Origin of the sequence: Aminobacter sp. HY435 (assembly GCF_027568395.1) — a bacterium.
Lineage (GTDB): Bacteria > Pseudomonadota > Alphaproteobacteria > Rhizobiales > Rhizobiaceae > Aminobacter.
The window spans coordinates 165,918-281,260 of record NZ_JANKZL010000004.1; the positions used below are offsets into that span (position 1 = coordinate 165,918).

General features: G+C 63.0%; 69 protein-coding genes and 1 pseudogene (2 of these 70 cut by a window edge). 35 read left to right on the forward strand and 35 right to left on the reverse strand.

The window, feature by feature from the left end; genetic code table 11:
- From PCJ21_RS05830 to PCJ21_RS05860, 7 genes are all read right to left on the reverse strand, one after another.
- Positions 1-214: the 5' portion of an endonuclease domain-containing protein gene (locus PCJ21_RS05830; RefSeq protein WP_269930695.1), read on the reverse strand. 206 nt of this gene lie to the left of the window's left edge; the window shows 214 of its 420 coding nt (coding positions 1-214); it begins with the start codon at positions 212-214; its stop codon lies beyond the left edge, outside the window.
- A 165-nt stretch (positions 215-379) separates the two neighbouring features.
- Positions 380-1,201 carry an ABC transporter ATP-binding protein gene (locus PCJ21_RS05835; protein ID WP_269930434.1) on the reverse strand — a complete coding sequence of 274 codons (822 nt, stop codon included), beginning with the start codon at positions 1,199-1,201 and terminating at the stop codon, positions 380-382.
- A gap of 118 nt (positions 1,202-1,319) precedes the next feature.
- Positions 1,320-1,814, reverse strand: coding sequence for a hypothetical protein (locus PCJ21_RS05840; RefSeq protein ID WP_269930435.1), 495 nt, complete (start codon positions 1,812-1,814; stop codon positions 1,320-1,322).
- A gap of 42 nt (positions 1,815-1,856) precedes the next feature.
- A complete protein-coding gene (gene hydA / locus PCJ21_RS05845) occupies positions 1,857-3,308 on the reverse strand; it encodes a dihydropyrimidinase (protein WP_269930436.1) in 1,452 nt (483 codons plus the stop codon).
- Positions 3,309-3,402: 94 nt separating this feature from the next.
- On the reverse strand, positions 3,403-4,284 hold the full coding sequence (locus PCJ21_RS05850; protein ID WP_269930437.1) for a hypothetical protein: 882 nt from the start codon (positions 4,282-4,284) through the stop codon (positions 3,403-3,405).
- Between the two features lie 288 nt (positions 4,285-4,572).
- On the reverse strand, positions 4,573-5,823 hold the full coding sequence (locus tag PCJ21_RS05855) for a Zn-dependent hydrolase (RefSeq protein ID WP_269930438.1): 1,251 nt from the start codon (positions 5,821-5,823) through the stop codon (positions 4,573-4,575).
- Between the two features lie 176 nt (positions 5,824-5,999).
- Entirely contained in the window at positions 6,000-7,328 is a 1,329-nt protein-coding gene (locus tag PCJ21_RS05860) for an aspartate aminotransferase family protein (protein WP_269930439.1), read from the reverse strand.
- Positions 7,329-7,566: 238 nt separating this feature from the next.
- Between PCJ21_RS05860 and PCJ21_RS05865 the strand changes: the two genes are divergently transcribed.
- Positions 7,567-8,199, forward strand: coding sequence for a TetR family transcriptional regulator C-terminal domain-containing protein (locus tag PCJ21_RS05865; RefSeq protein ID WP_269930696.1), 633 nt, complete (start codon positions 7,567-7,569; stop codon positions 8,197-8,199).
- A 21-nt stretch (positions 8,200-8,220) separates the two neighbouring features.
- On the opposite strand, the gene PCJ21_RS05870 is transcribed toward PCJ21_RS05865, so the two are convergent.
- The 3 genes from PCJ21_RS05870 to PCJ21_RS05880 form a co-directional block, all read right to left on the reverse strand.
- Positions 8,221-8,595 (reverse strand): DoxX family protein, encoded by a 375-nt coding sequence (locus tag PCJ21_RS05870; protein ID WP_269930440.1) that lies wholly within the window; start codon positions 8,593-8,595, stop codon positions 8,221-8,223.
- Between the two features lie 68 nt (positions 8,596-8,663).
- A complete protein-coding gene (locus PCJ21_RS05875; RefSeq protein WP_269930441.1) occupies positions 8,664-9,122 on the reverse strand; it encodes a carboxymuconolactone decarboxylase family protein in 459 nt (152 codons plus the stop codon).
- A gap of 4 nt (positions 9,123-9,126) precedes the next feature.
- Entirely contained in the window at positions 9,127-9,645 is a 519-nt protein-coding gene (locus PCJ21_RS05880; protein WP_269930442.1) for an RrF2 family transcriptional regulator, read from the reverse strand.
- Between the two features lie 221 nt (positions 9,646-9,866).
- Here PCJ21_RS05880 and PCJ21_RS05885 point away from each other — a divergent pair, with 221 nt between their 5' ends.
- Positions 9,867-10,619, forward strand: a complete 753-nt coding sequence (locus tag PCJ21_RS05885; RefSeq protein ID WP_269930443.1) for an NYN domain-containing protein — start codon at positions 9,867-9,869, stop codon at positions 10,617-10,619.
- A gap of 43 nt (positions 10,620-10,662) precedes the next feature.
- Here the strand turns inward: PCJ21_RS05885 and preA are convergent, their stop codons facing one another.
- Positions 10,663-11,976 carry an NAD-dependent dihydropyrimidine dehydrogenase subunit PreA gene (gene preA / locus PCJ21_RS05890; RefSeq protein WP_269930444.1) on the reverse strand — a complete coding sequence of 438 codons (1,314 nt, stop codon included), beginning with the start codon at positions 11,974-11,976 and terminating at the stop codon, positions 10,663-10,665.
- A gap of 11 nt (positions 11,977-11,987) precedes the next feature.
- Positions 11,988-13,340 (reverse strand): NAD(P)-dependent oxidoreductase, encoded by a 1,353-nt coding sequence (locus tag PCJ21_RS05895; RefSeq protein ID WP_269930445.1) that lies wholly within the window; start codon positions 13,338-13,340, stop codon positions 11,988-11,990.
- A 268-nt stretch (positions 13,341-13,608) separates the two neighbouring features.
- Here PCJ21_RS05895 and PCJ21_RS05900 point away from each other — a divergent pair, with 268 nt between their 5' ends.
- Positions 13,609-14,385, forward strand: a complete 777-nt coding sequence (locus tag PCJ21_RS05900) for a VOC family protein (protein WP_269930446.1) — start codon at positions 13,609-13,611, stop codon at positions 14,383-14,385.
- Positions 14,386-14,872: 487 nt separating this feature from the next.
- Here PCJ21_RS05900 and PCJ21_RS05905 read toward each other — a convergent pair whose 3' ends face one another.
- The 6 genes from PCJ21_RS05905 to PCJ21_RS05930 form a co-directional block, all read right to left on the reverse strand.
- Positions 14,873-16,999: a dipeptide ABC transporter ATP-binding protein gene (locus PCJ21_RS05905; protein WP_269930447.1), complete on the reverse strand. Its 2,127-nt coding sequence runs from the start codon at positions 16,997-16,999 to the stop codon at positions 14,873-14,875.
- A 143-nt stretch (positions 17,000-17,142) separates the two neighbouring features.
- Positions 17,143-18,300 carry an ABC transporter permease gene (locus PCJ21_RS05910; protein WP_269930448.1) on the reverse strand — a complete coding sequence of 386 codons (1,158 nt, stop codon included), beginning with the start codon at positions 18,298-18,300 and terminating at the stop codon, positions 17,143-17,145.
- A gap of 12 nt (positions 18,301-18,312) precedes the next feature.
- Positions 18,313-19,347, reverse strand: a complete 1,035-nt coding sequence (locus PCJ21_RS05915; RefSeq protein WP_269930449.1) for an ABC transporter permease — start codon at positions 19,345-19,347, stop codon at positions 18,313-18,315.
- Positions 19,348-19,448: 101 nt separating this feature from the next.
- On the reverse strand, positions 19,449-21,104 hold the full coding sequence (locus tag PCJ21_RS05920) for an ABC transporter substrate-binding protein (RefSeq protein ID WP_269930450.1): 1,656 nt from the start codon (positions 21,102-21,104) through the stop codon (positions 19,449-19,451).
- Positions 21,105-21,569: 465 nt separating this feature from the next.
- Positions 21,570-25,733 (reverse strand): translocation/assembly module TamB domain-containing protein, encoded by a 4,164-nt coding sequence (locus PCJ21_RS05925; protein WP_333474386.1) that lies wholly within the window; start codon positions 25,731-25,733, stop codon positions 21,570-21,572.
- An 11-nt stretch (positions 25,734-25,744) separates the two neighbouring features.
- Positions 25,745-27,604, reverse strand: coding sequence for an autotransporter assembly complex protein TamA (locus PCJ21_RS05930; RefSeq protein ID WP_442865965.1), 1,860 nt, complete (start codon positions 27,602-27,604; stop codon positions 25,745-25,747).
- Between the two features lie 357 nt (positions 27,605-27,961).
- On the opposite strand from PCJ21_RS05930, the gene PCJ21_RS05935 reads away from it, so the two are divergent.
- The 8 genes and pseudogenes from PCJ21_RS05935 to PCJ21_RS05970 all read left to right on the forward strand — a co-directional run bounded on the left by PCJ21_RS05935 (position 27,962) and on the right by PCJ21_RS05970 (position 42,416).
- Positions 27,962-33,430, forward strand: coding sequence for an alpha-2-macroglobulin family protein (locus tag PCJ21_RS05935; RefSeq protein ID WP_269930697.1), 5,469 nt, complete (start codon positions 27,962-27,964; stop codon positions 33,428-33,430).
- 334 nt (positions 33,431-33,764) lie between these two features.
- Positions 33,765-35,861 carry a penicillin-binding protein 1C gene (gene pbpC / locus PCJ21_RS05940; protein ID WP_269930453.1) on the forward strand — a complete coding sequence of 699 codons (2,097 nt, stop codon included), beginning with the start codon at positions 33,765-33,767 and terminating at the stop codon, positions 35,859-35,861.
- Positions 35,862-36,136: 275 nt separating this feature from the next.
- On the forward strand, positions 36,137-37,165 hold the full coding sequence (locus PCJ21_RS05945; RefSeq protein ID WP_269930454.1) for a sulfate ABC transporter substrate-binding protein: 1,029 nt from the start codon (positions 36,137-36,139) through the stop codon (positions 37,163-37,165).
- Between the two features lie 22 nt (positions 37,166-37,187).
- Entirely contained in the window at positions 37,188-38,039 is an 852-nt protein-coding gene (gene cysT / locus PCJ21_RS05950) for a sulfate ABC transporter permease subunit CysT (protein ID WP_269930455.1), read from the forward strand.
- On the forward strand, positions 38,032-38,916 hold the full coding sequence (cysW, locus tag PCJ21_RS05955) for a sulfate ABC transporter permease subunit CysW (protein WP_269930456.1): 885 nt from the start codon (positions 38,032-38,034) through the stop codon (positions 38,914-38,916). Before cysT ends, cysW begins: the two co-directional genes overlap by 8 nt.
- Before the next feature lie 13 nt (positions 38,917-38,929).
- Complete coding sequence (locus PCJ21_RS05960) at positions 38,930-39,973, forward strand: sulfate/molybdate ABC transporter ATP-binding protein (RefSeq protein ID WP_269930457.1); 1,044 nt, start codon at positions 38,930-38,932, stop codon at positions 39,971-39,973.
- Positions 39,974-40,342: 369 nt separating this feature from the next.
- Positions 40,343-40,537, forward strand: a pseudogene (locus PCJ21_RS05965) (sulfate ABC transporter ATP-binding protein); the annotation flags it as partial.
- A gap of 154 nt (positions 40,538-40,691) precedes the next feature.
- Entirely contained in the window at positions 40,692-42,416 is a 1,725-nt protein-coding gene (locus PCJ21_RS05970) for a restriction endonuclease (RefSeq protein ID WP_269930458.1), read from the forward strand.
- Positions 42,417-42,469: 53 nt separating this feature from the next.
- Here the strand turns inward: PCJ21_RS05970 and PCJ21_RS05975 are convergent, their stop codons facing one another.
- From PCJ21_RS05975 to PCJ21_RS05985, 3 genes are all read right to left on the reverse strand, one after another.
- Positions 42,470-43,642, reverse strand: a complete 1,173-nt coding sequence (locus PCJ21_RS05975) for a Gfo/Idh/MocA family protein (RefSeq protein ID WP_269930459.1) — start codon at positions 43,640-43,642, stop codon at positions 42,470-42,472.
- 168 nt (positions 43,643-43,810) lie between these two features.
- The gene (locus tag PCJ21_RS05980) at positions 43,811-44,869 is read right to left on the reverse strand and encodes a sugar phosphate isomerase/epimerase family protein (protein WP_269930460.1); all 1,059 of its coding nucleotides are present in this window, start codon (positions 44,867-44,869) and stop codon (positions 43,811-43,813) included.
- A gap of 199 nt (positions 44,870-45,068) precedes the next feature.
- Positions 45,069-46,370, reverse strand: coding sequence for an amidase (locus PCJ21_RS05985; RefSeq protein ID WP_269930461.1), 1,302 nt, complete (start codon positions 46,368-46,370; stop codon positions 45,069-45,071).
- Positions 46,371-46,503: 133 nt separating this feature from the next.
- On the opposite strand from PCJ21_RS05985, the gene PCJ21_RS05990 reads away from it, so the two are divergent.
- Both PCJ21_RS05990 and PCJ21_RS05995 read left to right on the forward strand, forming a co-directional pair.
- Entirely contained in the window at positions 46,504-47,604 is a 1,101-nt protein-coding gene (locus PCJ21_RS05990) for an NADH:flavin oxidoreductase/NADH oxidase (RefSeq protein ID WP_269930462.1), read from the forward strand.
- A gap of 158 nt (positions 47,605-47,762) precedes the next feature.
- A complete protein-coding gene (locus tag PCJ21_RS05995; RefSeq protein ID WP_269930463.1) occupies positions 47,763-48,821 on the forward strand; it encodes a succinylglutamate desuccinylase/aspartoacylase domain-containing protein in 1,059 nt (352 codons plus the stop codon).
- A gap of 187 nt (positions 48,822-49,008) precedes the next feature.
- Here PCJ21_RS05995 and PCJ21_RS06000 read toward each other — a convergent pair whose 3' ends face one another.
- Positions 49,009-49,704: a TetR/AcrR family transcriptional regulator gene (locus tag PCJ21_RS06000; protein ID WP_269930464.1), complete on the reverse strand. Its 696-nt coding sequence runs from the start codon at positions 49,702-49,704 to the stop codon at positions 49,009-49,011.
- 194 nt (positions 49,705-49,898) lie between these two features.
- Here PCJ21_RS06000 and PCJ21_RS06005 point away from each other — a divergent pair, with 194 nt between their 5' ends.
- The gene (locus PCJ21_RS06005; RefSeq protein ID WP_269930465.1) at positions 49,899-50,387 is read left to right on the forward strand and encodes a RidA family protein; all 489 of its coding nucleotides are present in this window, start codon (positions 49,899-49,901) and stop codon (positions 50,385-50,387) included.
- A gap of 182 nt (positions 50,388-50,569) precedes the next feature.
- On the opposite strand, the gene PCJ21_RS06010 is transcribed toward PCJ21_RS06005, so the two are convergent.
- Entirely contained in the window at positions 50,570-51,889 is a 1,320-nt protein-coding gene (locus tag PCJ21_RS06010; RefSeq protein WP_269930466.1) for an NAD(P)H-dependent oxidoreductase, read from the reverse strand.
- A 321-nt stretch (positions 51,890-52,210) separates the two neighbouring features.
- Here PCJ21_RS06010 and PCJ21_RS06015 point away from each other — a divergent pair, with 321 nt between their 5' ends.
- On the forward strand, positions 52,211-53,293 hold the full coding sequence (locus tag PCJ21_RS06015; protein ID WP_269930467.1) for a WD40/YVTN/BNR-like repeat-containing protein: 1,083 nt from the start codon (positions 52,211-52,213) through the stop codon (positions 53,291-53,293).
- 9 nt (positions 53,294-53,302) lie between these two features.
- Positions 53,303-53,614 (forward strand): MoaD/ThiS family protein, encoded by a 312-nt coding sequence (locus PCJ21_RS06020; RefSeq protein ID WP_269930468.1) that lies wholly within the window; start codon positions 53,303-53,305, stop codon positions 53,612-53,614.
- A gap of 242 nt (positions 53,615-53,856) precedes the next feature.
- Here PCJ21_RS06020 and PCJ21_RS06025 read toward each other — a convergent pair whose 3' ends face one another.
- The 7 genes from PCJ21_RS06025 to PCJ21_RS06055 form a co-directional block, all read right to left on the reverse strand.
- Positions 53,857-82,290, reverse strand: coding sequence for an LEPR-XLL domain-containing protein (locus PCJ21_RS06025; RefSeq protein WP_269930469.1), 28,434 nt, complete (start codon positions 82,288-82,290; stop codon positions 53,857-53,859).
- A 104-nt stretch (positions 82,291-82,394) separates the two neighbouring features.
- Complete coding sequence (locus tag PCJ21_RS06030) at positions 82,395-83,177, reverse strand: SapC family protein (protein WP_269930470.1); 783 nt, start codon at positions 83,175-83,177, stop codon at positions 82,395-82,397.
- Between the two features lie 95 nt (positions 83,178-83,272).
- Positions 83,273-84,187 (reverse strand): radical SAM protein, encoded by a 915-nt coding sequence (locus PCJ21_RS06035; protein ID WP_269930471.1) that lies wholly within the window; start codon positions 84,185-84,187, stop codon positions 83,273-83,275.
- A gap of 15 nt (positions 84,188-84,202) precedes the next feature.
- Positions 84,203-85,063: a hypothetical protein gene (locus PCJ21_RS06040; protein ID WP_269930472.1), complete on the reverse strand. Its 861-nt coding sequence runs from the start codon at positions 85,061-85,063 to the stop codon at positions 84,203-84,205.
- Positions 85,050-85,835 carry a hypothetical protein gene (locus PCJ21_RS06045; protein WP_269930473.1) on the reverse strand — a complete coding sequence of 262 codons (786 nt, stop codon included), beginning with the start codon at positions 85,833-85,835 and terminating at the stop codon, positions 85,050-85,052. Before PCJ21_RS06045 ends, PCJ21_RS06040 begins: the two co-directional genes overlap by 14 nt.
- Before the next feature lie 93 nt (positions 85,836-85,928).
- A complete protein-coding gene (locus PCJ21_RS06050; protein ID WP_269930474.1) occupies positions 85,929-86,495 on the reverse strand; it encodes a uridine kinase in 567 nt (188 codons plus the stop codon).
- On the reverse strand, positions 86,492-87,517 hold the full coding sequence (locus PCJ21_RS06055) for a methyltransferase (RefSeq protein ID WP_269930475.1): 1,026 nt from the start codon (positions 87,515-87,517) through the stop codon (positions 86,492-86,494). Before PCJ21_RS06055 ends, PCJ21_RS06050 begins: the two co-directional genes overlap by 4 nt.
- Before the next feature lie 207 nt (positions 87,518-87,724).
- Here PCJ21_RS06055 and PCJ21_RS06060 point away from each other — a divergent pair, with 207 nt between their 5' ends.
- The 13 genes from PCJ21_RS06060 to PCJ21_RS06120 all read left to right on the forward strand — a co-directional run bounded on the left by PCJ21_RS06060 (position 87,725) and on the right by PCJ21_RS06120 (position 103,963).
- Positions 87,725-89,035: an outer membrane protein gene (locus PCJ21_RS06060; RefSeq protein WP_269930476.1), complete on the forward strand. Its 1,311-nt coding sequence runs from the start codon at positions 87,725-87,727 to the stop codon at positions 89,033-89,035.
- Positions 89,036-89,167: 132 nt separating this feature from the next.
- The gene (locus tag PCJ21_RS06065; RefSeq protein ID WP_269930477.1) at positions 89,168-89,470 is read left to right on the forward strand and encodes a DUF3467 domain-containing protein; all 303 of its coding nucleotides are present in this window, start codon (positions 89,168-89,170) and stop codon (positions 89,468-89,470) included.
- A 12-nt stretch (positions 89,471-89,482) separates the two neighbouring features.
- Positions 89,483-91,360 carry an HlyD family efflux transporter periplasmic adaptor subunit gene (locus PCJ21_RS06070; RefSeq protein WP_269930478.1) on the forward strand — a complete coding sequence of 626 codons (1,878 nt, stop codon included), beginning with the start codon at positions 89,483-89,485 and terminating at the stop codon, positions 91,358-91,360.
- Positions 91,361-91,369: 9 nt separating this feature from the next.
- Complete coding sequence (locus tag PCJ21_RS06075) at positions 91,370-93,523, forward strand: peptidase M50 (protein ID WP_269930479.1); 2,154 nt, start codon at positions 91,370-91,372, stop codon at positions 93,521-93,523.
- Positions 93,516-95,501: a preprotein translocase subunit SecA gene (locus PCJ21_RS06080; protein ID WP_269930480.1), complete on the forward strand. Its 1,986-nt coding sequence runs from the start codon at positions 93,516-93,518 to the stop codon at positions 95,499-95,501. The genes PCJ21_RS06075 and PCJ21_RS06080 overlap by 8 nt, the downstream gene beginning before the upstream one ends.
- A 2-nt stretch (positions 95,502-95,503) precedes the next feature.
- Positions 95,504-96,322: an efflux RND transporter periplasmic adaptor subunit gene (locus PCJ21_RS06085; protein ID WP_269930481.1), complete on the forward strand. Its 819-nt coding sequence runs from the start codon at positions 95,504-95,506 to the stop codon at positions 96,320-96,322.
- A 73-nt stretch (positions 96,323-96,395) separates the two neighbouring features.
- On the forward strand, positions 96,396-97,046 hold the full coding sequence (locus tag PCJ21_RS06090) for an SH3 domain-containing protein (protein WP_269930482.1): 651 nt from the start codon (positions 96,396-96,398) through the stop codon (positions 97,044-97,046).
- A gap of 295 nt (positions 97,047-97,341) precedes the next feature.
- A complete protein-coding gene (locus PCJ21_RS06095) occupies positions 97,342-97,542 on the forward strand; it encodes a hypothetical protein (protein ID WP_269930483.1) in 201 nt (66 codons plus the stop codon).
- A gap of 453 nt (positions 97,543-97,995) precedes the next feature.
- On the forward strand, positions 97,996-98,775 hold the full coding sequence (locus tag PCJ21_RS06100) for a Crp/Fnr family transcriptional regulator (protein ID WP_269930484.1): 780 nt from the start codon (positions 97,996-97,998) through the stop codon (positions 98,773-98,775).
- Between the two features lie 317 nt (positions 98,776-99,092).
- Positions 99,093-99,848, forward strand: a complete 756-nt coding sequence (locus tag PCJ21_RS06105) for a response regulator transcription factor (RefSeq protein WP_269930485.1) — start codon at positions 99,093-99,095, stop codon at positions 99,846-99,848.
- Between the two features lie 321 nt (positions 99,849-100,169).
- Complete coding sequence (locus PCJ21_RS06110; protein ID WP_269930486.1) at positions 100,170-101,537, forward strand: glutamate-1-semialdehyde 2,1-aminomutase; 1,368 nt, start codon at positions 100,170-100,172, stop codon at positions 101,535-101,537.
- A 42-nt stretch (positions 101,538-101,579) separates the two neighbouring features.
- Positions 101,580-102,644, forward strand: coding sequence for an NAD-dependent epimerase/dehydratase family protein (locus PCJ21_RS06115; protein WP_269930487.1), 1,065 nt, complete (start codon positions 101,580-101,582; stop codon positions 102,642-102,644).
- 14 nt (positions 102,645-102,658) lie between these two features.
- Positions 102,659-103,963 (forward strand): DUF4910 domain-containing protein, encoded by a 1,305-nt coding sequence (locus PCJ21_RS06120; protein ID WP_269930488.1) that lies wholly within the window; start codon positions 102,659-102,661, stop codon positions 103,961-103,963.
- On the opposite strand, the gene rfbC is transcribed toward PCJ21_RS06120, so the two are convergent.
- Positions 103,960-104,502, reverse strand: coding sequence for a dTDP-4-dehydrorhamnose 3,5-epimerase (gene rfbC, locus PCJ21_RS06125; RefSeq protein ID WP_269930489.1), 543 nt, complete (start codon positions 104,500-104,502; stop codon positions 103,960-103,962). The two genes, PCJ21_RS06120 and rfbC, sit on opposite strands and share 4 nt — an antisense overlap.
- A 319-nt stretch (positions 104,503-104,821) precedes the next feature.
- Between rfbC and PCJ21_RS06130 the strand changes: the two genes are divergently transcribed.
- From PCJ21_RS06130 to PCJ21_RS06150, 5 genes are all read left to right on the forward strand, one after another.
- Positions 104,822-106,114, forward strand: coding sequence for a class I SAM-dependent methyltransferase (locus PCJ21_RS06130; protein WP_269930490.1), 1,293 nt, complete (start codon positions 104,822-104,824; stop codon positions 106,112-106,114).
- A gap of 2 nt (positions 106,115-106,116) precedes the next feature.
- Positions 106,117-106,932 carry a sugar phosphate nucleotidyltransferase gene (locus tag PCJ21_RS06135; protein WP_269930491.1) on the forward strand — a complete coding sequence of 272 codons (816 nt, stop codon included), beginning with the start codon at positions 106,117-106,119 and terminating at the stop codon, positions 106,930-106,932.
- Positions 106,929-107,582: a PIG-L deacetylase family protein gene (locus tag PCJ21_RS06140; RefSeq protein WP_269930492.1), complete on the forward strand. Its 654-nt coding sequence runs from the start codon at positions 106,929-106,931 to the stop codon at positions 107,580-107,582. The genes PCJ21_RS06135 and PCJ21_RS06140 overlap by 4 nt, the downstream gene beginning before the upstream one ends.
- A gap of 262 nt (positions 107,583-107,844) precedes the next feature.
- Positions 107,845-108,144, forward strand: coding sequence for a hypothetical protein (locus PCJ21_RS06145; protein ID WP_269930493.1), 300 nt, complete (start codon positions 107,845-107,847; stop codon positions 108,142-108,144).
- A gap of 412 nt (positions 108,145-108,556) precedes the next feature.
- The gene (locus tag PCJ21_RS06150; RefSeq protein ID WP_269930494.1) at positions 108,557-109,027 is read left to right on the forward strand and encodes a nucleoside deaminase; all 471 of its coding nucleotides are present in this window, start codon (positions 108,557-108,559) and stop codon (positions 109,025-109,027) included.
- A 55-nt stretch (positions 109,028-109,082) separates the two neighbouring features.
- Here the strand turns inward: PCJ21_RS06150 and PCJ21_RS06155 are convergent, their stop codons facing one another.
- From PCJ21_RS06155 to PCJ21_RS06165, 3 genes are read right to left on the reverse strand one after another with little or no spacing between them, the layout of a single operon-like run.
- Positions 109,083-110,390, reverse strand: coding sequence for a polysaccharide pyruvyl transferase family protein (locus PCJ21_RS06155; RefSeq protein WP_269930495.1), 1,308 nt, complete (start codon positions 110,388-110,390; stop codon positions 109,083-109,085).
- A complete protein-coding gene (locus tag PCJ21_RS06160) occupies positions 110,387-111,787 on the reverse strand; it encodes an apiosidase-like domain-containing protein (protein WP_269930496.1) in 1,401 nt (466 codons plus the stop codon). The genes PCJ21_RS06155 and PCJ21_RS06160 overlap by 4 nt, the downstream gene beginning before the upstream one ends.
- 19 nt (positions 111,788-111,806) lie before the next feature.
- Positions 111,807-113,309: a DUF4214 domain-containing protein gene (locus PCJ21_RS06165; protein WP_269930497.1), complete on the reverse strand. Its 1,503-nt coding sequence runs from the start codon at positions 113,307-113,309 to the stop codon at positions 111,807-111,809.
- Positions 113,310-113,460: 151 nt separating this feature from the next.
- Between PCJ21_RS06165 and PCJ21_RS06170 the strand changes: the two genes are divergently transcribed.
- Entirely contained in the window at positions 113,461-114,924 is a 1,464-nt protein-coding gene (locus PCJ21_RS06170) for an oligosaccharide flippase family protein (RefSeq protein WP_269930498.1), read from the forward strand.
- A gap of 27 nt (positions 114,925-114,951) precedes the next feature.
- On the opposite strand, the gene PCJ21_RS06175 is transcribed toward PCJ21_RS06170, so the two are convergent.
- Positions 114,952-115,343 carry the 3' end of a glycosyltransferase gene (locus PCJ21_RS06175; protein ID WP_269930499.1) on the reverse strand. 715 nt of this gene lie beyond the right edge of the window, so 392 of the gene's 1,107 nt are visible here — the last part of the coding sequence; its start codon lies beyond the right edge, outside the window; its stop codon occupies positions 114,952-114,954.

Sequence of the window (115,343 nt, forward strand, 5' to 3'; positions counted from 1 at the left end):
AATGGTGTTCACCATCGACCTCGATAATGAGTCCATTTTCATGAACCACGAAATCTACGACGTACGGGCCAACGGGTGCCTGGCGGCGAACATGGATGCCATGCCAGCGCCGAAACTCCCGAAGCTCGGACCACAGCTTTCGCTCGCCGTCGGTCATTGCGCGACGTAGCCGACGCGCCCGCGAGATTTCGGACGGCTGAATCCTCGATGGCATGAAGATTACCCCCACCCCTAACCCCTCCCCACAAGGGGGAGGGGAATGCTGTCCGCAGTGCCCTCACCCGAATCAACGAAAGCATCCGCTGAGAGGAGACGCCAATATTCCCCTCCCCCTTGTGGGGAGGGGTTAGGGGTAGTGCCCATGCTCATCTCCCTCACCTCAATCCTCATAGCTGTGCCCCGCCCTCAGCCCGTCGCGGACACGCGCGGCGATCGCCAGGAATTCCGGGCTTTCGCGGATGTCGAGCGGCCGCTCCGTGGGCAGCGTCGACTCGATGACGTCGGTGACGCGGCCGGGCCTCGGCGACATGACGACGATGCGCGTCGACAGATACACGGCTTCCGGAATCGAGTGGGTGACGAAACAGATCGTCTTGTTGGTCCGCCGCCACAACTGCAACAACTGCTCGTTCAAGTGATCGCGGACAATCTCGTCGAGCGCCCCGAACGGCTCGTCCATCAAGAGAAGGTCGGCATCGAACGCCAGCGCACGGGCAATCGAGGCACGCTGCTGCATACCGCCCGACAACTGCCAGGGGTACTTCGTCTCGAAGCCCGAGAGGTTGACCAGATCCATCGTGCGCTTGATGCGCTCCTGCTGCTCGGCCTTGGAGAGCCCGATGATCTCGAGCGGCAGCCCGACATTGCTCTCGATGGTCCGCCACGGAAACAGCGCGGCCGCCTGGAACACGTAGCCATAGGCGCGCGCCTCGCGGGCCTGCTCGGGCGACATGCCGTTGATCGAGATAGACCCTTCCGTCGGCTGTTCGAGGTCGGCGATCACCCGCAAAAACGTCGTCTTGCCACAACCCGAAGGGCCGATGAAGGAGACGAACTCGCCCTTGTTGATGGTCAGGTCGACATTGGAAAGCGCCCGCACCGGGCCGTCATTGGTCTGGAAGGTCAGCCCCAGTTGTCTGGCTTCGACGACCGCGTTCTGATCGACGCTTGTCGCCGTGGCTTGATTGACTGTCATGAGCATTGCCCGACTTTACCCCACATCATGCCATCCTCTCCGAAGATGAGGGAGGCGTCCACTTGATCGAGTCTCTTTCTAAACACAGAAAACGGCCGGCTTCTTTCCGTGGAGCCTTGATTGGTCAAACGAGACCTCCTTGCCGATCGTGCCCTTCGTCCGGATAACGGTAGACATAAAGTGCCCGATAGGCGGCCCCGCCAACCGTTCCACCCACGATTCCGCCCAGGACGAGCGGCCAGTTGCTAAGAATAAGAACAGCCCCACGGGTGACGACGTCGGGCAAGACGAGCAGCAATCCAATCGTCAAGCCAACGGCAGCCCCCCAACCCATAGCTCCTACAAAACCCGGCAGTGGATGATGGCGCCTTGCTATCGCTATCACAACGACAACCGGACCGACGACCGCGCTCACAGGAATGGTCCAGAAAATTGCGATCACCATGCTCACAAAAGCCGAACCAGCTGCATGCGATGGCAATTCCGAAATGGATTCGGCATTGGAGAGTATCACCATGGTCCCACCAGCCCAGACCCCGGCGAACACACCCCCAACAAGCGCGCCGAGCGAGAAGTATCTGTCGAAACCTTGCCTGGGCGTGACAGTCTTCGGTGCCATCGGAATGCCCTCGCCACCATCGGAACCACCAGGAACAAGCGATCACACCCCCGTCGCCGGGATGCCTGTCCGTTCGACCTTGCGCGGTGCAGTGATCTCCTTCCACTGCGACAGCGCCCGGTTGACCGCGGCATGCGGCTCGCGGGCGACGAATTCGCCGTGGCCGGGGTTGGCCTTGACCTCATGCTCCTGGATCGCCAGTTCGCCGCGGGTGAAGACGAAGCGCGGCAGGCCCGTCACCTCGATGCCCTCGAAGACGTTGTAGTCGATGACCGACTGCTGGGTCTTTGCCGCAATCGTCTTCTTGCGCTTGGGGTCCCAGACGATGATGTCGGCGTCGGCACCTTCGACGATGGCGCCTTTCTTCGGGTACATGTTGAGGATCTTGGCGATGTTGGTCGAGGTCACCGCGACGAACTCGTTCATCGTCAGCCGGCCGGTGTTGACACCCTTGGTCCACAGCACCGGCATGCGGTCTTCGAGCCCGCCGGTGCCGTTGGGGATCTTGGTGAAGTCGCCGACGCCGGTGCGCTTCTGCTTGGTCGTGAACGAGCAATGGTCGGTCGCCACCACCTGCAGCGAGCCCGCCTGCAGGCCGGCCCACAAAGAGTCCTGATGCAGCTTGTTGCGGAAGGGCGGGCTCATCACCCGGCGCGCCGCGTGGTCCCAATCCCGGTTGAAATATTCGGTCTCGTCGAGCACCAGATGCTGGATCAGCGGCTCGCCATAGACACGCATGCCTTTCTGGCGGGCCCGGCGGATCGCCTCATGCGCCTGCTCGCACGAGGTGTGCACGACATAGAGCGGGCTGCCCACCATGTCGGCGATCATGATGGCACGGTTGGTCGCCTCGCCTTCCACCTCGGGCGGACGCGAATAGGCATGCGCCTCGGGCCCGTTGTTGCCTTCGGCAAGCAGCTTGGCCGACAGCTGGGCGACAACGTCGCCGTTCTCGGCATGCACCAGCGGCAGCGCGCCGAGCTCGGCACAGCGCCTGAACGACGAGTACATCTCGTCGTCGTCGACCATCAGCGCGCCCTTGTAGGCCATGAAATGCTTGAACGAGGTGATGCCCTTGTCGACGACCTGAGCCATCTCGTTGAAAACCTGCTCGCTCCACCAGGTGATCGCCATGTGGAACGAGTAGTCGGAGCAGGCCTTGGAGGTCTTGTTGTCCCACATCTGCAGCGCCTCGAGCAGAGACTGGCCGGGCGACGGCAGGCAGAAGTCGACAACCATCGTCGTCCCGCCGGAAAGGGCGGCGCGCGTGCCGCTTTCGAAATCGTCGGCCGAATAGGTGCCCATGAACGGCATTTCGAGATGGGTGTGCGGGTCTATGCCGCCGGGCATGATGTAGCAGCCGGTGGCGTCGAAGTCGTGGTCCGCATGCAAATTGTCGCCGATGGCGACGATCTTGCCATGCTGGATCAGCACGTCGGCCTTCCACGTCCGGTCGGCCGTGACGATGGTGCCGTTTCGGATGACTTTGGTCATGGTGTACCCCATTCTTGTTCTTGGATTGGCAGAGAGGCCGCCAGCCGCCGGGCGGCTGGTGCATGCATCATGCGAACTGTGCTGAGCGTGGCCATCATGCCCGCCTCCGCACCCGGCGCTCACGCCAGCGCTTGACGTCGCCGATCAGCTCGTCGAGCGTGCCGAACACCGGCACCAGCACCGCGAATTGCGCCGGCCGGAGATCGCGCGAGGGCGTGCATGCCTCGGCGATGCGCCGCTGGAATTCCTGCGGCGCCCAGATGCGCGAGAACTCCAGGAACTGCACGATGACGTCGTGGCGGATGGCGGTGATGCGTTCGTAGTTGGAGCGGAAGATCGCAAAGGCGGTGTAGAAGGAAGTCAGTACCGACAACCCGATGATGACAAGCAGAACATTGAGGTCGCCGGCGTAGTTGCCAAAAACCAGCGCCACGATCAGCGTCGCCACCGAAAACACCACGAAGGTCTTGGAAATCCGGTAGGCGGCGGCGATGCCCTCGACCTCGCCGCTGTACCTTGCCTCGATGGCCTGCTCGATATCGCGCAGTTTCTTCTTGAACAAATAGAGGCGCTGGTTCTCCTCGTCGGTGTGCTCCTCGCCACGCGCCTCGCGCAAGATGTCGAAGGCTGTCAGCGTGACGTCGTCATTGGCCTCCCAGCCCGACAGCGGCACGATCGCCGGCGGCAGGTAGTCGCCAATGCGGTCGAACACGACATAGATGATGTGGATCGTGGTCAGGAACACGAACAGGATCAGCAGCAGCGCGAAATCCGAAACGCCGAGCACGTCGAAGATGTTCTGGTAGTTCTCCACCACGCCGTTCAAGAGGTCGGCATTGGGCAGGAACCCCTCGGTCGCTGAACCGATGTTGGTGAAGCCGGAGGCGATGTAGAAGACGATGCCCGCCACGAGCAGCCGCGACGTCATGAAATTCGAAAAGCGGATCACACCTTGGAGAAGGGCTTCCACGTCCATGGCTCAGGCCTGCTCTGAAGCTCTGTCCCCGCAAACGGGGCGCCTGCCGCGATAGATAGGGTTGCTGTGGCACATGGCGACGCCGCGCCCGGCGGGCGCGCACGCCCGGCCGGCCGAAACGACCATGTCGCTCCTCGTGCCTTCCGTCATTCCTCGTTCCCCATGTCATGCCGCGCTTCTGCGAGCGCTTTGGCATCGTTCCTGGCCTACAGTGTCGGATACTCCAGATGTTCACTCATGCGTGTAACCCGCTCCCGAGCCCTCCCAGGGCTGCGGGAGCGGAGCAGTTCACTCCACGATCTCCGCCGTCTCGACCACGGCGTGGAACAGCACGTCGCAGCCAGCGCCCGCCCATTCCGGATAGATTTCCTCGTCCTCGTTGTGGCTCAGGCCGTCAACGCATGGGCAGAACACCATCGCGGTGGGCGCCACGCGGTTGATCCAGCAGGCGTCGTGGCCGGCGCCGGAGACGATGTCGCGGTGGCTGTAGCCGAGCCGCTCGGCGGCATCGCGCACCGCCTTGACGCAATCCTTGTCGAAGGCGACCGGATCGAAATGGCCGACCTGCTCGATCTCGAAGGAAATATCCAGCGCCTCGCAGATGGTCGCCACACCCTCGCGGATGCGCTGGTCCATCGCGTCGAGCACTTCCTTTTCCGGCGAACGGATGTCGATGGTGAAGACCGTCCGCCCGGCAATGATGTTGCGCGAGTTGGGATAGACCTCCATGTGGCCGACGGCGCCGACCGCGTCGGGCTGGTAATCCATGGCGATCTCGTGCACCAGCTCGGTCACCCTGGCCATGCCGAGCCCGGCGTTGCGGCGCTTGTACATCGGCGTCGAGCCGGTGTGCGCTTCCATGCCGGTCAGCGTCACCTGCAGCCACTTCAGCCCCTGGCCGTGCGTCACGACGCCGATTTCGATGTCTTCGTCCTCGAGGATCGGCCCCTGCTCGATGTGCAGTTCGAAGAACGCCTTCATCTTGCGTGTGCCGACTTTTTCGGTGCCCTTCCAGCCGATGCGCTCGAGCTCGTCGCCGAAGCGCTTGCCGTGCGCGTCCTTGCGATCGTAGGCCCAGTCCTGGTCCAGCTCGCCGGCAAACACGCCCGACGCCAGCATCGCCGGCGCAAAGCGCGTGCCTTCCTCGTTGGTCCAGTTGGTGACGACGATCGGATGCCTGGTCTTGATGCCGAGGTCGTTGAGGGTGCGCATGACCTCGAGCCCGCCGAGCACGCCGAGCACGCCGTCGAACTTGCCGCCGGTCGGCTGGGTGTCGAGATGGCTGCCCATATAGACCGGCAGCGCGTCCGGGTCGGTGCCTTCGCGACGGGCAAACATCGTGCCCATCTCGTCGATGCCCATTTCGAGCCCGGCAGCATCGCACCATTTCTTGAACAGGTGTCGGCCCTCGCCGTCTTCGTCCGTCAGGGTCTGGCGATTGTTGCCGCCGGCAATGCCGGGGCCAATCTTCGCCATTTCCATCAGCGAATCCCACAAACGCTCTGAATTGATTCGCAGATTTTCACCTGGAGCGGCCATGGCCAACGTCCTCTCATTTTCTTGTTCTGCCCGGAAACACCAGCGGTTCCCGGCGCCGGATTTCCTTCGGCGGGCTTTCGCCCAGGGTCCCGCCCTGTTGCGGACGGGACACCCTTGTTCGCCGGAGCGCGATCCCGCAGAGCATGCCTGCCCCCCCGGGATCAAGCTCCAGATGATCAGTCGATCATCCGCAGCACTTCGCGGACATGATCGATCAGTTCGTTGATCTGCCCCTTGGTGATGATCAAGGGCGGCGACAGCGCGATGATGTCGCCTGTCGTGCGGATCAGCGCGCCACGCTCGAATGCCTTCACAAAAGCCGAGAAGGCGCGCTTGCTGGGGCTGCCGGCGATCGGCGAAAGCTCGATCGCGCCGATCAGGCCGATGTTGCGGATGTCGATGACATGCGGCTCGCCCTTCAGCGAATGCAGCGCATCCTCCCAGTACGACGCAAGCTCGGCGCCGCGGGTCAGCAGCCCTTCTTCCTTGTAGGTGTCGAGGGTGGCCAGAGCCGCCGCCGAAGCAATCGGATTGCCCGAATAGGTGTAGCCGTGGAAGAACTCGATCAGGTGCTCCGGCCCGGTCATGAAGGCGTCGTGGATTTCCTTCTTCACGAACACCGCGCCCATCGGGATGACGCCGTTGGAGACGCCCTTTGCCGTGGTGATGATGTCGGGGACGACGCCGAAATAGTCGGACGCAAACGGCGTGCCGAGACGGCCGAAACCGGTGATGACTTCGTCGAAGATGAGAAGGATGCCGTGCTTGGTGCAAATCTCGCGCAAGCGCTGCAGATAGCCCTTCGGAGGGATCAGCACGCCGGTCGAACCGGCGACCGGCTCGACGATGACGGCAGCGATCGTCGAGGCGTCATGCAGCGTGACGATGCGCTCCAGCTCGTCGGCCAGCTCCGCGCCGTATTCGGGCTCGCCCTTGGTGAAGGCGTTCTTGGCCGGCAAATGCGTGTGCGGCATGTGGTCGACGCCGCCCAGCAGGGTGCCGAACATCTTGCGGTTGGTGACGATGCCGCCGACCGAGATGCCGCCGAAATTGACGCCATGGTAGCCACGCTCACGGCCGATCAGGCGGGTGCGTGCGCCCTCGCCCTTCACGCGCTGGTAGGCGATCGCCATCTTGAGCGCGGTCTCGACCGATTCCGAGCCGGAATTGGTGAAGAACACATGGTCCATGCCCTCGGGCGCGATGTCGACGAGGCGGTTGGCCAGCTCGAAGACGATCGGATGGCCCATCTGGAACGCCGGCGCATAGTCGAGCTCGGCTGCCTGCTTCTGGATCGCCTCGGTGATCTTGGGCCGGCAGTGGCCGGCATTGACGCACCACAGGCCCGCGGTGCCGTCGAGAATCTTGCGGCCGTCGCTGGCCGTGTAGTGCATATCCTTGGCCGCAACCATCATCCGCGGCGCCTGCTTGAACTGCCGGTTCGAAGTAAACGGCATCCAGAATGCGCTGAGATCGTTGGGCGTAACTTTTAGCCTGTCCGACATGACCAAGCTCCCTTTCTTCCCCTGTTTCGACACGGCCAACGCTTGGTCTTCGATGCGTTTTTGTGTTACGCAATTTTTTGACCGATTGGACAAACGTTAGCACCGCCGCATCGGCGGTCAAGGGATTACTACCGGAAATGCGGCTTCTGAGGCGCGCTCCACAGGTCGGCAAGAACTGGTCCAGCGGATTGGTCCAGATGGCGCTTCAGCCTACCCTCGAATGCGGGACGTCATGACCATGGAAGGCTCCACGCCGCGCGGCCGAACACGCATCCAGAAAGAAAAGCGCGAGGTCATCCTCGAAGCGGCGCTCGAGGTGTTTTCGACCAACGGTTTCAGGGGCTCGACCATCGACCAGATCGCCGAAGCGGCGGGTATGTCGAAGCCCAATTTGCTCTACTATTTCCGCCGCAAGGAAGACATCCACGAGACGCTGATGCACCGGCTGCTCGCCACCTGGCTGGCGCCGCTGAAGGAGTTGGACGACATCGGCGATCCGATGACCGAACTCAGGGGCTACATCCGGCGCAAGCTCGAGATGGCGCGCGACTATCCGCGCGAGAGCCGGCTGTTCGCCAACGAGATATTGCAGGGCGCGCCGCGCATCATGGCGATGCTCGAAGGCGAACTGAAAACTTTGGTCGACGAAAAGGTCGAGGTCATCAGGGGCTGGATGCGATCAGGCAAGGTCGCCAGGGCCGACCCCTGGCACCTGATCTTCGCCATCTGGGCAACAACCCAGCACTATGCCGATTTCGACGTCCAGGTCCGCGCCGTGCTCGGCCCGGACCGCGGTGGCGACGGTCGCTTCGAGGACGCCGCGCGCTTCCTCGAACAGCTTTTCCTTGAAGGGCTTAGGCCGAAAAGCTGAATCGATTTCGGAGAACCGCCTCTACTGGCTTCTCGAAATCAGGAGCAGCAGGTTGCTGGCCAGCAGGAAGGCGCCGACGAAGCTGTTGAAGCGCGAAGTGCGTTCCATGCCCTGGTAGTTCCAGAAATTGTGGAACATCGGCAACGTCGCGACCATGAACAGGACCAGCGCCGACGCCGCATAGACGAGATGGAAGTCGGCGATCACCATCAGCCCGGCGAGGATCTGCAGCGAGATGCCGGCCCACAGGACGGGTTCGGCCAGCCGCACTCCGCGCGCCGTCATCATGCCGGCGAGCATCTTGGCATTGCCAATGTTGCGCAGGCCGACAAACACGAACATCCCGCCAAACAGCAATCGTGCGACGAGATCGAGCATTGAAACGTTTTCGAACATCAAACTCCGCCCGCGACCGCCAGGCGGCCGCTTGATCTGAATTCTTTTCCAATGAGACAGGGGTTGCCTCAGGCCGCCTTGGCCTGGTCCACCGGATGGATGGCGTGGAACGTCACGCAAATCCGGTTCCAGGTGTTGATCATGCCGACAGCCACCGTCAGCTTGACCAGTTCCTCCGCCGAGAAATGCTGGAGGCCTTCGGCATAGAGTTCGGCCGGAACGCCGCCATCGGCAATGTTGGTCACCGCCTCGGTCCATTTGAACGCCATGCGTTCGCGTTCGGAAAACAGCGGCGATTCCTTCCAGGCGGCGACCAGCCACAGGCGCTGTTCGGTCTCTCCGTCCTGCCTGGCTTCGCGGCTGTGCATGTCGACGCAATAGGAGCAGCCGTTGATCTGCGACGCGCGCAGCTTGATCAGATGCAGCAGGCCGTGCTCGAGCCCGCATTCGTTGATTGCGGTGTTCAGCGCCACGACCTGCTTCATCAGATCGGGAGCGGTGGCGAAAAAATTCAGTCTCTGCTTCATGATCTCAGCCTTTCATCCTGGTTCGGGAATTCTGCGGCCGCTGGTTCTGCGCCACGAAGGCGCAACTGGCGGCGACGATGCGCTGATCGGTGTTCTCAGTGAAATCGGTGACAATGTCGGAGAGACGTGTGCCGGCAAGCGCCATCCGGTAGGCGCGCTCGGCCTTGAGCATGGCGACGTTGATGCCGCAGGGCTTCACATAGGCCGACGGGTCGAGCGCGTGGCTGCCCTTCTGCCTGATCTCGCCGCAGCGGAACGCCGGCTCCCTGCCCTCGATCGCCAGCACGATATCGAGCAGCGTAATCTGCTCGGCCGGCCGCGCCAGCCGATAGCCGCCGCTGGGGCCGGGCACCGATTCCAGCACCTTCGCCGCCGTCAGCGCCTTCAGATGCTTGAGCAGATAGCTCGGCGACAGGCCGAAGGCTTCGGCCATCGCATTGCCCGGCAGCGTGCCGTCGCCGTCGACGCCCGCCAGCATCGCCGCGCAATGGATCGCTGCCTCCACGCCATCACCAAGCTTCATCGCCATCTCCTTATCGTGGATACTTTATGTCATGGATAAATCTTATCTGCAATACTCACCTGCGAAAATCTGGATAAGACCTGCGCCGTTCAGCACATCCGCAGATGCTCGATGGTGAACCGCCGGCGACCCGCGGCAGTTTTTTGTTAAAATGCCGGCCTTATCCGCAACCACACATTGAAAAAACAATCCTATTGTCGCCTCACCGCTGAGGTGGACCCATGACGAACGCAAGCATCGCACTGCTGATCGACGCCGAAAATCTGCCGGCCAGACAGGCACCGGCGATTCTGGCGCATGCGCAATCACTCGGCAGGGTCTTGGTCAGAAAGGTCTTCGGCGACTTCTCCGCCGGACGGCTGGCAAGCTGGACCGAACAATGCCGCTCGAACGTGCTTGAGCCTGTCTTCCAACTGTCGAGCGGCAAGGGCAAAAACTCGACCGACATGGCAATGACCATCCAGGCGATGGACCTGCTTCACGAAGGCAAGGTCGACGTGTTCTGCGTCGCCTCCAGCGACCGGGATTTCCTGCCGCTGGTCCACCGGCTGCTGGGGGCCGGCAAGAAGGTCTATGGCATCGGCGAGGCCAAGACCGGCAGCACGCTGAAGGGCGCTTACACCGGCTTCTTCGAACTCAGGATCGAAAGGCATGACAAGGAGCCCTCCAGCCCGGCGGTCGCACCTGGAAGTGGCGGGCCAGGCCCATCAGAGAAGACGCACGAGCGCCTTCTCTGCGTGATGGACAAGATCGAACTCACGCCGGCCAGCGGTGGTTGGTTCGCCCTCTCGCCGCTCTCAAACGCCCTGCGCAGGGCGGACCCCGCTCTCGCCGCAACATTCTGCGGCAGCGGCAAGTTCCTCAGAAACATCAAGGCAAGTGGCCTGTTCGAGGAAAAAGGCACAGGCGCCACGATGCAAATCCGTGTTCGGCCGAATGTCGTCAAGCGGCAGCAGCGTGCCGCTCATCAGTAAGCCGGCGGGAAAATCCGCCGGCCCTGCCCACGGCTTGCCACCCCTACTCCGCAGCCACCTTGGCCATCGGGTTGTTGGGGTGCGTCGTCCAGTTGGCATAGTTGGGCGACACCGGCTTGCCGGTGCGCTTGTCCATGGCCCCGACAGCCAGCGGCTCCATGGTGATGCAGCCCTGGACCGGGCAGACATTGACGCACAGGTTGCAGCCGACGCATTCCTCCTCGATCACCTCGAAGTGGCGCTGACCGTCCAGCATGCTTGTTATCGCCTGGTGCGAGGTGTCCTCGCAGGCGATGTGGCAGCGGCCGCACTTGATGCAGGCGTCCTGGTCGATATGCGCCTTGGCGACATAGTTGAGGTTGAGATACTGCCAGTCGGTGACGTTGGGGGTGGCACGGCCGACGATGTCGTCGAGCGAGCGGTGGCCCTTCTCGTCCATCCAGTTTTCGAGACCGGCGATCATCTCCTGCACGATCTTGAAGCCGTAGGTCATCGCCGCCGTGCAGACCTGCACGTTGCCGGCACCCAAGGCCATGAACTCGGCCGCATCGCGCCAGGTGGTGATACCGCCGATGCCGGAGATCGGCAGGCCGGCGGTTTCCGGATCGCGGGCGATCTCGGCCACCATGTTCATGGCGATCGGCTTGACCGCCGGGCCGCAATAGCCGCCATGGCTGCCCTTGCCGTCGATGGTCGGCTCCGGCGCGAAGCTGTCGAGGTCGACGCCTGTTATCGAGTTGATGGTGTTGATCAGCGACACGGCATCCGTCCCGCCGGCACGTGCGGCGCGCGCGGGCTTGCGCACGTCGGTGATGTTGGGCGTCAGCTTGGTGATGACGGGCATGCGGGTGTTTGCCTTGCACCAGCGCACCACCATTTCGATGTATTCGGGCACCTGGCCGACGGCGGCACCCATGCCGCGTTCCGACATGCCGTGCGGGCAGCCGAAATTGAGCTCGATGCCGTCGGCACCGGTCTCCTCGACAACCGGCAGGATCGCCTTCCAGGCCTCCTCGACGCACGGCACCATCAGCGATACGACGATCGCCCGGTCGGGCCAGTCCATCTTGACCTGCTTGATCTCGCGCAAATTGGTCTGCAGGTCGCGGTCGGTGATCAGTTCGATGTTGTTGAGACCGAGCAGGCGCCGATCGGCGCCCCAGATCGCGCCGTAGCGCGGGCCGTTGACGTTGACGACCGGCGGGCCCTCCTCGCCGAGCGTCTTCCAGACAACGCCGCCCCAGCCGGCCTTGAAGGCGCGGATGACGTTGTAGGCCTTGTCGGTCGGCGGCGCGGACGCCAGCCAGAACGGGTTGGGCGACTTGATGCCGACGAAATTGTTGCGGATGTCTGCCATCTTGTCCTCCCTTAGCCGATCAGGGCGCGGTTGATGGATTCAGCCGCGTCGCGCCCTTGCGCCACAGCCGAGACGGTCAGGTCGTCGCCACCGGCAATGCAGTCGCCGCCGGCCCAAACCCTGGCGAGCGACGTGCGCCCCTCGCCATCGACCTTGATGCGGCCGCCTTCCATGGCAACCGAGGGGCCGCTGCCGTTGAGTGCCGCCGGCTCGAAACTCTGGCCGATCGCCTTGAACACCTGGTCGGCGGCGAGCCTGACGACCTCGCCTGTACCCGAGAGCTTGTCGCCCTTCATGGCGGTGTATTCGAGCTCGATGGCAACGACCTTGCCGCCTTCGGAGATCACCTGCTTTGGCTGCAGCCAGTGACGGATGACGACGCCGTTGGCGGCGGCAAGATCCTGCTCGAACACCGAGGCGTTCATGTTCTCCTGGCCGCGCCGGTAACAGATCGTCACCTCCTCGGCACCGAGCAATTTGGACTGGACGGCGGCGTCGATGGCCGTCATGCCGCCACCGATGACGACGACGCGGCGCCCGACCGGCAGGCCGGCGAGATCTGTCGACTGGCGCAGCACCGAGATGAAGTCGACGGCGTTGGAGACGCCGTTGGCGTCCTCGCCATCGGCGCGCAGCGCATTGACGCCGGCGAGGCCGAGGCCGAGGAACACCGCATCATAAAAAGCGGTGAGGTCGGCGAGATGATAGTCGCGGCCAAGCGCCTTGCCGTTCTCGGTATTGATGCCGCCGATCGCGGTCACATAGTCGACCTCGGCCTGGGCGAAGTCGTCGGTGCTCTTGTAGGCGGCGATGCCGTATTCGTTGAGACCGCCGGACTTGGGCCGCGCCTCGAGGATTGTCACGTCATGGCCGTGGCGCGCGAGACGGTGCGCAGCAGCGAGCCCCGCGGGACCTGCGCCGACGACGGCGACCTTCTTGCCGGTCGAGGCGGCGCGCTTGTAGAACTGCTTGCCCTCCTCCATCGCAACGTCGGTGGCGTAGCGCTGCAGGCGGCCGATCTGCACCGGCTTGCCCTCGGCGACCTCGCGGACACAGACCTCCTCGCACAGCGTCTCGGTCGGGCAGACGCGGGCGCACATGCCGCCGAGAATGTTCTGGTCAAAGATGGTCTTGGCCGATCCGAGCGGATTGCCGGTCGCGATCTGGCGGATGAACATCGGGATGTCGATGGAGGTCGGACATGCCTGCATGCACGGGGCGTCGTAGCAGAAGTAGCAACGATCAGCCTCGACCAGCGCTTCGTGATGGTCGAGCGGCGGGTGCAGATCCGAAAAATTCTCGGCGTATTGAGCGGACTCAAGGCGGCCGCCGACGATGCCTTCCTTGAAAAGACCTTCTGCCATTCCAGTTCCCCAGTTTTTATTGGTTTTGAGGAAGCGTAGCACTTTCTATTTTTTTATCAATTGGTCAATTTTCGAGCTAACCAGTTGAAAAGTCTCAAAAATAACATGACTTTTGTAGTCATGATTTGCATCGGATATTTTCGGCGCCGCAGTAATTTTCGCGACGCTGTCGGAATTCCGTCCGGGTCGGCGTCCTATGATGGTTCCGCTGCGTCACCGGCGATCCGCATGCCGGCGAAAGACGGCAGCCACGCAAGGGAGCCAGATCATGCCCCATACCCCGCAATCCTTCTTCTGGTACGAACTGATGACGTCCGACCTCGACGCTGCCGAGGCCTTCTACAAAGCCGTGGTGGGCTGGCGTGCCGAGCCCTTCGACAAGGCGCCAGGCATGCCCCGCTACATCATCGTCAATGCCGGCGACCGTGGAGTCGGCGGGTTGATGACCCTGCCCGAGGATGCCAGGAAAATGGGCATGCCGCCCGCCTGGCTCGGCTACATCCACACTACGGATGTCGATGCCGCGGTGGCGAAGCTTGCAAGGGCCGGCGGCACCGTTCACCGCGCGCCTGACGACATACCGGGCGTCGGCCGCTTCGCCGTCGTCGCCGACCCGCAAGGAGCAGCCTTCATGGTCCTGCAGCCAAATGGTCCCGACCAGCCGGCGGTGCCGCTGGATACACTGGGGCATGTCGGCTGGCATGAACTCTTCACCACCGACTGGCAAAAGGCGCTCGATTTCTATTCGAGCCAGTTCGGCTGGGGCAAGGACGAACAGTTCGACATGGGCGAGATGGGCATCTACCAGATGTTCAACGCCGGCGCCGGCATGATCGGCGGCATGATGAACAAGCCCGAGCAGATCCCGGTGCCGGTCTGGCAGTTCTATTTCAACGTCGCCGCGATCGACGCCGCCACAAAGCGCGTGACCGACAATGGCGGCAAGGTCGTGATGGGTCCGATGGAGGTGCCCGGCGGCCAGTGGATCGTGCAATGCCAGGACCCGCAGGGCGCCCATTTCGCCTTGCTGGCAGCGGTCAGGTAGACACGGCGACGGCGCCGTCTTTCGGTGCAGGGCGCCGTCCGTTGCGACCGTCGTCCCGGGCGAGCAATGTTGTTCTGAACCGCAGCGGCGGCATCTTCGTCACGGCATGGATCCCCGGGACGCCACGACGGCGCTACGCGCCTGCGGCGCCCGAGGATGACGGAGGTGGAAGCGCCCGGTGCCAATCGCCAACGTCGGCTCGAAATGCTGGCCGGACACATGCCTGTCCCGCATCAAATGCAGGCATGCCGAGTTCGCTTCTGAAGGCAAGACAACGTAGGCCATTGGCCAAGGGCGTATTTACCTCCGTCATCCTCGGGTCGGAGCGCGAGGGAAGCGAGCGGCGGAGATCCCGGGGATCCATGCCGTGACGGCGGATCTCGCGCAGCGGCGCAGGAAGCGGAAGACCCTTGGTAGCCAGAAGCGACGCATCAGTGTCGTGCCCAACAAAAATATCCGCACGACCGTGGAGAAGCACTCCCCGCCCTCACCTCTCGGTCGCGATGTCGTGCGCGCCGCCCTTGCCCAGGCTGATGACCGGCTCCATCGCGTCGAAGGCGCTGGGCGGCAGGTGGCATTTGATCTGGTGACCGTCACCGAATTCGCGCACCGGCGGCACCTGGGTTTCGCAGAGATTGCCCGGCACCTGGCTCTTGTAGCGACAGCGCGTCTGGAACGGACAGCCTGATGGCGGGTTCATCGCCGAAGGAATGTCGCCTTCCAGAACGATGTGCTTTTTCACGACGCTCGTGTCGGCGATCGGGATCGCCGACAGAAGCGCCTCCGTATAGGGGTGGTAGGGCGGCGAGAATATCTGGTCGGTGGTGCCCTGCTCGACGATGTGACCGAGATACATGACAACCACGCGGTCGGCGATGTAGCGCACGACGGAGAGGTCATGGCTGATGAACAGCATCGTCGTCTTCGACTTGCGCTGGATGTCCATCAGAAGCTCGGTGACAGCCGCCTGTACCGAGACGTCAAGCGCCGAGACGGGCTCGTCGGCGACCACGACGCGGGCATTGCCGGCAAAGGCGCGGGCCACGCCGATGCGCTGTTTCTGTCCGCCCGACAGCTGGCGCGGCATGCGTGTGGCGAAGGCGCGCGGCAGCTTCACCAGATCGAGCAACTCGTTCATCCGCTCGCGCCGCTCGTTGGCATTCTTGCCGACGCCGAATTTCTCCAGGGTGCGGACGATCTGCGAGCCGACCGAATGGCTGGGGTTGAGCGTGTCGAACGGGTTCTGGAACACCATCTGGATCGACGACACCGTGGCGACGTCGCGGTCCTCGATGCCGGTCGACTGGATTTCCTTGTTGCCGAGCAGCACCTTGCCCGAGCTTGCCGTTTCGAGCCCGAGCAGCACCTTGGCCAGCGTCGACTTCCCGCAGCCGCTTTCGCCGACGATGGCAACCGTCTCGGATTCGCGCGCCTCGAAGCTGATCGTCTCGTTGGCCTTGACCACACGGCCTTCGCTTGAGCCGAACACCTCGCTGCCACCGACCCGGTAATATTTCTTCAGGTCGTCGATCTTGAGAACCGTGGCGCCCGGCTTGATTTTCTCATGCTTCTTGTCGGCGCCGGGCGGCAGGGCTGCCCAGTCTATCTCGTTGAAGCGGACGCAGCGGCTGAAATGGCCGTCATGGCCGGCGACCGGCAGCATCGCGATTTCGGCGGCGTTGCAGACGCCCTCGACGAAATGGTGGCAGCGCGGGCCGAAATTGCAGCCCTTGGGGCGCTGGTGCGGCAGCGGCAGCTGGCCCGGGATGGCGACCAGCGGCCGCGAGTTCTTGTCGGCGCCGGGCAGCGGGATCGAGCGGAACAGCCCTTGCGTATAGGGGTGACGCATCCGGTCGAACACGTCCTTGATAGAGCCGGTCTCGACCGCCTCACCCGAATACATGACCGTGATGCGGTCGCAGGTCTCGAGGATCAGGCCGAGATTGTGCGACACGAAGATCATCGACGTGCCGAACTGCTTGCCCAATCCCTTGACCAGCTGGACGATGCCGGCCTCGACGGTGACGTCGAGCGCGGTCGTGGGCTCGTCCAGCAGCAGGAGCGCCGGCTTCGACAGCAGCGCCATGGCGATGACGATGCGTTGCTGCTGCCCGCCGGAAAGCTGGTGCGGATAGGAGCGCATCATGCGCTCGGGATCGGGCAGCTTGACCGCGCGGACCATTTCCAGCGCCCTGCCATAGGCCTCTTCCTTCGACACCTTGTCGTGGATCAGCGGCACTTCCATCAGCTGCTGGCCGACCTTCATCGCCGGGTTCAGGCTCGCCATCGGCTCCTGGTAGATCATGGCGATCTTGTTGCCGCGGATGGCGCGCAACTCGTCTTCCGACAGTTCGCCCATGTCCCTGCCCTGGAACTTGATGCGCCCGCCGACGATCTTTCCGATGTTGGAGAGGTCGCGCATGATGCCGAGCGACACGGTCGACTTGCCACAGCCGCTCTCGCCGACGATGCCCATCGCCTCGCCCGGCATGACGGTGCACGAGAAATCCATCACCGCGGGAATCTCGCCGGCGCGGGTGAAGAACGAGATCGAGAGGTTCTCGATCTCGAGGATCGGTTCCTGGCCAGCGGCGTTTCTGACGGTCTCGTTCATCGACGTCTCTCCTGGCGGTGGAGGTGCCTTGTCACAGAATAGTCGCCCCCCACTCCGCCTCGCTGCGCGAGGCACCTCTCCCCCGCTCGACGGGGGAGAGGTGGCCCGAAGGGCCGGAGTGGGGGTCGACCGAACATCAAGCCTCAGTCCTTCATCGATTGTTCGCGCAGCGCATCGGCCAGAAGGTTGAGGCCGAGCACGAACGACATCAGGGCGAAAGTCGGCGGCAGTGCCGGATGGATGAAGGAGCGCAGCAGGCGACTGGCGTCCTTGATCGCCGTGCCCCAGTCCGGACTTTCGGGCGCGAGGCCCAGTCCGAAATAGCCGAGCGTGCCGAGCAGGATGGTGGTGTAGCCGATGCGCAGGCAGGCATCGACGATCAGCGGCCCGCGCGCGTTGGGCAGGATCTCCCACAGCATGATGTACCACGGCCGCTCGCCGCGCGTCTGGGCGGCGGAGACGTAGTCGCGCGTCTTGATGTCCATGGTGAGACCCCGGACGATGCGGAACACACCCGGGCTGGAGGCGAAGACGACGGCGACGAAGATGTTGAGCTGGTTGGGGTCGATGGAGATGATGCCGAGCGGATCGGCGTTGAAGACGAGGCCGGCATAGACCCAGCCGCCGAGCAGCAGCGTCAGCCCGACATAGGGATAGAGCTTTTCCGGTCGCGTCTTGAAGCGGGTGTAAAACAGCACCGTGAAGAAGATGATCGGAAACAGGAAGAACACGCCTGCCATCGCATAGGGGATCGGCGTGTCCATGATGCCGGGCGTCACCAGCAGGTAAAACAGCAGGATGACGGGAAAGGCCAGCACCAGGTTGGCGAGGAACGACAGGAAGGCGTCGATCTTGCCACCATAGTAGCCGGCCGGCAGGCCAAGGGTGATGCCGACCATCAGCGCGAAGGCGGTGGCCGCCGGCGCGATGATCAGCACGATCTGGCTGCCGAACACCATGCGCGAGAACACGTCGCGAGACAGCTTGTCGCCGCCGAACAGGTAGGTTTTGCCGCTGTCCGGCACGATGGCGCCCGGCAGCGCGTCCTTCATGATCGGGATCTGGGCCAGCGGATCGAACGGCGCGACGCGCGACGCAAAGATCGCCGTGAACAGCCAGAAGAAGCAGATGAACACGCCTGATATGCCGACGCCGCTGTCGTAGAGCTGGCCGTAGAGGCCGAGGTGCTTGCGGAAATTGAAGCTGGCGAAGAGCACGATGGCCATGGCAAGCCATACCGGCCAGAACTGGTAGAGCACACCCAGGACGATCTGGAAGGCGCCGATGTATTCGATCTGCATGCGGCGCGCTCCCTATTGAACCCTGATGCGTGGATTGAGGTAGGCGTAACCGATGTCGGAAATCAGCTGGGTGATCAGCACGATGAACACCGAGACCAACGAGCAGCCAAGCAGCAGGTCGATGTCGTTGTTGCCGGCTGCCTCGACCAGCGTGTAGCCGAAGCCCTGGTAACGGAACATCACCTCGACGATGACGACGCCGGTGAGCAGCCACGGGAACTGCAGCATGATGACGGTGAATGGTGCAATGAGCGCGTTGCGCAGCGCGTGCTTGACCACGACATTGCCGAACGACAGGCCCTTGAGGCGCGCGGTGCGGATATATTGCTGCGTCATCACCTCGACCATCGAGGCGCGCGTCATGCGGGCGATGTAGCCGATGCCGTAGACGGCCAGCGTCATGACCGGCAGCGTGAAATTGTAGAAGGTGATGCCCTGGCTGGCGGAAGCCGCCGAGCCGTTCAGCCAGCCGAGCCACGACGCGAAGATGACGGTGAAGATGACGCCCGAGACATATTCGGGCGTGGCGGTGGTGGCGATCGAGGCGACGGACAATGTCCTGTCGAGGCGCGAGCCCTCGCGCATGCCGGCAAGGATGCCGATCAGCAAGGCTATGGGGACCATCGTCACGAGCACCCAGAACATCAGGATGCCGGTGGCGCCGAGGGCCGGAAACAGCTTGGCGGCGACCGAGGTCTTGAACTTGGTCGAGCAGCCGAAATTGCCCTGCAGGACGCCAGCGAAAGCCGGCTCGGAGGGTTCGTCGCAGAAGCGGAAGCGCGGCGTCGCAGCGCCCGTTGCCGGGTCGATGTTGGGCTGCTTCTTGACCACGCCCAGCCATTGGCCATAGCGGATGAAGAAGTTCTCGCGATAGCCGTTCTTGACCAGCCAGCTCTCAAGCTGGTCGGAGGTCGTGCGCATCTCGGTCTGGCTGATCGCCAGCTTCTTTAGATTGGGCTCGAGGTTGACGAGGAAGAACACCACAAGCGTCAGGCACAGCATGGTCAGCGCCATCGTGCCCAGGCGTCGGATGATGAATGTGAGCATGTGCGTCCCCTGCCTTGATGGGTTTGGGGTCCGTGCCGATCAACCCTGCTTCAAGAGGAGGAAGGGGCGCAAGGCGCCCCCTCCAGGCTGCTTACCCGAGGTCATGCCTCGGAGAGCCAGACCTTGCCGTAGTCGTGCTCGAAGGTCGGGTGCATGCCGTGGTTCTTCACGGCCGCCGTCGAGTGGTTGTAGAGCTTGCGCCAGAACGGCTGGATGATGATGCCGGACTCCTGCAGCGTCAGCTCGATGTCCTTCATCATGTCCTTGCGCTTCTCGGCGTCGGCGACGGCAAGCGCTGCGTTCAGCTTCTTGTCCCATTCCGGGTTCGACCAGGCGCTTTCGTTCCATGCCTCGCCGGTGCGGTAGGCCAGTGCCAGAACCTGCACGCCGAGCGGGCGCATGTTCCAGTTGGTCATCGAGAACGGATACTTGGTCCAGTCGTTCCAGAAGGTCGAGCCCGGCAGAACCGTGCGCTTGACCTTGATGCCGGCCTCGCGCAGCTGGGCGGCGATGGCGTCGCCGGTGTTCTTGTGCCAGTCCTCGTCGACCGTGATCAGCTCGTGCTCGAAATCGGCCTGGCCGGCTTCCGCCATCATCGCCTTGGCGGCGGCAATGTCGCGCGTCTGCTTGGGCAGCTCGAAATACTCCGGATGGATCGGCGCGACATGGTGGTTTTCGGCCGCCGTGCCGGCATTGCCGTAGCCGAGCTGCAGCACCACCGCGTTGTCGACGGCCTTGTGCAGCGCCTGGCGCACCTTCTGGTCGTCATAGGGCTTGTTGGCGACGTTGGTGCGGGCAACGATGGTTGCCGCGGTCACGACTTCCGACTTCACCAGGCCGAGGCCGTCGAGGATCGAGACGTAGTCGGCTGAAGTCTCGAAGTTGGTGTGCACTTCGTTGGCCTCGAAGGCGCTGACCATGGCGGCCGGATCGGTGCCGTAGTCGATCAGCTCGACGCCATCGAGATAGACGTCGCCATTCCACCACTTGCCATCCTCGCGGCGCTTGTAGACGACCTTCTGGCCGACATCGTAGGACACCAGTTCGAACGGGCCGGTGCCGATCGGGCAGGATTTGAAGTCGCCGCCCTTCTCGTCGAAGCTCTTGTGCACGATGAGGCCGGGATAGTCGGTCAGGTTCGGGATGATCGCGATGTCCGACGAGGTCAGCTTCAGCTTGACCGTCATGTCGTCGACCTTCTCGACCGAGCCTTCGCGCAGCTTGCCCGTCTTTTCGTCGACCAGCGAGCCGAGGCGGCCGGGCATCGAATTGCCTTCGGCGCTCTTGTCGGCCCAGCGGGTGAAATTGAAGATCACGTCGTCGGCGTTGAACGGGTCGCCGTTGCTCCAGGTCACGCCCGGGCGGACATGCAGGACATATTCGGTGGCGTCGTCATTCACTTCCCAGCTTTCGAGCAGGTAGGGCTCGAAGGTGTATTTGGCGGTGTACTTGACCAGCGGCTCGATCGCCTGGCGCTGGGCGTTGGCGATTTCCGACCAGTCGGCCTTGCGCGGATCCTTGGGATCCTTGATCCACTGCGCGACCTTGAGCACGCCGCCCTTGGTCGGGGTTTCCTGCGCCAGCGCCTCTGTCGGGGCAACCAGACCGATCATGCCATAGGCCATCGCAGCCGAGGCGCCGAAGGTCGATGCCATCGCCAGAAACTCGCGGCGATCCATCTTTCCGTTGACGACTTCCTGTGCCAGCTCACGGATGTGGCCGGGGACAAGATCAGAATTGCTCTTGTAGAATGTCATTTCCGTCTCCCATTGAATTGGCCTGTAACGTTACCTTTTCGCATCCGATTGCCGTTGTCAAAACGGTTGGATGTCGTAGTTCCCAGGTCCAAGTCTGCAATTTTGAGACGCAGGCAGTTCGCGCGATTACGACAGCATTGACGCAAAAATGCTAATGCTCGCCGGATTTGCCAAAATCTCCACGCCGGCCAACAAGGCCGCAAAAGCCGAGGCGAAGCCTTTGTTGGCCAGATTTCCGCGAAGCGTATGGTGCTGCCGAAAGACGCGGAGATGACCCGCGAAAAGGCGGAATGGGCCTTCGCGAAACCACCGTGCTCCGCCGATGAGATAGTGGCGATACGGCTTCGGTAGGAACGGACGGCGCTAGAGCAATTCCAGGAAAAGTGTGACGCGGTTTTCCGTTCGGAATTGCGTCAAAACAAGGAGATAGAGCGTTTTCGCGATTCGAAGAAAAGCGAAAATGCTCTAGTATTCGCGCTCGTAGAAGATGCCGCCCTTGGCCTCGCCATCATCGGTCGCCTGGCCGCGCAGCTTGACGCCGCGACCGACATTCAGGTCGATCGTCGCCTTGCCGGAACCAGGCTGGTCGCCCTTTTCAAGGCTGAGATAGGTGCGGTCGTTGAGATATTTGCCGACTGCAACCGAGGTTCCGCCCTGGTCGTTGGTGCGGATGTCCAGGTCGTCGACGCCAAGCGTCGCGCGCAGGCTCGACAACAGCGACGTCGAGCCACCGATACCGGCCATCGTGGCCGCGGCATCCGCGAGTTGGGCAATCTGCAGCGGCGACAGGTTGGACATCGAGCGGCCGAAGATCAGGCGCGCCAGAACCTCGTCCTCGGGCAGCGCCGGCACCGACGAGAAGGTGAATTGCGGGTTGTTGGCCTGACCGGTGATACCGATGGTGACGGTGGCGTCACCGGCTGTCGTTTCGGCGGCGAAATTGATGGTCGGCACCAGCGAGCCCGAGAAGCCGACGGATCCCTGGGTGAAGTTGAGGCGCTTGCCGAGGACGGACAGACGCCCGCGCCTGAGCGTGAATTCGCCGATCGCTTCGGGCGCCGCCGACGACCCGGTCAGGCGCAGCGTTCCGCCCAGTTCCGCGTCGAGACCGCGTCCCTGGACGAAAATCTGACTGGGTGCGTTGACGGTCACGTCGAGCTTGAGCGCGCCGTTGCCGCCGCTGGCCTGTTCGGCCGGGCGCATGGCATTCTGCTGGGCGATGACGGCTTTCGGCGCGTCGCGGTGCTTGACGTCGACCGCGTTCAGCCCGCCCGGGAATTTTTCCGGAATGCTGATGACCGTGCGGGCCAGATTGATGGTGCCGGAGAGCACCGGCGCGGTGACCAGCGGCCCCTTGATGGTGATGTCGCCGCCGAGATTGGCCGTCACCACGCGGCCATCGGTATAGCGCCCATCGGTGAGCTTGATGGCGATGTCGGCCGGGAAGCCCTGCGCCGCGTTGGTGCCGACAGTGCCGCTCGCAGTCAGCGTTCCGCCGGTCGAGACGTTGCCGGTCAGGCGATTGATGCGGGCGACGCCAGCGTCGATGCCTATGTCGAGATTGATGTCGTTGATGGACAGCCCCATCTGCGCCGCCAGCAGACGAGCACCGGAGGAGCGGACATTGCCCGAAATCACCGGCGACGACGCTGGGCCACGGACCTGAACGTTGACGTCAGCGGACCCGGTGAGTTGCAGCCCCTGCGCGGCAAGCGTCCGCGTCAGGAAGGCGAACGGCACCGGCCCGGAGACATTGACATCGAGCGTTACGGGTTGGCTGGTGACGACGGAACCGCCGCCGCGCAGGGCGAGCCCCGAGCCTTCCGAGATGTCGGCCTGGAATGTCAGCTTGCCGCCGGCGAAGGTGCCGCTTGAGCCGATGTTCATGGCGCCAAAACCCGCGCCCGTGGTCTGGGCGATTGCCGCGCCCGCAACCTTGACGTCATAGCGCACGGTCGGGTTGGCGGCCGCACCCGTGACATTTACGGTGCCGGAAACCGAACCGGCAGCGCCGAGGCCCGGCGAGAATGAATTGGCGAGCGAGGCAGGCACGTCGGCCAGAACGGCGTTGAGGTTGAGATTGGCACCGGCAGTGCCGGAAACGGTGGCGGTGCCTCCGCCCAGCTTGAGCGCCAGCTTGTCGAGCGTGGTGACGCCGCCGGCAATCGCCACCGTCGTCGGGCGGGCCAGCGCCGCGCGGATGCCACGTACAGTGGCTTCGCCGGACGCCAGTTCGATGGTCGTCGTGCCGCCGCCGATCTTGAGCCGGCCGGCGGCCCTTGCCGGAATGTCGGCAACGGTCGCGCCGCCGGAAAACCCGGTCCATTCGCCGTCACGCTTCAAGCTGACGTCGATGCCGCTGATGACGGTCTTGCCCGATGTCACCGACTTTGCCTTGACCGTGCCGGAGATCGCCGGGGCCTTCAGGTAGTTGAGGATGTCGGCATTGACGGTGACCGCGTTCGCGGCGATGTCGCCGCGCTTGAGTGCGGCCGTGTTCGCCTCGACTGTCACCTGGGGCACGTCGCCATTGCGGGTGAAGTTGATCTTGCCGCGCACGTCGCCCTCGGCCGTCTCCAGCGCCAGCGCGGCGATCGGGCCGATGTCGGGAAGGTCGAAGGTGATGGCGCCAATGGGCACGAAGCCCTTGTCGAAAACGAGGTCGCCGGAGAGCTTGTTTTGGCCAAGAGACAGCGACAAACCCTTGATTTCGCTCGTTCCGTCTGCGGTCCGCAAGACGGCGTTGCCTTCAAGCGCCTGGCCGGCGACATTGCCGGTCAGCGCCACGGTGGCAGCCGGATTGGCAGGATCGACCGTGCCGCTGGCCTTCAGGTCGAGCCCGGTGATCTGTCGCGAGGCGACCTCCAGGCTGTCGGCGGTGACATTCAGCGTCACATCGGGCGCGGTCCGCGCGCCTCTGGCGGTCAGCGCAAAATCGATGGCGCCGCTGGCTTCCCTGGACAGCAGCGAAACGTCGGCGAAGGACCCCTTGAGATCGGCGTCTATCTCGCTGCCCTGGACGCGTGCGGTGCCCTGCGCCTTGAGCGCTCCAGAGGTCAGCTCGATGGCGTTCGCAGCGAACGCGCCCTCGGCATCGCGGCTTGCGGTGGCCGAGAACTGGGTGCGTTCGGCGAGTGCGATGCGCAGGCCGGCCGGCAGGGCGCTCGACAGCACGTCAGCCTTGAGCCCAAGCTGAAGCGCGAGGTCGGCGAGGTTGAGCTTGGCGTTCATCTCGCCATTCAGCGCATCGCTGCGGATCGTGCCCTGCTCTACGACGAGTTCGGTCTTGCTGATCGAACCGCCCATGTCGACGGATACCCGCCCGGCGACCAGCGGGGCCAGCGTCGCGACATCGGTCTTGAGTTCGGCGACGCCGAGCTTGATGGTGAACGGGCCGCTGCGCTCGGCAATGTCGAAATTGTCGGAATGCGCGGAAGCGACGATGTCGCGCACTTCGGTGTTGCCGGCGATGACCGACAGCAGCGACGCGCTGAAGTCGACCGCCGGTGCCTTGCCGTCGCCAAAGGCGCGCAGCGAGGCGCTGTTGACGGCGACTGTCACCGGCTGGGCGTCGCTGCCGAGGCTGAGCACGATCGGGCCCTTGGCCGCGGTGACGTCGAACGACAGGTCGGCGGCGCCTTCCGGATTGAGCGACCCGGCGGCCTTGGCGGTCAGCGCTTCGCTGGAAATCGTGGCGCGCTCGATGTCGATGGCGCCGGCGCTGCCGCGGCTGCCGGCGACGTCGAAGGTGGTGTTGCCGGCCAGGAGCGGCTTCAGCATCGCCGGCAGGAAATCCTCGAAATTGCCGTCGCCCTTGGCGGTGACGACGTTGCCCTGGTCGGTCAGTTGGTGCGTTCCGGCTATGCGGGTGACGACCTTGCCGTCGACGGCGAAGGTGCCTGTGCCGCTCCAGTCGGCCGCCGGGCCATCGCCCGAAACGACAAGCTCGACCGCCGGCTGGCCGGGCAGCTTGAGCAGGTTGGCGATGATGCCGCCGGCCGGCTCGGATGCGCGAACGTTGAGCCTGATGCGGTCGTCGGCTGGGGCGAAGGCGATGTCGGCGTCGATGACGCCCTCCCTGCCGTCGCTGCGCGAGACATTGAGCTTGCTTTCGATGGCCAGCGGCGACCGGTCGGCGCGCAGCGTGCCCTTGGCCGCCAGCTCGGCGATGCCGGCACCCGCGAGGACCTCGCCGAGCGCGATGTCAGGCAGGTCGATCTGGCGGATATCGACCGACACCGGCAGCGAGAAGCCGCCGCTGCTTTCCGTCTTGGCGCCGCCCTGCGGCAGACGGGCGACCTCGATGCGCTCGACGGCGACCTCTTCCGCGCGGAACGTACGCGACAAGAGCGCCAGCGGCGACCAGTCGACGGAAATGCCGCGCAGCGCCAGCCAGGCACCCTGGCTGTCCTCGATGACGACACTCTCAAGCGTCAGATTGCCCGACCAGATCCCGTTAAGACCACTCAGCCTGATCTTCTGCTCGTCGGTGGAGGCAACAGCGGAGATCAGCCCGGCAAGATTTTCCCGCCCCTTCGAGGTCAAGGTGAACACGCCGAGCGCGCCGGCCAGCAGGGCCAGCACGATAAGGAGCGTAACAGACAGGATGCGCAGGATTTTCTTCAGCATGGCCATCGGAATCAGAAGGACTGGCCGACACCGGCATAGATACCGTAGCGCGGGTCGCCGGGTTCCGGGTTGAGCGGCACGGCGACATCGACGCGCAACGGTCCGAAAGGCGTGAGGTAGCGGACGCCGACGCCGGCGCCGACCTTCACGGACGAAAAATTGGGAAACTGCGTCGTCGAGACCGTGCCGGCGTCGACAAACGGCACGATGCCGATCTTTTCGGTCACCTGGTAGCGCATCTCGATTGAGGTTTCAGCATAGGACAGGCCGCCGGTCGGCTTGCCGTCGGTGTGCGGTCCGATGCCCTGGTAGGCGTAGCCACGTACCGAGCCGCCACCACCGGCATAGAAGCGACGGTCGGCCGGCACCTCATCGAGCGAAGCGCCCAGGATCGAGCCGATGGCCACGCGCCCGGCAAGCACGAACTTGTTGTTGGAATCGAGCCCGTAATAGGTCGAGCCCTCGCCCTTCAGCTTGACGAAGGCATTGCCGTTCAGCGTGTCGTAGGTCGGCTCGGCATAGGCAAGCGCGCGGAAGCCGCTGGTCGGGTTCAGCTTGTTGTCGCGGCTGTCATAGACATATTGCAGCGGCAAGCTGACCAGCAGGTACTTCTTGCCGTCGGGATTGAGCACGTCCTCGATGTCGGAATAGTCGACGGTGATCTCACCCGAGACCGTCTGCTGCTTGGTCAGCTCGTAGGTTAGACCCGTGCTCGCCTTGACCGAGAAGCGGTCGTAGGCGTCGGGATGGTCGGACACCACCTTGGCGTTGGCGAAGAACTTAGACACCGGACCGATGACGCCCGGCTTCTCGAACATGACGCCGGCATTGTAGTTGAGATCGCCGATCTCGGTGGTATCGCCGATGCGGCTGATCGAACCGCTAATACGCAGCTTTTCGGCGCGGCCGAACAGGTTGCGGTGCCCCCAGTAGCCCTCGATGCCGGCACCCTCGGTGTTGGAGAAGGTCGCGCCGGCGCCGAAATAGCGCATCTTGCGCTCGCTGACGCGCACGTCCATCGGAATCTGGCCGGCAGCGTCGAGCTCCTCGGCCTGGTTGATCGCAACGCTCGAGAACACTTCAAGGCCGAGCAGGCGGTTGCGCGTGTCGTCGATCTCTTGCGGCGAATAACGCGTGCCCTGCTTGAGCCCGGTCATGTAGACGGTGAACTCGCGGTCAACGAGCTCGGTCCCATCGACGGTCGTCGGGCCGTAGTCGGCGATGGGACCGGCGGCGACATCGAACGTGACGTCGAGCGTCGCGGTCGGATGGTCGGCGACGATGGTCCGGCTGACGACATGGGCAAGCGGCCTGCCCTCTTCCCGGAGCGCGCGCACGATACCGGCCTCGGCCCGCAACACGGCGTCGGAACTGGCATCGCCGCCGGCGATCAGGCCGAAATCGGCCCCCCTGATGTCGGCGGCGTCACCCTTCAGCACGATGTCGCCGAGCCTGAATTCCTGGCCGGGATGGATGGTGATGGTGACGGCAACCGGCTGCGGCCCGTCGAACACCGCGTCGGGCTCCAGTGAATCGAGCGAGCGGCCGTCGATCGAGATGTCGACGACGCCGTCGTAGCGGGCCTTGGAGAACAAGGCGGCGACAAGCCTCTCGCGGTCGTTGCGCGCCTTGGCGAGCAGGCCGAGCGAGCCGGAAACCGGCCGATCTTCCTCGCTCTTCAGCAGCGATGCGTTTTCGAGCGCCTTCTTGAGGTCCTTGTCCTCGCCGATGACCTCGAACGATGTCACGGCATATTTCAGCGGATCGACGATATCGTCGTCTTCGTCGTTCCCGGCTCCCCAGAGCCTGATTCCGAATATCTTGAGGGCCATTGCCTCATGCGTTTCGACGGCCAGTATGGTGGTCGCCAACAGCGCTGCCAACGCCGCGCGCGGAAGCGCGCGGGCGCCTGTCAGTCTCTGGAATCCACGCAAACGCCGCACAAACATCAAGCCAAGGTAGCTCCCAATCCTAAAATTGGAATGAAGTTTCTGCGAATTCGTAAAGCAGCCACAATCCATATGTCAGTTTTCGCTGGGCGTTTGAACGACCGTCGGGACAGGGATTCGGCTGTGTTCATAGGGGCGAACCGCATGGTCGGGGCAATACCATGCACTGTGTCCAAGACAAACCTTATCCTCGCGGGCTCGGCCTGCAGGCTCCGTATTGACTGTACGGGGCCAAGTCTGAACATGGCGACTTGAACGGCGACTGAGCTGTCGGAGGGACTGATGATGCGTGCGATGCGTGTTTTTCCTGTTTTCGTGCTTGTCTTCCTGGCTTGGGCATCCGCGGCGCTGGCGGCTGAACCGCGGCGCATCGAAACGACTGACGGCAGCGACTATTTCGGCTTCGACCTGAGGTCCGAACAGAATGTGACGCTCGACCAGTGCCAGACGTCATGTCTCGGCGATTCCGCCTGCCGCGCCTTCACCTACAACACCAAGGCGAAATGGTGCTTCCTGAAGTCGGATTTCGCCATCATCAAGCCGTTCGCCGGCGCAGTTGCCGGCAAGGTCGTGCCGCTCAACGGCGATCCCGACATCGGCGCCCCGGCGGAGTTGACCTTCTTCCCAGCCTCGATGATTGACGAGGCCCGCCAGTACCGCAGCGCGCTGACCAACGGCTCGGTGGTGACGGGCGACGAAGGCCTGGCGGCGCTGACCGCCGCCGGCGACAGCTCGTTGCAGTCGGGCGATCCGCGCACCGCGATGCAGAAGTTCCGCGCCGCCGTCGCAATCCTGCCCGATGACGCCGCGATCTGGGCTCGTCTTGCCCGCGCCACCGCCATCGTTTCGCCGATCAACGGCGAGGAGACGGCCTCGCTCCGGCGCGACATGACGTCCAGCGCCTACAACACCTACCTGCTGTCGCGGACCGCCGCCACTCGCGCCGACAGCCTGGCACTTCTGGCGCGCGGGCTCGACAAGCGCGACATGTTCCGTCCCTCGCTGCAGGCCTACGAGGCAAGCCTTGCACTCGACAATTCGGCCGCGATCCGCGCCGAATATGACGACCTGAAAGCGCGCAAGGGCTTCCGCGTCGTCGAACACACCATCGACGCCGACACCACCTCGCCGCGCGTCTGCGCCCAGTTTTCCGAGGCGCTGGTCAAGGCGGGCGTCGACTACGCGCCCTTCGTCACCGTCGATGACGCAGCGCCCAAGAGCGTCGAGGCCAAGGACCGGCAGATCTGCGTCGAAGGCCTGGAGCACGGCAAGCACTATCGCGTCGCCTTCCGTCCCGGCCTGCCTGCAGCCATCGGGGAAGTCCTCGAAGCCCCGGTCGTGCTGTCGGTCTATGTCCAGGATCGGGCCCAGTCGGCCCGCTTCACCGGCGACAGCTTCGTCCTGCCGTCGACGGCTCGCCGCGGCATCCCTGTTGTCACCATCAACATGGAAGCGGCGGACATGAAGCTCTACCGCATCGGCGACCGGTCGCTGGCGCAGTTGCTCTCCGGCTACCAGTTCCTGCGCCAGCTCGACGGCTATGACCTTTCTTCGATCGCCGACCAGATGGGCGAGCCGGTCTGGGAAGGCCAGCTGGCGGTGGCAAACGACCTCAACAAGGAAGTGACAACCTCCTTCCCGGTCGACGAGGCGCTGCCCAGCCGCAAGCCCGGCGTCTATGTGCTGACCGCCCAGCCGGTCGACGACAGGAGCGACACCTGGGCCTCGCGCGCCACGCAGTGGTTCGTCGTCTCGGATATCGGGCTTTCGACCTACACCGGACAGGACGGGCTCAACGTTTTTGCCCGCTCGCTCGGTTCGGCCAAGCCGATGACCGACGTGGAATTGACGCTGCTTGCCCGCAACAACGAAATCCTTGGCACGGCCAGAACTGACGCCGAGGGCCGCGCCACCTTCAATCCTGGCCTGACCCGCGGCGATGGCGGCCTGGCCCCGGCGGTGCTGATGGCCAACCACGGCGACGGCGATTTCGTCTTCCTCGACATGACGCGGGCCGGCTTCGACCTGTCCGATCGCGGCGTCACCGGCCGCGCAGCCCCGGGCGCGCTGGACGTCTACGCCTGGACCGAGCGCGGCATCTACCGCGTCGGCGAGACGGTGCATGCGGCTGCCCTTGCCCGCGATGACGCCGCCAGGGCCAACGACCTGCCGCTGACCTTCATCTTCACCCGTCCCGACGGCGTCGAAGACCGGCGCGTCGTCAGCCAGGACGGCAGCGCCGGCGGCCACGCCGTCGACCTGCCGCTCTCCACTGCCGCGATGCGCGGCACCTGGAGCATGAATATCCACACCGACCCCAAGCAGCCGGCTATCGCCAGCCATATGTTCCTGGTCGAGGATTTCGTGCCAGACCGCATCGAATTCACCCTGACCTCCGACCGCGACGAGATCGCAGTGGGCGAAACCGCGAACGCGACCGTCGACGGCCGCTTCCTGTATGGCGCGCCGGCGGCCGGACTGGCGCTCGAAGGCGAAGTGACGCTGTCGACCAAGCGCGAATGGGACGCATTCAAGGGCTACAGCTTCGGTCTCGCCGACGAGCAGGACGGCGAAGCGACCCGCACCCCGCTGAGCGGCCTGCCGCTGGTCGGCGACGACGGCAAGGCCACCTTCCCGATCGAGGTCGCCTCAGCACCTTCGACGACGCGGCTGGTCAATGCGGCGGTCACCGTGCGCATGCGCGAGACCGGCGGCCGGGCGGTGGAGGAAAGGCTCGACATCGGCGTCCTGCCACAAGGCACGATGATCGGCATCCGGCCGGACTTCGCCGGCGGAGAGGTGCCGCAGGGCGGTACCGCCAAATTCAGCCTGATCGCCGCCCGGCCGGACGGCCAGCGCGCCGAACTCCAGGGCGCGCAATGGTCGCTGGTCAAGGTCGAGCGGAACTACCAGTGGTATCGCTCGGGCAGTTCCTGGAACTACGAACCGGTCACCTTCACCAAGTCGATAGCCACCGGCCAGGTCGACCTCACTGCCAACGCCGAAGCGACCGTATCGCTGCCCGTCGACTGGGGCCGCTACCGCCTCGAGGTCGAGACATCAGATCCCTCGGGTCCCGCGACGAGCTACGAGTTCGACGCCGGCTGGTATGTCTCGGCGACCTCGACCGAGACGCCTGATGGCCTCGAAGTCGCCCTCGACAAGGAAACCTATGCAGCCGGCGAAGTGGCCAAGCTCAAGGTCTCGCCGCGGTTCGCCGGCGAGCTCTTGGTCACCATCGGCGCGGAAAAGCTGGTCAAGACCATCAATGCCAGCATCCCCGCCGAAGGCGCCACCGTCGACATCCCCGTCGGCGGCGATTGGGGCGCGGGCGCTTACGTGACCGCAACGCTGTATCGCCCCGGCGAGGCGCAGGAATCGCGCATGCCGGCGCGCGCCATCGGCCTGAAATGGCTGGCAGTCGATCCGGCCGACAAGAAACTGGACGTCGCCCTGACGCTCCCGGAAAAGACCGAGCCGCGCAAGACGCTCTCGGTGCCGGTCGCTGTCACCGGCGCCAAGGCCGGGGACAAGGCCTATGTCATGGTGGCCGCCGTCGACGTCGGCATCCTCAACCTCACCAACTACAAGGCGCCGGATCCGGAAGACTGGTATTTCGGCCAGCGCATGCTGGGCCTTGAGCTGCGCGATCTCTACGGCCGCCTGATCGACGGGTCGCTTGGCGCCATGGGCAAGCTGCGCACCGGCGGCGACGGTGCGGCCATGACTTCGCAGGGCAGCCCGCCCAAGGAAAAGCTCGTCGCCTTCTTCTCCGGCATCGTCGAGCTCGACGCCGACGGCAAGACGACGATCGATTTCGACATTCCGCAGTTCAACGGCACGGTGCGCGTGATGAGCGTCGCCTGGACCAGCGACGCGGTCGGCCACGCCACAGGCGACGTGATCGTCCGCGATCCTATCGTGCTGACGGCTGGCATGCCGCGCTTCATGGCGCCCGGCGACTTCGCCCTGATGCGGCTCGACATCGCCAACACCGACGCGCCATCAGGCGACTACACATTCGCTGTGGAGACGACGGGCGACCTGTCCACCGGCAGCGCCGCCCTGCCCGCCAAGCTGACGCTTGAACCGGGCAAGCGGCAGACGCTGTCGATCCCGCTCATGCCGCTGACCGCCGGAACCGCCGGGCTGACCATCCGGCTGGCCAATGCCGACGGGCTCGAGGTGCAGCAGGAGCTGTCGTTCCCCGTCCGGCCGGGCCAACTGCCGGTGACGACGCGCATGGTGGTCGATCTCAAGCCCAACGCCTCGCTGCGCATCGACAAGGAACTGCTCGCCGCCAGCCTGCTCGACGACGCCCATGTCAGCGTCGGCGTTTCGCAGTCCTCGGCTTTCGACGTGCCCTCGCTGTTGATGACGCTTGACCGCTACCCCTACGGTTGCGCCGAGCAGACGACGAGCCGGGCGCTGCCCCTGCTTTATGTCAGCGAGCTTTCGGCGGAAGCCGGCATGGCCGACGACCCCGAACTGCGCGAGCGTATCCAGGGCGCCATCTACCGCGTCCTCAACTATCAGTCGTCCTCGGGCAGCTTCGGCCTCTGGGGTCCTGGCTCCGGCGACCTCTGGCTCGACGCCTATGTCACCGACTTCCTGACCAGGGCGCGCGAAAAGAGCTTCGACGTGCCGCAGCAAGCGATGATCCAGGCGCTGAACAACCTGCAGAACTCGATCGGCTACGACGTCGACGTCGAGGACCGCGGCTCGGACATCGCCTATGCGCTCTATGTGCTGGCGCGCAACAAGAAGGCCTCCGTCGGCGATCTGCGCTACTTCGCCGACACCAAGCTCGAGGCCTTCTCGAGCCCGATGGCGGTCGCCCAGTTGGGCGCGAGCCTTGCGCTTTATGGCGACGGCCAGCGTTCCGAGCAGACCTTCGCGGCCGCGCTCCAGCTCGCCAAGGCGACGCCGGAGTTCAACTGGTATCGCTCGGACTACGGCTCACGCCTGCGCGATGGCGCTGCCATGCTGGCGCTCGCAGCAGAGAGCAAGCCGGTGCCTTCGGTAGTGCCGGCGCTGGTCAAGATGGTCGCCGCTGACCGCGCGGCGGCGAAGTGGACCAGCACCCAGGACGACGCCTGGATGCTGCTTGCGGCGCGCGCGCTCAAGGCCGGCAACGAGGCGATCTCGCTCGACGTCAATGGCACGGCCCGCAATGGCGCCTATTCCGATCGCGTCGACGGGGCCGATTTGCTCACCAACCCGATTGCCATCCTCAACACCGGCAAGGACCCGCTCCAGGCCGTGGTGACAACGGTTGCTGCCCCTGCCCAGCCGCTGCCTGCCGGCGGCGACGGCTTCACCATCGAGCGCAGCTACTACCGGCTCGACGGTAGCGAGGCCAACATCACCGAAGTGCAGCAGAACGAGCGCTTCGTCGTCGTGCTCAAGATCAGCGAGCTCAACGACTGGCCCTCGCGCGTGGTGGTGGCCGACATGTTGCCGGCCGGCTTCGAGATCGACAATCCGGGGCTGGTCAACAGCGCCAACCTGTCGAACTTCTCCTGGCTGGAACAGACGGAGGCGGCCCATCTGGAATTCCGCAACGATCGCTTCGTTGCCGCAATGAACAGCAGTGCAGGCTCTGACCAGGACTTTACCCTGGCCTATGTGGTGAGGGCGGTGACGCCAGGCACCTACGTCCACCCGGCCGCCAATGTCGAGGACATGTACCGTCCGCAGTATTCGGCGCGGACGGCGACCGGCATGATGGAGGTGAAGGCGGAGTGATCCGCCTTCGGAGTGCGACCTTGAGCGCCCTTGCACCCCCACCCCTAACCCCTCCCCACAAGGGGGAGGGGAAATACTGCGCCCGAAGTTCTGCCACCCGGGCCAACGTAACCAAGATGAAGCGCGCGGCTGCGGTGCCGCAGGTTTCCCCTCCCCTTTGTGGGGAGGGGTTAGGGGTGGGGGTATCGTTTGGAGCTGCCCGCTCAGCGCTGCCCCTCGTCCGCCTGCCGGCCCCTTCTCCCCGTAATGACGGGGAGAAGGAAGGCGGCCGCAACGTCGACGTCCCCCTCTCCCCGTTCTTCACGGGGGGAGGGTAAGGGTGAGGGGCAGTGCCATGCTTTCCGCAAGAACCAAGCGCAGGATCACCCTCTCGGCGACGGGCACCGCCGCCTTGGCAGCCCTCGCCGTCGGCGGCCTCTACGCGCTCGATCGCGCCTTTCCGCCTCCCCTGCCCGAAAAGCTCATCGTCTCCGCCGAAGTGCTCGACCGCGATGGCCAGCTGTTGCGGGCCTATGCGACGCCGAGTGGCCACTGGCGTCTCGGCGTCGGCCTCGACCAGGTCGACCCGCAGCTGGTGAAGATGCTCGTCGCCTACGAGGACAAGCGCTTCTGGGAGCATGAGGGCGTCGACGTGCTGGCGCTGGGACGTGCTGCCCAGCAACTGCTCGCCAACGGCCGCATCGTCTCCGGCGGCTCGACGCTGTCGATGCAGTTGGCGCGGCTGATCGAACCGCGCGCAAGCCGCAGCCTGGCATCGAAACTCAAGCAGCTTGCCCGCGCGATCCAGATCGAGCGGCGGTTGTCGAAGCAAGAGATCCTGGAACGCTACCTGACGCTCGCCCCCTATGGCGGCAATCTCGAAGGCGTCCGCGCCGCCGCGCTGGCCTATTTCGGCAAGGAGCCGAAGCGGCTGACCGTCTCCGAGGCGGCCCTGCTGGTTGCGCTGCCGCAGCTTCCCGAGCGCCGCCGCCCCGACCGCAATCCGAAGAACGCCCAAGCCGCCCGCGACCGCGTGCTCGGGCGCATGGTGACATCGGGCGTGCTCGGCGACAACGAGGCGGCGCGGGCAGCGCTTGCTGATGTCGAGGCGATGCGGCTGGCTTTGCCATCGATGGCTCCGCATGTCTCCGACGCGGCGCTACGAAACACCCCTCAAGTCGACCGGCGCCAGCTGACGCTGCGCAAGAGCGTGCAGGCCGGGCTCGAGGCGGTGGCGCGCGAAGCAGCCAGCCGGCTCGGTCCCCGCATCTCGGTCGCCATGGTCATGGCCGATGCCATGACCGGCGAAATCCTCGGCGAGGTCGGCTCGGCCAACTATCTCGACGCCTCGCGTTCGGGCTGGATCGACATGACCCGCACGGTGCGCTCCCCAGGCTCGACGCTGAAGCCGTTCATCTATGGCCTCGCTTTCGAACAGGGGCTGGTGGCGCAGGAAACGATGATCGAGGACCGTCCTGCCGATTTCGCCGGTTACCGGCCGAAGAACTTCGACATGAGCTACCAGGGCGACGTCTCGGTGCGCCAGGCGCTGCAGCTGTCGCTCAACGTGCCGGCGATCCGCCTGCTCGACGCGGTCGGACCGCAACGGCTGACCGCACGCTTCCGCCAGGCCGGCGTCATCCCCCAATTGCCGCCGAACGAAGTGCCCGGCCTCGCCATCGGCCTCGGCGGCGTCGGCGTGACCCTGCGCGACCTCGTCCAGCTTTACACCGGCCTTGCCAATGGCGGCCGCGCCAAGGCCTTGCGCGACGGGGCGGAGGCGAGCACGCCTGCCCCGCTCGCCAACGGCACCATTCTCGAAGAACAGGCCGCCTGGCAGATCGCCGACATCCTTGCCGGTGTGAAGCCGCCCGAGGGTGCCGCGAAACGAACCATCGCCTACAAGACCGGCACCTCCTACGGCTACCGCGACGCCTGGTCGATCGGCTATGACGGCCGCTACGTGCTCGGCGTCTGGGCCGGACGGCCCGACGCCGGCGCAGTGCCCGGACTGTCGGGCTACGTCTCGGCAGCCCCGATCCTGTTCGAGGGTTTCGCCCGCTCCGGCCTGCCGTCGATGCCGCTGCCGCGCCCGCCCGCCGGCACGCTGCGCACCGCCCGCGCCGACCTGCCGGTGACGCTGGAGCGCTTCTCGACCGCAAGCGAGCTGCCGGCTGTGGCCGCCGCCATCACCGAGCCTGCGCCGCAGATCGTCTTTCCGCCCGACGGTGCCAGGGTCGAACTCGGCGCATCCTCGGCTGACGCTTCGCCGCTGGTGCTGAAACTGCAGGGCGGCCGGGCGCCCTTTCGCTGGCTCGCCAACGGCAAGCCGCTGAATACGGTCGCGCGCCGCCGCGAGGCGACTTGGCAGCCAGACGGAACCGGATTTTCGACCCTGACCGTCATCGATGCGGCGGGCCGGGCAGCGAGTGTCCAAGTGTTCGTCGAGTAGGAAGACGCGAACCCGTTGCGGCGCAACGGGTTAGTCCTGCTTCCGGAATCGTTGCCTGAACTGGACCGCGTGCGATGTCCTGCGGCCCGACCCGGATCGATGCCTGCCCCAACGGAACCGACGCGCCCGACACGCGTTTTCGGACGAGCAAAAAAGTTTCGCGACCGCACCCGAAAGGGCCTAATTTTGCCGATGCGGGACAAACTTCGGAACATTCGCCGCATCTAATTTCTACCAGTTCGATAGAGTAGAACCATATTCGAACGGAGGCGGAAATGACGACTTCACGCAGAACGATATTGCTCTCGGCGCTGCTCGCCGGCGCAGTTCAGCTCGGCGGCCTGGGCTCTTCCTTTGCCGACACGACGCTGCTCAACGTGTCCTACGACCCCACCCGCGAGCTCTACAAGGACTACAACGAAGCCTTCGCCAAGCACTGGCAGGCCGAGAGCGGCGAGACTGTGACGATCCAGCAGTCGCATGGCGGCTCGGGCAAGCAGGCGCGCGCCGTGATCGACGGCCTCGACGCCGACGTCGTCACCCTGGCGCTCGAAAGCGACATCAACGCCATCGTCGAGAAATCGAAGAAGATCAATCCGGACTGGCGCGCCAAGCTTCCGAACAACGCCTCGCCCTACACCTCGACGATCATCTTCCTTGTTCGCAAGGGCAATCCCAAGGGCATCAGCGACTGGGGCGACCTGACCAAGGAAGGCGTCCAAGTCATCACGCCGAACCCCAAGACGTCGGGCGGCGCGCGCTGGAACTACCTCGCGGCATGGGCCTGGGCGAACGGCCAGTTCGCAGGCGACGAAGGCAAGATCAAGGAATTCGTCGGCAATCTCTACGCGCATGTGCCCGTGCTCGACACCGGCGCACGCGGCTCGACGGTGACCTTCGCAGAACGCGGCCTCGGCGACGTGCTGCTGGCGTGGGAGAACGAAGCCTATCTGGCGCTCGCCGAGTTCGGCGCAGACCAGTTCGATATCATCTTCCCGCCGCAGTCGATCCTCGCCGAGCCGCCAGTCGCCGTGGTCGACGCGAATGTCGACGCCAAGGGCACCCGCAAGGTGGCCGAGGCCTATCTCAACTACCTCTATTCGGCGGAGGGCCAGACGATTGCGGCCAAGCACCACTACCGTCCGTCCAAGCCGGACCTCGTGCCGCCGGCCGACCTTGAGCAACTGCCTGAACTGAAGCTCGTTTCCATCGACGATCCGATTTTTGGCGGCTGGGCAAAGGCGCAGCCCTATCACTTCGGCGATGGTGGTATATTCGACCAGATTTACAAGCCAGCGCAGTAGCAGCAGGGAAGTCAGGATCGACATGAGCTCAGCACCCGCCTTGGCGGGGTGGCGGTTCAGGCAGCCGAGCGTCATTCCGGGTTTCGGACTGACGCTCGGCTTCTCGCTTGCCTACCTCACCCTCATCATCCTCATCCCGCTTTCGGGACTGGTCTGGCATTCGGCCTCGCTCGGCTGGACCGATTTCTGGGCCATCGCCACCGACCGGCGCACCGTCAAGGCTCTCGAAATCAGCTTCGGCACCGCATTGATCGCCGCCGCCATCAACGTCGTGTTCGGTACCGTCGTCGCCTGGGTCCTGGTGCGCTATCGCTTTCCCGGCCGGCGCATCGTCGACGCCATGGTCGACCTGCCTTTCGCGCTGCCGACGGCGGTCGCCGGCATTGCGCTGACCACGCTCTATTCGCCCAAGGGCTGGATGGGCGGCCTGCTCGCCACGCTCGGCATCAAGGTCGCCTACACGCCGCTCGGCATCGTCATCGCCCTTGTCTTCATCGGACTGCCGTTCGTCGTCCGCACGGTGCAGCCGATCATCGAAGAGATCGACAAGGAGGTCGAGGAAGCCGCGGCCACGCTTGGCGCCAACCGCTTCCAGACCATAACGAGGGTGCTGTTTCCGGGTCTCGCGCCAGCCGTCACCACCGGCTTCGCGCTCGCCTTCGCGCGCGGCGTCGGCGAATACGGCTCGGTCATCTTCATCGCCGGCAACCTGCCCTATGTCTCCGAAATCGCGCCATTGCTGATCGTCATCCGGCTCGAGGAATACGACTACGCCGCAGCGACCGCGATTGCCTCGCTCATGCTGGCCCTGTCGTTTGCGATGCTCTTGATCATCAACCTCATCCAGTCGCGGAGCCGCAAGCGCTATGGCTGATCCGGAGCTCTACCCCGCCGACGACTACCACGAGCACGCCTCGCTGGCGGTAACCGAGCGCCCGCTGGCGCGCGCCACCCTGATGCTCATAGCCTTCGCCTTCCTCGGCATCTTCCTGCTGCTGCCGCTGATCGTCGTCTTCGAGCAGGCCTTCGCCAAGGGCATCGGCGCCTTTATCGCAGCCATCGGCGAAGCCGACACGATCTCGGCGATCAAGCTGACCCTGCTCGTCGCCGTCATCGCCGTGCCGCTCAACCTTGTATTCGGGGTCGCGGCGGCCTGGGCCGTCGCCAAGTTCGAATTCAAGGGAAAAGCCTTTCTCATCACCTTGATCGACCTGCCTTTTTCAGTCTCGCCGGTGATCTCCGGCCTGGTCTATGTGCTGCTGTTTGGCGCACAGAGCCTGCTCGGCCCCTGGCTCAAGATGCACGGCATCGTCATCCTGTTCGCCGTCCCCGGTATTGTGCTGGCGACCATCTTCGTCACCTTCCCCTTCGTTGCCCGTGAACTGATCCCGCTGATGCAGGAACAGGGCACCGGCGACGAGGAGGCAGCACTTTCGCTCGGCGCCAATGGCTGGCAGACCTTCTGGAACGTCACCTTGCCGAACATCAAATGGGGCCTGCTCTACGGCGTGCTGCTGTGCAACGCCCGGGCCATGGGCGAATTCGGCGCCGTTTCGGTGGTGTCAGGCCACATCCGCGGCGTGACCAACACCATGCCGCTGCAGGTCGAGATCCTCTACAATGAATACAATGCCGTCGGCGCCTTTGCCGTGGCGTCCGTGCTCGCCGGGCTGGCCCTGGTGACGCTTGTGCTCAAAACCCTTCTCGAGCTCCGCTACGGCGCCGAGATCGCCGCCACGCGCGGACACTGACAGAGGCAGACTGATGGAAGTTCGCGTTTCCAACGTGCGCAAGGAATTCGACCGGTTCCCGGCGCTTAGCGATGTTTCGCTCGACATCAAGTCGGGCGAACTGATCGCGCTGCTCGGGCCCTCCGGCTCCGGCAAGACGACTTTGTTGCGCCTGATCGCGGGGCTGGAGCGCCCGACCCGCGGCACCATCTATTTCGGCGACGAGGATGCCTCCAACCGCACCATCCAGGAGCGCAATGTCGGCTTCGTGTTCCAGCACTACGCCCTGTTCCGCCACATGACGGTGGCCGACAACATCGGCTTCGGCCTCAAGGTGCGTCCTTCGGCCAAGCGTCCGACAAAGAAGGAAATCCGCGCCCGGGCCTCGGAGCTGCTCAACCTCGTGCAGCTTTCGGGGCTCGAAAAGCGTTACCCCGCGCAGCTTTCCGGTGGCCAGCGCCAGCGCGTCGCCCTTGCCCGTGCCATGGCCATCGAGCCGAAGGTGCTGCTTCTCGACGAGCCGTTCGGCGCGCTCGACGCCCAGGTCAGGCGTGAACTCAGGCGCTGGCTGCGCGAAATCCACGACGCCACCGGCCACACCACAATCTTCGTCACGCACGACCAGGAAGAGGCGCTTGAGCTCGCCGACCGCGTGGTGGTGATGAGCCAGGGCCGCATCGAGCAGGTCGGCACCGCCGACGAGGTCTACGACACGCCCAACTCGCCCTTCGTCTACGGCTTCATCGGCGAGTCGAGCTCGCTGCCGGTGAAGGTGGAGGATGGCCAGGTATGGATTGCGGACCGCCCGATCGGCCTCGCGACGCCCGACCTGCCCGACGGCGAAGCGACGCTCTATTTCCGTCCGCACGACATCGAGCTGCTCGACGAATGCGGCGGCTGCATTGCGGGTACGGTCGCGGCGAGCCGTCGCGTCGCCGGGACGCGGCGCGTCGAACTGGAAATCGGCGGCGGCCGCGAGCGCGTCGAGATCGAACTGCCCGTCGGCCATCCCGCCGCGCAGAAAAGCCGCGTGGCGTTCAGGCCGAAGCGCTGGAAGGTGTTTCCGCAAGCGGGGTGAGTTTTCTTTGGGGGGCAGCAACCCCTCACCCGGCCTCCGCTGCGCTCGGCGGCGAGCCAGATGCAATCGTCGATTGCTACGACGGGCGACCGGTTCACTCATGACAACCAGTCCTCATGTCGCAGGTGCGCGATATGGCCTATCCAAGGCGAGTGGCTAGATTGTCGGAAAGAAGAAAGGATCGAACCCCATGATCGAAGTCGTCCGAAAGAGACCCGTGTTGGCGCTCATACCGCTGCATCCCTGGCTGCAGTGGTGGCAGCAGGCGCCACCATCGGGGTTCTGCCAACCCTCACCCTCCTCGCGACGATCGGCACTGCGTTGGTGATGACCGGTCTCGTCATCGGATCGTTCGCGAGCTAGGCAAATTTCCGCCCGCACGACGTCGATCTCCTTGAGGAACGCGGCGGCTGCATCGTCGGTACGATGGCGGCGAGCCGGCGCTTGGCGGGCACCCACCGGGTCGAACTGGAGATCGGCAGCGCCCGCGAGCGCGTCGAGATCGAAGGCTACCGCGGGAGACCTCACCAAGAAAAACAGCTAGCAACCTCTACCCAAAGGTAGATCAAGCTCCCCACCAATTGAGAATCCTTGCAACTTTTTTAGAGAGAATAACTGCACATCCAAAATACTTGAGGCTCCTCTGGCAATCGACTTGTCGCCCCCATGGAAAGCCGCTTAGATCGTGTAATATCCGACTCTGGGGAGGGCGAGGAAATTGAACACGGTCTTTGTTGAATCGCGATATCTCAAACATATCGACTTAGGCAAATTGACAAGCCGATACAGTGCCGACGGCTCGCGCATTCTGCGCTACTACGTGGACCTGCGCCACGACCTGCTCAAACTCCACAAAGAACTCAACGCGCCGGAGCTTTTCCTCCTGCAGCACAAGGTGAATGCCCTCGTCGCCCAATGGGACGATAAGACGGAGGAAGCTCTAAAGAAGCAGGCGATCTTCAGCGGCAAGGCTGGCGCCGATCAGTTGACCGTCGATGCGGTTGCGGCCATCGATCGCTTATCCAGCATTCTCGGCCACACCCTGACGGTCAGCGATCGAATTGACTGGGAGGGCATGAAAAATACGTCACCGTACGGCGGCCAGATGACCTACGACAAGCCTCAACCACATCGTATCAAAGCGAAAGAGCCTCAATACATCGCTCCAGAAATCAGCTTCTGGGACAAGCTATTTGGTCGCGCGAGCTCAAAACTGGGGACAGCCGAGACTGTACACCGACACCTAGTCGAGGAGTGGCGGCAGGCCGATTTGGCCGCGGAGCAAACCATACTGCGCCAGACGGCGGAGTGGACGGCAGCGAAGGCTGCTTTCGAAGCAAAAGCTCAATCCGCCAAGCAGGCATTTCTTGCGGCGCAGGTCGCGGAAAATGCAAAGATCGACAGACTTGCGGCCGGAGTTGCAACAGGCGACCCGACGTCGGTGGTCGAGCATGCCAGCCTCGTACTCGACGAGTCGGACTACGATGAGTTGTTTGAAAAGGCATTTGAGGTTGAGTACGACAGAAACACCAAGACGCTTTTGGTGCAGTATCGGCTTCCCTCGCCAGATGACATGCCACGGATCAAAGCCGTACGATTTGTGGCTGCAACCGGCGAGCTCAAAGAAACATATGTTTCAGATCGTGAACTGAAAGCGAACTACGACAGCGTCGGCTACCAAATTTGCCTCCGGTCGCTGCATGAACTGCTTGAGGCGGACGAGCACGACAATCTCGAGCGAGTGCTTTTCAACGGCTACGCGAGCTACATCGACCGCGCGAGCGGACACGATGTTTCAGCGACGATAATGTCCGTGCTGGTTGAGAGAAAAGCATTCCTAGAAATCGACCTGTCACGGGTTGACCCGAAGGCTTGCTTCAAGAGCCTCAAAGGCGTTTCAGCATCCGCACTATCGGCGCTGGCGCCAATCGCGCCAGTTATGAAACTGAACAAGGAGGATCGCCGCTTTATCGACGCGCGGGACCAGGCCGAGTTTTTGGACGATTCCACCAACCTCGCGGCAATGGACTGGGAAGACTTCGAGCATTTGGTAAGAGAGGTTTTCGAGAAGGAGTTCGCTTCGCGCGGTGGCGAGGTCCGGATCACGCAATCAAGCAGTGATGGTGGCGTAGACGCCGTCGCGTTCGACCCCGACCCAATAACCGGGGGCAAGATTGTCATACAAGCCAAGCGCTATACGCGAACAGTTGGTGTAGCAGCTGTGCGGGATCTTTATGGCACGATGCAGCACGAGCACGCTTCGCGTGGAATTTTGGTAACGACGGCGGACTACGGACCGGACGCCCACAAATTCTCCTCAGGCAAACCAATCACTCTGATGACCGGTGGTAATTTACTCCACCTGTTGGGACGCCATGGGATCAAAGCCAAGATCGATCTTCGAGAAGCAAGGCAAAGTCTTAACTTGCGAGACTACGGATAAATTAAGCCGAGCGGCGCAAGACGGACGCAGTTGTCAGGGCACGCCCGCCCCCCTCACAACCTCGTCCACGCCGCGTTCTTCTTCGACGATCGCACGCAGGCCTCGATGAAGGCGATGCCCTCGACGCCGTCCTGGACCGTGGGAAAAATAACGTCCGTGGCCGGCTTGCCACCCTTCTTGCGTGCCGCGCGGATGGCCCGCGCCGCTTCCTGGTAGATGTTGGCGAAACCTTCGAGATAACCTTCGGGATGGCCCGAGGGCACGCGCGTGACGCGCGCTGCGGCAGCTCCGGCGCCGACGCCTCCGCGGGTGATCAGTTGTTTGGGCTGGCCGAAGGGCGTGTACCAGAGATAGTTCGGGTCGGCCTGCACCCACTCGATGCCGCCCTTGGAGCCATAGACGCGCAGCTTGAGCCCGTTCTCGTGGCCCGGGGCCACCTGGCTCGCCCAGATCATGCCCTTGGCCCCGCCCTTGAAGCGCAGCATGACGTTGACGTTGTCGTCGAGCAGCCGGCCCGGCACGAAGGCGTCGAGATCGGCCGACAGGCTGTCGAGCTCAAGGCCGCTGACGAAGCGGGCGAGATTGTAGGCGTGGGTGCCGATGTCGCCGGTGGCCCCGCCGACGCCCGACTGCTTGGGGTCGGCGCGCCACAGCGCCTGTTTCTGGCCGCTGGCGGCGGCGTCCTCGGTCAGCCAGTCCTGCGGATATTCGGCCTGAACGACGCGGATGTCGCCGAGCAGGCCCTTGGCGACCATCTCGCGCGCCTGCCGGATCATCGGATAGCCGGTGTAATTGTGGGTCAGCACGAAAACCTTGCCGGTCTTCTCGACGAGGGCTGCGAGCTTCCTGGCCTCTGCCAGCGTCGCCGTCAGCGGCTTGTCGCAAATGACGTGGATGCCCGCTTCGAGAAATGCCTTGGCCGCGGGATAGTGCACGTTGTTGGGCGTAACGATGGCGACCGCCTCGATACCGTCAGGGCGTTTCGCCTCGGCTTTGGCCATCTCGGCATAGGACGTGTAGCTGCGCTCGGGGTCGAGGCCGATCTCGGCGGCGGAGGCCTTGGCGCGCTCCGGGTTGGACGACAGCGCGCCCGCGACCAGCTGGAAGTCACCGTCCATGCGGGCAGCGATGCGGTGCACGCCGCCGATGAAGGCGCCCTGCCCGCCGCCGACCATGCCGTAGCGGATCGGGCCGCTGCCGTCTCCGGATTTCGATGCCCCGACCATTCTTGTCCCTCCCCTGAACCTTTGACGTTCCCCCCTCACCCGGCCTCCGCTACGCTCGGCCACCCTCTCCCCGGTGGGGGGAGGACGCCTGAGGCTTCGCCGCTTGCCTCTTCTCCCCCACGGGGAGAAGGTGGGCCGAAGGGCCGGATGAGGGGGTACAATTCCGCCTTAACTGATCCCCATCATCGTCTTGAGCATCGCCCGGTCCGTCGTCCCGCCGGCGAAATCGTCAAAAGCCTTGTCGGTGACACGGATAATGTGGCTTTCGATGAACGGCGCGCCTTCAGCGGCACCGTCCTCCGGGTGCTTGAGGCAGCATTCCCATTCGAGCACCGCCCAGCTGTCGTAGCCATATTGGGCGAGCTTCGAGAAGATACCGGTGAAATCGACCTGGCCGTCGCCGAGCGAGCGGAAGCGGCCGGCGCGACCCAGCCAACCCTGGTAGCCCGAATAGACGCCCTGGCGACCGTCGGGGTTGAACTCGGCGTCCTTGACGTGAAACGCCTTGATGCGCTCGTGGTAGATGTCGATGAAGGCGAGATAGTCGAGCTGCTGCAAAAGAAAGTGCGAGGGGTCGTAGTTGATGTTGCAGCGCTTGTGGCCGCCGACTGCGTCGAGGAACATCTCGAAGGTCGCGCCATCGAAGGCGTCCTCGCCTGGATGCAGCTCGAAGCAGAGGTCGATACCGGCCTCGTCATAGACGTCGAGGATAGGCCGCCAGCGTTTTCCGAGCTCGGCGAACGCCACCTCGATCAGGCCCGCAGGGCGTTGCGGCCAGGGATAGAGATAGGGAAACGCCAGTGCGCCGGTGAACGACACGCAGGCTTTGAGGCCAAGGTTCTGCGATGCCTTGGCGCCGAGCTTCATCTGTTCGACCGCCCATTGCTGGCGCGCCTTGGGGTTGCCGTGCACGGCTTCCGGCGCAAAGGCGTCGAACTGGGCGTCATAGGCCGGATGGACGGCGACCAGCTGGCCCTGCAGATGGGTGGACAGTTCGGTGATCTCGACGCCCGCCTCCGCGCAGATGCCCTTGATCTCGTCGCAATAGGTCTTCGACGCCGCCGCCTTCTGCAGGTCAAACAATCGCGCGTCGGGCGTGGGGATCTGCACGCCTTTGTAGCCGAGATCTCCGGCCCACGATGTAATCGATTTCAGAGAATTGAACGGAGCGGAATCGCCTGCGAACTGGGCAAGGAAGATCGCTGGACCCTTCATTGTCGACGGCATGGCAAACTCCTCGTCCGATTCCGGTCTGTAACGTTATGGACCCAGATGACCACTATTCGGGCCGGCTCCGCAAGAGGCCACGCACCGGGCGAACGATCGACCTGAACGGCAGAAACCATCACCCGGCGCTGAGCCAATAGCGGTCGGCTCCCGCGATCGCATCAGTGGGTGACGATGCCGTCCCCTCTGATCAGCGCCCTTACCTGGCTTGTCCCCGCAACAGCCACTCGACCGCCAGCCCGGCGCCCAGCACGCGGCGGTCGTGGCCATGACGGCCGACCAGCATCAGGCCGGCTGGAAGCGCCGTGTCCGGCATCGGCAGCGACAGGGCGCAGAGGTCGAACTGGTTGGCGACCTGGGTGTTGCGCAGCAACAGGCCCTCGATACGGTTGGCATGCATCTCGTCGGCCAGCATCTCGGCGATCGGCGGGGCGACGATCGGCGTCGTCGGCAGCGCGAGGAAGTCGACGGACGCAAGCCTCTCGTCCATGGCAGCCGCAAGTTCGGCGCGCCGCCTGATGGTGCGGATGTAGGTTGTCGCCGGCACCTGCATGGCGCGGCCCAGCGATCCGCTGACATGATGGTCGACGGGTGTCTTGGCGCCCGCGGAAAGCCAGTCGGCGTGGATTTCGGCTCCTTCCATCGCGGCGATGGAGCCCGCACGCGTCGCCTCGCGCATGCTGCCGAGCAGATCGTCGATGTCGATGTCTGAAATTTGCGCGCCGCGCTCCGCGAGCCGCTTCAGCGCCTGATCGAAGGCAGCTCCCACAATGGCGTCAGTGCTGTCCATCAGCCGGCCGCGCGGCACGGCGATGCGCAGGCCAGCGAGCGACAACGGCGCAAGCTCGAACGGCTCCTTGCCGGCCATGATCGCATCGGTGGCGATGCACTGGGCGACCGTTCTCGCCAGTGGCCCGAGCGAATCGAGCGACGGCGACAGGGGAAACGCGCCGTCGAGCGGCACGCGCCTCGCCGTCGGCTTGAAGCCGACGACGCCGTTGAGGGCCGCCGGCACACGTATCGAACCGCCGGTATCGGAACCGATGGCGATGTCGGACGTGGCTTCCGCCGCCGAAACCCCTGCCCCCGACGACGATCCGCCGGGGATCAGCGTCTTGTCGGCGGCGTTGCCAGGCGTGCCATAGTGCGGGTTGATGCCAAGCGCGGTGAAGGCGAACTCCGTCATCGACGTCTTGCCGACGATCACCGCACCCGCCCGCCGCAGCCGGCGCACCACCAGCGCATCCTCGCGCGCCGGCGCCGCCTCGCGGCGCATGAGCGACCCGGCCAGCGTCGGTTCGCCGGCGACGTCGAGCAGATCCTTGATCGAGACTATCGCGCCGTCGAGCGGCCCAAGCGAAAGCCCAGCGGCGGCCCGCGCATCGGCGGCGGCCGCCGCCGCGCGCGCGCTTTTGGCGTAGAGCTTCATGAACACGCGCTCTTCGCCGGCGCGCGCCTCGAGCCGCGCCAGGATCGCCTCCAGCCGTTCCCTTGCAGTCATCCGTCCACCTGTTCGTCGCCTGGTTCAGCCGGCAGTCATGGCAGCGAGCAATAACACGCGCTGGCCCCATGCAATACGGTTGTCGATGGCCGCAAACATCTTACATTCACCTCTTCCACGCATCGGAGCCGCCATGACCGCCCATCTGTTTTCGCCGATCACGCTCGGCAATCTCGAAATTCCCAATCGCATCGCCGTCGCGCCGATGTGCCAGTATTCGGCCGACGACGGCTCTGCCACTGATTGGCACCTGCAGCACTGGATGAACCTGGCGATGTCCGGCGCCGGCATGATCACGGTCGAAATGACCGACGTCGAGCGCCGCGGCCGCATCAGCCACGGCTGCATGGGTCTCTATTCCGACGCCAACGAGGCGGCCGCCAGGCGCGCACTGGACGCCGCCAGGCGGGTGGCGACACCGGGCGCCAAGTTCGGTGTGCAACTGGCCCATGCCGGCCGCAAGGCTTCCAACCACAGGCCGTGGGAAGGTTCGGGGCCGCTGAAGCCCGAAGAGGACGCCTGGCCGGTGATTTCGTGCTCGCCGCTCGCCTATGCCGACGGCTGGCAGGTGCCGCACGCGTTGACCGAGGAAGAGATCGAACAGACCATCGGCCATTTCGTCGATGCAGCCAAGCGGGCGGAACGCGCCGGCTTCGACTTCATCGAGCTGCATTCGGCGCATGGCTACCTGCTGCACCAGTTCCTGTCGCCGCTGTCCAACCACCGCACCGACCGCTGGGGCGGCTCGCTGGAAAACCGCATGCGCTTTCCCATCGAGGTGGCGCGCCGGGTCGCCGAGGCAGTGCCAAATCTGATGGTCGGCGCGCGCATGTCCTTGACCGACTGGGTCGACGGCGGCTTTACGCTGGAGGAAGCCATCGCGGTGGCCAATGCGTATCGCAAGGCCGGGATCGCCTATATCTGCTGCTCCAGCGGCGGGAACTCGCCGCACCAGAGCTTGCGCACCGGCCCCGGCTATCAGGTCCACCTCGCCGAAGCGCTGAAGCAGGCGACCGGCATTCCGGTGCGCGCCGTTGGCATGATCGACCAGCCGGCCCAGGCAGACGCCATCGTCCGCGACGGCCGCGCCGACATGGTGGCGCTCGGGCGTGCGTTGCTCGCCGACCCGCGCTGGCCATGGCGGGCCGCAGCCGCGCTTGGCCATCCCTTCCACGCCGCGCCGCAACTGGCGCGCTCGGCGGGGCTGATGAAGCAGTGGGGCTCGGCCGCCTGAGCGACGGCAGGCAGGACCCGACGGCCTGTTGCCCAGAACGCAGGCGACAGGCCATCGGCGCCCGGCCGCCGACCGACGCGCGTGTTCGAGCAGGCGGGGACTGGTTTCTTGCCGCCCAAGCAGCTAGGGCTGCTCGCGAAACCAGAGGGGACCAGACGATGCAAAAGACCGTAGAAATCATCCGTGGCGACAGCGAAAGCATTGCCTATGAGCTGCCGGTCTACCGCATCGAAGGGTCCTCGGCCGAAGCTCCGGCGGCCTACATCCAGGCCGCCCTTCATGGCGACGAACTGCCGGGCGTCGTCGCAATCGACGCACTGATGCCCAAGTTGCGCAAGGCGGAAGCGGAAGGCCGCATCCTCGGCAACCTGACGATCGTACCGCGCGCCAATCCGATCGGCTTCAACCAGCTGCATTTCCACAACATGCAGGGCCGATTCGATCTCGGCACCCGCGTCAACTACAACCGCGAATTCCCGCTGCTCGAGCGGCCCGACGTCAGCCTCCTCCCCGGCGATGAGATCGCCATGCCGGCGGACAGGCGGCTCAAGGTGCGGCTGCTCAAGCTTTCGGTCGGCCACGACATCGTGCTCGACCTGCACTGCGACGACGAGGGCGTCGCCTATCTCTATGTTCCCGAAGCCCTCTGGCCCGCGATGGCCGATTGCGCCGCGGCGATGGGCGTCGACGCCGTCATCCATTGGGGCGGTCAGTCGGGCTCGTCCTTCGACGAGGCCTCGCTGCACCCGTGGCTGCAGCTTGCGCCGGAAGAGGCGCGCCTCAACAGGCGCGTGGTGACGACGGTCGAGTATCGCGGCACCTCCGACGTTAATGCCGAAACTGCCGAAAAGGACGCCGAGGGCATCTACCGGCTTCTCGTGGCACGCGGCGTGATTGCCGACACGACCGTTGCAGCCCCTGCCCCGTTCGCCGGCGTGGCGCAGCCGATCACTCACATCGAGATGGTGAAGTCGCCCTGTTCCGGCGCGATCCTCTATGACGTTGCGCCCGGCGAGCACATCAAGGCAGGCACGCGTATCGCCACCATCGTCCACATTCCGGGCGAGGCCGACAGCCGGGTCGAGGTGTTCGCGCCGCAGGATGGTTACATCCTGACCCGCCGCTCGCACCGCTTCACCCGCGCCGGCGACGACCTCGTCAAGCTGGTCGGCGTCGCGCCGAGCGCGGACGCCCGCTCGGGCGCGCTGGAGGCCTAGGGTCGAGGGAGAAGCCGTTGCGCGCCAGCAATGGCGCGACGGCCGTCCGTCGCAGCAAGTCGTGCCTGCCTGCAGAGCGTTTTCACTTTCCTTCGGATCTCGAAAACGCTCCACCTCCTTGTCTTGACGCAATTCCGAACGGAAAACCGCGTTACCTTTTCCTGGAATTGCTCCAGAATGAAAAAGGTCATCTTGGCGAGAGGCCGTCGAGCAGGAAGCCGAGCCCCTTCTGGAAGGTGCCGTCCCATTCGTCGTCCAACAGCAGCCGGGAGCGTTCGATTGTCGGATAGCGCTCGCGGAGACGTGTTAGGCGCTGCTGCGCTTCGGCCCGGTCGTCGTCCGAGCGGTCAAAGCTCGCCCGGGTGATGGTGGAGCCCATGACATGGTTCCAGAGCGACCATATCGCAACGTTTATGTCTGCATCCGCCACACCGGCCCCGGACAAGGTCTTGCTCAGCAACTCCAGGCGACTGAGGATGTTCGGGCCGAGCGCCCGGCGCGGCAACAGCGATGCCGACCAGGGATGGCGCAGCATGCTGGCACGCCAGTCTTCGAGCATGTGGATGACATCTTCGCGCCAGTCTTGAGACCCACCGGCCTGCGGCGGTCCGCGATACTCGAGCACCGAGTCGAGCGCCAGATCAAACACATCCTCCTTGCTGTCGACGTGCCAATAGAGGCTCATCACCCCCGAGCCAAGACGATCGGCCAGTCTGCGCATGGTCAATCCGTCCACCCCCTGGGCGTCCAGCAATTCCACCGCCGTCGACACGATACGGTCCAGAGAGAGGGGCGGTTCGCTGCGCTGCTCACGCACCGTCCGGGATAGCGCACTTGTCGGTTGAGCGCGTTTGCTTCGGGCGCCGCCACGCTTGGCTGCCATTCGTCTTCCTCGCTGGTCGGAGCCCCGATTTTGGCAGGCAACGTCAGGATTGTCGATGCTGACCGATTGACTCGTACAACGTACCACATCACTAATAGTACATGGTACGAGAAGTTTTTGGGCGATGGGCCAGGGTGCAATCGGCGGGCTGCGAACCTGGATTGCCCGCAGCCCCCCAGAACCGGGAGCAAATCATGCCAGGCACAATCAAGCACTTGCTTATCGGAGGTCTCTTCATCATGACCATTGGCGGCCCAACCACGACGACAGCGACTGAGAACGATCTCAAGCTGACCATCGTCAATCCGCGCAACCTCCACGACCCGTCGCCGAATGGCTACAGCACGGCGGTGATCGTGCCCGGCGGAGCCAGGCTGGCTTACATTTCAGGACAGGGCGGCCAGGACAGCACGGGAGTCCTGTCGCCCGACTTCGCCGTTCAGGTTAAGCAGGCCTACGCAAATTTGCGCACCGCGCTCGATGCCCTTGGCGCCCGGCCGGACCAGGTAGCCAAGCTCACGGTGTTCGTGGTCGATCACGATATGTCCAAGCTTGGGGTGTTGACCCAAAACGTCAAGGAAATGTTCGGCGAGGCCCTGCCCGCGCAGACACTTGTTCCTGTTCCCAAGCTTGCAGTTGACCCCATGCTTTTCGAGGTTGAAGCGGTGGTCGTGCTCGACTAGGCAATTCCAGGAAAGTGTGGTGCGGTTTTCCGTTCGGACTTGCGTCGAAACAGGAAGATAGAGCGTTTTCACTTTCCGAAGAAAGCGGAAGCGCTCCAACGAAGCGATGCCACAGGCGCGCTCAAGCTGAAATAGGCCCGAGCACGCCATCGCTGGCAGCGCGCTCACAATGGCGCAATTGCCTATGCCCCGTAGACCAGCCGGTCCTGCCGCGCCCTGAGTTCAGCGATCTTCGAGCCGGGCTCGACCGCGGCATTGGCGTAGGTGATGAGTTCGCCCTTCCTGATCGGCGCGGTGACCGACCCACCCTGCAGCAGGCCGCAGGGAATCGCCTTGGCAGCACGCGCTTCGGGAGCCGTCATGATCCAGGCTCGGTAGGTGTACTCGCCAATGGCGTCGAGCCGGTCGCCCGGCTTGAGGTCTTTCTTGGCGACCGCGCAAACATCGGCCACCGGCCTGGCCAACGGCACCATGTCGGCCTTGCCGTAGAGCACGACGCGCGCGCACGTCAGCGGCACCTCGAGCGAGGTCAGGTGATAGGGCCGGTGGAAAGTGAAGTACGGGCCGTGGCCCATCTTGAGGTCTTCCATGCGCTCCGAGATGCGCGGATGCGACATGTCGGCAATGACGAACACGCCAGGCGCGACGCCCTTGCCGATGGTGTAGTCGACGACGCCGACCCGCGACAGCACGCCGCCATCCTTTTCCGGGACCAGTACCTTGGAGAGCTCGGACAAGGTCGCGGCCGGACCGTGCATGCCCGCCTTGTCGGGCACGAGCCCGGTAGCGTTGGCGATCGCCGCCATCTCGACCATGGTCTTCGAGCCGTCGACGAACTCGACCAGCATGCGCTTGTTCATGTTGCGGCGGGCCGCTTCCTCGGCATAGTCGTCCGGGATGGCGTCGATGTTGAGCGGGTTGTTCTTGCCCTTGCCGGCGGCAACGACGGTGTGACCCATCGCCGAGACGAATTCGATCAATTCCATGCACGACGACGGCTCGTCACCGGCGCCGAGCGAATAGGTGACGCCGAGCCGGTCGGCCTCGCTCTTGAGATAGGCGCCGATGGTGACGTCGGCCTCGACGTTCATCATCACAAGATGCTTGCCGTGCTCCATGGCGCGCAGGCCGATCTCGGCGCCAACGGCCGGCACGCCGGTCGCATCGATGACGACGTCGATCTGGCCGCTGTTGAGGATCAGGTCGGCGTCGCTGGTGACGGCGATCTTCCTCGCCTCGATGGCGGCGTTCAGCGCCGAAGCGCTGGACACTTCGCGTGCGTGCCCGCCCTCCTGGTAGGCGATGTCGGCAGCCTTCAGTGCCACCTCGGGATGAAGCTCGGAAATCGCGCCGATCTCGACGCCGGGCATGTGCGCCACGCGCGTGACGATGTCGGTGCCCATCTCGCCGCACCCGACCAGGCCGATGCGGATCGGCTTGCCCGATTTCTCCCGCTCGATGAGGTCGCGCGTCAGGCCGACCGGTGCCACGTTGATCGTCATTGATCGATCCTTTCGAGTAAGCAATGCGCGTGTAGTCAACGTTCGACGGGTATTGAATTATCGCCTGCTGTCAACACCAATGTCCGAACCGGAATGCGCCTTCGCCAGCGGTTTGTCAGTAGTAGTCGGGCAATAATCTGTTCGCGATGCATCGGAACGGCTAGAATAGACTGCCTTTGGCCCACGCCCCTGGTTTGTCCGGACCAAGGGCCAATCGGCGGCCACTGAAAAGCACGCCGGGCGAGAACAGTCGATTTTTGAATGCGATAGCAGCCGATCCGGATTCTGCTTGTGAAGATCGGCCCTCGTGGGAGGAGAACGATGGCGAAGCAAGTGCTGGTGCTTCTTGGCACCAAGAAGGGCGCCTTCATTGCCCAGAGCGACACGGCAAGGCGAAGCTGGAAGCTGCGCGGGCCGTACTGCGAAACATGGCCGATGAACCATCTCGTCGCGAACCCGGCGACAGGCACCATTTGGGGCGCCGGCGGCAACGAATGGTTCGGTCCGGCGGTATGGAAATCGACAGATCTCGGCGAGACCTGGACGCATTCCAGCAATGGCCTCGCCTATGCCGAAGGCGAGGAGCCGATCAAGGCGGTGTGGAGCCTCGGCAGCGCCAACGGCAGTCTATATGCCGGCGTCCAGCCCGCCGGACTGTTCCGCTCGGATGATGCGGGCGAAAGCTGGCAACATGTCGAAAACCTGCAGAAGCACCCCTCCCGTCCGCACTGGAATCCCGGCGGCGCCGGCCTGATCCTGCATTCCCTGGTCATCGATCCCAACGATCACGGCCGCATCTGGATCGGCATTTCGGCGGCCGGCGTGTTCTACACCGGCGACGGCGGCAAGACCTGGGAGCCGCGCAACCTCGGCACCCGCGCCGACTTCCTGCCGGAAGGCGAGAACTACCCGGAATTCGGCCAATGCGTGCACAACATCGTCATGGCGCCTGATATGCCCGACCGCCTTTACCAGCAGAACCACTGCGGCATGTACCGCTCCGACGACGGCGGCAAGCGCTGGATCAGCATCGAAAAGGGGCTGCCCTCGACCTTCGGCTTTCCGGCCGCAACCCACCCGCGCGATCCGGAGACGCTGTATCTGGTACCGCTCAACGGCGACAGCGCCGGCCGTTTCGTTCCCGACGCCAAGGCCGCCGTGTGGCGCACCCGCGACGGAGGCAGCAACTGGCAGGCAATGCGCAACGGCCTGCCGCAGGAAAACGCCTATATCGGCGTGCTGCGCCAGGCGATGGCCACCGACCGGCTGGACCCCGCAGGCGTCTATTTCGGCACAAGCTCCGGCGCCCTCTTCGCCAGCGCCGACGAGGGCGAGAACTGGACCAACATCGCCCAGCATCTGCCTCCGATCCTGTCTGTCGAAACGCTTGTCGTCGACAGCTGAGGCCGGGACATGGACAACAGCCTCGCCCCTGACAGCTCCCTGGCGGCAGCGCTGACGACAGTCGTGGTGCGCCTGCCGGCCGTGCTGGTCGACCTGTTTCCCGGCGCCCCCAGACGCATCGAGGTGCCTGCCTCGACGGTGCGCGATGTGGTTGCCGAGCTCGACAGGCGTTGGCCCGGCATGCGCGACCGCATCTGCGACAGCCGCCCCGCCATCCGCAAGCACATGAACGTGTTCGTCGAGGGCGAGCGCGCGACCTTGGCGACGCCGCTCGAACCCGGCGTCGAGATCTTCATCCTGACCGCGATCAGCGGCGGATAGGACGACTTCTCAACTGGAGACCGTGGTCCGCCCGCAAGACCGTGGAAAACCTGGAAAACGATGGCTTGCACCAACCCGCCGGCGTGCAGCTGCAGCGATCGAATGCCCATCTCCTGTTGTCTTGGGTAGGATCGCCCTCCAGGCGCTGGCAGCGAACCCGAGCCTGTATATTCATTCAACTTGTCTCGAGGCATCAGGTGCGAGCCGTGTTGGCTCGCACCTTGCTGCGACAGGTAGTCTAATCAATAGAACGCGATGTCATCGTCGGTGCCCCGCCCTGCGACGAAGCTGTTCGTCTTGTTGTCGAACAGCAGCACGTCAAGATCGAACAAGGGGTCGACCTCTTCCTGTTCGCCGACCCGCAGCACGATATTTCCGCTGCGGATTCCAGCGATAATGTCCTTCGGCGATCGTGTATCAAAGGCCAGCGCCTGAAGCGGCGAAAGGCCAGCCGGCGCCGAACGCGGCACATCCTGATGCGTCAGGGAAGCCGGGTCGGCCCCTTTCACAAAATTGCGATCCACCTTCGAAGCCCAGACCAACTGCTGGGTAATGGAACTGACATTGCGCGATGTCGTCGACATGCCCGCTGCGGGCGCAGGAGTTGCCCCCACCCTGACGATATTCGTGGCGCTCGGATTGAGCGCCCCGACAGCGTTGGCGACATGCACGCCAATGCCTCCAGTCAAAGGACTTATCCACGACCTGCCAAGTACCATGCTGCTGGACGAGGCATCGAGCGTCTGCCGGACGATATCCTGCCCGCCACCCGCTTCCAACTTGTCACGCAAGCGATCAAAACCATGAAGGTTGATGCCCAGGCCGCCATTGACCGTGTCGTAGCCGGCGCCACCCGAAAGCTGGTCGTTGCCTGCAAGGCCTTCGATATAGTCGTCGCCCAGCAAGCCGTAGAGGATATCGTCGCCAAGCTCGCCAGAAAGCCGGTCCGCGTCCACCTTGAACAGCGAAACCCGCGTGACGTCGCTCGATGCAGGACCATGCAGGAAGCCATGCATGCCGAAGTTGTAGACGTAGCGCAGCGTTGCCGTCAGCGTGGCGCCAGTCTCTCCGACCGGCAATACGCGCATCTTTTCTATCATGCCCGCCTGGCCGGTGGGATCGACGACCGGCAAGATCGCTGCCATGTCGCCGAACACGATATCATTTCCCTTGCCGCCGTAAATTTGATCACTGTTGAGCACAATGAAATCAAGCGCGGGACGCTGCGACTGGCGTGGATCGCCGCTGTCGAGGAGCCAGGCGTTGACCGAACCGTTGCTCGACCAGTCCTTTGTCCCGGCTGCGGCGAGCCTGGACTGAACACCCCACGCTTCAGCCCTGGCGGACGCGCCACCGATGTTGCCCAGATAGAGCCGGTCGATGACCCTGAAGAACGCATCCTGCAAGCCGTCAGCGATGCTTGCCTGACTGGCCGATGTATGGCCGATACCCATCATCGGTTGCTCGATCAGTCCGACGTCGCCAATCAGCACGTCGCCATCCTGATTGCCGTAGATTTGGTCATTGCCGATGCTCAGGCCATAGCCCAATCCGTTGCCAAACAGCCAGTCTCCAGCCTTGTTGACCGTAGCGTCGATTGCATGATCACGCGCGATGTGCGCCAAAAGGCCCGAGGTGCGGCTCTGATCCTGCGTTGCAAGCGCAGCATTGATGGCTGCAAGCTCGGCCGCGGTCAGGCTTGCAGGCTTGGCAGCCGTTGCCGACGTGACCAGCGGTATGTTGACCAGGCCGTGGTCACCCACCACCAGATCGGATCCGCTGCCCGCACCGATCGTATCGTTACCCAGCACAAGGCGATGGGTAGCTGTGCGCAGAACTTTCTGGCCCGCGACATATGTTGCTCCACCCGGATTGGTCTTGGTCCCGAAATCGAGCACGACCTTTTCGCCTGCGGCGTGCGCCGAATAGGCGGCGTCGGCTACAACTGTCTGGAAGTCCATAAGCCAGTTGTGGAGCTTGAGGGCGGCAGCTGTTGAGTTGGCGGCCATCAGGACCATCTGGCTCGCCGGAACGATAAGGGTACCGGTATCGCCAAAGATCGTGTCGTCGCCGCCGTCTCCGTAGATGAGATCATTCCCGATTGCGACGTTGATTACCGCGGCGCCCGGCTGAGCATTCAGGGCATTCTGGGCGAAGCCCAGCGATGAGAAATCTATCAGCATGTCCCTGAGCGACACCGAAAGGCCGGCAATCTCCTTGTCGATGACCGAAAGACCGGTTTCGGCGATGGCCGTGATCCTGCCGTCGTCGCCGAAGATGGTATCCCTGCCTTCGCCTCCGAAGATGGTGTCGCTGCCGTAGGCAAGATCGCCAATCCGCGTCACGTCGCCAATCAAGGAAGCGAACACCGAAACACGCTGATTTCCGGGCATGACTATCTGGTTCTTGGCGGAAAATTCGCCAAGGAAACCCGCCGCAGTCGGATAAATTTCGATCTGTGGCATTGTTGCCGTCAGCTCTGATGGCAGCAGATTTGCAGCCGGCACGATCAACTCGCCACCAAACGGAATCGTGACATTGATTCCTTGAACCGCACCGATGATGCGGAACGCATTGACGATCTTCGGCAGGTCGGTGTTGAAGCCGCTGATGTTGGACGCACGGTCGCCGAAGATCGTATCGTCGCCGTTTCCACCCGCCAGCGTATCATTGCCACGCTGCCCGAAGATGACGTCATTGCCGTCATTTCCGACGATGTAGTCGTTGTAGGCAACCTCAAGGTCGAGCCCGACCGCCTGGGTGTTCCATGTACCCGACCCCGACAGCACGTTCGCACCGTTGGCACCGGTGACACCGCCAAGCAGCATGACGTCAGGAGACAACAGCTGTGCCGCCAGACCGTTGCGGGTGATCGTCTTGTTCGAACTGAGCGCCACCATGCCGGTGATTGTCGCTACCTCCTCCAGCACGACGTCGCGATGCCAACTGCCATCGCTATTGAGCACGGCGCTGCCGTCGGCGTTGAAGGCGCGCAGGATCTGGCCGGCGTCGCCAAGGAGAATGTCGTTGCCAGCACCACCATCAATGGTGTCCGCACCAAGCCCACCGACGATCTCGTCGATGCCCGCATCACCGTACAACTTGTCGTCGCCGCGCTGGCCGAAAATGCGGTCGTCACCTGCCTTGCCCCAGATAGAGTCAGCGCCCCCGACATTGTCGATCAGGTCGAACAACACAACTTCTCGCAACAATGAAGGCGCTGTGTTGGGAACGACAGGATTGCGCTGCCAGACAGCGTTTTTCCAACTGGTGCCTCCGGCAAGGCCTCGCGCTATGATTCCGTTGTCGCCCAGGATGACATCATCGCCGTCGCCCCCGGAGATGCCATCCCCCCCGTCGGCTCCACCGACTACGTTGTGGCCGCCGATGATGTCATCGTCGCCGCCTTCGCCGTGCAGGTTATCAGTGCCTTGCTGGCCGACCATGATGTCGTTTCCATCCCCGCCATGGATCGTGTCCCAGGTGCCGCCATGGCCGGCACCCGTATAGATCGACAGGACCCACTGGCTCGGCGGCGCCTTGGCATTGAAGAGGCCGTGGTCGCCGAAGAGGATGTCGTCGCCGGCCAGCCCGTAAACCAAGTCGTTCGCGGTGCCCGCAATGACGATGTCATTGCCCGCACCGGCGGTGATGACGTCACTTCCGCCTCGTGTCGGATCGATCGTCAGGCCGCGCTGCAGGTCGGCCAGTCGTATCGATGCTATGGTAACGATCTCGAATTCAAGCCGGGCGTTGTCGCCGAAGATGATATCGGCACCGCCGCCGGTGGTAATGGTGTCGCCCATCGCGCCGCCAACGACGATCTGGTCGCCATTGCCGGTTGTGATGGTGTCCGATCCGCCCTTGTCGGTATCGATCGAATAGGCCAGCGTCGGCAGCGTATTATCGAACTCGGCATAGGCGCTGTCGCCGAACACCACGCTGCTGCCCGTGCCGATGGCGATCTTGTCCCCGCCACCGCCGCCAAAGACAACGTGGCTGCCGTCGCCGGCAGTTATGTCATCGATGCCGTCATTTGAATCCCAGGCACTGCGAGCCGATGCCAGGCCGCCGGCAAGATATATGGCTTTGCCGTTGTCGCCCAGGATGACGTGATTGCCACCACCGGCATTGATCTTGTCGCCGAATGAACCGCCCATCAGCACATGGTTGCCGCTCAACACCGTGATCGTGTCGGCACCGCCATAACCATGGTCCATCGTTTCGACGCGCAGCCGTTTGCCTGTGTCGTCGAACAAGGCAAAGCCGTTGTCACCGAGGATGACGCTATCGCCATTGCCCGCAGTCAGCGTGTCTGCGCCACTACCGCCGAATATTATGTTCTTGCCCGAACCGGCATTGATGTCGTCGTCTCCGCCGTTGGATGGGTTGCTGGTCGCGACCATCACAACCGTTCGGTCCCGCATCATGTCCAGCGTGCCAACGTCGAGCACCAGCGGTGAGTTCGCGACCGTGGGCATTTGCGCAATGATGCCATGATCGCCGATGATCAGGTCGTCGACGTCCCCACTGGTGATCTTGTCGGCACCGGCAGCTTCGGCAACGCCCTGGGCATTGATGCCATCGTCGTCGATGATGACGGTACGAGTGAGATAGCCGACGTTGAAGGACGAGTCGCCAATGATCCAGTTCTTCCCCGTACCGCCATTGATCGTGTCGTCGCCGGCGCCGCCGGCGATGAAGCTGGTGCCCTTTCCGCCCGTCAGCACATCCTTGCCGGCGCCGCCGTCGATGACCACGACGCCCTTGGCGCCCGACGCATTGATCGTGTCGTTACCGGTGTTGAGGAACAGGTAGGCCGTGCCGTTGGGGACCGATGGCGTCGCGCTGTAGCGCTTGCCATCTGCCGACGTGTCGCCAAACAATACGACGGGGCCGGTGCTGTCGACCACCGTCAGCGTGTCGTCGCCGCCACCGCCATGAACCACCGTCAAAGTGTTCGCTGCCGTGCTTTGGATGACGAAATTGTCGTTGGCCACGCCCAGCAGGACCTCGACGACACCGACGTCTGTGTAGGTGATGCCTCGAGCCACCGGCACCGGCGGCTTGCCGTCATTGTAGTCGACCATCAAAGGGGTAGTCGGCATGCCAAGCCCCGTGATCGTATTCGCAGTGAGTACGCCTGACAGCGGTGCTTGTGCCGTGTCGCTGAACACCACGAGTTGATCGACATCGCCCAAGCCACTCTGGCCGGGGTTCGCGACAACCGGATGATTGACCTCCGTCGGCAGGGCAACGGCTACGGTGAGCGAGCGGTCGGTAGCGCCGACGCCGCCGATGATATGCAGCGGTCCGGCGATGCGGTTGAGTTCGTGCGGCTGCTGCGAGAACACGCGGATGCCACTTGGCGGCGCTTGCACGGTCCCATCGAAGACAAGCGTGACCGTCACAGGCAGGTTCCAGTCGGCATCCGTAAAATCAACGTAGAACTTGCCCGAGCCGTCCTGCTGAACTCTTGGATTCGCCGCCAGGTCTACGCGCGCCTGCCCGTCGATGTTGATGTAGATCCGGACCGGCGCTGTCGGCTTCGCTGTCAGGACGATCTGGTAGGTATCGCTCTCGCCAGCCTGTGAGACAGTGGTGCTGCCGTCGGTTTCGATGATCTCGACTCCGGGCGTCTCGGCGTCGACAACGTCGACATCAACGGCCTGGCTTTCCGCGTTGGCGTAGACACCTCCTGGCGTCGTTTCGACGCTATGCTGGATCGATTGGACAAGGCGATTTTCGGCAACCCCGTCTGCGGTCGAGGTAACCGTGACAATTTGCGCATCGTTCCAGGCGAAGACCCCGTTGCCGGCCACCAAACCGAACTTGATCTCGGTGACGGACAGGTTGAGCTGATTGCCGCTGGTCAGCCTGACTGTAACGACCTCGCCTGCTGCCGGCGGCTTGGTCAGTGCCACGGTGTAGCTGTCGCCGGCCGCATCGCCCTCGCGCACCCCGGTCGAACCGCCGCTTTCGGTGATGAGAACGTCCGCCTTGTCGTCATCGATGACAGTGACCAGCACATTGGGAATCTGGTAGCCGTCGAAGCGGCCCGGCGCCGTTGGCGACAGCGGATTGCCCGCGGCATCCACGTGGATGACCGAATGGCTTATCGCAACCACCGCCTGTCCCTCTTCGGCCAGGTCATCGGCTGCCTTCACATAGATCACCTTGCCGGCAGCCCAGTTGCTGCCATCGAAGGCTACGGTGAGCGATTCTGCGTAGTTGATGCCGTCGAGCGAAACGAGGATCGTCTTGCCGTTCTTGCCGCGCAAAGCGGCCGAAGCCTGCGCCGCCGAAACCGTCACATAGGCAATGGTGCCGGCAATCGGCGCCATAGGCAGGGTCAGCTTGTAGGTATCGAACGAGTTGATGTCGCCCTCGCGCACCTTCAGTCCGTCGGCGATGTCCACGGCAGCGCTCGTGTCGCCCTTTGCGGTCAGGTCGAGCCCCCGCACGAACAGGCCATTGTAGCGCGGATCGGTGCTGGAAACGGTGTGGCTGACGACACCGCTGCCGCCGTTGCCGTCGTCCGAAACCACCGTCTTGGTGACGTCGCCGGCGACGTTGAACGTGTCACTGCCCAGGCCGCCGATGATGGTCGTGACCACATCGCTCGCCGTCGAAAGCACGTAGAAGGTATCGTCGCCCTCGAGCCCATCGACATCGATCGCCTCGGCATTGGCGACGCGGACTGTCAGCCCCGCGCCGTAGATACCATCCTTGGTGATGACGAAAACATCGGCCAGTTCGGTGCCGAGCACCACGACCCTGTCGAAGCCCGCCCCACCGTCGATGCTGACTGGCGCATTGACATTGTACTGGATGATGTCGTCTCCGGCGCCGCCGTTCAGCTTGACGTTGACGCCCTCGGCCAAGGCGAATGCACGGATTACGAATTCGTCGTTTCCGTCCTCGCCTTCCAGCCTGAGATCGGCATGGTTGGAGTAGACGCTGAACTTGTCGTTGCCGTCACCACCATAAAGCACGGCCGGCAGCGTAATGCCCTTCGACAGATAGCCGAGGGTCGTTACGATCGTCTCAAAACGATCCTCCACCGGGGTAATCGCATAGCTGCCGCTTGGATCGAGCTTGCCGTCGGCCCCGACCTTCTGGTCACGCGAACTGCCGAACACCTGGCCGACCTGGAAGAAGTCGTCACCCAGCCCGCCATCGACCGTCAGGATTGCGGCGTTGTCGTCGAAGTAGAAACTGTCATTACCGGCATTGCCGTTGACCACGACGCGCCCGTTGATACTGGCGTTGTAGTTGATGCGTTCAACCGCCGAAGAATACCCGCCACCGGCCAGTGGCCGCATGTTGGCGATGAAGTTCTTGCGGAACAGGAAGCTGTCGGCGGCAGCGGTTCCTTCGATGGTCAGCGTGTCGACACCGTCATTGCTTGCGCCGCTGTCGCGCACGTTCATGACATAGTCCGAGGTGCCCTCGATATTGACGATCACGGCGTCGGTGCCGCCCTGGCCATCGATGGTCAGCTCGTCGCGCAGGTCGCGCCCGTTGGCATCCTTCGCGAAGGCACCTGTCACCGCCACACCATTGTAGGTGTTCATCGTCGGCAGCCTGTCGATGACGATCTTGTCGTTGCTTGCACCGCCGCGAACGAAGGTGTTGCCGCGCAATGCCACCACGTCGAGCAGGATCTCGTCCCTGTCGAGACCGCCATTGACCTCGATCACGGGTGCCTGGAACGTGCCGTACAGCTCGATTTTCGAGCCTGTTCCCGCGTCGGGATCGGCGTTGCCAGGGGCCTGATAGTCGCCGGTGATGACGATCTTGGTCTTGGCGATGATCGTCGCCGTTGCGCTGACCAGCACGTCGTCCCCGGCAAGCAGACGCACCTCGCCTTCGGTCGCCGTAAGCGTGACGCCAGCCGCCACGATGATGTCGTCGCCGTCTCCGGCCTTGTCCACGGCCAAGAATTCCAGCTCGGCATCCTGCACTAGGCTCTTCTCGGTAATCGTGATCGGGCTCGAAGCCATGATGAAGGCGCTGCCGCCGGCAGTGACGCCGGAAATGTCGCTGCGGACGCCACCCACGACCAACGCGCCCAGATTGTGGATCCACGTATTGTTGTCGCGCGACCAGGATTCGAGGTTGCCGACCTGGGTTACCACCCGCTTGCCGCTGGTACCGATGTCGGTGCTGGCAAACAGGTAGGCCCGACGAGAAACCACGTTGGCCAACGCATCGGTGCGGCCATTGAGCATGCTGCCGTTCAAGACGGTGAGGAAGGCAACCGCGTCCTCGAAAGCAGCAGCGTTGAGCAGGCCGGTCTTAACCTCGCGCAGGATCATGTTCCCGGCCGATTCGATCAGGTAGACACTGCCCCTGTCGGTGTAGGCGCTAACCGAACCGGCAGCGGCGAAGGAGCTGTCGATCTCCAGTTCGTCGCCGATTGCCCCGACGTCGATGAACGCGCGCAGCGTCACATGCCTGCCAATGACATCGGCCTTTGTGCGGATCGGCGTGCCATCCGTTTGGAAGCTTGTCGGCAGTTCGGCATCGACGATGGATCCGGCGACAGCCGTCAGGCTGACGTCGCCGTTCGTCGACTTGATGCCACGCACGTTCATGTTGCCATGGGTTTCGGTCAAATAGATCGACCCGGCGGCGGCGGCAGTGATCGTGCCGTCGTTGAGGTGTCCGCTCGTCGTGTTGTTGACCGTCCCGGTGACGTCGATCTCCAGAGCATTGGTGTCGGTGCCGATCGTGCCCCCGGCAGTTAGCAGGACATGCCGCGCCTCGACCTTGGTGGCGTCAGAACCTGCTATTGCATCGAGGATGGAGCCGAGCGTCGACGTAAGAATGGCATCGCCGCTGCGCGAATAGACGGATTCCAGGCGTAGATCTGAAGTCGGCGCCGTGATGCGCACGTCGTCCTGGGCGCGCGCGATCAGCCCGCCCTCGCCGCGCATCGTCACGGTGATTGCCTTGCCAGCTTCGCCGATGTGGCCCTTTCCGGCCTCGAGCAGGATGTCGCGACCGTCGAGATTGACACCTCCGCCCGCCGCAAGACCGTTGGTGATGTTGCCATCGACCTTGATGCGGATCGTGTCACCCGTCGCACCGCCGACGCCGGCAACGATATTGCCCAGTTCTATGCTGCCGTCGGAACCGAGATAGACAGCCTCACCGGCCTTGACCGCCAGCATGCCGGTCAGCGTGACATCGATATCCTCACGACGGTTGATCAGCACCTTGGTCAGGCGCGCCTGCGTGTCCATCGGGTCATCGAGCACCGCGCCGATGTTGACGGTGCTGCCAAGTTCGACAGTCAGCGTCTGGCCATCTTCAAGCGTGATTGTGCCTCCGGACACCGACTTGATCTTGTAATAGACGCTGTCTTCGGTGCTGTTCTGGCTGGTGCCGCCGACATAGATCAGGTCGCCCGCCTTGAACATGCCGGCCGGCCAGTTGCCACTCACCAGCTGGATCGTGCCGTTGTTTCCGACGTTGCCGAAATTGACCTGGGCCAGATCGACAAACGCACTGGCGAACTGGGCGACCCCGACCTTGAGCCCGGTCGCGCTTTCGGCGACGACCGAGTGGCCTTCGATCAACGTGATCTTGTTGCCGACAACCTTGTCGATCTTGAGATAGCCACCGGTGCCGTTGGCTGCGCTGCCTTCGACGTAGATCAGGTCGCCTGCCTTGAACAGGGACGGCCAGTTGCCGCTGGCAAGCGTCAGGGTGCCACGCCCTCCTTCGTTGGCGAAGGCGACATTTACCCCCGACAGGAATTTCGTCGCATCGCCACGGCCTGTTTCGTAGCCGGAAATGAAGATGACATCCCGGCGCTCTGCCGCGGCCAGCGCCACCCGTTCGTCATCGGACAGTGGCTTCTGCAGGCTGCCATCGCCGAGATCGATGACAACTTCGCCCTCGACACTGCCAACCGACTTGGACGTTTCGATCGTGATGTTCTTCGCCGTGATGTTGCTTTGCTCGATCACGACCTCGGTGTCGCTCACCGATTTGGTCAACCCTGCGCTGAACGCATGAAGCAGTTCGTCTTCGGTCCACACCTTGACCGTCGAGATCAGGTCGGCGGCCGTTGCACCTATCGCAAACAGGAACTTCTGCCCGTTGACCAGGTTGGTGTCCTGAGCCGTCTCGTTGAGGCGACCAAACATCTTGTTCAGATCGTGATAGTCGGCGCTCTTGGCGGCGGACAGCGCAGCTTCCTCGGCCGCCTGGCCGTCATCGATGTAGTCTTGCAGATTGTCGTCGACATAGTCGCCGATGCGAGGAGCTACATAGTCTTCGAGACGAGCAGCGACGTAATACGCCAGATAGGTCTCCAGTTCCGGACCTGACAGCCCTGCGGCGCCGGCAGAATTTGCCCCCTCGTCCCGGAGCAACGCCGTGCCCTCTGTCGTGTACAAAGCCCTGGCTGTGGCGCTCAGCGCCTCGATGCCTTGCACTCGCAAGCGTTCGCGGATCACATCGCGCTCGCTCTGCGAGACCGGCACTTCGTGAGCGGTATTGTAGACGGACGGATTCGCCTGCGTGCTGCGATACTGCCAGTAGAGTGCGTAGGCCGCATCGATATCCGAACGCCAGACATCGCCGAAGCCCTCATACTTGTCCTTGAGCAGGAGATACTGCGCGGTACGGCTCGCCTCGGCCGTCTGGATCGCCGCGTCGGCATCGCTGCCATATTGTGCCTGATATGCAGCCCTTTCGGCGTCGGTGAGTTTTACCGTCGTACCATCGTACTGGCCCTTGAAGCGCCAATACGTGTTGTATTCCTGACGGATGCCGGTTTCATAGCTGGACAGGACGGCGTTGATCTTGTCCTGCGCGCCCGTACCCGTCGTCAGCTGGAGGTCGCTCCAGACGCCGTTCTTCAGCTCCTCGTAGGCGCGTTCGTCCTTGACCCTGACATTGTCAGCATCAAGCAGCGAGCCTGCGACGACCTTGATGTAGACATTGCCGGCGGTGGTGATGCGCTCGACGCGCATGTCGCCGTCAATTTCCGAAACGAATACATTGCCTTGCGCGGTGATATTGACGCGATCGCCGTCGGCCACGCCGGAGTTGAGCTGCAGTGTCCTCGCCGTGCTGTTGCCGATGCCACCCAGGGCACCCGAGGGCAGCGTGCCCGCGGCGCCGACATAGTGGTCGGCGATCAGCGTGATGCTGCCACCCTTGACCAGGCCCGGGAGATAGCTGCCACCGAGTTGGTCGGCGACAACGATACCCGCATGGGCGGACAAGAAGACGTCGCCTTGCGCCGCCGCGACCGTATTGATCGACATGTCGCCCGATTTCTCGTTGATGCGAATGTCGCCTCTCGAGGACGTGGCGTTGAGGTAGGCATAGGCCGTGGTCGGCTGGTTTACACCCTTGTAGCCCTCCGGATACTGATCGACGAGGTCGATCTGCATGGCAAAGACGCCGGCGCCGATGCCGTCGTCGGCATCGAGATCGATGCGCACGCCCTGCACCACCGAATTTTCGTTGGTGGCTTCGATGACCGTCTGCGAGACGATCTGGGTCAGGCCCGTATCGTTAAGGATGCCGCCCTCGATCAGCACCTTGCCGGCGCCAGTCGACAGAACCTTGACCGTTGCCTCGGTGTAGCCAAGGAACTCGATTCCCACAGGCCGGTCGGCCTCGATCGAGTGGGTGGCAACCGTGCGCGAGCTGATCTCGGTGATGTATTCTTGCCAGTACGTCTTCTTGCCGTACCAGGTGCTGGTCGTCCACTTGTTGCCTGGCACCTTGCTGGAGTCCAGGATCGTCGTGATGGTCTTGAAGTCGTACTGGGCGCTCACATTGCTTTCGAAGAAATAGTCGCTGCCGGGCACCAGAGTCGGCTGTGTCAGCAACTCTTTGACGCTGCTGTGAAGCGCGCTGGGATCGGCCGCCAGGGCATCGATGCCGATCCACGCCGAGGTCCCGTATGTGTCGGTGATGCGGTCTCGTTGGGTGCTGGCCACCGACCAGCCATAGCGCCACCCCTCCTTGACCTGGTACGACGACAGGTAGTCGAACGCTCCAGCGGTGTTGGTCGGATTGCCGATGCTGCCGCCTACCGGCACCATCGTCCGGTTGAACTTCGGCGCGCCGCTGGTATTCGTTCCCGTCGGCGGCACCATCTGCGGCACGAACTGCGTGACGCGCACGTCGACGCTGCCATTGGGCTTGGTCTGGTACCAGGTCTGCGTATAGCTGCCCTCGACCGCGACGCCGTTTTGAATGACCGCCTTGGCCTTGTCGTTGAGGATGATGGTCCCAAGCCCGCGATCGGTCACATCGATGCGCTGAACGACGACGTCATAGTTGGTCGAATTGTTGACCGTCACATTGACGTAGCCACCAAGCGCCTTGATCTTGCCGTTGCCGGTGTTCATCAGCTTGCCGGTGATGGTGATCGAGCCGCCAGGCGTACGGAACTCCTGCAGGACGACGCGTCCGTTGGCGACATCCCAATAGACCTTGAAGTCCTTGTAGGAAACGGACTTCAGCTCAACCCTCTCGCCCAGATTTTCGCCGCGCGCGATCCTGGCCTTGATGTCTGCGATCTCGGCTTCAGTGTCGCCGTCGATGTCGAGGACATAGTCCTCGTAGCCACTCTGGATCAGGCCGTTGAGGTTGATGTACTCGGCATTGATCGAGATGCGGCTGGCGTAGATGCCGTTGACCGCAGGCTTGGCGATCTCGGAACCGGCAACGCCCGTCAGATCGCTCATCCCGGTGCCGTCGCCGAGGTTTTTCCACGACGCGTATGGATCGCCGCCTGAATGGAAGACGCTGCCCGGCGGCAGATCGATCACCACCATGCCGGCAGTGATGACATCGAGCGTGGCGCTGCGGATACTGGCGTTGATGGTGATGTCGCCGCCCGCGCCGGCCGAGTTGTCGATCGTAACCTTGGCCGTGATCGCGTCGATGTCGCCGGAGATCATGATACCCGGCCATGGCTTGTTGGGACCGCCCACATTCCACGTGTTCTTGATCAGAACCGTGGCCGCCATGTCGGCCACCTTGGTCAAGGTGATGTCGAGATTGGTTCCGGCTTGCGAATAGGCAAAGAACGGATCGTTGCCACGGTTGGCCTTGTTGTCGTCCGCCACGTTGGCGAGATTGCGCGCAATAACCGTGGCGTTGGCCTGGGCCTTGGTGTCGAAGTCAGAGATCTTGTCCTGGAAGCCGTTGAGGAACACGCCTCCGTTGTTCTCCGGAATGTAGATCCCGGCGATATCCAGGAATGCCTCGGTACGGTTCTCGATGACGACCTTGACGTTGCCTGGCGCGTCCAGCTTGCCATTGCCCTGGAGCACGTCGGTACGAATGTCGATATATCCGGCGGCGGCGTAAATCGGCGCAACCGAGATGGTCAGCACGTTCCTCTTGATCGGAACAATTACCTTCAGCGGGTTGCCGTCGCTGTCTTTCAGGCCGTTCGGATCGTCCTTGATTTCGGCCAGCTTGAGGAACACCAGTTCCTTTTCGAGCCGTCGGATCTCGCCCTTGTAGAAGGCCACGAGGTCGGCATTGCTGCCGTACTCGGCCATCTTGGCGCGAGCCTTTTCGATTTCCGCAAAATAGTTCGACTGCAGCGGCTCCTGCCCGATGCTGAGCGAGGCATTCTCCGCACCAGAACCATCTGTTTCGCCGCCGTGATAGATGATCGTCGGATTGGCGGTGCTGCCACCGATGCCGTCGATGATGACATTGACCGTGCGGTTGATGCCGGTCTGCACGGTGCCGTCGACCGTGACGACCGCATGCGCCTCCGTGTGCGCGGTGCCGTCGAACTGCTCATGCGCCTTGCCGCCGAGCGCGCTGTCGATGGCGCCCATCAGCGACGATGCCCAGTTGACCGCCTTGCCCTGCGCCGTCATGTGGGCCAGGCCGAAACGGTCGGCAAACAGCCGCACATTGCCGCCCGACCGCACGGTTGCCTGCGAGCCGATGTTGATGTTGTTCGACTGGAACAGGAAGACGTCTGCCGTCACGCTGTCGATCGGGATCGCGCTGCCCGCAAATGTATCGGCATACACGCCGAGCTTGTACTCATCGTGATTGAAATTGGCGTCCATGCCGACCAGCATGTTGACGTCACGCAAGGCCTCGATCAGCGCGCCGCGGCCGACGACGATATTGTTGTCCGGGCTTAGCTTGATGGTTGCATTTGCCACAGTGACAGTGACGCCGCCGTAATTGTCGACGCTGTTGTCAGTGCGGGCGTCGGCATGCGTGTTGGCGGCAAGATCGATCTGGCCCGCCGTCTTCAGCACGATGTTGTTTGACGTCGCGGATGCGGGATTGCTGCCCAACTGGACGGTTGCATAGAGGTTTTCGGCATCGAGGATGCTTGCCGCGCCGATGCCCGAGCCAAGACCGCCACCCTTGTAGGCGACGCCCTCACGGTAGAAGATCTTGTTCATCGCCTTGAGCGAGAACTCACCGGCCTCGATCGAATTGCCGACGACTGTCAGTTTGGCGTTGTCGTTGACGGTGACTTTGGTGTTCAGCGTCAGATGCGTCTCGCTGGTCACCCCGGCGCCCGTAAAAAGGCCGCCCGTGCTGCCGTCCACATTGCCGTTGATCGCGGGTTTGTCGAAGCGATTGACCGCATTCGCGACGATCGCACCGGCCTTGACCACCGCGCGAGCGCCAACCACGGCATCGACATTCGAAGTGATCCAGTTGTCGGCCTCGGCGCCCGAACCGGCCAGCAGACCGTAGGCGCTGGTCCTGATCGAGATATTGGCGCGCGTCAGGTGGTCTGCCTTCAGCACGAACCGCCCGGCTGTCGTCTTGTAGAGCTCGAACGCCAGATTGCTTTCGCCTGCGCGCTGCGTCGCCGCCTTGCTCAGGGTCACGCTCGCCTGATCACCAAGGACCGCCCGCGTGTAAGCGCGTGTCTCCGTCTTCGCGGCGGCCGCCGCGCCAGCCACCAGACCACCGGAGCCCGGATTTGCGCTGGCGAAATTGTCGTCCGATCCAACCGCCGAAATGTTCAGCGTGCCGGCATTGATGATGGTGGACGCACCAACCTCCGCCAGGGTGTTGGCAACATCGACGCCGCCGAGTTGGCGCGGCAGCGATTTGGCTGTCGCCTTGGTGGCACCGGCTGCGATCAGGCCATAGGCCGCACTGTCGGACTCGGCCTTCTGGCGGCTGTCGTTCTGGGCCGCAACACTGACCGCGCGCGCCGCGTTGATCACCACGCTTGCGCCGATAAGCGCGTGCACGGTGCTGGTGTTCAGCGCCTCGGTGATGGTGGAATCGACACCGATGAGGCCGCCGACCAGGCCTTGCGCCTTGGCGCCCGCCGTGTCGCCGCTCGTTGGCAGCGTCTGGGCCGCCGTGATGCTAAGGTTGTCGACAAAGTAGCTGGTCGTCGCTGTGGAAGCGGTAACGCGGGTGCCGACTTTCGACTTTGCTTCGGAAACGCCAACGGCCAGTGTTCCGGCATTGACGCCCTTGGCTTCCGAATAGGCCTTGGGCGTAGCCTTTGCGTCAACCGCGACGTCGCGCGCCCGGACCGTCGACTCCTCGACCTTGGCCGAGACCTGATTGTCTATCTGCGAGGTCGCCGAAGCTCCCGCCGCCGCGACACTGATCATGCCGACCGCAAGTGCGATCGCGTCGACCATCGTGTTGACGGAGGTCTTGTCCTCGGCGGCAACGCGGATGTCGCCATTGACCTGAATCGAGCTGTTGGCCACCCAGGCCAGGGTCTCCGACGTGACTGTGTTCCTGGTGACGGAGCCGCCACCGGCAACCGCGCCACCGATTCCCACGGCAGCGGCAACCGACGCCATGACTGCGCGAGACGTCAAGCTAGCGGTCTCGGATGCATGGACCGTAAGCAGTCCGCTCCCTTGCGCGTACGCAGGAAGGATGTTGTTGGTACGGTAGATGTAGCCATTCGACTGGACAGGAATCCAGCCGGTGACGACCACGTTGCCGGCATTGCGCAGAAAAGCACCAACATCGTTGTCGATCAGGTTGACGGCTTCTGCCACGCCGATCGACACGGCTCCGGCACCAAGGCCGATGGCCAGCGAAACCGCAGCCGCGCCGGCAAAGGCGTTGATGGTCGAAACATCCCTGGCATCGATATCGAGCGCGGCGACCTTGATCGCATTATTGGCGCCATCTTCGTGAACGTAGGCGTTGACCTGCACCGCGACCTTGTTCTTGGTCGATGCGCCCGCACCGGCCAGGCCGAATGCGAACTTGCCGGCCGATACCGCCACCGCGCCTGCTGCGACCGTAGCGTCGATTGATTGGCTAGAACGCGCCTTGACCTCGACACGCCCCCAGCTGTCGAGGCTTGTGTCCTTGAGATAGGCAAGCACCTCGACCGGCATTCGCGTACCGGCGTGATTGAAGCCGATATTGTTGTAGGCAACGCCCGCGCCGACCGACGCCTGGACTGCGACGCCGCCCACCGCCAAGCCGGCGGCGGCAGCGCCGACCAGCGCAGTGATCGACGACGTGTTGTCAGCGCTGAAGGAGATGTTGCCACCAGACTTGAGCAGGCTGCTCTCGGCAAAGGCCCTGGTGCCGCCGAGGATGACGTTGGAGGCCCCCGCACCGCCGCCGGACACCGCAACGCCAACTCCGCCGCCGGCAACCGAAACTGCCGCCGCGACAGAATCCGCCTTGATCGTTGCTTCCTGCACGGCCGAAACGGTGATCGTTCCAGGCGTTGCCGCGTTGGCAGGCGTCGGAGGATTCTGAAGCACCAGCCGCTGCGTCGGAAGGCCCTTGTCGACCCAGACATAGACCGGATCGTAGACGGGGATGTCGGTGACGGCGACGTCGGCGTATCGCGTATATGCGTTGACGTCGTTTGCAATGGTGTTCTTGGCGATCGAGATGCCGATAGCGACCCCGACGCCGACCGAGCCGACCGCGCCCGCCACGGCGGCCGCACCGGCGATGGCGTCTATCTTGGCCTTGTTCTTCGCTTCGACGAGCACGTTTGCGGCGCGGATGACAGCGAGATCGTTCGCCTTGCCGGTGATCATCGCATCGGTGGCGACGGCGATCATGTTTTCGGTGTAGACGCCCGACCCGCCGACCCCGACGCCAACGCTGCCGCCGGCAAGTGCAACCGCACCGGCAAACACCTTGGCCGTGATATTCTGGCTGGAATTGGCCTTGACGGACAAATTGCCGTCAGCGCTGACATCGCTGTCGCCGACATAGGCCCGAACGCCGCTGGCGCCATTGGCGCGGAGCACCGGCGACACGAAAACGTCGGCTTCGTTGCTGTTGGGGATGACCGGAACGTCCCAGTCGCCAATCGTGTTGATGGCGACAGAAATGCCGATGGCGGCACCGACGCCGGTCGACCCGACACCAATCGCCACCGACAGCGCTGCAATGAACGCCTCGATCTTGGCCGTTGACAGCGCTTCGACGGTAACAGCCCCCTTGCTCGTCACCTTGCTGCCGACGATGACTGCATTGGTGTCGGTGTTGATGGTGTTTTTGGAGATCGCGCCTGCGCCGGAAATGGCAATGCCCGTCGAGCCGAAAGCCGCGGCGAACGAGGCCGCGACAGATTCCGCCTTTATGACTGAAGCATCCTTGGCCCGTGCAACGATACCGCCTGCTGACGTCGCCGCGACACCGTCATTGGCATTCTTGATACCGGCGTAAATGTCGTTGCTGATCGAGTTCTCGGCATAGGACAGGCCGATGGACAAGCTGACCCCGGTGCTGCCGACGGCGAATGCAATCGACGCCGCGCCGACGAAAGCGGAAATGTTGGATGTGTCCTCGGCGGTGATGATCATCGAGGCGGCATTTACGCCAGCCGTGATGCCCTGCGCGGCGTTGCTCGTGCCATCGCCATCTACGAAAGCCTGTGTCGCAACGGATATGTCGTTGCGTGCGCCCGCGCCGGCGCCGCTTGCCGCGACACCTGTCGAACCGCCAGCGATCGCCACGGATCCCGCGGCGACAAGAGCTTCGATATCCTGTTGGGACAGAGCCGCGACGGTCAAGACGCCCGACGACTTGACCGCCGAATCCTTGATGAAGGCCAAGACCTTGCTGCGGTCGCCCGCGCCATTGCCGATCTTGTTGATGGCAACAGCCACACCGATGGATGCGCCGATGCCTGTCGAGCCGATGCCGACAGCCGCGGATGCGGCAAGAACCGTGGCGTCTATCTGCTGCGTGGCGGAAGCCGCGACGGTGATGTTGCCACTCTTCGATATGACGCTGTCGGTAATCGACGCTTCTGTGTCGACATCGATGTCGTTCTTGGCAGTAGCGCCAGCACCGCTGAAGCTGATCGAGCGGCCGCCCGAAATGGTGATCGACGCAGAGGCCGCCACCGCAACGGCGGAGATTTCGGCCTTGTTCGCGGCTTTGACTTCAAGCACGCCGTCCGAGCTCAGCGTGGCATCGCTGACCTTGGCTCCGACGCTGCCCTTGATGTCGTTGAATGCTATGTCGAGGCCGATGGACACCGCCACAGCGTTCTTCGAGGAGAACGACGCCGCGATCGTGGCCGCAGCCGACAGCGACTTGATCTTGCTGGTGTTTTCAGCGTCGACGACAATGCCGCCGGAACGGGCGGTGATGTTGGAACGACCGCTCGCGCCGCCATCGATGGCGGCGATCGTATCGGCAGCGATGCTGTTCTGGACGAACACGCCGCCAGCACTGAACGCCGTGGCAGCACCGGAGGCCGACAGCCCAATGGCAACCGAGGCGGCAACCGTGGTTGCATCGATGCTCTGGCTCGATTTTGCCAGCACCGAAACCTTGTTGCCGGCAACCGTCGAATTGCTGATCCGTGCATCGGTCTTCAGCGGCTTGGCGACACCGACCTGGGTGATGCTGCCGGTATAGCCGATGTAGTTGAAGGCAAGCACGATGCCGACGGCGACCGCGGTGCCCGAGCCGGAGAAGCCGCCGGCGACCGAAGCCGCCGCGGCAGCAATCGTGGCATCGATGTCGGCGCTGTTGGTCGCCGAAACAGTAACGCCATCGCCGGCAGCATTGCCGGAGGCGCTGACATCGCTGGCCGAAATCAGCGCTTCGACCCCGCCCACGATCGTGTTGAAGGCGATGGTGCCGGCGACACCGACGGCGAGGCCCTTGCCGGTGCCGGCAGCGACCGACACCGCGGCTGCCGCGGCGGTCGCGTCGATCTTGCCTGCCTGGCTCGCCTCGACCCTGACGCTTGCCGCATCGAGGTCGGCGACGCCATCGATCGACGCCTTCACGCGCGCGTCAACGGCATTGCGCGACACCACAGGCGCGATCGAGACGGACTTGCCGTCCGGATTTTCACCATAGCTGTAGTTGATCGCGATGACCGGAGCCACGACCTTCGAGGTGATGCTGCTGGTGTTGCTGGCGCTGACCGTGAAGCTTCCGTCCGCATCAATGTCGGCGGAATTGGTCACCGACGCATCGACGACCGCATAAACGCGGTTCAGGGCAAACACACCGCCAACACTGACGGCGGTCGGCGCGCCACCACGCAAGGTCTTGACGTAGTTGGAGATTTCCGAGGTGATGAGCTGGGTCGCCTTGGCTGACACCAGCACGTCCCCAGTCATGTCGATCTTCGAACTGGTGACCAGGGCCTGGATCTGCGCATTCGGATCGAGCCCCGAGATTGCGCCGACCAGATCGGTGCCGAGCAGCGTATCGACCGCATTGAAGAGGAAGTTCTGGCCGGCAAGGCCAACTGTGTTGAAGGCCAGCGTGATGCCGGCGGCAACCTGCTTGGCGATGGTGTCGGCGTCGATGGTCGCCTTGATCGTGGCGCCACCTTCGGCGAGCACGTCGAGGTCGGCGCCGGTGACATCGCTGCCGGTGACTGTCGCCTTGGCATAGTTCAGCACGTTGTTGGTGGCGATGACGCCGTTGATGGCGATCGACTTGCCCTTGGCGCTGCCGGTCACTTCGACCCGTGCCTTGACGTCAGCGCTGATCTCGCTCGTCTGCTTGGCCGAAACAAGCACATTGCCGGTGGCGTTGACGTCGGCATTCAACAGCTTGGCGGTCGCGCCGCTGTCGATGTCGTTACGAATGACAAGCGCGCCGACGCCGATGGCGCTGCCGCCGGCAAGGCTCGGCACGAGGTTGTCGTTGATGAAGTCGATGACGTCATTGACGATGTATTTCGACCAGCCCGCGCCGGTGAAATTGTCGAAATTGATCGTCGATCCGTCCGCGCCATCGAACTCCCACAGCTCGCCCGCCTGCGGGCCGCCAGGAACGCTGGTGTCGATATAGATCAAATCGCCATTGTTGACCGTCTGGGAGCCGGACTTGGTGGTGAACTGGTAATTGCCGAACGCCGACTTGGCGAGATTGGCAACGACGCTGATGCCGTAGTCGTTCTTGATCAGGGTAAGCGCCTTGATCTCCCCTTTCGAGGTGATCGAGGCGTCGTCGGTCGCCTTGACCGTCACGGCGACGGCATCGACGTCCGCGGTCGCATTGCCGGAGTTGTCTATATAGGCCTTGGCCTCGCTCGCCACCTTGTTGGAAGCGATGACGAAGCCGAGCGCCTTGCCGTCCGTGCCGCTGATCGAGGTCGACTCCGAGGTTACCTCGTTGCCGACCGTAGCGTCGATGGCGGCGCGATTGTCGGCGGTAACCGAAAGGTCGCCACCTGCCGAGACGTCGGAGTTGACGATTGCCGCCTCGGTGAAGGACGGATTCCGCCCGCCGAACGCATCTGCGATCAGGTCGTCGCCCAAAAGCGCGTCGACGCCGTTGAACAGGACATTGGTCGGATTCCAGCCAATGGTGTTGAAGGCAAGGGTGACGCCGACGGAGTCCCCGCCCGTCGTGTAGGCCGAGCTCTTGGTGTCGGCATCGATGCGTGAGACGTTTTCCGCCGAAACGCTGACGTCGCCGCCTGCGGTGATGCTCGAGCCTGAAATCTTGGCGACAGCGCTGCTCTGCACCAGATTGGTGGCGATTGTGCCATTGATCGACAGCACCTTGTCGGTGTTGTTTTCCTGGCCTGCCGGCGTGGTGTCGGCTGCCGGGTCGGCCGGCGAGCCGGGCTTGTGCTTGGTGCCCGGATTGGTGTCGGCAGCGCCCGTCTTCTTGTCGCCGTCCCAGTCGATGGAACTGCCGCCCGAAGACGAAATCGCGCTGTCGACCTTGGCGGTCATCACGGCGCTTTCGAGCGCCGCGACTTCGACGTTGCCTGTCGTCGCGGTGACGTTGGCATTGGTGATGGTCGCAGACGAGCCGCCGCGCACGTCGTTCATGACGACCAGGCCGCCGACGGATTTGGACGGCGAGGCCGAAAGGTTCAGTTCCTGCAGCAGGACCGTTGCTTCGGGCGCTTCCTTCCACAGGCCGAGATTGGTGAAATCGGTCTGCGTGAGGTCGATATCCTGCCCGAGAGCATTCGAGCCCATGAAGACGTAGATGCTGCCGGCATTGCCGCCGACCTTGGTCCAGTCGGGACCAAGATTCGCCTCGCCGCCTGCCACCAGCGCCTCAAGGTCGATGATCGCATCGTCGCCATTGTACTGGTAGATCGCGCCGGTATCGTCGCCGATGCCTTCAAAGCGGATGGCATCGCCATTGCTGATCGGGAATTTCGACGGCGGCAGCACATTGTTGAGATCGATCGCGATGCTGCCGAGATAATCGTCGGCAATGCGGATGCGGTCGCCGAACTTGACGTCGCGGATCTTGGTGCCCCCGGCATCGGGCCGGGTGTCGTAGTCAGCCGGAAACAGGTCGTTGAGCGTTTCCTGGATGATGCCGGCGCCGCCGTCATTGGTCACCGTCGTCGAGGCCACCAGCTTGGCGTTGGAGTAGATGCCGACCGCATCGTCTGCGATCACCGAGACACCGTTGGCGGCCTTGATCGTCTTGCCCGTGGTGCCCGAATTGTCGATGGTCGCCTTGGCCGCGCCCGAAACCTTGTTGGATGCGATGATGGCGCCATAGGAGGCACCGGAAGCACCATACAGCGCCGACGTCTCGGTGACCGCGGCGTTGCTGACGGTGGCGTTGATCTGGGCATCGGACTCCGCCGAAACGCGGATCTTGCCGCCCGAATCCACCGTGCTCTTGAGGATCGACGCCGAGGCATCAGCACCCAAATTGCCGTCGAACGCGCCATCCGCGAGATAGGGAGCGCCAACCAGCGTGTCGAGCGTGTTGAAGAGCAGGTTCTGCGCTTCCCAGCCGACGGAGTTGTAGGCGAGCGAGATACCGACCGAGGTCGCCGCCGAATTGCCCGACGAATAAAGCCGCGCATCGATGCGCGCCTCGTTTTCGGCCGAAACCGTGACGTTGCCGCCGGCCTTGACGGTGCTGCTGTCGATGCTGGCGATGGTCTTGCCAAGCACGACGTTGGTGACGATCTGGCCGTTGAAGCCCAGCACCTTGCCGGTGCCGTTGATGCTGCTGCCGCCCGAGGCGGTGACGGTGCTGGTGGTGTAGGCGGTGATTGTCGACGCGCCCGTTGCCGCGACATTGACCGCGCCGCCGGCGTCGACCTTTGCGCCCTGGATATAGGCGTGCGCGTTGCCGCGCGTGTCGTTGTAGGCGATCGCCAGGCCGATCGCCTTGGCGTTGGTGGTGACGATGTTGCCGAGTTCGGGGAAGAAGGTGTCCTTGAAATCGGACGTCCTGAGCTGCTTCCAGCTGTTCACGTCGCCATAGTCGGCAATCGTCAGGTCGACGTTCGCCAGCGGCGTATCGCCGATATACTCGTAGACCTCGCCGGAATTGACGTCCATTTCCTGCCACAGCGTCGTGTTGGCAACATTGATGCCGCCGCGCGTGGTGATCTTGGTGTCGCCGAGGTAGCGATAGACCTTGCCGCCGGTCTCGACCCGATCGCCATTGATGATGTCGACAACGGTGCTTGCGTCGGTGACGGCATCGAGATCGATTTCGGTATCGAGATAGTCGAGCGCGACACGGACCTTGTCGCCCTTCTCGAGCGAGCGAACGCCCGACTTGGTGGTGAAATCGTAGTCGCCCGCGCCGAGCCGCTCGGCGGCATTGCCGATCAGGTCGGTCAAGGCATTCAGCGTGCTGGCCGGCAGCGCTGTCGCCACCACCTTGATGTCGGCCGAAATCGTGGCCGCGTTGTCGGCCTTCAGGTCGACCTTGCCGCCAGCCTTGACGGTCTTGGTCGCGTTGCCCGAGCCATCGACAGCCGCACTGTTGTCGATATAGGCCGATGCGCCGGCGGAAACCTTGTTGCTGGCAAGGATTGCTCCCGCCGCCGTGCCGCTCACCCCGTACTTGGCGCCGGCAGCGAAATCGTTTTCCCATTCCATCAGCGATTCAGCGCCGAGAACCGAGTTGATGCCGGCCGCATTGACCGCCACCAGCGCGATATCGCCACCGGCATCAATGCTGGAATTCTTGATGTAGGCCGTGGTCAGGACCGGGCTCTCGGCCTTCAGCGCCTTGCCGATTTCAGGCGAGCCGATCAGCGTGTCGACGGCATCGAACAACAGGTTGCCTGGTTCGTAACCCACCGCATTGAAGGCGATGACGAAGCCGATCGTCTTGCCCGAACTGGTCAGCTTGCTAAGCGCGGTCGCGTCGATGGTCGCGTCGGTGCGGGCCGAAACGTTGAGGTCGCCGCTTGCGCCGGTGACCACGGAACTGCTTTCAACGGCGGCCTTTGCGCCACCCTGCACCGTATTGGACACCGAAATGCCGGCAGTGCTGTCCCAGCCGTCGATGACGCTGTTGTCGACTGCCTTGATCTTGGCCGACTCCTTGGCGTCGACCACAACGTCGCCGACCGTGGTGACCGACGTCCCGGTCAGGGACGCCTCGACGTTGGACTTGACCTGGTTGCGGGCAAAAATGCCGCCCTTGCTGGTGGCGTTGCCAACCACCGACTTCTCGTCCATGCCAAGTGCGAGAAGGCCGGTCTTGACCATCGATGCCGGGATCAGGTTTTCGGTGTTGAGCTTCTTCCACAGGCCGAAGTCGTTGAAATTGGCGGTGGCGAGGTTAACCGACGTGCCGTCGGCGCCCATGTACTGGTAAATCGCGCCCTTGTCGCCGGTGCCGGCATAATCGTCGGCCGAACTGATGCGCACCTTGTCGCCGAGATTGAGCGATGGCGTACCGGATTTGGTCGTGTAGTCGTAGTCGTCGAGGATGTTGCTGGCAATCGAGTTGACGATGTCGGCGCCGTTGGTGTTGTCGAGCTCGGCGGTGACGCCAAGGCTGGTGCTGGCGTCGATCTCGGCCCTGTCCTGCGCCTTGACGCTGACCGTGTCGGCCTTGACCGTGCCGCCGCTGATCTTGGCGATCGCAGCGCTGCTGACCTTGTTGCCGGAGATGACGGCGCCGGTGCTCGTCACCTTGCCGTCGAACAGGGCTTCGTAGGAAGCGGTCGCCCGGTTGTCGATGGAGGCCGAAATCACTGCCTCGGAGACGGCTTCCACCGACACATCGCCATTCGACGTGATGTCGGTACTGCTGATCGAGGCCTCGACGTTGAACGGATTTTCGGTGCGCAGGCGGATGTCGGAAGCGCCCGCCGGTTCTGCGATGTTGTGGACCACGTCGCCGAGCAGCGTCTCCACCGTATTGAACAGCAGGTTGCCGCGTTCCCAGCCGATCGTGTTGTTGGAAATCTGGAACGCCGACGCCTTGTTGCCGTTTGCCGCGGTGGCAACGGTCGAGTTCTCGGACACGATATGCGAGCTGTTTTCGGCGAGAACCGTGACGTCGCCGATCTTGTTGGCGTCGGTGCCGAGCTTGCTGTCTTCGATCTTCGCCGAGGTCTGGCCCTGGATGAGGTTGGTGGCCACGACCGCGCTCTGCGCCTTCGTCGTGCCGCCACCGGAGAGAAGCTTCTTGAACAGGAAGCCCTTGGCGCCCTTCGGCGCGACCTTTTCGATCAGCTTGTCCTGGTTGAAGGGCGAGCCGCCCTTGGCCTCGCTCAGGATGTCGGCGTTGGCCTCGATCCTGCCGATCGATTCAGCCGTGACTGCAACGCTGCCGGCCTCAAGGTCGACCTTGCGCACAAGCGCCGTCGCGCCGCCGCGAACGTCGTTGAAGACCAGTGCGGCGCCTGTCGCTGCGCCGCCGGACGCGCGCAGATTGTATTTGTCGGTGACGATCGAATAGTCGGTGTCGGGCTTCCACAGGTCGCGGTCGGTGAAGTCGACGTTCAGCAGGTTGAGCGTCGGATTGTCAGCGCCGAGATAGGTGTAGACCTGCCCCGGCTCGCCCTTGACCAACTGCCAGTAGGCAGGATCGGCGAAATTGCGCGCCGGATTGTTGAGCTTGAAATTGATCGTCTGGTCGGGGCCGACATATCTGTAGAGCTTGCCGGCCTCGCCGAGCTTGGCCACGGCAACGACATCGCCTGTCTTGACGTCGATGGCGCCTTTGAAGCCGTCGGTGATGGTGTCGTAGTTGAGGCCGACCGTCGTGCCGTAGGCGACAGGCACGACAAGCCCGTCGGTCAGTTTGCGGTCGCCGCCGACCTGGCTGCCAAGCACGCCATCGATCGTACGCTCGAGCGAATGCAGCCCGCCGTCGCTTGACGCGGTGCCCGACGAAACAATCTTGACGTTCGAGTTGACCGTCGTGTCGTCCGAGGCCGTCACGGTGATCGCGCCAACCGCTTTGACCGACTTGTTGGATGTACCGCCATCGATGACCGCGGAGGCGATCCGGCTGACCTGGTTGGTCGCCAGCACCACACCCATGGCCTTGGCGCTGATCTTGAGCAGGCCGGTCGCCTCGGCGAGCGAGGTGTTCGACACCGTCGAATTGACCACGCCCCTGGAGGCAGCCGCGACCAGCAAGGCGCCGGCGGCGCTGACGAGTGAATCGGTGATCGACGCCTTGACCTGGACTTGCTCCTCGGTTGTCCAGAACGACGTGCCCAAGATGGCGTCAAGCGTTGCCTGGGCGATGCCCGGCACCTTGAAGCCGACAATGTTCATCGCCTCGAGGCCGGTGACAGCCTTGGCACCGCCCTTGAGCAGGCGGCCGACGCCGCCGCGTCCGTCGATATTGATGTAGATCGTGGCGTCCAGGAATGTGTCGTCGACGGCCTCGACCTTGATGTCGCCGCCGTTGGTGGTCGAAACATCGCTTGCCGAAACGGTCGCCAGCGTCGAGCCGTTGACGATGTTGGCCACCAGAACGCCGGCATTGACCTTCTTGGCGTTGACCTGGTTGGTCGGATCGTCGCCGCTGTCCTCAAGCGCCTCTTCCATGGGCAGCGACACGGCAAAGGCCGAAAGCTTGGTCTCGTTGATCGCCGAAACGACGATCGCGCCGGCGCTGGTGACGACGGACTGCGAAAGCAAGGCCGCCGTCGTCTTGGTGACCTCGTTGATCGAACTGACGCGGGCGATGTGTTTCTTGGCCTTGGCGTCGGTCTCGGTCATCCGCGGCTGGAACGGCAAAGCGGTTGCCTCGAACTCGGAACGGTCGGCGGCGGCCACCGTCACCCCGCCCGATCCTGCCGAGACCACGCTTTCGTCGATCCCGGCGGTGGTGCCGCCGGTGACCCGATTTTCCGCATCGAGGCTCGACGTCCGGTAGATGGTGTCGCTGTCGGCGGAGACGTTGAGCCCGCCAGCGATCACGGTGACGCCGCGCACTAGGGCCGTCGTGGTTTCCGTTGCATCGTTGGTCGCCGAACCGATGCTGTTCGAAGCGATGTCGTTTCGCACCTCGCCAGCATTGCGCGCCGCAATGGCGACGTCCCCGGCAGCGTTGATGACGGTTGGCTTTGCGACGACGGCGGCCGTGGCCGGCCCGACCACAACTTCGGTCGTACGCGAGACGTCGACATCGGAATCGATCGCCGAAAACACCACGATCGTTGCCAGCGCCGGAAAGAGCGCGTCTTTCTCGGTCTGGATCTTGACCCGGACGACGCTGTCGTCGCTGGCTGAGATCGCAACCTCGGACGCGCCGCCGACCGTTCCGCCGGTCTGCGTGATCCTGGCCGCCGCGTCGACCGTTACAGAGGTCTTGTTCGTCACCGTGACGTCGGATTCGACCTGCGCATTGCTGAAATCGGCGATGTTCGCGGCGACCTCGCGCAGCTTGTCCATCGACAGCTGGCCAACCGAGATCAGGTTGGTGAAGGCCTCGCTGCCGGTGTTGATGATACCGTCGGGAAATACCTCGTTGATCAGGCTGGCCGGCAGGATGCCGTTGAGCGCGCCCGTGGGCAGGGTGATTTCGCCGAGCCCGAGGAAATTGGGCAGCGGCACCTCGGTCAGCAGGATGTCCACGTCGACGTCGGTTTCGGCGCTGATGGCAGTGCCACTGCCGTTGATCCGGGCAGTGGATGCCAGCGCGACAGTCGCCGTGTTGTTCAAGGTGGCGACGATGTTGCGCAACGCCGGGTCAGCCTTGCCGTGCATCTTGAGAACGTTGGCCGCGCGGGCGGCAACCTTGACCGTCCCGCCCGTTGCCGTCAGCGTCCCGGCGATTGTCACCGTCGCGGACGTGGTCTTGCTTGCGCTCAGCGTCGCCCCGGAGCCGGCCGCTCCAAGCGATGTGCGCAGGTGGTCGATGGCGCGCAGGTCGATCGATTTGGCGCTGATGACCGCGCTCGCGCCGATATTGATGTCTTCGGCGCTGAGCCCGAGTGTCCCGAGGGCAGTAATGCCGGCGTTGACGACAATCTCTTCGCCGGCATCGACCATCAGCGAGAAATCCGCCCAGGCCGGCAGCGAACTTATCGTCGTGACATTGGCATTGTCGCCAAGATAGAGCCAAAGCGAGGTTTGTGCGGCAATGGTGGTAGCGGCGCCGCCGATCGTGACGACCAGATTGTCGCCCGACGCCGCAATCGTCACGTTCTTGTCTGCCGCCGCATTGACCAGTGCCGACAGGTCCTGCGTCAGATGGCCTGCAACACCCGGGTCGAACGGCTCCATGTTCTCGAAGACGAGGCCCTGCCCACCGACGGTCAGCTTGCCCGAGCCAGCCGAACCCAGATCGATCGCGGTTGCCGTGGTTCCAGCAAGAACGATCGTGTCCTTGCCGCCATAACCGCCGTCGATTGAGCCTGACAGCCGACCGGCCACGCCGATCGTGAAGGTGTCGTTGTTGTTGTGGGCGCCAACCAGGTTTTCGACGCCGTCGAACTTGGCCTTGACCTTGTCGCCGACAAGATTTCCGGTGTTGTTGCCTGTGAGATTCCAGGCGGTGTTGTCGGAGGAATCGAAGACGATGCGGTCGTTGCCGCCGCCGCCACTGAACGAAATCTCGGGCGCCAGCGTCAGTGCGCCGAACGAATCCTCGTCGATGGTCAGCGTGTCGTTGCTGGAGCCGCCGGTGATGGTGATGCCAGTAATCGTGCTCAGGTCGCCAAAAGCGAGCACCTTGCCGCCACGCGCCTGGTCGACGATTTCAACGCGCTGGATCGTGGTCGCAACGTTGTTGACGTTTTCAACCTGTTCGATGAGGCGGACGAGTATCTGGTGATCGATGTCGACGCCATCGGTGGCGAGATTGACATTGAGGTCCGCATTCAGCAGCAGGCGCGGTTCGAGCGGATCGAAGACAAGGCGGACGCGATCAGCGAGTTCGCGCTGGACGCGCGAGCCGCGCGCCAGGCGCGCCAGTTTCGCCGAAAGGACCTCCGACAGTCTTGCACGGCGGTGCGATATCGGGCGACCCGATACACCCTCCGACTTGAACGGAAATGCCATTCCCCTCTCCCTTCCGCCTAGCTACGCACGAAGGGCCGGGACCTTTCGGTCCCAGCCTGCCGCTCCCGGAACGAAAACGGGAGCGCCAAGCGCTCCCGTACAACCTATGCTGCCGTTGGCTCCGGAGCCGTCTGCTCTTCCGCGTTGACTTGCTCGCCCCCCGCAGCCCCTGCCCCGATGCGTTCTGCCGTGGAGGTCAGATGCCGCATGGAAAAGAGATGCAGGTAAATCAGTTCCAGATCGTCGTATGCCTGCAGTTCAGCCAACTGTTCGCCGGTGAGCGCCTTCAGGCGCTCCCGGTTCACCGCGAGGAAACCCGACAGCGTCAGCACCTGCCGGTTGCGCAAGGTGAAGCGCGCCTGCATCGACTCGAAAAGCCCGAGATCGTTGAGACGCTTGGTCAGGCCGCGGGTGCGATGGAACTGCACCTGGTAGGCCTGGAGAAAGCCGAGCACACTCTCGAGGTACTGTGTGCGCTCGCCGTCATTGTCGAACAGCCGCTCGCCGCGGCCGGTCCGGTTGCAGCCTTCGAACTCCTCGTCGACGCACAGCGTGAAATTGGCGCCGTCGTCGTCGCTCGAAAACACGAAAGGATATCTGCGCAGGAACGCCGGCACGTACTTGCCGGTCCAGCCGCCCTTGTCGTCGACGAACAGGTTCTCGTTGTCGCGGACCCCCAGCAGCACCACTGGAATGATGTCTTCGCCCTGTCCGGCAAAGACCACCGTATACTCATCCGCGGCGTGCGCGAATTCGGCTGCCATCAACGGCACCGAATTGACGTGGCGCGCATAGGAGAGATCCCCACCGATTTTTACCGAGAGGTCACCGTGGGCCTGTCGCGTCACCGGGACCGCGCGCTCGTATATCAGAAGTTGCTTTGCCATCCCCACCGCACGCAATTTTAATGAGATTCTACCCTAAGGGAACGCACGGTAGCATTGCATATCAGTGATTGGAAAGAGGTTATGGTGACCTCACGTTAGAATTCTGTCGCCGGGCCAAGAAAAGGCCGCAGAACATCCTTGTGATCGCCGAACCGCTCAATATAGGCAGTGTTGAGGCCAAGGCATTGCTTGGACACGCAATTGTCCCGATGCGGACATTGGTAGAAGCCGTTCCTGGCGAATTCGTCCCAAAAGGCAGGGTCGATAAACAACTGCGGCTGGTCGTTAACCAAAAGTATAGAATCCTCGCCCAGCAAGCATTGCGGGAAATTCTTGATCTCGACCTCTCGCCCCATGGCCCGCGCCATGCGTGTGGCCTCGCGCAGATAGGGCAAGGCGTCGAGGTGATTGGCTACCAGCCCCTTCTCGTCCGTTTCCTTCATGGGAAAGTAGAACCAGAACTCCATCTGGGTAAGGTTCTTGAGGTGGCCGAGCGCGCCGACGATGCCAGGCAACAGACGGTAGCTGTCCTCCGTGACCACCGTATTGGTGATCGTGGCGACCCCGTCATAACCATCCAGTATCTCTAGTCCTCGCAACGACTTGTCGAACGATCCCGCAACAGTGGTGATCGCGTCGTGACTCGCAGCATCCGCCCCCGCAATGCTGACAAAGAACTCGTCGACGCCGGCCTCGACAAGCATCGCGCTGTAGGCAGCCCTGCCGAGATGCATGCCATGGGTCTGGATCCTGACATGCTCGAAGCCTGACGCCCGCGCGCGACGTGCAAGATCGGGCAGGTCGCGGCGCAAGGTGATTTCCGATCCGGTCAGGATCAGGCCGCTCCATTCGCCGGTTCGGGCATTGTGCTGCAGAAGCTTGTCGAAGGTGGCGTCGCTTTGCGGCGCCAGCCGGTCCATCGTGCCTTCGATCATGCAGTGCTTGCAAGCAAGGTTGCAGCGGAACTCCATCGTCAGCGAGACGTATTTGGAATGGTCGTATATGGCCATCAGTCGCCCTGCCGCTCAGACAACGCCATAGTAGGCGCTCTTGAGTATTTCGATGCGCCCGTCGACCATACGGTAGTCGATGCCGACATCATAGAGCATGTGATCGAGAAGGTTACTGTTGTCGCGAAGGAATTGCTGGATCGCCTGCGGATAGTCGAGCCGCTCGACGAACCAGATCAGTTGGTCGATGCGAATGCGCGAGAAGTATACGCCGTCATTGTGCTTCTTGTTGGCGACCACGACGATGCCGCAATCGCTCAGTTCGGGCCAGAGGATTGACGAAGGGGCGAGCCCGGCAAGGTCGAGATGTGCCGAGGTAACCACCTTGCCGACAATGTCATCCCAGTTCTTTTCGCGGTCGAAGAAGTAATAGAGATTGTCGAAACGAAGCCCCGTCCGGCTCAACTGGTAGCACAGACCCGACGAAACCATGCCGCTCGGGTTGCCCATGTAGACGCTGAGCTCGTCTATTCCACGCTTGCCCTCGCCCAGTTCTCCGTCGAGGTCGATGGAGAACATGAAGTAGGGCCGCTTCCAGGACAGGGAGAGATCCGACGGTGCGAATGGCGCGATGGCAGTCAGCACGCGTTCGATCGAGACCGAACGTTCCAGCCGCTCATAGTCGTAGAAATAGAGCTCCCAGCTGAACCGATCGCCGAGTTTCTTCACACCCCAGACCGTGCGGAACGGGCCGATTTCGGTACGAATGGCCCGCACGATTTCAGCCAGTCTCGGCGGCGCGCCCAGTTCGTCGAGAGAATGCCACAGGAGGCTGGAGGAACGGAGCTTGCCGGCTGTCGGGGCAATGGGCTTGTAGTCCCACAGGCAGTAGTCGAAATAGGGATCGGACGGGCCCGCCCATTCAAGAATGCTCACGCCCCGTCCCCTTCCGCCCCGTTACGCCGAAATACAATGTCGCGAAATCCTGCCCATGGCGGGCACGCCCGCCTGAGATATGGCCAAGGCTCACCGGGCCAAGCCGCATCAGCATCCTCTCCATCTCGCTGTCGAGACCATAGGCGCGCGCGAGACCCCGCAGAGCCGGTTCAACCTCATGTACGGCTAGCCCGGCTGCATAGACATTGACGTCGAAGGACCGACGCGGAGACCCGTCCTCCGACACATCGAGAAAGAATATCCGATCGTCCTCGCAGCGGTAGCGGGCGTGCTCGACAATCGCGCGCGCAGCTTGACCGGACGGGCTTTCGCGGTTCGCTTGCCCGGCAAGGCGGGCATCGATTGCCGCGACGCCCCTGGCCTCCGCCGGCCAGACGTAACGCGAGATTGCCGCCTCATGCGGAGCGAGAGCTCGCCACTTCACGGCAAGATGCACGAGCACATCCCTGGCGGCACGCGCCGCGCCAGCGACCCGGACAGCGCGGACATCAGCGGGAAACTCCAGGTAGACCTTGTACACGCCGGCCACACCGCCCTCATAGCCAAACTGCACGATATCGGCATCGGCAATGCGCGATGCCAGGACATTGAGCATTGCCTCGGGCATGCCAAGCTTTCCGGCAACCCAGGCGAGACGCGCCATAGGGTCCACCCCCAAGGAACTCTTGTGCATGATGGCGAGGAACCGGTCCTCATTGATGACGCCCACGCCGAGCTTGATCGATCGCTCGAGGCCGAACGGCACGTTCATGGTCTCGATCATCGACAGCAGACGTCGTCCACTCGGACCGATCGTCAGGCCAACCAGATCATCCGTTGCGACCTGCCCCATAGCCCCGCCCTGCTAGATCCGAGCCAATATCGACGAAAGCGCCAGATCCGCCAATTCATCCGGCGCGAGGCAACCGTCGAGGACGATGTCGGCGCCTGGCCTAACCCGCTCGCGCTGCAACATGTAACTGCCTGAGATGAACCCCTGGTAGTGATCGAGATATGAGCGCAGCCACCCGACAAAGCTGGAGGCCTCCGCCGGCGCTGCGCGCGCCGCTGCCTCGGCAACCTTGCGGGCAAGAGCGATGTCGGGCGGGGTATCGATCCAGACGAGCAGGTCGATGATCTGCCCGCTTTGGCGGTGCGCCCGCCCCAGGAGCGTGTCGAGCAGGATGACCTTCGGTGCGGGAGTGCGCCGCGACAGGTCGGTCAGGGCGACGACGAGCCGGTCGAGCCCGATTTCGTCATAGTCCGAACCGCGCGCCATCCAGTCGCGCACTTCGGACGGCGGCCTGCTCGTCATCGTTTCGTAGTCGTCATAGTGCAACGAAGGGACCCCGAGCCGACCGGCCAGCGCCCTTGTCAGCGTCGTCTTGCCGCCGCCAGGATGGCCAGATATCGCAACAATCGGCGCTGTCATCGGTGCGCTTTCCGGGCGGTGATCAGGAAGAAGGGCATTTCCAGTTCCATCCATTCCACCACGATGTCATTCATGCCCAATCCGGCCAGCGCCTCGGTGTAGAATCGCGGCTCGCGGAAGAACGGCAGAAACACCAGATTGGCAACCATGGCATAGGTCAGCGGCGCGCCGTCAAGCTTGATCGGCCCACGCTCGAAGATCACCAGTTTCCCACCAGGCTCGAGGACGTCCACGGCCTTGGCGAGGAAGTCCGTGGCATATTCCTCGGGCCAATCGTGCAGCACCGACTTGAAGCTGACGACATCATGCCCGCGCGGCAGCGGTTGGCCCCTGAGGTCGCCAGCCTGGAAGTGCACGCGCCCGCCTTCGGCGAATTGCGCGACGTGCTCGCGCCCCAGTTCACAGACCACCGGCAGATCATAGACCGTCGCCCGCATCCGGGGGTGGCGCGCGCAGGCCTGGCGCGCGAACTCGCCGCTGTTGCCGCCGACGTCGAGCATGCTTCGATATCCGGCAACGTCGAGCCGACCGATGGCCTCCGGCGCCTCGTATCTGGTCAGCGTCGTCGTGTAGGCGACCCAGCGACGCGTCGCGGCCAAATTCTCGGGCGTTACGTCCAGGCACCGGTCATAGCGGAACAGTTCGAACACCTTTGCATTGGCCATGAACCTGGGAACATCGGTCAGCAGGGCCTCGAAATGCTCATGAACGTCAGGCGCCACCAGATTGGCGAACCACAGCTTGGCCTCCAGCAGGTCGCGCACCTGCAGCGCCTGCCCGAATTCTTCGACAAGGCGGTAGCCGTCAGCCTTTTCAACCACTCCGCTCGCCACAAGCAGATCGAGCGTTGCCTGTGTTGCCGCCTGCGGCATCCGACCGAGCGTACCCAACTCTCGTGCCGAGATGCTGCCTTGTCCTGCCAGCAGGTCGATCCAGCCGCGCGACAGGGCAAGCGCAAGCGCACGCGCCGACAATTCGGTCGCCAGGTAACGGTCGACGGCTTCAAATACAGTCGACGGCATCAGATTCTTGTTCCATGAGCATTCCAGTCCTGCCCCCAATTCGCTTCAAGACTTGGTCCCAGGCACCATCATAATTCAAAACCGTTGCTGAAATCACACGCAACATTGCATTGAGGCCGCAACATCTACCGACGCGGGCATCTTTATTTTGACATATTCAAAAAACGCATGTTAGTCCCTTTGCGGATAAGCGAGGGGACACGGACAATGCTTAGAATCTTGTCGAAGACGCTGGCCACCGGAACTGTTGTCCTGTGCGCTGCGGGCTCCTCTCTCGCTGCCGATATCGCTGCGCCCGTCGAAACGGCCTATCAAGCGCCGAGCTGGACCGGCTTCTTTCTCGGCGTCCATGGCGGCATGGCCTCGGGAAACATGGAGTATAAGGAACTGGCCATCCCGGCGCTCCAGCTTCCAGAGCGAATTTTCAATTTCGGGCAGGAAGACGGTGCCTACGGCATCCATGGCGGTTTCGACTACCAGTTCTCGAGCCGCTGGGTAGCGGGCCTTGAGCTTGACTACACGCAGCTCAATTCGCAATACAAGCGCTTCGCAGGCGGTCAAAACAACACGCTTGTCGAAGCCAAGTCCAGCTATTCGGTTTCAGGCCGGATCGGCTATCTGGTCACGCCGGAAACACTGTTTTACGGCCGCCTGGGATATTCGTCGATCCAGTTGGAAGCCGAAGAGCAAGCGGTAGGGACAGCAAAGGGCTCGGTCGGAGCCGTCAAGGCTGGCGTCGGCGCCGAAACGTTCCTGTTCGGCAACGTAACCGGCCGCATAGAAGCCAATTACATCGCCGCCGAAGAGTTCGTCGTTGCCAGCGATTTTGAGGCATACGATCCCAACTACCTTCTGGTCAGCGCCGGTCTCTCCTATCGCTTTGGCGCAAACAACGGCTCGGCTCATGCCTCGGAGCCGGCGGCAGCGATGCAGTTTTCCGGTTTCTACGCCGGCGGCTTCGGCGCGCTGGGCTTCGGTCAGTCGACGCTAGAGGTGATCGACAATCAAAATGCGACGAGTGGCCCATATTCCGACGAAGCGCTCGGATTCGGCGGTTTCGTCGGTTACGACTTCCTGATCAACGATAGGTTCGTTGTCGGCGCGGAAGCGGAAGCGGCCTATGTCAACGCTAAGTTCCACGACCCTGAAATGAACTCGCTTGCGCCCGACTCGACGACCCTTTTCGGTACTCTCGAAGCCACCTATGCGCTTTCCGCACGCGTCGGTTATGTCGCAACGCCTTCGACCCTGATCTACCTGAAAGGTGGCATTGCAGCCATGGCCATGGACGCCAACGAAGATTTCTTCGCGCTCGGCAGCGGCGGCAAGGAGACCCTGTCCGCATATCAGTTTGGCGCGGGCATCGAATCCGCTCTGACCGAAAAGCTGACATTGCGCGTCGAAGGCGTTTACACGAAGGCGACCGACAGCATCATCGCCGACAACTCGCAGATGGGCCAGATCGAGATCCAACCCTCGCTGCTGAGCGGGCGCATCGGCCTCGCCTATCGTTTCTGATAGGTCCGGCCACCCGGCATACGGTCAGCAAAGTGTCGCTAACGCAATCAGCGGATGTGGCTTTCCGCTGAAACCAGCTTCATCTATGCTTCGCATGGCGGCGCGCCGGCATGGCGCATTACGGGGAAACACATGGCAGACAATGGCAAGCAGACAGCCTCCGACGACGAAGGCAAGGCGCGCGGTGTGCAGTGGATAGAAGACCGCATGGGCACGCATTTCGCCAATGTCGTCAATGTCCAGGGCACACGCGAGCAGGTCGACATGTTTTTCGGCACCAACCGGACCTGGAATGTCGAGGATGGCGGCGCCGTCGCCGTTGAACTGTCCAATCGCATCATCCTGACGCCGCTGGCTGCCAAGCGGCTCTGGACCGTGCTCGGCGGCGTATTGCGCGAGCACGAAAGCCGCTACGGCTCCCTCAACGTGGAGTAACGGGCTCAGCGGATGTCCAGCCCCCGGCACAGCGAGCAGATAGCGGATGCCAAGGCAGCCGCGCGCCCGCTTGCCGTGCTCGAACCGGCCCTGTGGCAACGGCTCAATGAAGCCGAAACGTCGAACGAGCTGGCGACCGCATGGCTGGCGCTCCAGTGCAGCATGATTTCGGGCGCCACTGCCGGCATCGTCCGCGAGGCGACGAGCGGCGGTTTTCGCCTGCTTGCCGCATGGCCTGACGCCAATGGCGAGCCCGCCGACCTCCGGGCCACGGCCGACCTGGCCGTCAACGAAGCCCGTGCCGTAGCGCGCGGCGCCAATGGCGGATCGGAGATTGAACCTTCGGTGGCATATCCGGTCGCGCTGGACGGCAAGACGGTTGCCGTCGTCGCCGTCGCCCTGGCCGTCTCGCAGCCGGCTCATGCCAAGGACGAATTGCGCGGCGCCATCCGGCAGTTGCAATGGGGCTCGGCATGGTTGCGCGACCACATGCGCCGGTTGCGCATCGAAGCCAGCAGCGGCAAGCGCGACCAGTCCGCGGCCACCCTCGACTTCATTGCCACGGTACTCGAACATGAGCGTTTCAAGTCCGCAGCGATGGCTGCGGCCACGGAGCTTGCCATCCGCTTCGATTGCGCCCGCGTGAGCATCGGGTTCCGCCGCCGCGGAACGACGAGGCTGGCGGCGATCTCGCATACCGCCCAGTTTGGCCGGCAAATGAGCCTGGTACGCGCGGTGGGCTCGGCGATGGATGAGGCGATCGACCAGCGCGCCTCCGTCCTCTATCCGATCGGCGCGGATGAGGCACTTGCTACCAACGCGCATCGCGACCTCGCGGCCATGCAGCATGACGGCCAGATTTTCACCGCACCGCTGTTCGTGGTCGACAAATTCATCGGCGCCATCACCTTCGAGCGTGGCAAGGATCACGCCTTCGATCCTGAAACCGTTCGCCTTCTCGACGTCATCGCAACCGCCATCGGGCCGATTCTCGACGAGAAGCGGCGCAACGACCGGTGGCTTGTCGTCAAGGCGTTCGAGTCGCTTGGCCTGCAGGTCAAGCGCCTGCTGGGACCGGGCTACATCGGCCGCAAGCTTGCCGTCGCCGGTCTCGTCGGTGCCTGCGCCTTTTTTGCCTTCGCGAGCGATATCTACCGCGTCAACGCCGATGCCGAGATCGAAGGCCTGGAGCGCCGCGCCGTGGTCTCCGCCTATGACGGCTACATCCAGCAAGCCAACGCGCGCGCCGGCGAATTCGTCAAGGCCGGCGACACGCTGGCGACACTCGAGGATCGCGAGCTCTCCCTCGAACGCTTGCGCTGGGTGACCGAGCGCCAGCAGCGCGTCTTCGAACATGATCGCGCGCTGGCCAGCCGCCAGCCCGCGACGATCAACGTGGTGAAGAGCCAGATAGACCAGGCCGACGCGCAACTGCGCCTGATCGACGAGCAGATCGCGCGCACCAAGCTGACGGCGCCGTTCGACGGCATGGTTGTATCAGGGGATTTGAGCCAACGCATCGGCGGCTCGGTGAGCCGTGGCGAAACCCTGTTCGAGATTGCCCCGCTTACCGACTATCGCGTCGTCATGCAGGTCGACGAGCGCCAGATCGCCTCTATCGATGTCGGCCAGACGGGCGAGGTCGTCTTCACCTCCCTGCCCGAACAGGGCTACGCCGTGACCGTCACCAAGGTCACGCCCGTCGCTCAGTCTCGCGAGGGCAAGAACCTGTTCCAGGTCGAAGGGGCGTTGACCGGCAATGCGGAACGCCTGCGCCCCGGAATGATCGGCGTCGCCAAGATCGACATCGGCACCGAACCGCTGATCACGATCTGGACTCGGCCGATGCTCGACTGGCTGCGCCTCGCAGCCTGGCGATGGATGCCGTGAGGTAGCCTCATGGCGAGATCGCTGTTCAGCCCGTCATGGTATCGCGTCGCCGACCTCAAGCTCAGGCTGCGCAGCCATGCCCAGATCCACCGTCAGCAATTTCGCGATGAGGTCTGGTATGTCTTGCAGGATCACCAGACCGGACGCTTCCATCGGCTATCGGCGTCCTCCAACCTGTTTGTCTCCCTCATGGACGGCAAGCGCACGCTCGGCGAGATATGGGACATGGTCGGCCGGCGTGCCGGCGACGATCCGCCCACCCAGGATGAGGCGATCCAGCTTCTTGCCCAGTTGCACGGCTCCGACCTGTTGCAGGGAGCAATGCCACCCGATTTCCAGGAACTGGGCGAGCGCGCGGCCAAGCAGGCACGCAGCGAGGTGCTGAGCAAGCTGCGCAACCCGATGTCGCTCAGGTTGCCACTTTTCGACCCCAACAGCTTCCTCGACGCAACCATGCCGCTGGTCCGGCCGCTGTTCACCGTCTACGGCTTCCTTGCATGGCTGGCGCTCGTGGTCACCGGCATCGTTGTGGCTGTGATGCATTGGCCGGAATTGACCTCCGATGGCACGGACCGGCTGCTCAGCACCTCCAACATCGCCATGATCGTGATGATCTATCCTCTGGTGAAGACCATCCACGAGGCCGGCCACGCATACGCGACAAAGGCCTTCGGCGGCGTCGTCCACGAGGTCGGCATCATGCTCCTTGTGCTGATGCCGGCTCCCTATGTCGACGCTTCGGCTTCCACGGCGTTTCGCGAGAAATGGCGACGCATGCTGGTCAGCGGCGCCGGCATCATGGTCGAGTTCGCCCTGGCTGCGATAGCAATGATCTTCTGGGTCAACGCAGAGCCGGGCCTTGCCCGCGCCGTGGCCTTCAACGTCATGCTGATCGGTGGCGTTTCGACGATCTTCTTCAACGGCAATCCGTTGCTGCGCTTCGACGCCTACTACATCCTCGCCGACCTGATCGAGATCCCCAATCTCGGCAACCGCGCCAACAAGTATTTCTGGTATCTGGTCCAGCGCTACCTTCTCGGTGTCGAAAACGTCGAGAACCCCGCGTCGACCCGCGGCGAGCGCAAATGGCTTTTCTGGTATGCCGTGCTCGCGTTTCTCTACCGCGTCGTGCTCAGCCTGACGATTGCGCTGCTGGTGGCCTCCAAGCTGTTCTTCATTGGCGTGCTGCTGGCGCTGCTGACCTTGTTCAGCACCTTCGTGCAGCCGCTGTTCAAGGGCGCAAAATATCTGCTTACGTCGCCGAAGCTCGACAGCAAGCGTGGCCGCGCACTCGGGACCACCGGAGTGGCTACGGCTACGGTGCTTGCGCTGTTGCTGCTGACGCCCCTTCCCTACGGCACCATTGCCCAGGGCGTGGTCTGGATACCCGACCGCGCCCAGGTGCGCGCGGACACCGGTGGAATCGTAACCGAAATCCTGGCCAGACCCGATGCCGTCGTCGCCGCGGGCGACCCGTTGATCCGGCTTGCCGATCCGTCGATCGACGGGCGCGTGAAGCTCCTCGAAGCACAGGCCGCCGAACTCCGGCTGCGCCATGACGCCGTGCAATTCACCGACCGCACCGCCAGCGACATGATCCTGCAGCAGTTGCGTAACATCGAAGGCATCATCGCGTCCGGCCAGCAGCGGCGCGACGCGCTGGTCATCCGTGCCCGCGACGGTGGCCGTTTCGTGCTGCCCAACGCCGCCAATCTGCCCGGTCGCTATGTCAACCAGGGCGATCTCGTCGGCTATGTCGTCGCTTCCGCAACGCCCGCACTGCGCGTCATCGTTCCGCAGAGTGAAGTGGACCTGGTCCGCGGCCGCACCCTGCGCGTCGACATCCGCTATGCCAGCGAACCAGCGCGCATCGTGCCCGCTCATATCAGCCGCGAGGTGCCTGCCGCCCAGCTCGACCTGCCGAGCCTGGCGCTTTCCACCGAAGGCGGCGGCACGATCGCTGTCCAAAACAGCGGCGGCCCCAACAACCGCCCCCGCGCGCTGGAAGGCCTGTTCGTATTTGATCTCGCACCGGAACAGGCCCAATCGCAGCTCTTGCTCGGAAGTCGCGTCCATGTCCGCTTCGACCATGGCAGCGAGCCGGTGGCCTGGCGCTGGCTGCGCAGCCTGCGCCAGACCTTTCTGAGCCACTTCAATGTCTGACGCCGCCTTCAGCCCGCCCCGGCCGATCCTCTATGCGGAACGGGCCGACAAGAAGAAGTCGCCGCTCGACGATCATGCCGCCAAGGCCATTGCCTACCTGAAGGTCGCCGGAAGCAAGCGCCGCGCCCGTCAGTTGGCGGGGATCGAGCGGAAGGTGACGGCACTGGATGGAGAAATGCGAGGCCTTTCGGATGAGGAGTTGCGCACCCGTGGCCGCCACGTGTCGGTAGCCCTCAAGCGCCAGGCTGGGTTCCCCGAACAGGTCGTGGCCGAAACCTTCGCCGTCATCCGCGAAATCTCGGGACGCTTGAGCGGTCGCCGCCACTACGGCGTCCAGATGGTCGGGGCCTATGCGCTGTTGCGCGGCTATCTCGCCGAAATGGCGACAGGCGAAGGCAAGACGTTGACCGCGGCGCTCGGAGCAGCGACCGCAGCACTTGCCGGCCGTCCGGTGCATGTCGTGACCGTCAACGACTATCTCGCCAGCCGCGACGCCGAACTCACCAAGCCCATCTACGACTGGCTCGGCTTGAGCGTCGGCGTGGTCGTCGCCGGCCAATCTGTCGAGCAGCGCCGCGCGGCCTACGCCTGCGACATCACCTATTGCACCAACAAGGAACTCGCCTTCGATTATCTGCGCGACCGCATCGTCCTGGGCCAGAACGGCGGCAATCTGCGGCTCAAGATGGAAGCGCTGCAAGGCAAGCGGCCGCGCGCCGACCAACTGCGCCTGCGCGGCCTGCATTTCGCCATCGTCGACGAGGCCGACAGCGTGCTGGTCGACGAGGCGCGAACGCCACTGGTCATCTCCGGCGAAGCCAAGGGCGAAATATCGACCGCGACCGCCGAAGAAGCGCTCGGCCTCGCTCGCTCGCTCGAAGCCGGCAAGGACTATGTGCTGATTGCCGCGCAGAAGCGCATCGTGCTGACACCCGACGGGCGCGAGCGCATCGCCAGCTTCGCCGACGAACGCGGCAGGGAGTGGCGTGGCGTCGTCGTGCGCGAGGAGTTGGCTCGGCAGGCCCTTTCGGCGCTGCATCTGTTCCACCGTGGTGAGCAGTATCTAGTGCGCGAGGGCAAGGTGCAGATCATCGACGAGCACACCGGCCGCGTCATGCCCGACCGCGCCTGGAGCGACGGCCAGCACCAGATCATCGAGGTCAAGGAAGGCTGCACGCCCTCGGCACGGCGCACCACGATTGCGCGCATGACCTACCAACGCTTTTTCCGCCGCTATGCGCACCTCTCCGGCATGACCGGAACGGGTCGCCAGGTGGCGCGCGAATTCTGGCAGGTCTATCGCCTCCCCGTTGTGACCGTCCCGACCCACCGACCCCGCCAGCGCATCAACCTCGAAGACCGTGTGCTGGCGACGGACAACCAGAAGTGGCGGGAGGTCATGACTCGCGTGAAGGAGCTAAACGCCCGCGGCATTCCGATACTGCTCGGAACGCGCTCGGTGGCATCCTCGGCCACCGCAAGCGAAAGGCTGACGGAAGCTGGCCTGCCGCATCTGGTGCTCAGCGCAGCACAGGATGACGCCGAGGCCGGGATCGTCGCGTTGGCCGGCGAGCGCGGCCGCATCACGGTCGCCACCAACATGGCGGGTCGCGGCACCGACATTCACATTTCCGACGACATCGAAGCGCTCGGCGGCCTGCATGTGATCATGGTCGAGCGCCATGAAGCCCGCCGCATCGACGACCAGTTGGCAGGCCGCAGCGGTCGCCAGGGCCAGAAAGGCTGTTTCCAGGCTATCCTGTCGCTTGATGACCCGCTGATGGAGTTCGCCGCCAGTGGACTCTTCAAGACATTTTGCCATATGGCCGAGCCAGTCATGGGTGAAACGGCGGCACGCTGGCTCTTGCGCCATGCCCAGCGCCGGGCCGAACGCATCCATGCAGGCATGCGCCGCGACCTTTTGAAGTCTGATGAAAACCAGACGCGTACGCTTGCCTTCACCGGCCGACCGGAGTGACCATGAAGCCTGTTTTCGCCGCCGCACTGCTCCTGTCACAGGCCGTCTCGGCGGCCCATGCCGAGTCGCGGATCTTCGACTGCGTCGCCGAACCGGCCCAGCGCGTGGCGGTCGGAAGCCCGGTAACCGGCCTGCTTGCCTCCGTCCGCGTCGGCCGTGGCGATGAGGTCAAGCGCGGCGAGGAACTGGCACGCCTCGAATCCACCGTCGAGGAGGCCAACGTTGCACTTGCGACGGCACAGGCCAACGCCCGCGAAAACCTGGAGTCGCAACGCACCCGCCTCGATTTGGCGGAGGCCAACCTCGACCGCTCACTGAAGCTGGTGAACTCCGGCACAGTTACCCAGTCCAAGATCGACGAATTGCAGGCGATCGTCGCCATCGCCAGGCGCGATCTCGTCACCGAGGAACTTCGGCTCAAGGTCGCGGCCATCGAGCTCGAGCGGCAAAAGGCGCTGCTCGCCCGCCAGAGCATCAAGAGCCCGATTGACGGCGTGGTGGTGGAACAGAACCTACGCGCCGGCGAGTTCGTACGCCAGGACAGCGCCATCATGACTGTAGCGCAGACCAACCCGCTGCATGTCGAGGCTTACGTGCCCACCGAGCTGTGGGGCAAGATCACCAAGGGGTCGCACGGAACGGTATCGCTCGACCACCCCGCAGGCACCCGCATCGACGCCGAAGTCACCGTCGTCGACCGCATTTTCGACGCCGCAAGCGGCACCTTCAGCATTCGCCTTGCACTCCCCAACGCCGACGCCATGATTCCCGCCGGCCAGCGCTGCAAGGTGAGTTTCGAGGCGACTGCCGCCGGCCAATGACGGCCAGCCTGGTACCTTTTCCCCCGCAGCGTTTCAGCTAGTATCTGCCCAGATTCTCCACGAGGAACTAGCGATGCGGAAACTCGGATATCTTTTGGCACTGATGGTGGCACTAGCGCCGGCATCTCTCCCGCAGCTGGCGGCAGCCCAGGAACGCGTCGAGACGCTGCGCATGCGTCCGGGCGCGACGCAGACAACGGTTCGCGGCATCGTCATTGGCCGTATCAGCGCCTCGTACCGGCTCGAGGCGCGCGCCGGGCAGCGCATGAGCCTGACGCTGAATTCGCGCAATCGCTTCCTTTATTTCAACGTCATCGATCCGCGCGGACGGACGATCGCGCGCGAACAGACGCAATGGGACGGCCGCCTGCCGAATTCCGGCGTTTATACGATCCAGATCTATCTTCTGCGCGCCGAGGCCCGTCGCAATGTGCCCGCGCCATTCTCGCTCGACGTCAGCATCGCCGGCCGTGGCGAGCCCGCCCCCGGTCCCGGCCCGGATCCTGCACCCGGACCGCGTTCCTGGCGCGTCGTCGGCGTCGCCCCCAACGACGTGCTGAACATGCGCGAAAGCCCGTCTCCCCGCGGTTTCGTCGTTGACGAAATTCCCTTCGACGCCAGCGGCTTGCGCAATCTCGGCTGCATCGACGGCCAGGGCTGGTGCAAGGTCCGTTTCCGCGGGCGCGAAGGCTGGGTCAACGGCCGTTTCCTGCGACCGGATTGACCGGGCAGCAGCGAAACGAAAAGGCCGGCCCAAGGGCGCAGCCCAAGGGCGGCCCTTCTTATTCGGCGAAGGCTTCGTTTCGCGCCCTGGAGAATTTCGCAACCAGCACCAACCTGGCTGCCCAGGCATCCAACCTTATGGCTGGCCGCTTGCGAGCGCCATTCTCCTGTTTGCTTAGCTTTTCGGCACCTCAACGTTGCTTACATGACGTGCATCATTCTGCTAACATTCTGACCGTCAGGGGTGCCATCGCGCGGGCGGGTGCGTGACGCTCCTGCATTGAGGAGGAAACCACATGCGCGACTTGTTCGATCATGACGTGCTGCCCCCCGAGCAATACGCCATCATTCTGGAAGTGTATGAATCAGCTCGCCGCGTGGAGGCCAACCTTCCATCCACGCACATAGCCAGTATCGCTGCCCGGCGGCTGATCGCAGCATTCAATGGCAGTTCAGGCTATTCAGGCATCGGCGTCTACGGCATCAAGCCACACTGAAATGCCCATGCTGGATTGGCGACCCATCCTAGACCGCAGGCGGCTGCGCCACCTGCGGTTTTTTCACGCTTGTCAGGCGCATCTGAGCGCACGCGATAGGGGAGCCGCTGGGCGGTGGTCTGGGGTGACGACGGCCCCCCTATCCTGTTGCGCTCTACACGAACAGACCGCGTGATGGGCAGGCGCCGGCACGCTGGCGCATTCAGTGTTCAGCCCTGCCACGCATAAGGTCAATTACGCATTCGAGGTAGAGGGTTGACGACGAAAGCCCCCATAGGCATCCTCATCACATGAAATCAGATGAGCTGGCGGACACCAGACACCTGAAAGTTCAATTGGCGGGGCTTATACTTATATCGACAGTCGCATTTCGCACGTGCGACGACTTCAATTGCGGAGACAACAATCTCCGCAGATCAACTTAATCAGTGCCCAAAAGCATCAGCAGCAGCGATGACTGAGCTTACACTATTCCAGTTTTTTCAGAAACCACCTCTTGGGTTGCATTTCAACCTAGACTACATTCGGTCAGATTTTTTTGACTCTATACCAAAAATCTACGAACCGGGCGCCATCGTAAGCCGGCAAGGCGATAGCAATACGCGCGTTTTCATTGTCGCGTCCGGCTGGTCTTGCATTTCGCGCCACCTGTCTGATGGCAGCCGACAAATCATCGACACTCCTCTCAAGGGGGATATGCTCGGCTTCCCTTCATTCGATAGTGGGGGCATCAACGCCCTTGTGGCCGTTTCCGAAGTTGCACTCTACGAAATCCCGGGCCAGACATTTCGCAGTGTCGTCGACCAGAATGCCGCACTTGGCGCGGTTTTCTCACGCATCGCCGCGCGCCAGCACGCAGTTACCGTCGAGCGCCTGACCAGCGTTTGTCGGCGCAGTGCTATCGAGCGCACCGCGCACTATCTCCTGGAATTGGGCGAACGGGTGGAAAGCTCGACAACGCCCATCCATGGCTACGAATGCCCACTGACCCAGCATGACCTCGCCGACGTGCTTGGCCTCACCCAGATTCACGTCAACAGGACATTGCGCGAATTGCGAGAGCGCGACCTGGTTTCTTTCCGTGCCGGGGCTGTTGAGTTTCTCAACCGTTCCAAACTCGTGAAACTGGCCGGCTTCGACAAGACCTACCTGCAGTACAACTGGCCGACAGCGCTTCGCAAAGGTGCAGGCCCGCGGCAATCGCAACCAGCGATGCGTCCCGCCGATCGCTGACCCCCTGCTCGGACATCTTGAGGGCTGCCATGAGGGCCCGCTTTCGCTCGGCCTGCATGGGCGAACGGCGGAAGAAGGCACTACCCTGGGTTATATTAACCTATGTTAATGAAAAAAGAACTATTTGAGTTACCGTAACACGTTGTTCGCTCGTTTGGGGGACAGTGGACAACCAGAAGAGGAAGCAAAAGACGTTGGAGCGTAATCCCGGCGTCAGAGGTGGTAGCAAAATCGAAAGGCAAGAACTCAGTTAGTTCAAATGGGGTGTGCGAACCGCAATAGAATGCGGTTTTTGTACAGAAAGGGCGGTTATTCCTATGGATTCCAGCTTGGGAGCGCATGGGGGGAGTTCGACTTTACCCTCTGCAAGAAATAACTTGAACGCGTCTCGTTCCGGCGTTGGCATTGAACAACGCCCCCACGATCGTCTTCTTATCATCGACAGTAGAGCGCTCGACCGTGAGTGCCTGGCCAGGGCCCTGGTTTATCACGACCTGGGCATGGAAGTGTCGGCCATGGGCTCGATCGAGGAATGGCGACGGCAAAAGGAATTGCATCCGTCACTGGGGGCAATCCTGCTCAATCTTGGCGGCCAGAGGATCACCGATCCCAACGTCGCCACCGAAATCTCAAGACTGGCCACCGAGTTCAAGTCGGTGCCGGTTGTGATCCTGGCCGATACCGACGAGTTGAAGCAGATCATGAAGGCGCTTGAATGCGGGGCGCGAGGCTATATCCCGACGACCGTCGGGGTTGACGTCTGCGTCGAAGCCATTGGCTTGGCCATCGCCGGCGGCATCTTCATTCCCGCCAGCAGCCTGACCGCGATGCGCCACCTCATCGATTCCAGCAGCCAGGAAACGCGCCCGCTGGCGGGCATGTTCACCATGCGGCAGGTCGAAGTGGTGCAAGCCCTGCGCCGCGGCAAAGCCAACAAGATCATCGCCTATGAGCTCAAGTTGCGCGAAAGCACGGTCAAGGTTCATATCCGAAACATCATGAAGAAACTCAAGGCGACCAACCGGACCGAAGTTGCCTACAAGCTCAACGATCTTTTCCCCGGCGATGCCTAGGCCAGCCGTCTGACCGAAGACGCAAGGGATGCTCAAAGCCCTTGCGTCTACGCGTCGCGATTGGCGCAGATCGCGCCGACGCTGCAGCAAATTACTCCATTCCTGGTGTCAGGAATGGAGTACCCCTCACCTCGTCATCCTTGCCACCGCAGCCGGAACCGGTTTGCGGAAGCCTGTTTGATGACCGATCGGCCGGCCGAATAGCTCGATTGTATCGTCGTACCCCCATTGGACGATCAGTGGCCGTCTTTTTGAGGACGGCTAGTCCGGCTGTGAAACTGTACACTTCCGTCACAACCGCACGTATCCGGATAGCCACCAATGACCGAGCTTTTCCGTCGCTTTGCAAAATCAGGCAGCCTGCGCCAGCGCGCGCGCCAGGTGATACCCGGCGGCGGCCACACCTACGCCAAGGGTGACGACCAGTATCCGCTGCTCGCGCCCGGTTTCATCGAGCGGGGCTCCGGCTGCCATGTCTGGGATGTCGACGGCAACGAGTACATCGAATTCGGCATGGGCAACCGTGCAGTAGGCCTTGGCCATGCTTATCCGGACGTGCTGAAGGCCGTAGAAACGGCGCTTCGCAGCGGCTCGAACTTTACCCGGCCGGCGCGCATCGAAGTGGATTGCGCCGAGACATTTCTCGATCTTGTCCCCGCAGCCGAGATGGTGAAATTCTGCAAGGATGGCTCGGACGCGACCTCAGGCGCCATCAGGCTGGCACGCGCCTATACCGGCCGCGACCTGGTCGCATGCTGTGCCGACCATCCATTTTTTTCGACCGACGACTGGTTCATCGGCACAACGGTGATGAATGCCGGCATCCCCGAGACCGTGCGTCAATTGACCGTGACGTTTCGCTACAACGACATCGATAGCGTCAGGCAATTGTTTGCGAGCCATCCGGGCAAGATCGCGGCGGTGATCCTCGAAGCCTCGAGAACCGACGAACCTGGCGATGGCTTCCTGCACAACGTCCAGCGTATCTGCCGCGAAAATGGCGCGCTGTTTGTTCTCGACGAAATGATCACCGGATTTCGATGGAACACCGGAGGCGCCCAGGCCGAATATGCGATCGAGCCCGACCTGTCGTGTTTCGGCAAGGCATTGGCAAACGGATTTTCCGTCTCGGCCCTCACCGGCAAGCGCGAATATATGCGTCTGGGCGGCCTGGACCACACTGACCGGCCGCGCGTCTTCCTGCTGTCGACAACCCATGGGGCCGAGACCCATGCACTGGCTGCCGCGATCGCGACGATGAACATCTACCGGAACGAACCGGTGATCGAGCACGTCTATCGTCAAGGCCGCCTTCTTGCAGACGGCATCGAGCAGGCGGCAAAACGTCATGGCCTGGCCGATTTCGTCAAGGTCGTCGGCCGGCCCTGTTGCCTGACATATGTGACACTCGACCAGAACCAGTCGCCGTCCCAGGCGTTCCGTTCGTTGCTGCTTCAAGAAACGATCAAGCGAGGCGTGCTGATGCCTTCGCTGGTGGTGAGCTACACGCATGACGACGCAGCAATTGCCGAGACCATTGATGTGGTTGACGCCGCGCTCGCGATTTACGCCCGGGCAATGGATGACGGCGTTGGAAAGCATTTGGTGGGGCGTCCATCCCACCAGGTATTCAGGCGCTTCAACCAGCCCGACGACGATCATGCAGGTGTCGTGCCCTGTCTTCCATGAACAAAGAAACGGATCTCCTTTTGCACAGAAATGAGGTGGGTGATGAAAGTTCTGGTAACCGGCCATCAAGGCTATATTGGCTCGGTCATGGTCCCGATGCTGCAAAAGGCCGGGCACAGTGTCACCGGCTACGACATCGATCTCTATGAGCGCTGTACCTATGCTCCCGGCGGGAGCCCCGTTCCGGTGCCGTCGATCCGCAAGGACATCCGCGACGTCAATCCCTCCGATCTCGAAGGTTTCGATGCCGTCATCCACCTCGCAGCCCTTTCGAACGACCCGCTGGGCAATCTCGACCCGGAACTGACTTACGACATCAATCACAAGGCAAGCGTCCGTTTTGCTCGCGCAGCCAAGGCCGCCGGCGTCGGCCGCTTCCTCTATGCCTCGTCCTGCAGCAACTACGGCCTCGCTGGCGATGGCCTGATCGACGAGACCGGCGAACTCAACCCGGTCACCCCCTATGGCCAGTCGAAGGTCATGTCGGAACGCGACATCTCGGAACTGGCCGATGCGACCTTCTCGCCGACCTACTTCCGTCCAGCCACCGCCTACGGCCTTTCGCCTCGGTTGCGCTTTGACATCGTGCTCAACAACCTCGTCGCCTGGGCGGTGACCGAAGGCGTCATCCTGCTCAAATCGGACGGCAGCCCATGGCGGCCGATCGTGCATATCGAGGATATTTCGCGGGCGTTCATTGCCGGGCTGGGCGCGCCGCGTGAGGCAGTCCACAACGAAGCTTTCAATGTCGGGCAGACCGCGCACAACTACCGGATCCGCGATATCGCTGCCGTCGTCGCCGATGTCGTTCCGGGCTGTCGGCTCGAATTTGCGCCGGATGCCGGTCCTGACAAACGCTCCTACCAGGTCAGCTTCGAGAAGATCGCCCGCGTGCTGCCGGCATTCAAGCCGCAGTGGGATGCGCGCTCGGGCGCCGAGCAGCTGTTTGGCGCCTACACCAGCGCGCACCTTACGCTCGAGGAGTTCGAAGGCCCGCGCTTCCAGCGCATTGGCCACATCAAATACCTGATCGCCAACGGAATAGTCGACGACCAGATGCGCGTGCGGGCGCTTGAACAGGAGCAACGCCGCTCGATGGCAGGTTGATCGAAAGGCGCTCGATGGAACACCAGCCAGCCATCGCCGACCCGCCTCTCGACGCAGTCGGCGAGGCCATCTATGGGCTTGCCCGGCAACTCTACCCGATCTGCCGCAGCATCACCGGAGACGGCGTGCGGCAATCGCTTGCCATTCTGGGCGGTACGGTCCCGCTCGACATCCACGAGGTCGCCACCGGCACCGCGGCCTTCGACTGGACCATTCCAAGGGAATGGTTGTGCCGAAGTGCCACGGTCACCGACAGCGGCGGCCACGTCGTGCTGGACTTTGCCGACCACAACCTGCACGTGTTGAACTACAGCATGCCTTTCAGCGGTACGGTCTCGCTGGACGAGCTGAAGCGCCACACCTATTCGCTTCCCGATCAGCCTGACCTGATCCCTTACCGCACGTCCTACTACGCCGAGAACTGGGGCCTGTGCATGCAGCACAGCCGCCTGGCTCGGCTGCCGGAAGGCATGTACCGGGTAGAGATCGACACGGAGTTCAAGGACGGTTCGCTGAGCTACGGCGAATATTTGCATCGCGGCGAGACAGACAGGGAGTTCCTGCTCTCGGCGCATATCTGCCATCCCTCGCTCGCCAACGACAATTGTTCGGGGCTGGCGCTGCTCGCCAGCCTGGCAAATCATCTGCGTTCGAAGAAGACGCGCTACAGCTATCGTTTCCTGTTTGCGCCCGGCACCATCGGCTCGCTCGCCTGGCTATCGCGCAACGAAGACAAGACCGCGCTCATCGACCATGGACTGGTCGTTTCCTGCGTCGGCGACGGCGGCGGCCCTACCTACAAGCGAAGCCGGCGCGGCAACGCCTATATCGACCGTGCCATGGCGCATGTGCTCGCCCATCGCGCGAAAACCGCGACGCTTCTCGACTTTTCGCCATACGGTTATGACGAGAGACAATTCTGCTCGCCTGGGTTCGATCTTCCGGTCGGGCTGTTCCAGCGCAGCGCCTTCGGCACCTTTCCCGAATACCACACCTCGGCCGACAACCTTGATTTCATCAAGCCGCTGCATCTGGCCTGGTCCTGGCGCATCGTCATGGATGTCGTTGAGATCGTTGAAGGCGACTGGACGCCGGTCAGCCAATGCCAGAAGGGTGAGCCGCAGCTCGGCCGCCGCGGACTCTATGCGGCGCTCGGCGGCGACAAGTCGACCGGCCTGAGTTCCATGAGCCTTCTATGGGTGCTCAACCTTGCCGACGGCACCAATTCGCTGCTGGCGATGGCCGAACGCTCGGGACTGTCGTTCAGGGAACTTGCGGGGGCTGCCAAATTGTTGCGGCTGCACGGCCTCTTGTCCTAACCAAACACGCGGCGTCCCACCGCCGGCCAGTTGCGGTCCCTGTCCGACATCGCCGTCGGCTCGAACGGCCAGTCGATGCCAAAGGCAGGGTCGTCATATCTAACCCCGACCGACGCCTGTGGCGCGTAGAATTGTGAAATCATGTAGGAAACGACCGCGTCGTCGGTCAGCGTCTGGAAACCGTGGGCGAACCCGGCCGGAACGTAGATCTGCCTGTGGTTCTCCGGCGTGAGCTCGAACCCCACCCATTTGAACCGCGTCGGCGACGACGGTCGCATGTCGACGATGACGTCGTAGACAGCGCCCTGGATGCAGCACACCAGCTTGACCTCGGCATGGGGCTCGACCTGGAAATGCATCCCGCGCAACGTACCCTTGGCCAGCGATTGTGACTGGCTGTTTTGGACGAAGCGGGATTCCAGGCCCATTTCTGCGAACTCCCGCTCGCAGAACGTGCGCATGAAGCTGCCACGCTCGTCCCTGACGGGTTCAGGCATGACCAGCCAGGCACCGCTCAATCCGGCTTCGACAAACAGCACGGCTTTCCCACTCCATTGGCGGCATCGATTGTTTTCCTCAGCGATCGAACACGAAAGCTCCTCCTAGGGAGTACTGCCCCTAGCTCTTTCAGGGGATCAGCAAGGCTCGACCCTACTCATCCCGTATGATCCGGACCCTTCCCTACCCGGGACATAACCTTTTGGCAGCGCAGGCTAAGGCTGGACCGCCCGATCGGATGACGCCTGCCATCGTAAGGGCAAATCGAAGCCGGAGCGGCCCGCCGCTATCTTCTGGAGTGGCGCAGCATGACGCGTGATCACAAGCGTCGCTGTTGGGATTTCTGGTGGGGTGCAGCAGATGAACATTCAACGGCTCGACGCGGTCCGGGATGCCGCAAGATCTTCCCATCTGGTACCGGGCTGCCGGCTATGCGGCTCCCGCCTCAGTCACACCTTCGTCGACCTCGGCATGTCGCCACCTTGCGAAAGCTTTCTGCAGGCCGAGGACGTCGACCAGATGGAAGCGTATTTCCCGCTCAAGGTACTGGTCTGCGAAACCTGCTATCTCGTCCAGCTCAAGGAATACATGAGCCCGGAATCGATCTTCACCGAATACGCATACTTTTCGTCCTTTTCGACCAGCTGGGTCGCCCACGCCAAACTCTATTGCGAGCAGGTCGCCCAGCGCCTCGGCCTGGGAAAAGACAGTCTGGCAGTGGAGTTGGCCAGCAATGACGGGTACCTGCTTCAGCATTTCCCTCAGCTTGGCGTACCGGTTCTCGGCATCGAGCCCGCAGCCAACGTTGCCCGCGTCGCAATCGACAAGGGCATTCCGACGCGGGTCGATTTCTTCGGTGAGCGCCTGGCAAGACAGCTGCTGTCGGAGGGCCTCGCAGCCGACCTGATCATCGGCAACAACGTGCTGGCACAGGTGCCAGATCTCAACGATTTCGTCGGCGGGATGAAGATCCTGCTCAAGCCGGAAGGCACGATCACTCTCGAGTTTCCCCATGTCGAACGGCTGATTGCCGAAAATCAGTTCGACACGATCTACCACGAGCATTTCTCCTATTTTTCGCTGGTGACCATCGCCGCCATGGCGCTGCGGCACGGATTGCGGCTGGTGGATGTCGAGGAGCTTTCGACGCACGGCGGGTCGCTGCGCGTCTATCTGGCCCATCACGACAGCGAGCAGCGAACGTCGCAACGCGTCGACGATCTCTTGGCCCGCGAGCGCCGTCACGGCCTCACCAACATGTCGACCTACGCCTCGTTCGGCCACAAGGCGGCGATGGCCAAGCGCGACCTCTTGGCATTCCTGATCTCGGCCAAGAACGAAGGCAAGCGGATCTGCGGCTATGGCGCACCAGGCAAGGGCAATACCTTGCTCAACTATTGCGCGATCGGACCTGATTTCCTCGACTTCACCGTCGACCGCAACCCCTACAAGCACGGGCGGTTCACGCCCGGCATGCATATCCCGATCCGCCCGGTCGCAGCGATCGACGACGCCAAGCCGGACTACATCCTGATCCTGCCGTGGAATCTCAAGGACGAGATCATCCGGCAGATGTCGCATGTCGCCGCCTGGGGCGCAAAGTTCGTCGTCCCCATCCCCTTTGTCACCGTCATCGATCCTTCGGAGCTATGAAGATGAAAGTCGTCCTGTTTTGTGGCGGACGTGGAACGCGCATTCGGGAATATTCGGAGAGCGTCCCCAAGCCGATGATACCGCTCGGCCAGCAGCCGATCATGCGACACGTCATGCAATGGTACAGCGACTACGGACACGACGATTTCGTGCTGTGCCTCGGCTACAAGGCCAATGTCATCAAGGACTTCTTCCTGAACGCCCGGCCGCAGACATTTGCCGATTGCATCGTCTCGGGCGGCGGCAAGGACGTCAAGCTGCTCGACGATGCCACCAAGGACTGGACGGTGACACTGCTGGACACCGGCATCTGGCGCAACATTGGCGAGCGCCTGTGGGCGGCCAGGGACCAGGTTCGCAACGAAAAGATGTTCCTGGCCAACTATTCCGACGGGCTGACCGACGTCGATCTCAACGACATGGTCGCAAGGTTCGAGGCCAGCGGCATGTATGGCTGCTTCCTCGCGGTTCGCGCGCCCCTCACCTATCATCTTGCAGATATCGACGAGACCGGCCGCGTGCGTGCATTCCGCACGACCGACACATCCGAAATCTGGATCAATGGCGGGTATTTCATCTTCCGGCCCGAGATCTTCGACTACATGCAAGACGGCGAGGAACTGGTCCTCGAACCGTTCAGCCGCCTCATCGCCGACAACAAGCTCATGGCGTACAAGCACGAAGGCTTCTGGAGGTCCATGGACACCCTGCGCGACTGGCAGTCGCTCGAAGATATGGTCGAGCATGGTGACATGCCCTGGAATGCTGCAATTCGCGCCGAACGGGCCAGGCGCAATGTCATCAAGGCAGCTTCATGAAAAGCCTGGGCCTTGCCAGGAGCGGTGAGCAGCTATCGATCCTGTGTCTCGGCGCGCATTCCGACGACATCGAAATCGGCGCCGGCGGCACCATCCTCAGCCTGATTGCGGCCGGTGTCCGCCTGAACGTGCACTGGTGCGTGCTGAGCGCAACTGGCCCTCGCGCCACGGAGGCGACGGCATCCGCCCGCGCCTTCCTGCGGCAGGCTCAGGATGCCAGGATCGAACTCGCCGAGTTCGAAGACAGCTACTTCCCCGAACAGCGGCGGGCAATCAAGCAGTGGCTGATCGAGTTGCGCGGCCGCACAGGCCCGGACATCGTGTTCACGCATACGCGCAATGATGCCCACCAGGACCATCGCGAGGTCTGCCAGCTGACATGGAACATCTTCCGCGATCACATGCTGCTGGAATACGAAATTCCCAAATGGGACGGCGACCTTGGCCAGCCAAACGTCTTTGTGCCGTTGACACGCCTGGTGATGGAGCGGAAGGCAGCCCTTCTGGACGAGCATTTCGGGACACAGCGATCCAAGGACTGGTTCGACGCAGAGACTTTTCAAGGCTTGGCGCGCCTAAGGGGCATGGAGTGCCGTGCGCCCGAACAATACGCGGAGGCCTTTGTGCTGAGGAAAGCCCGCCTACTCTAGCCCCAGTCCGGGGCAGCTTCTCTTGCTGGAGCCGCTGCGGGCTTTTGTGACGTTTCTGGACAGAATACGCGCATATCCACAGGATTTTAGCGCCATTTACTGTGATTCGGACCCGAATTTTGCTCTACTTGCGACAGAGTCTACATTCGACTAACAATCCATACAAATGTATGCGACATAAGTCGCTCGCAGCATATGACGCATTGCATACTTGTGACTTGATGGTTTTGCTTGGCTACATCGAGGAGTGAGGGCTGCTCAGATGGACACTACAGCGGCATCGCCCGGTGGCAGGGCCTTGCAAGAATTTTCCTTTCTTGATGTTCGACTGGGGACGGTTGTAGGCGGTGAACAGGGACTTCTGGTCATGAAGTCAGGTGAGCTCGTCGCCATTCTGACGCAGCTCGACGAAGCACAATACTCGGTCAAGAGCGGCTGGTTTCTCGAAACAGGGTTCGGTCGACTTGGCGGTTGCTACAGGATGTTCGAAACGCTTCTGGAAGCATCAAACTGGATTGCCGGGCAGCTCGATGCTGACCAACCAATGGTTTGCCAAGCCTGAACCGGCTTCCAGAGATTGGCCGACCTGGCAATACGACAGAAGCGCCCCTGCCCTGACAGCAAGCGCGGCTTTTCAAGACGTTTGCACGCCCTGAAGAGGCAGAGCACGTTTTCCAGGCATCGCTCCGGCGAGATTTCGGAGGATCACGGTGGGGCGACGTCGCAAGCTTCGTCTGCGAACGCGACTGGCTTCTTCAACAGCCAGCAAGAGCGTTGCCCCAATGAAAACCCGACGACTTTCGCAGGGGCCGGCTGCGGAGCGCTTCTGCATCCGGGCAGACCGAACCTCACGTTGCGCAGCCATGAATCCATAGGCCAATGACTAGACAGCTTCCAGGCGCTCCGGGAAGATGGAATCCAGGCGAAGGGCCTTTGCGCGTGCAGTTTCGAATGGGCATCCCGAGGAGGCGGCCATGAGGAGCGATACCGAATACCTGCGTCTTGCAGTGGAGATCGCCACGGCGAGCCGGGCCAGTGGCAATCATCCCTTCGGGGCGCTCCTGGTCGGGCCGGAGGGCGACGTGCTCCTTTCATCTGGTAACACCTACGCGCGCGATCGCGGCGTCGGTCACGCAGAGGCAAACGTGGCCCGCGCGGCCGCGCGGCAATACGACCCGACCTTTCTCGAGCGATGCACGTTGGTGACCTCGGTCGAGCCGTGCTGCATGTGCGCCGGGGCCTGCTATTGGGCTGGCATCGGCACCGTGGTCTACGGTCTCAGCGAAAGGCGGCTGGCCGAGCTGACCGGAGACAACCCGGAGAATCTGACCCTCGACCTGAGCTGTCACCAAGTGTTCGACGCCGGGCGGCGCCCTGTAGCGATCCGTGGCCCATTCCCTGAGCTCGAAGAAGAGATAGTCAGCGACCACAAGGATTTCTGGTGACAAGGCCCAATCCCTAGTCAAGATCGTGGGCTGGTTGGCGCGCACGCGCGGGTGCTTATAGCATTGTTGAAAGCAGAATTTCGTCCTGCCGCATGAGCTCTTGTTGAAGCTTGTCGACCTGATCGCGAATTTTTCTCGCGTGATCGTCCCGTCGCAAGACCAGGCTGTCCAACTGGCCGATCAGCTTCGTCACGTCGAAATGCTCGACATGCTGGCAATAATCTTCCAGTCCCATTTGCCCCATGAGAACGTCGTTTTTCTTCGAATAGGCGAGCGAAATCGTTGGCTTGCCCATTTTTAGCGCGCACACGATGTTGTGGAAGCGGGTTGCAACCACGATATCCGTGTCCGCCATCTGGTCCATCACCTCGTGAAGCGACGCAGACGGCTCCGCCACGATCGCCGTGGCGGAAAGGCCCGGCCGAATGGCACGTACATTTGCCAGAAGCGCGTCGACGGCAATCCGGTCCCCGATCTCTCCCGTCAGCAGCCGCACGGCATGGCCACTGTCGAGAACATGGACGACAAAACGCGACAGCTTTTCGATGTAGCGGTCGAATATCTGCTGGCCGCCATCTGCAAATCCGTACCAGCCGTAGTAGCTCATCACGCCGACGCCAATCGTCAGGCGATCGTCGGCCCGGTTCACCGTCCGTGCTGCTGGCGCCGGCAATTTGAAGGCAATATCGGGATAGACGGGGTCGCCAGTTGTCTCGAAGCCGGCATTGTTGGCCATGAACTCCTTGGACATCGCATCCCTGTAGGACCGATAGTGGGCCAGCCTCGCGCTGAATGTCATCAGCCACCGGCTGATCCGATGCCTGATCGGGCCGGCCCCTATGCAAACGAAAGCAAGCCGGGTGCCCATCAGCCTTGCCGCGAGGCACCACACAAGAATGTCGAGCGGCATTCCGTAAGCCCGCTCGCCGAAGTCGTCGAGTATGCCGGTACCGGGGATCAGCATGACATCGGCGCGGCTAATGAACTGCGCCGCCTTGGCGAAGTCGATGAACTTGAGAGGTCCCCACAACAGCACGCGGCTGAACACGCTCCGGCGCCTCAGCCCACGGGACCAGCGCATCGGAATGGCCTCGATGCCCATGGTCCTCCCGATGACGTCTGGGTCCGTGCAAACGCAATACAGCTTGGCATTCGGCCGTGCGCCCCTGAGAAAGCCGATCATGGCTTCAAGCGACCCGTCATTGCCCAGGTTGCCGCAGCCGAACAATCCAAACAGCGCGATGGTTGAAGCTTCCGTCGCGGCCTTCGGCAATGCAGCCCCGCCCAGGCTCTCTTCGAGAGGAGGCTTGTCCATTGCCCGATCGACAGGCAAGACGCGTGCGGTATCGCGGTAGGCGTTCATTGGCTCTGTCCTGACGCTTGTTGTGATGTCAGCACGAGGACCCAATCGGTGAAGCCCCCCTGGTTTCTCCTCGCCGGTCTGAAGGAATACGTGGCCGGCAAGAACGGCGAGCCTTGAACGGCCACGCTCTGCCCAGTCGTAGGATCCAGCCAGCGTGCAGCAATGCTCGGCCCAGACAAGCGCCCGAGGTCGAGCACGACATCCTTGCTCGTGGGTAGGTAAACCAGGCCGAAGGATCCGTCCTTGGCCGCGGCCGCGGCAACCCGGGCTTTGTCGCCTCCCTTTCCCCCGACCAGAAACCTGCCGTCAGTGTCCGGTGCGAGCAGCCACCATTTCACCGACGAAACCAGTTCCGCAAGCAAGGACATGCTCCGTGCTCCGGGACTGTCCAGTGCCTGCTTCCAGTCCGTCGGCGCCGGATAGAGGCCGGGACCGTCAAAATGCCACATCGGGTTGTTGCCGAATATCTGTCCCGAAGCGCCGGAGAGAACGGCCTGATAGGCTTGCATGCGAACCCGCTGCTCATCGGCTTCGTGCTCGTCCTCATAAGCGCTTTCCATCAGGAAGAACGGTAGGTCTCCACCATTTTCATAGCGTTCGAGCGCCGCCGTCTCCACGGTGCCGTAGGTGTAGACGTTGTCGACGTTCAGCCACGGCTCTCCCGGCCAGTATTCCAAGGCGGCGGTTTCCGGAGCATTGTGGGCGGTCTGGAGGGCATCAGGATCGGTCTCGTGGATTCCGGCAGCAATGGCCCGGATCAAATCCTTGTCCGGAGGGTTGTAGTCCCCATTCTGGACCCAAAGGATGTTGTCGAACCTGGCGTAGCGTTTGCCGACAAACCGCCCGTAGTTCCGTAGCTTTTCAGGCCCATTTGCGACCATCTCCTGATACCAGCCCTCCTCCTCGCCATCGTGCCCGGCATAGGATGGTGCCAGAAGCACGACCAGCCCCAGTTCGCATGCGCGCTGCAGCACCCAGTCGGCATGCCGGAAATAGGCTTCGTTCGGCGTGCCGTAGTCACCATCGACCAGGAAAGGCTTGTCGCCAAAGATGTTGGCTGGCGCCTTGTCGGCAAAGCGATGCTCGATCAGGCTGACCAGGATCGTATTGAACCCGCGTGCCTTCCGGTCGCGAAGGTATAGCTCCGCGTCTTCACGCGACAATTGGGCAATCAGTGACCATGCCGCGTCTCCCTGCAGGAAAAAGGGCTGACCAGCCGCATCGGACAGGTAGCGTTCCCCGCCCTGCACCTGCAGGGGGAAGGTTGCCGCTTGGCTCTGTTCCGTGCCGCAGGCATTTGCCGAAAATACCCCGCCCACCTGCAGGAAGGCGAGCAAGAACAGGCACCAGCCGGATTTCCACATCCTATCGGCCCTCAGACGCATGGTGAAAGCCACGACGGCTCCTTCCGTATGATCAGCCCGGTGGAACGGCATCCACAACGCGCGAACCGGCGTTCAGGATTGCCGCATGCTTTTGTGCGAACTCGGCCGACGTGATGATCCCAACAGCCACATTGCGGCGCGTCGTCGAGCCGCCACGCAACTGGCTGGCGTAACTCTCCAGCCCCTGCCCGTCGGCTGGCCGCCCCAGCATCATCTGATAGAGAAACTCGACATACTCACGGTCGGTCATGCTGAAGTCTGCATAACGGGTGCCGAACTCCTCGGATGTCAGCATGTTCATCAGCATGCCAACGAAGGTGAACTCTCCTGCCTTCAGTTTTTCGGCCCAGCGCCTCACGTCTCCGGCCGGGCCGTAGCTGCCCAGAACAAGGCAATAGCCGAAGCTGGCCTCCCTGGCGGACCGTGGCTGTACCGCCTGAACAGCCGCCAAATCGCAGCTTCGGCCGGGCCGGGGCAGCGTCACTGGTCCGCGGATGTGTTCCCTCGCGGCGAAATAGGCTGGTTTGGGCTCGCCCGGCACCCAGCCGTCCGCCTGGCTTCCGTTCAGGCGCACCAGCCCCATATAGGCCTCGAAATCCGGAGCCCAGTAGGTTTCATCCATGAGTTCATATATGTGGGCGGCTTCGACGTTGTATCTGGCCTGAAGGTCGCGCAACTGCTTCATGGCCTTGATCAGGCCATCCGCCTGGGCCTGATCGCCAGGTTGGCTTCCAAGCGGATTGTTGAATTCGGTAACCCAGATCGGCTGGCCATAGCGGGCAATCTGCTTGAATGCCCATTCGGGATCCTGGCCGTAGGAGTGCCAGACCGTGATGTCCCATTCGATGCCATCCTGCCGCATCCGCTCGAATGCGCCGATGTGTCCCCATCCGGCCGTCCCCATCGCCTTGCGGATGGTCGGGTCCGCCTCGGTCATGCCTTCGGAAAGCCCTTTCAGCACTGCGCCCACTTTCGCCCATCGCGGACCATAGTAGTCGAGCACGTCGACCCCACCCGCAGGACCCCATTCGCACGGATACTGGACACCGTTGTCGCGCATCTCGCAGGGCTGGATGATGGCGTAATTCTCCATCTCGTTGCCCAGTTCCCACACGCGGATGTCCGACCTGAACCTGGAGCCAAGCGCGAACGCCAGCTGGCGCGCCTTTTCGCGAAGAGCGCCGGCGCCTTCCTTGTCCAAATCGAAGTGGGGTGTGATGACCGGCAATATCTCGACGCCCGATCCCTTCGCGGCACTCACGAGCCTGGCGAGGGCGGGTACAGAATCGGCACTGGCGACGTCGACCCTGTAGGACTTCATGCCGAGGTCCTTGAGATAGTCGATCTGGCGTTCATAGCTTGTGCCGGGGTACGCGCTGAACGGATGCCCGTTGGCACCCCAAAGCAGGTCCGCCGAGGCCGGGACAGTCATCGCCAGCAGGGCGACCGCCGCGATTGGGAGATGTCGGTCCACGGAAGCCCTTTTCCACGTGTTCAGATGGCGAAATGCTAGCGCTTGGGCCGATGGCTGCAAATCCAACCCAATTGGGGAGGAACGAGGGTGCCTACGCCTTATGGCGGTTGCCTGCCGCCTTTTGGGCGGCATGACGCCGGCGCATGTTTCCGGGACAGAATAGCCAAATACCGGATCGGAGCTCCGGCCCGGATAGGGAGACTAGAGACGGATGTCCGTAGTCAGGCGTGCGCTACTGCTAAGCACAAGCGAGCGCTATATTGTGCTCGGATCCAATTTTCTGACAATCGCGATTGTCTCGCGAATCCTGACGCCGGCCGAAATCGGCGTGTCCGTCATCGGCATGGCAATCGTCGGCTTTGCATCGTCGGTGCGGGAGTTCGCCAGCACAAGCTTCCTTATTCAGCACAAGGAATTGGCGCGCTCGGACATCCAAAGCGCGTTTACGGTGATGCTGATATTCACCCTGGTGACAGCCGGCGCGCTTGCGGTGCTCGCGCCCCATTTCGCCGCCGCATACGAGCAACAGGGGCTGTCTCCCTATCTCCGCGTCATTGCGCTCAGCATGCTGATTGACCTATTCCCCGGCCTCGTTGCCACGCTGATGCGGCGGGAAATGGCCTTCGGCAAGGTGGCGGTGATCAACATTTCCGGAGCGATCGTCGGGATGGTTGTCACCATCGGCCTCGCTCACAACGGATTCAGCTATATGAGTTTCGCCGGCGCGTGGCTGGCGACATCCTGCATCACGGCCCTGTTGGCTCTGGCGATCCGCTGGCAACCATGGATCTTTAGGCCCACGCTCAGGCATTGGCGGCGCATGGTCGAATTTGGCGGCTACAACGGCGTGACCGCATTGCTTGCAAAAGCCTACGAGATGGTACCCTACCTGCTGCTGGGGTGGTTCCTGACGCCGCAGGCTGCGGCCCTGTTCAACCGAAGCATGATGATTTGCCAGCTTCCCGACAGGCTCGTCCTCAGTGGCGCAATTTCAGTGGTGCTTCCCGCTTTTTCCGCGGCAGTGAGAGACGGCAAGGACGTCAAGCAGCCCTATCTCAACGCACTGGCACTGATTACGGCCCTTCTCTGGCCGGTTCTCCTGGTGATAGCCGTGCTTGCCCATCCGATCGTCGAGGTCTTGCTGGGACGCCAATGGCTCGAAACTGTCCCATTGATACGGATCATTGCGGTAGCGTCGCTTTTTGCCTTCTCATGCGAGATGAACTACCCGGTGATGGTGTCGCTCGGCGCAATAAGGGACGTTTGCATTCGCGCACTGATCTCGTTTCCGGCCTCGGCCGCGATGGTCGCCGCCGCCGTCTACTTCGGAGGACTGGAAGCGGCGGCATGGAGCATGATGGTCGTAATACCGTTCCAGGCGTTTGTTTCGCTGACCTTCCTAAGGCATCGGCTTGGCCTGGAGTGGGGTGAAATCGCCTCTGCGTTGGGGCGCAGCGCAGTCGTGGCGCTGGCGAGCATTGCAGGACCAATCGGCGTCGTCGGTTTGACCGATTTCAACTTCGCGCTGAGCCTGGGGGCCGCAATCGTGGCCGCGATCCTAGCCGCTGTCGGCTGGCTCATTGCGATGTCGATGACCCGGCATCCGCTGCTCGATGAAATCGTCTTGGTCATTCCGATACTTCGGCGCGTTGCGCGACCTGCGCCAGCGCTTTAGATCGCCAAGCCGATATCCTGGCGCAAGCTACCTGACGGGCATCGCCTGTATCGGTGCGCCCTTGCTCCCCGCTCCCTCCGACAGGAGTTCCCTCCATTGCGAAAGGAAGCGCTGTTTCGTTGAAAGCAATGCCATATCCCGCAGTTTTCGGCTGGCTTTTGCCTTTTCGCCAGGCGAATTCGCAAGCGCACGAGCCATTGCGACAGCGATCGATTGGGGATCATGCGGGTCGACTTCCAGGCAAATGCCCCTCACCGCCTCGACCAGTGCACTGTCAGCCGAAACGATCGGCAACAGGCCCATATAGGCGGCCTCGAGCGCCGGCATGCCGAACCCTTCGAGCAGACTGGGCAGGACGAACGCCTCGGCTTTCGCGTAGAGCCAGCGCAGTTGGGGATCCGCAACGTAATTGAGCATCA

What these genes read in the sequence shown, in the direction of transcription:
- PCJ21_RS05840 (WP_269930435.1), bottom strand. Translation starts at nt 1,814, where the DNA reads ATGGCACCGAAGACTGTCACGCCCAGGCAAGGTTTCGACAGATACTTC.
- PCJ21_RS06065 (WP_269930477.1), top strand. Translation starts at nt 89,168, where the DNA reads ATGGCAGACAATGGCAAGCAGACAGCCTCCGACGACGAAGGCAAGGCG.
- PCJ21_RS05985 (WP_269930461.1), bottom strand. Translation starts at nt 46,370, where the DNA reads ATGACTGCAAGGGAACGGCTGGAGGCGATCCTGGCGCGGCTCGAGGCG.
- PCJ21_RS05905 (WP_269930447.1), bottom strand. Translation starts at nt 16,999, where the DNA reads ATGAACGAGACCGTCAGAAACGCCGCTGGCCAGGAACCGATCCTCGAG.
- PCJ21_RS05895 (WP_269930445.1), bottom strand. Translation starts at nt 13,340, where the DNA reads ATGGCAGAAGGTCTTTTCAAGGAAGGCATCGTCGGCGGCCGCCTTGAG.
- PCJ21_RS06170 (WP_269930498.1), top strand. Translation starts at nt 113,461, where the DNA reads ATGTCCGTAGTCAGGCGTGCGCTACTGCTAAGCACAAGCGAGCGCTAT.
- cysT (WP_269930455.1), top strand. Translation starts at nt 37,188, where the DNA reads ATGAGCTCAGCACCCGCCTTGGCGGGGTGGCGGTTCAGGCAGCCGAGC.
- PCJ21_RS05865 (WP_269930696.1), top strand. Translation starts at nt 7,567, where the DNA reads ATGGAAGGCTCCACGCCGCGCGGCCGAACACGCATCCAGAAAGAAAAG.
- PCJ21_RS06120 (WP_269930488.1), top strand. Translation starts at nt 102,659, where the DNA reads ATGGAACACCAGCCAGCCATCGCCGACCCGCCTCTCGACGCAGTCGGC.
- PCJ21_RS05885 (WP_269930443.1), top strand. Translation starts at nt 9,867, where the DNA reads ATGACGAACGCAAGCATCGCACTGCTGATCGACGCCGAAAATCTGCCG.
- PCJ21_RS05945 (WP_269930454.1), top strand. Translation starts at nt 36,137, where the DNA reads ATGACGACTTCACGCAGAACGATATTGCTCTCGGCGCTGCTCGCCGGC.
- PCJ21_RS06135 (WP_269930491.1), top strand. Translation starts at nt 106,117, where the DNA reads ATGAAAGTCGTCCTGTTTTGTGGCGGACGTGGAACGCGCATTCGGGAA.
- PCJ21_RS06000 (WP_269930464.1), bottom strand. Translation starts at nt 49,704, where the DNA reads ATGGCAGCCAAGCGTGGCGGCGCCCGAAGCAAACGCGCTCAACCGACA.
- hydA (WP_269930436.1), bottom strand. Translation starts at nt 3,308, where the DNA reads ATGACCAAAGTCATCCGAAACGGCACCATCGTCACGGCCGACCGGACG.
- PCJ21_RS05980 (WP_269930460.1), bottom strand. Translation starts at nt 44,869, where the DNA reads ATGCCGTCGACAATGAAGGGTCCAGCGATCTTCCTTGCCCAGTTCGCA.
- PCJ21_RS06150 (WP_269930494.1), top strand. Translation starts at nt 108,557, where the DNA reads ATGAGGAGCGATACCGAATACCTGCGTCTTGCAGTGGAGATCGCCACG.
- PCJ21_RS05860 (WP_269930439.1), bottom strand. Translation starts at nt 7,328, where the DNA reads ATGTCGGACAGGCTAAAAGTTACGCCCAACGATCTCAGCGCATTCTGG.
- PCJ21_RS06145 (WP_269930493.1), top strand. Translation starts at nt 107,845, where the DNA reads ATGGACACTACAGCGGCATCGCCCGGTGGCAGGGCCTTGCAAGAATTT.
- PCJ21_RS05925 (WP_333474386.1), bottom strand. Translation starts at nt 25,733, where the DNA reads ATGCTGAAGAAAATCCTGCGCATCCTGTCTGTTACGCTCCTTATCGTG.
- PCJ21_RS05875 (WP_269930441.1), bottom strand. Translation starts at nt 9,122, where the DNA reads ATGAAGCAGAGACTGAATTTTTTCGCCACCGCTCCCGATCTGATGAAG.
- preA (WP_269930444.1), bottom strand. Translation starts at nt 11,976, where the DNA reads ATGGCAGACATCCGCAACAATTTCGTCGGCATCAAGTCGCCCAACCCG.
- PCJ21_RS05995 (WP_269930463.1), top strand. Translation starts at nt 47,763, where the DNA reads ATGCAAAAGACCGTAGAAATCATCCGTGGCGACAGCGAAAGCATTGCC.
- PCJ21_RS06015 (WP_269930467.1), top strand. Translation starts at nt 52,211, where the DNA reads ATGGCGAAGCAAGTGCTGGTGCTTCTTGGCACCAAGAAGGGCGCCTTC.
- PCJ21_RS05870 (WP_269930440.1), bottom strand. Translation starts at nt 8,595, where the DNA reads ATGTTCGAAAACGTTTCAATGCTCGATCTCGTCGCACGATTGCTGTTT.
- PCJ21_RS06030 (WP_269930470.1), bottom strand. Translation starts at nt 83,177, where the DNA reads ATGGCAAAGCAACTTCTGATATACGAGCGCGCGGTCCCGGTGACGCGA.
- PCJ21_RS05990 (WP_269930462.1), top strand. Translation starts at nt 46,504, where the DNA reads ATGACCGCCCATCTGTTTTCGCCGATCACGCTCGGCAATCTCGAAATT.
- PCJ21_RS06060 (WP_269930476.1), top strand. Translation starts at nt 87,725, where the DNA reads ATGCTTAGAATCTTGTCGAAGACGCTGGCCACCGGAACTGTTGTCCTG.
- PCJ21_RS06050 (WP_269930474.1), bottom strand. Translation starts at nt 86,495, where the DNA reads ATGACAGCGCCGATTGTTGCGATATCTGGCCATCCTGGCGGCGGCAAG.
- PCJ21_RS06080 (WP_269930480.1), top strand. Translation starts at nt 93,516, where the DNA reads ATGTCTGACGCCGCCTTCAGCCCGCCCCGGCCGATCCTCTATGCGGAA.
- PCJ21_RS06110 (WP_269930486.1), top strand. Translation starts at nt 100,170, where the DNA reads ATGACCGAGCTTTTCCGTCGCTTTGCAAAATCAGGCAGCCTGCGCCAG.
- PCJ21_RS05855 (WP_269930438.1), bottom strand. Translation starts at nt 5,823, where the DNA reads ATGGCCGCTCCAGGTGAAAATCTGCGAATCAATTCAGAGCGTTTGTGG.
- PCJ21_RS06020 (WP_269930468.1), top strand. Translation starts at nt 53,303, where the DNA reads ATGGACAACAGCCTCGCCCCTGACAGCTCCCTGGCGGCAGCGCTGACG.
- PCJ21_RS06045 (WP_269930473.1), bottom strand. Translation starts at nt 85,835, where the DNA reads ATGAACGTGCCGTTCGGCCTCGAGCGATCGATCAAGCTCGGCGTGGGC.
- PCJ21_RS06100 (WP_269930484.1), top strand. Translation starts at nt 97,996, where the DNA reads ATGACTGAGCTTACACTATTCCAGTTTTTTCAGAAACCACCTCTTGGG.
- PCJ21_RS05900 (WP_269930446.1), top strand. Translation starts at nt 13,609, where the DNA reads ATGCCCCATACCCCGCAATCCTTCTTCTGGTACGAACTGATGACGTCC.
- PCJ21_RS05850 (WP_269930437.1), bottom strand. Translation starts at nt 4,284, where the DNA reads ATGGACGTGGAAGCCCTTCTCCAAGGTGTGATCCGCTTTTCGAATTTC.
- PCJ21_RS06090 (WP_269930482.1), top strand. Translation starts at nt 96,396, where the DNA reads ATGCGGAAACTCGGATATCTTTTGGCACTGATGGTGGCACTAGCGCCG.
- PCJ21_RS06085 (WP_269930481.1), top strand. Translation starts at nt 95,504, where the DNA reads ATGAAGCCTGTTTTCGCCGCCGCACTGCTCCTGTCACAGGCCGTCTCG.
- PCJ21_RS06140 (WP_269930492.1), top strand. Translation starts at nt 106,929, where the DNA reads ATGAAAAGCCTGGGCCTTGCCAGGAGCGGTGAGCAGCTATCGATCCTG.
- PCJ21_RS06010 (WP_269930466.1), bottom strand. Translation starts at nt 51,889, where the DNA reads ATGACGATCAACGTGGCACCGGTCGGCCTGACGCGCGACCTCATCGAG.
- PCJ21_RS06005 (WP_269930465.1), top strand. Translation starts at nt 49,899, where the DNA reads ATGCCAGGCACAATCAAGCACTTGCTTATCGGAGGTCTCTTCATCATG.
- pbpC (WP_269930453.1), top strand. Translation starts at nt 33,765, where the DNA reads ATGCTTTCCGCAAGAACCAAGCGCAGGATCACCCTCTCGGCGACGGGC.
- PCJ21_RS06070 (WP_269930478.1), top strand. Translation starts at nt 89,483, where the DNA reads ATGTCCAGCCCCCGGCACAGCGAGCAGATAGCGGATGCCAAGGCAGCC.
- PCJ21_RS06115 (WP_269930487.1), top strand. Translation starts at nt 101,580, where the DNA reads ATGAAAGTTCTGGTAACCGGCCATCAAGGCTATATTGGCTCGGTCATG.
- PCJ21_RS06055 (WP_269930475.1), bottom strand. Translation starts at nt 87,517, where the DNA reads ATGCCGTCGACTGTATTTGAAGCCGTCGACCGTTACCTGGCGACCGAA.
- PCJ21_RS06075 (WP_269930479.1), top strand. Translation starts at nt 91,370, where the DNA reads ATGGCGAGATCGCTGTTCAGCCCGTCATGGTATCGCGTCGCCGACCTC.
- PCJ21_RS05880 (WP_269930442.1), bottom strand. Translation starts at nt 9,645, where the DNA reads ATGAAGCTTGGTGATGGCGTGGAGGCAGCGATCCATTGCGCGGCGATG.
- PCJ21_RS05975 (WP_269930459.1), bottom strand. Translation starts at nt 43,642, where the DNA reads ATGGTCGGGGCATCGAAATCCGGAGACGGCAGCGGCCCGATCCGCTAC.
- PCJ21_RS06105 (WP_269930485.1), top strand. Translation starts at nt 99,093, where the DNA reads ATGGATTCCAGCTTGGGAGCGCATGGGGGGAGTTCGACTTTACCCTCT.
- PCJ21_RS06095 (WP_269930483.1), top strand. Translation starts at nt 97,342, where the DNA reads ATGCGCGACTTGTTCGATCATGACGTGCTGCCCCCCGAGCAATACGCC.
- PCJ21_RS05915 (WP_269930449.1), bottom strand. Translation starts at nt 19,347, where the DNA reads ATGCTCACATTCATCATCCGACGCCTGGGCACGATGGCGCTGACCATG.
- PCJ21_RS06130 (WP_269930490.1), top strand. Translation starts at nt 104,822, where the DNA reads ATGAACATTCAACGGCTCGACGCGGTCCGGGATGCCGCAAGATCTTCC.
- PCJ21_RS05920 (WP_269930450.1), bottom strand. Translation starts at nt 21,104, where the DNA reads ATGACATTCTACAAGAGCAATTCTGATCTTGTCCCCGGCCACATCCGT.
- PCJ21_RS06025 (WP_269930469.1), bottom strand. Translation starts at nt 82,290, where the DNA reads ATGGCATTTCCGTTCAAGTCGGAGGGTGTATCGGGTCGCCCGATATCG.
- cysW (WP_269930456.1), top strand. Translation starts at nt 38,032, where the DNA reads ATGGCTGATCCGGAGCTCTACCCCGCCGACGACTACCACGAGCACGCC.
- PCJ21_RS05835 (WP_269930434.1), bottom strand. Translation starts at nt 1,201, where the DNA reads ATGCTCATGACAGTCAATCAAGCCACGGCGACAAGCGTCGATCAGAAC.
- PCJ21_RS06155 (WP_269930495.1), bottom strand. Translation starts at nt 110,390, where the DNA reads ATGAACGCCTACCGCGATACCGCACGCGTCTTGCCTGTCGATCGGGCA.
- PCJ21_RS05960 (WP_269930457.1), top strand. Translation starts at nt 38,930, where the DNA reads ATGGAAGTTCGCGTTTCCAACGTGCGCAAGGAATTCGACCGGTTCCCG.
- PCJ21_RS05910 (WP_269930448.1), bottom strand. Translation starts at nt 18,300, where the DNA reads ATGCAGATCGAATACATCGGCGCCTTCCAGATCGTCCTGGGTGTGCTC.
- PCJ21_RS06035 (WP_269930471.1), bottom strand. Translation starts at nt 84,187, where the DNA reads ATGGCCATATACGACCATTCCAAATACGTCTCGCTGACGATGGAGTTC.